We start from the raw sequence: 112,672 nt of genomic DNA, 5'->3' as shown, positions 1-112,672 counted from the left end.
TGTCACATGAAGACGAAAAGAGCACCAACCCCTCAGCACGCACCAGGCCACCCGTATGACAGGTAGGCACGGGAAAGCAAAGCGCTTATAAAAACCCCACCAAACGCTGCACGCCCCAGCCTGTAAGGATTGCACTGTCAATGACCCTCTTCGAGCACCCCAGCTAAAGGTGAACGAGTACACACCCCAGACGCAATGCAGAAACTTGCCCCACATCTGGCACGGATGGTGCTGCTACCACATCAGGTCCAACGACCTCACCAACAAAGGAGCTTTTCCATGAAGTCTATCAAGAAGCAAAAAGGTTTCACTCTCATTGAATTGATGATCGTAGTTGCAATCATCGGTATTCTGGCCGCGATCGCCATTCCGCAGTTCAATGAATATCGCGCCAAGGCCAACGACTCCACCGCTCAGGCTGATGCTAAAAACAGCATCAGCGTAATGACCGCTGCTCAACGCTAAACGCAGACTGAATCAAGAGGATAAAATTCATGAATATCAAAATTTCTGCACTGATTCTGGCCCTTAGCATGAGCGCAACTAGCGTTATGGCCGCAGGCACCGCCATTGAATCTGGTCAACCCATTACCGGCGGAGACACTGGCGACTGCGTGCTTTTGGGTGATAACGTAAGTCTGAACCTCTCCAAAGATGTCTACGGCGCTTATTCTTGCACCGAGGTAAGCAGCGCAATTAAAGTGGCGACCTGTCATAAATCAGGTAGTCGTAAGCCAACAAACGTATCTTGCGCCGTTACTGGTGAAGATGCCTCTGGCAATCCGACATACAACGACTCTAGTTGCGACGGCACCAGCGGACAGACATTCGAAATTACTGACTATCGTGCGTTTGTAGCAAACAGCCGCGGCGGCTCCGTTAGCGCGACCGACCTTGGCGGTGCCTGCAGCGATACGCAAGTAGGTGGCCTGAGCCACTTTAATGACTAATTAGTCACCAGGCTGGAGGGCACCCCCTCCAGCCTTACACTTCGTAGAACCTAGACTATGTCCAAAAGAAGCGAGGAGTCAGCCTTCACACTAATAGAAATTCTGTTAGTCCTGGGGATTATCTCAACACTCGTAGCAATCGCCACACCTCAGTATTACGACTACAAAAGCAGGAGCAATGATGCGCAAGCTCAAGCCGACGCCAAGAACTCAATCCAAATAATGACTGCCAATCTATCGCGCTGAGCCGACAATTAAGTTTTTGACTGGTTGCTCGCCCCCACCCTAAGCTCACCAACTGCAAAACGGTAGCATTAAGTGACCGTCCGTCTTTCATAGTCGACCGATATTATTCTCGCGATACTTCAAGATCAGGCAGATCAAACATAGGGACACTATTGCGGCAGTTGAAAATATTCCATGTCAATTTTATCTAGTATCTCGACCGGCCTACGCCTCTCTCTTCGCACAAACTTCCTCTGGCTGGCTAGCGGAACCCTAGTTGCATTAGCTTTAGCGACATCCCTATCTGCTCAATTTAGCGGCCGCCAACCAGCAACTGTAGCGCTTGATGTTGGCCTCTCGATGGTTCGCCTACTATTACCGCTTGTATTAACCTTAACAACCCAAGACTTACTATCTCGAGAGTTCGATCGACGCTATTTTCTTAATACACTTTCTTATCCACACTCACGACACAGCTTTTTACTTGGCCGCTTTTTAGCAACTGCAATATTAAGCCTAGGCTTATTAGTGCTACTCGCAGGCGCCCTTGCCCTACTTACATGGTCTACTGGAAAAGACTATGCACAGACCAACCCCATCTCGCTTGGCCCACCCTACATAATTACTATCACTTTTATTGGTCTAGACATCTTGCTGCTATCGGCATTAGCAACCTTTATAGCAGTTGTTGCCTCCACCCCCAGTTTCGTTCTACTCGGCACCATCGGTTTTATGCTGATTGCCCGCTCGTTCTCTTCCATCATCGAGCTGTTGATGCACAACAGCTACGTGGTCGAACAACCAGAAAGCTATCGCTCGAGCCTTACTATGCTGGGCTATTTGCTACCTGATCTCGGTGCATTAGATGTGAGAGAAATCGCGCTGTACGGCAAGATGCAGTTCCTGTCAGCAGACTGGGGCGCGCTAGTGATATCTACACTGGCCTACGTGATCGGCTTGCTCGCGCTGGCAACATGGGCACTCAATCGCAAGCACTTTTCCTGACATGAGCCAACGTCGCGCCCCACTGCTAGCATTACTAAGCTTTACCTTGTTTTTCGGCGCTGCATTCTGCCGTACCCAGCCTCCACAACAAATGGTGCCGCCGGTTGTAAAAGATCGAATTGTTATCTCTGCACCTATTTTGCTTGCGCTGTATGGCGGAGACCGTTTTCTGGCGGCAAATTTGGAGACCATGCGCCTCGCTACCACCGGAGTCAATGATCGGGGCACCGATATTGAGTATCTGATACGCGCCCAGAACGAGGTTGCCCGCCTCAATGCGTGCCACGAAGACAACTACTATCTAGCCAACGGCCTACTGACCTGGGGCGGCGCCGTAGAAGCAGGCAATCAGATACTCAGCGCAGCACTCAATTGCCGCTTCTGGGACGAATTTCCAGCCTTCTTCTATGGCATCAATCTCTCTTTCTTCCAGCACGACAATGAAGAGGCCGCGCGAGTGCTGGAGATTGGCGCCCAACGCTCGACACAGAACGCCGCCGCCATGCGCAAGCTTGCAATTATGCTGCGTACAGAGCAATTTGCCGACGAGCGCCTGGCCTTGAATTACCTTGCCCAGCAGCGCGACAGCGCTACCGATCCGAAATTGCGCGACATGCTGGATAAACGTGTCATCCGATTGCAGGGCCTAATCTATCTACGTGACGCTCAGCGGCGCTATGAGGCCGAGCACAGCCCCCTGGTCGACCTGCAGCAACTGATCACCCAGGGCATCATCGCCGAGCTGCCCGCCGACCCTCTGCGACTCGGCTATGAAGTTCGCAATGGTCGCATCGAATTGAAGAAACTGAAGATTGCCGGACTGGAGGAACAGCCTTGAGCGCTGCCGTTGAGTTTAAGGGTGTCAGCCATACCTTCAGGACTAAAGGCAAACAGGTACAGGCCGTTCGCGACGTGAGCTTCAGCCTGTGCGAAGGCGAAGTGTTCGGTTTTGTGGGCCCCAATGGCGCAGGCAAATCCACCACGATCAAGATAATGCTGGACATCATCAACGACTATCAGGGCCAGGTGAGGCTGTATGGGATCGACGCCCATCGTGCTGATGCCCGTCAGGGCTTGGCTTACGTACCCGAAGCACCAGCCCTGTACGATCAGTTCACCCCACTGGAAATTCTGCGCATGGGCTTGTCGATGTACGGCATCAAGCGCAGTGACGCCGATGCCTGGTGCATGCAATGGCTCGAGCGATTCTCCATTGCAGAGTACGCGAAGCGACGGATTCGCCAGCTCTCCAAAGGCAACGTACAGCGGACTGCGCTTGCCCACGCGATGGCCGTGGAGCCGCGACTGTTGATTCTCGACGAGCCGCTCTCAGGACTCGATCCTGTGGGCCGCAAAGACGTGGTCGACATCCTCAACGAGTACAAAAAGCAGGGCGGCGCGATTTTCTTTACCTCGCATGTACTGCACGACGTCGAGCGAATTGCTGATCGCTTCGGCTTCATTAATAAAGGCCAGCTGCTGACGGTCCGCTCCCCTCGAGAGCTCGCGGCGGAGCGGGCTGGTCATTTCACAATCCGATACCAAGCTGACCTCCCGCTCACGGCAGGCTGTACCGTTCTGCGCCCTGGGGAGTTCGAATGCGAGATTGAGCAATCCAGGCTGCCTGAACTTATCGCTCAGCTGAATAACACCAGCGGACATTTGCTCGCCCTTCAGCCGGCCGTCTCCTTGGAAACGGTATTCTTCCGAATTCTTGAAGAAGCCAACTAACCGCTCTGCAGCAAGCAGGTTTCTCTCGAACAAAAGAAAAGCCCCGCATCTGCGGGGCTTCCGCATCACCAAGCTATCTTTAGATAACGCCTCGATCGCGCAACAGACCCATCACCTGCCTAATGCCCTCTTCCAGGGACGTCATTTCGCTATCAACCACCAAGTCAGCACCCAGCGGCACATCGTACGGGAACGACTCGCCCGGAATATTATCCCCACCGGCCGCATACAATCCCTGCGGATCGCGCTGGCGGCAGGCTTGCGGGGAGGCCTGGACGTAGACGGTGATCAGACGTTCATCGCCGATCAACGCCTTGGCCTGTTCGCGACCTTCGGCGTCAGGGGCGACGAACGCGGCCAGGGTGATCAGCCCCGCTTCGTTGAACTGACGTGCGACATGGGCGGCGCGGCGCCAGTTTTCGGTGCGGCCGGCGCGGTCCTGCGGTAGGCCTTTGTTGAGGTCGAGGCGCAGGTTCTGGCCATCGAGTACATAGACCGCGCGCCCCATATCGAACAGCTTGCGCTCCACAGCATAGGCCAGGGTGCTCTTGCCGGCGCCGGACAGGCCGGTGAACAACACGGTCGCCGGCTGCTGGCCGAAGCGTGTGGCACGCTCGTCGGTAGAGACGTGGGCCAGGGCGCCATGATGACCACCCGAACCATGGGCAACCGGGTCGGCGATGATCATGCCGGCTCCGACGGTGCCATTGGTGAGGCGATCGATGACGATGAAGGCGCCAGTGGTGCGGTTCTGCTCGTAGCCATCCAGAGCGATCGACGCGTCCAGGCTGACCTTGACCTTGCCGATCTCGTTGAGCTGCAGGCTGCTCGCCGCGCCCTTCTCCAGCGTGTTCACATCTACCGTGTGAGTGATGCTGGCAATCGAGCCCGGCACATAGCTGGTGGCTCGCTTGATGTCGTACTTCTTGCCCGGCAGCATTGGCTCTTCGCCCATCCACACCAGCATTGCCTCGAAACCATCGGCGATACGCGGGCGGCTGTCGGCATGTACCAGCATGTCACCGCGTGACACGTCGATCTCGTCTTCCAGAGTCAGAGTAATGGCTTCGCCTGGCGTGGCCTGCTCCAGCTCGCCGTCGAGAGTGACGATGGATTTCACTCGACTGGTCTTGCCGGACGGCAGCACGGCGATCTCGTCACCCTTGCGCACGATGCCGCTGGCCAGGGTACCGGCGAAACCACGGAAGTTCAGGTTCGGGCGGTTGACGTACTGCACAGGGAAACGCAGATCATCGAAGTTACGGTCGCCAGCAATCTCGACACTCTCGAGAATCTCCATCAGCGACTGCCCCTGGTACCAGGGTGCGCGCTCGCTGCGATTGACCACGTTGTCGCCCTTGAGCGCGGACATCGGCACGAAGTGCAGCGACGATGGCTTGAGCTCGATGCGCTCGGCAAACGCCAGGTAGTCGGCCTTGATCTTCTCGAAGACGTCCTGATCGAAGTTCATCAGGTCCATCTTGTTGATGGCAACGACGATGTGCTTGATGCCCAGCAGCGAGGTGATGAAACTGTGGCGCTTGGTCTGAGTCTGCACGCCATAGCGGGCATCGACCAGGATGATCGCCAGGTCGCAGGTGGACGCGCCGGTGGCCATGTTGCGAGTGTACTGCTCGTGGCCGGGGGTATCGGCAATGATGAACTTGCGCTTTGCCGTGGAGAAATAACGGTAGGCCACATCGATGGTGATACCCTGCTCGCGCTCGGCCTGCAGGCCATCGACCAGCAGCGCCAGATCGACGTCCTCGCCAGTGGTACCGACCTTCTTCGAATCGCGGGTAATGGCCTCCAGATGATCCTCGTAGATCATCTTTGAGTCATGCAGCAGGCGGCCGATCAACGTGCTCTTGCCGTCGTCGACGTTGCCGCAGGTGAGGAAACGCAGGAGCTCCTTGCGCTCGTGCTGCGCCAGGTACGCGAGGATGTCCTGGCCGATCAAATCTGACTGATGAGACATGGTGCGCGATCCTTAGAAGTAACCCTGGCGTTTCTTTTCTTCCATCGACCCGGTGGCATCGTGGTCGATGACGCGGCCCTGACGCTCGGATGTCCGGGTCAGCAGCATTTCCTGAATGATCTCCGGCAAAGTGGTGGCGGTGGATTCCACCGCGCCGGTCAGCGGATAGCAACCGAGGGTACGGAAGCGCACCATCTTCTTGTGGATGCCGGCCTTCTGCTCGGGTGTCAGGTGCTCGAGGATGCGCTCATCGTCGATCATCACCAGCGTTCCGTTAAGCTCCACCACTTCCCGCTCGGCCGCGAAATACAGCGGCACGATCGGAATCTGCTCCAGGTAGATGTATTGCCAGATATCCAGCTCGGTCCAGTTGGAGAGCGGGAACACGCGGATCGACTCGCCTTTCTTGACCTTGCCGTTATAGAGGTTCCATAGCTCGGGACGCTGGTTCTTCGGATCCCAGCGGTGCTTGCTGTCTCGGAAGGAATAGACGCGCTCCTTGGCCCGGGACTTCTCTTCGTCGCGACGGGCGCCACCGAAGGCCGCATCGAAGCCGTACTTATCCAGCGCCTGCTTGAGTCCCTCGGTTTTCATCACGTCGGTGTGCTTCGCACTGCCGTAGGTGAAGGGATTCATGTCCTGCGCCACACCCTCGGGGTTGATGTGGGTGATCAATTCAAGGCCCATTTCCTCGACCATCCGGGAGCGGAAGGCGTACATCTCTTGGAATTTCCAGCGTGTGTCGACGTGCAGCACCGGAAATGGCAGCTTGCCCGGAAAGAAGGCTTTGCGCGCCAGATGCAGCATCACGGCCGAATCCTTGCCGATGGAATAGAGCATCACCGGGTTACCGAACTCGGCGGCGACCTCGCGGATGATATGGATGCTTTCCGCCTCCAGCTGTTTCAGATGCGTCAGTTTGTCGACCATGGCTACTCACGATTTGGCAGGTGGACGGCCGGCCGGCCGTTGATTGGGCGCAACTCTAACACGGCCTTAAATTCTAATCAGGCCGCCTTTTAGATCTAAAAGCTATAGATTTATATCGAGCAGGAGTACGAAGCGGCCGCATCAGGCCGCCGACTCGACGAGTTCCAACAAGACCTCGTCAGCCAGATAAGCTCACGCCGGATTGGGGCAGTCGATGAAGCGATGCTCGATTCCGAACTGCCGCGCCAGGTAATCGCCGAGCGCCTGAACCCCGTACCGCTCGGTGGCATGGTGCCCCGCCGCGAAGAAGCTCAAACCGTTTTCCCGGGCGATGTGCGCGGTAGGCTCGGAGATCTCGCCCGTAATGTAGGCGTCCACGCCGGCGGCGACGGCCTTGTCGATATAACCCTGGGCACCACCGGTGCACCAGGCGACGCGACGGATCGGCCCCCGGCCTTCGACCATCAACGGCTGGCGCCCGAGCGCTTGCTGTATGCGGTGCCTAAACTCGGCCGGCGCCAGCGGCTGCTCCAGCGACCCGACCAACCCGACCGAACGCGGATTCTCCGGCTCCAGTCCACCTTCGATGCATAGCCCCAGCAGCCTGCCCAGCTGGACGTTATTGCCGACCTCGGGGTGCACATCGAGTGGCAGATGATAGGCGAGCAAGGAAATGTCGTGACCCAGCAATGTCTTCAAGCGACGCTGCTTCATTCCGACGATGCGCGCATCCTCGTTCTTCCAGAAGTAGCCGTGGTGCACCAGCACCAGGTCGGCATCAGCCTCGACGGCAGCATCGAGCAGTGCCTGGCTGGCCGTCACACCACTGACGATACGGGCGACCCGAGGACGCCCTTCGACCTGAAGACCGTTGGGACAGTAATCGGCAATCCTTCCGGCCTCCAGATAGCGGTCCGCCTCCTGGACCAGCGTGCTAAGCGAAACACTCACATCGACCTCTCCTTCGCTGCAGCGAGCCCGCGGCAATGACCAGTGCGCTGCTGCAAATCATGAATGCGAAGCTGCATTTCAGTTCGAGCTTCGTATAATGCCGCCACCTTAAGGCGCGCTCCCCGCGCCCGCAACTCTGTCCGGATTCCCGCGCGATGTTCAATGCCCTGCGTTTCCTAGGCTGGCCGCTGCTGGTCGGCATACTCGTAGCACTGCTGATCATCCAGCGCTACCCGCAGCTGGTGGGGATCACCGAACCGGATATTGGTCTTCAGCAGGCGCCGCTAATAGCCGCCGGCTCCCAGCAGGGACCCTATTCGTATGCCAATGCCGTGGCTTCGGCGGCACCAGCCGTTGCCAATCTCTATACCACCAAGGTCATCGAGAAGACGGAGCAGCAACCGCCTTTGGCCAAAGACCCGCTGTTCCAGCGCTTTTTCAACGACAACCTGCCACGGCAGCGGCGCATGGAGTCTAGCCTCGGCTCGGCAGTCATCATGAGCCCCGAGGGCTACCTGCTGACCAACAATCACGTTACAGCCAATGCCGAGCAGATCGTCGTGGCGCTCAAGGATGGCCGCGAGACCCTGGCCAGGGTGATCGGCAGTGATCCGGAAACCGACCTCGCGGTCCTCAAGATCGACCTGGCCGAGCTTCCGGCGATAACCCTTGGCCACTCCGATCGCATCCGCGTCGGTGACGTCACGCTGGCAATCGGCAACCCATTCGGGGTCGGCCAGACCGTGACCATGGGCATCATCAGCGCCACCGGACGCAACCAGCTGGGCCTCAATACCTACGAAGACTTCATCCAGACCGACGCCGCGATCAATCGTGGCAACTCGGGCGGCGCACTGGTCGATGCCGGCGGTAACCTCATCGGCATCAACACCGCGATCATTTCCGAGTCCGGCGGCTCACAGGGCATCGGCTTCGCCATCCCGGTGAAGCTTGCGCTGGAGGTGATGAAATCGATCATTGAGCACGGCCAGGTGATTCGCGGCTGGCTCGGAGTGGAGGTGCAATCGCTGACCCAGGAGCTGGCCGAGTCTTTCGGCCAGGAGGGCCGCCCGGGCATCGTCGTAGCCGGCGTCTACCGCGACGGCCCTGCCGAACGAGCCGGCCTGCAGCCTGGCGATCTGATTCTCAGCATCGATGGTGTGCAGTCGGCCGACGGTCGCAGTTCGATGAATCAGGTTGCCCGCGCGAGGCCGGGTGAGAAGATCGACATCGACATCCTACGCAACGGCAAGCCGTTGACCCTCACCGCAGAAGTGGGCGTCCGCCCACCCGTGAACGCCGCCCCCCGGTAGCAGCGCACTCAGCGAACCCGCCCGGGTTCGCTAAGCCTGCACTCTTAGCCGAGCGCGTCTAGCCGAGCGCCTCGAGTAACGCCTGATTCTGCTCGGGCGTGCCAATGGTAATGCGCAGAAACTGCTCGATACGCGGCTGCTTGAAGTGACGCACGATCACGCCCTGCTCGCGCAGTCCGGCGGCGATGGTCGCCGCGTCGCGTTGCGGGTGGCGCGCAAAAATGAAGTTCGCCGCCGAAGGCAGAACCTCGAAGCCGCGCGCCTGCAACGCCGCGGTCACCTTTTCCCGGCTGTCGATAACCTGCCGGCAGGTCCGCTCGAAGTATTCGCGATCCTCGAAGGCAGCGGCCGCTCCGGCAATAGCGATGCGATCCAGTGGATAAGAGTTGAAGCTGTTCTTGATGCGTTCCAGCGCCTCGATCAGCTCCGGATGGCCGACCGCCAGACCAACCCGCAACCCGGCCAACGAGCGCGACTTGGAGAGCGTCTGGGTCACCAGCAGGTTCGGGTAACGATCGACCAGGGCAATCGCCGACTCGCCACCGAAATCGACATAGGCCTCGTCGACCAACACGACGGACTCGGTATTGGCCTGCAACAGCCGCTCGATCGCGTCGAGCGGCAACAGGCAGCCGGTCGGCGCGTTCGGGTTGGGAAAGATGATGCCGCCGTTCGGTCGCTGGTAATCGGCGACGTCGATCTGGAACTGCTGGTTCAATGCAATGGTTTCGTAGGCGATGCCGTACAGCCCGCAGTAGACCGGATAGAAGCTGTAGCTGATATCAGGAAACAGCAACGGGCGGCCATGCTGGAACAGTCCATGAAACGCGTGCGCCAGCACTTCGTCGGAACCATTACCGACGAACACCTGGGTTGGCTGCACATTGTAGTAGTCGGCTACGGCCTGCTTGAGGCGCTCACCATTGGGGTCCGGATACAGGCGCAGGCCATCGTTGATCTCCGCCCGCATCGCAGCGATCGCCCGCGGCGACGGGCCGTAGGGGTTCTCGTTGGTGTTGAGCTTGACCAGCTTGTTCAGCTTGGGTTGCTCGCCTGGCACATAGGGCACCAGGTCCTTGACGAAGGGGCTCCAGAACTTGCTCATCCGCCCTTCTCTCCTCGAATGTGGTCGGTTTGCCGTAGGGTGGAAAACCGCGAAGCGTTTCCCACCTGCCATGCTGGCCAGCGGTGGGCAAGCAAAGCGTTGTCCACCCTACGATCTGACTTGTCGCTTGCAGCTTGAAGCTTGCCGCTAGCCTTTGATCCGGTACTCGGCGCTGCGCGCATGCGCAGTCAGCGATTCGCCGCGCGCCAGGACCGACGCCACCTTGCCCAAGGTCGAGGCCCCCTCGGCCGAGCAATTGATGATCGACGAGCGCTTCTGGAAGTCATACACACCCAGCGGCGAAGAGAAACGCGCAGTCCCGGAAGTCGGCAGCACGTGGTTGGGGCCGGCGCAATAGTCGCCCAGCGCCTCGGCGGTGTAGCGCCCCATGAAGATCGCGCCGGCATGGCGAATCTGCGGCAGCCACTGCTCCGGTTCGGCGACCGAAAGCTCCAGATGTTCAGGGGCGATGCGGTTGGCCACCTCGATGGCCTGCTGCATGTCGGCCACCTGGATCAGCGCGCCGCGACCTTCGATGGAGGTGCGGGCGATGTCGGCACGCTCCAGCGTCGGCAGCAGGCGGGCGATGCTCTCGGCGACGCGATCGAGGAACGCGGCATCCGGGCTGACCAGGATCGATTGCGCATCCTCATCGTGCTCGGCCTGGGAGAACAGGTCCATGGCGATCCAGTCCGGATCGGTCTGGCCATCACAGACCACGAGGATTTCCGACGGCCCGGCAATCATGTCGATGCCGACCTTGCCGAACACGTGGCGCTTAGCGGTAGCGACGTAGATGTTGCCCGGCCCAACGATCTTGTCCACCGGCGGCACGCTCTCGGTGCCGTAGGCCAACGCCGCGACGGCTTGCGCCCCGCCGATGGTGAAGACCCGGTCGACACCGGCAATGCAGGCCGCAGCCAGCACCAGCTCGTTGACCTCGCCACGCGGCGTCGGCACCACCATGACCACTTCCGGCACGCCGGCGACCTTGGCCGGAATGGCGTTCATCAGCACTGAAGACGGATAGGAAGCCTTGCCGCCCGGCACGTAGAGGCCGGCGCGATCCAGCGGCGTGACCTTCTGACCGAGCACCGTGCCGTCGGCCTCGGTGTAGGTCCAGGAGTCCTGTTTCTGCCGCTCGTGATAGTTGCGTACGCGCTCGGCAGCGATTTCCAGCGCCTCGCGCTGCTCCGGGGTGATGCGCTCGAGCGCCTGTTCCAGACGCGCGCGCGGCAGGATCAGATCGGCCATGGAGGCGACTTCCAGCGCGTCGAAACGCTGGGTCAGCTCGACGACCGCTGCATCGCCGCGCTCGCGCACGGCCTTGATGATCTCCAGCACCCGCGCGTTAACGCCGTCGTCGGAGACGCTTTCCCAGCTCAGCAGATGGTCCAGATGACGAGCGAAGTCGGCATCGGCAGCGTTGAGTCGGCGAATGGCGGAGGGAGCGGTCATAGCGGGCCTCTTGGTTGGCTAGGCATCGGAAGCAGCCGGCTTCGTTGCAACCGCACGAAGCGCAGGCCGGGCTCTCAGGCGCCGCTAGAATATCAAGCCCACCGTGCGGGCACCTGAGAATTTCAGCTATGGCACGAATAGGCAGGCGCGGCCGCAGCCGCGCGAGATATCAATGCTGATGTTGCTCAACGGCCGCGTGCAGCGTATCGATCAGCGCCTGGATGCGCGCGTGCTGCATCTTCATCGAAGCCTTGTTCACCACCAGGCGCGAGCTGATGGTGGCGATCAGCTCCTGGGGCTCCAGGCCGTTGGCACGTAGCGTGTTGCCGGTGTCGACCACGTCGATGATCTTGTCGGCCAGCCCCACCAGTGGCGCGAGCTCCATGGAGCCGTACAGCTTGATGATGTCGACCTGACGACCCTGCTCGGCGTAATAGCGCTTGGCCACGTTGACGAACTTGGTCGCCACACGCAGACGCCCCTTCGGCTCCGGCGCGCCGACCTTGCCGGCGGTCATCAACTTGCAGTTGGCGATCTTCAGGTCGAGCGGCTCGTACAGCCCCTGGCCACCGTACTCCATCAGCACGTCCTTGCCGGCGACGCCAAGGTCGGCCGCACCATGCTCGACATAAGTCGGCACGTCGGTGGCACGGACGATGAGCAGACGCACATCATCCTGGGTGGTCGGGATGATCAGCTTGCGGCTCTTGTCCGGATTCTCGGTAGGCTCGATGCCCGCGACAGCGAGCAGTGGCAGCGTGTCATCGAGAATGCGGCCTTTGGACAGGGCGATGGTGAGCATGGAGCGTTTTCCTTGAACGGCAACGGCCAACCTTGAGCGGCGACCATGTGACCAACTGCGATCTCGCGTAGCAGATCGCTATCAGCCGGGAACGCGGCGAATCTTCGCCCCGAGCAACTGCAGCTTCTCCTCGATGCACTCGTAGCCACGGTCGATGTGGTAGATGCGATCGATCAGCGTATCGCCTTCGGCCACCAGACCGGCGATCACCAGGCTCGCCGAAGCGCGCAGGTCGGTCGCCATGACCGGAGCACCCTTGAGATGATCGACGCCGGTGACGATGGCGGTGTTGCCCTCGACGAGAATTTGCGCACCCATGCGATTCATCTCGTAGACGTGCATGAAGCGGTTCTCGAAGACCGTTTCGATGACCGTACCGGTGCCCTCGGCGATGGCATTGAGCGCAATGAACTGCGCCTGCATGTCGGTGGGGAACGCCGGGTACGGCGCAGTGCGCACGTTGACCGCCTTCGGCCGCTTGCCCTTCATGTCCAGTTCGATCCAGTCGCTGCCGGTATCGATGTGCGCGCCCGCCTCGACCAGCTTGTGCAGCACGGCTTCGAGCAGCGTCGCGTCGGTATCCTTCAGGCGCACGCGACCGCCAGTGGCTGCAGCGGCGACCAGATAGGTGCCGGTCTCGATACGGTCGGGCATCACGCTGTAACGACCACCACCGAGGCGCTTGACGCCGTCGATGGTGATGGTGTCGGTGCCGGCACCGGAGACCTTGGCGCCCATGGCATTGAGGAAGTTGGCCAAATCGACCACCTCCGGCTCACGCGCGGCGTTTTCCAGCACGCTGCGACCGTTGGCCAGCGCAGCGGCCATCATGATGTTCTCGGTACCGGTCACGCTGACCGTATCGAAGAAGAAGTGTGCGCCGCGCAGGCCACCGGCCGGCGCCTTGGCCTTGATGTAGCCACCTTCGACGTCGATCTGTGCGCCCATGGCCTCGAGACCGCGGATGTGCAGGTCGACTGGCCGCGAACCGATGGCACAACCACCGGGCAGCGCCACCTCGGCCTCGCCGAAACGCGCGACCATGGGGCCGAGCACGAGGATCGAGGCGCGCATGGTCTTCACCAGCTCGTACGGCGCGACCAGGGTCTTGATGCTGCTGGCGTCGACTTCGACACTGAGCTTCTCGTCGATAACAGGCTGCACGCCCATGCGGCCGAACAGCTCGATCATCGTGGTGATGTCGTGCAGGTGCGGCAGGTTGCAGACGGTAACTGGGGTGTCGGCCAGCAAGGTGGCGGCCAGGATCGGCAGTGCGGAGTTCTTCGCACCGGAAATGCGAATCTCGCCATCGAGGCGAATGCCGCCGGTAATGATCAGTTTGTCCATGGATATACCCGTAAGCCGCAGGCTCGAAGCACTGTCGAAGGGGGCGGCGCGGTCATCGAGACGCGCTCTGCCTGGAATGATTGGTTGCGCGGGCCTGAGCCGATCAGGCGCGCGCGGCCCAGTCTGTGCGACTGAAGAACTTCATGGTGACGGCGTGGATGCTGCCGTCGGCGATCCATGGATTGAGATGAGCGTAGATCTGCTGCTGACGCTTCACCGGGCTCAGGGCGGCCAGTTCATCACTGATCACGTTGAGCTGGAAGTTGCAGCCTTCGCCTTCCACTTCCACCTGGGTTCCCGGAATCTTCGCTTCCAGGAAATTCTTCACTTCTAGGGCCTGCATGTTCTACCTCGATCGGGCGCAGGACGCGCACGGGCCGGCCATCATACAAAAAAGCCCGAAGGCTGCGAACCCCGAACCTCGCGCGCAGAGCTCAATCCAGCGTTTCGGCCCCCTGATCGCGCTCGCGCCGCTGCCGCGACAGCCCGCTGTCGCTCTGCACGGCTGGGAAGCGCGAGGAGGCAAAGCGCACCACCAGGATCGCCAGCGCCAGCAGCAGGATCGCGCCCGACACATAGACCACGCCCATGTCCGGACGGTGGTGATGGGAAATATCGGAAATCAGCAGGCGGGTCAGCGCGGTGATCGCCACATAGATCAGGAAGCGTACCGGCATGTGGTTGGTCTTGAAATAGATCCCGACCATCGCGCCCAGCTCGAGATAGATGAACAGCAACAGGATGTCATCTATCGATATATGGCCCTTCTCGACCATGCCGAGAAAGGCCATGACCGCAGCCCAAGCCGTCACTGCGCCGATGGCAAACAGCGCTAGGTAGTGGAAGCTCTCGACCAGCAAATTGCCAAGCGACTCGGCGAGCCCATGCACGCCATCGCGCAGGTTTTCCGCCCAGCGCAGTTTCATACGACTGCCTCCTTGTCAGAGAGGGAAGCGTCCAGTGGCAGGATATCCATAAGGCCGGACACCCTGGCGATCTTCTGCATGTCGTCCGGCAAACCAGTGACACGCAGCTCGACGCCAGCCGCCCTGGCATCGCGCATGAAGGCCAGAAGCAGCGACAGCCCGACACTACTGGAGCGCTCCACGGCGGAGCAATCGAGCGTCAGCGGCGAGCGGCCGCCAGCGATCAGCGACCGGCCGGCTTCACGCAAGGCCGGTCCACTGCGGTAATCCAACACGCCGCGCAGGCGCAGTTCGGCCTCGCCAGAGCGCTCGATCTGCGCTTCACTCATCGCCAGCCGCCTGCTGCCCGGCTTCGGTTTCCTTCGCCCGCGCCACCACTTCGGCCCAACCGTCGATGGTCTTGTCCAGGTCGCCGCCGTTCTTCTGCATCGAGTCGGCGAACTGGTCACGGAACAGCTTGCCTATGTTGATGCCATTGATGATCACGTTGCGCACGCGCCACTCGCCATCGTTGACCATGGTGTAGGACACCGGATAGATCTCGCCCTGCCGCCCCACCACTTCCATGCCGACACTGGTGCGCTTGGGGTCCTGCTTGCCGCTGGGCGGCAGCACGCGAATCTGCTGGTTGTTGTACTCGAGCAAGGCATTGCCATAGAACTGCATCAGGCTGCGCTTGAAGTTTTCCTGAAAACGCTTCATTTGCTCGGGCGAGGCATTGCGCGAGTACTTGACGGTCATGATGCTGCGAGAGATGCCATCCGCATCGACTACCGGACCGAGAATCTCATTGAGCGAATCGTAGAACGCCGACGGATCGTTACGGTACTGCTCCTTGTTGGCCTTCAGGTCGGCCAGCAGTTCGTCGGTGGTCTTCTGGATCACCTGATGCGCGCTCAGCGCGGCATGGGAGAACATGGGCAATACGGCCAGCAGAACCAGCAGGCCGCGACGCAGGGCAGTCATCATTCGCTTCTCCTTTACTCTTTATTAACCGAATTGAGCAGGAACTTGCCGATCAGGTCCTCGAGCACCAGCGACGACTGGGTGTCCTGGATGGTATCTCCGTCCTTCAGCACCTCTTCCTCCCCGCCCACGCTGATGCCGACATACTTCTCTCCGAGCAGGCCGGCCGTCAGGATCGAGGCCGTGGAATCGGCCGGCAGGATGTTCACATCCTCCTGGATTTCCAGGGTCACCCGTCCGGTATAGCTGTCGCGGTCCAGATCGATCGCGGTGACCTTGCCGATGGTTACGCCAGCCATGGTCACCTTTGATCGGACCGTCAATCCGGCGATATTGTCGAAATAGGCATACAGCTTATAGGTATCGGTGTCGGCCACGCTCAGCCCGCTGACGCGCAGCGACAGCAGCAGCAGGGCCAGCAGGCCGGCGAGCAGGAACAGGCCGACGCCCATCTCCAGAGTGCGGATACGCATCAGAAATCTCCAAACATCAATGCGGTCAAAATGAAGTCGAGCCCAAGCACCGCCAGCGAGGCGTAGACCACGGTTCGGGTCGTGGCGCGGCTGATCCCTTCGGAAGTCGGCTCGCAGTCGTAGCCCTGGAAGACAGCGATCCAGGTCACGACGAAGGCGAATACGACGCTCTTGATCACGCCGTTGAGCACATCCGAATGAAAGTCGACACTGTTCTGCATGTTGGCCCAGAACGAGCCTTCGTATACGCCGAGCCAGTCAACGGCGACCATCGCTCCGCCCCAGATGCCGACCACATTGAAGATCAGCGTCAGCAACGGCAGGGAAATGAAACCCGCCCACAGGCGCGGCGCGATGATGTATTTCAGCGGGTCGACACCGATCATCTCCAGGCTCGACAACTGCTCGGTTGACTTCATGTTGCCGATCTCGGCCGCCAAGGCCGACCCGGCGCGACCGGCGAACAGCAATGCAGTCACGACCGGCCCCAGCTCACGCAGCAGCGTCAACGCGACCATCTGACCGACAGCCTGCTCGGACCCGTAGCTGCTGAGGATGTTGTACCCCTGCAGCGCCAGCACCATACCAATGAAGATACCGGACACCACCACGATAGCCAGCGACAGCACCCCCACCGAATAGAGCTGCTTGACCAGCAGGGAAAATCCGTTGCGCAGCCCGCTGCGACCGAACAGGGCGTGCGCGAGAAAAAGCGTCGAGCGCCCCAATGCCGCTACGACATCGAGACCGGCACGCCCGAGCAGGGCAATCCGATCCAACAGCGAACGCTTACGCATCACCACCTCCCAGCAGGTCATCGGCGTAGGCCGGCGCAGGGAAATGGAACGGAACCGGGCCATCCGCCGAACCTTTCATGAACTGCCGGATACGTGGATTATCCGATTCCATCAGCTCCGCAGGCGTGCCCTGCCCCAGGACCTGGGCATCACCCACGACATAGATGTAATCGGCGATGGAGGCAGTCTCTGCCAAGTCGTGCGACACCACGATACTGGTTATTCCCAGCGCATCGTTGAGCAGCCTGATCAGGCGCACCAAGACCCCCATCGCGATCGGGTCCTGCCCCGCGAAAGGCTCGTCATACATCAGAATCTGCGGATCGAGGGCAATCGCCCGCGCCAGCGCAACACGTCGCTTCATGCCACCGGACAGCTCGTCCGGCATCAGCTCGATGGCGCCACGCAAGCCGACGGCCTGCAGCTTCATCAGCACGATGTCGCGAATCATTTCGTCCGGCAGCCGGGTATGAACGCGCAGCGGGAATGCGACGTTCTCGAACACATCGAGATCGGTGAACAGCGCACCGCTCTGGAACAACACGCCCATCTGCTTGCGCATGTCGAACAGCTCGCTGCGCGAGAGGCTCGGCAGGTTCTGCCCGGTCACCCAGACCTCACCGCGCGAAGGCATCAGCTGGGCGGCGATCAGCCGCAGTAGCGTCGTCTTTCCGCATCCCGACGGCCCCATGATGGCCGTTACCTTCCCTCGCGGAATGGCGATATCGACGTTATTGAAGATACTCCGCTCGCCGCGCATGAAGGTTACTCCCTTCAGCTCGACCGCGTAGTCGTTGCAGGCGCTCATCTGGTCTCCTTGCATGCAGTCTGCGAAACAGACGGCTCCCGATGACGCCGGGATACTTTCTGCCCTGACCGTTTTCGGCGGCGCACTATAGCACCGCGCCCGAAAGCGCCCAACCGAGGAGCGCTTCCAGCAATGACCTGGTGGCGACTCGTTCAGCTTCGGTTCAGCCAACAATGATCGAATCGACCGAACGTCGCCGAGCAGCACCGACATTTTCGATGAGCCACAGGCGGTTTCTCGCTATAATCCACGCCTTTTAATCGGACGACCCCGCCAGCCATGAGCCAGAGCAGCCAACTGATCGAAACCGCGCAACGCACCATTCGCCTGGAAATCGAGGCAGTAGAGCAGCTGAACGCGCGGATCGATGCCTCTTTCGTCAAGGCATGCGACCTGATCCTTGCGTGCAAAGGCCGGGTCGTCGTGGTCGGCATGGGTAAATCCGGCCACATCGGCCGCAAGATCGCAGCCACCCTGGCTAGCACCGGCACCGCCGCATTCTTCGTGCATCCCGCCGAGGCCAGCCATGGCGACATGGGCATGATTACCCAGGACGATGTCGTTCTTGCCCTGTCCAACTCCGGCACCACCAGCGAGATCGTCACGCTGCTGCCACTGATCAAGCGCCTTGGCATTACCCTGATCAGCATGACCGGCAACCCCAACTCGGTATTGGCCAAGGCCGCCGCGGTGAACCTGGATGCCAGCGTGGCCATCGAGGCCTGCCCGCTAAACCTCGCACCGACCTCCTCCACCACCGCCAGCCTGGTGCTCGGCGATGCCCTGGCGATCGCCCTGCTCGAGGCCCGCGGCTTCACCGCCGAGGACTTCGCCTTCTCCCACCCCGGCGGCGCACTGGGCCGGCGCCTGCTACTCAAGGTCGAGCATGTGATGCACACCGGCGGTCGCCTGCCCAAAGTGCAACGCGGTACCTCACTGCGCGACGCACTGCTGGAGATGACTCAGAAGGGGCTGGGCATGACGGTGATCGTCGAGGCCGATGGCCGCCTGGCCGGCATCTTCACCGACGGCGACTTGCGCCGCGCGCTGGACAAGGGCGTGGACGTGCGCGAGACCCGTATCGATGAAGTCATGACCGTCCACGGCAAGACCGCCAATGCCGAAATGCTGGCAGCTGAGGCATTGAAGATCATGGAAGACCACAAGATCAGCTCGCTCGTGGTGATCGATGAGCAGGAGCTGCCCATCGGCGCGCTGAACATGCATGACCTGCTGCGTGCGGGGGTCATGTAATGCACGAACATCTTCTGCAGCGCGCACGCGACATCCGCCTGGCCATCTTCGATGTGGATGGCGTGCTGACCGATGGCCGCCTGTACTTTCTCACCGACGGCAGCGAATTCAAGACTTTCAATACGCTGGACGGCCACGGCATCAAGATGCTGATCAACTCGGGCGTACGCACCGCCATCATCAGTGGCCGCAAGACGCCAGTGGTGGAGCGACGGGCACAAAACCTGGGCATCCAGCACCTGTATCAGGGTCGCGAAGACAAGCTGGTGGTGCTTGACGAGCTGCTGGCCGAGCTCGGGCTGAACTACTCTGAAGTGGCCTATCTGGGCGACGACCTGCCCGACCTGCCGGTGATTCGCCGGGTTGGCCTCGGCATGGCTGTGGCCAGCGCCGACAGCTTCGTCCGCGAGCACGCCCACGGCGTCACCCAGGCCCGCGGTGGCGAGGGTGCGGCGCGTGAGTTCTGCGAACTGATCATGCGCGCGCAGGGCACTCTGGCCGCCGCGCAAAACGCATATCTGTAGAGGTCTGCATGCTTCGCAAAATGCGCTTCGCTGCCCTGCTTACGCTGATCGCCGCCCTGCTGGTGGCGGTCGGCTACTGGAACATCCGCCCGGAAAGTTTCATGCAGGAGCCATCCGTCGCCAGCGGCGCAACGCCTGATGTCGACTTCTACGTGATCAATTCCCGCACGGTGCAATATCAGCCCGACGGCAAGCGTAACTACGAACTGACCGCAGACAAGCTCGAGCACATCAAGGCGAGCGACATCAGCCTGCTGACCAAGCCGGATCTGCTGTCCTATCGCGGCACCGAACTGCCGTGGCACGTGCGTAGTGAGCGCGGCGAAGTATCGGCCGAAGGCGACGAAGTGCTGCTGATCGATCAGGTCAAGGTCGAGCGCACCGATGCCAAGGGCCGCCCGACGATCCTTACCACCAGCCGCCTGACGGTGTGGCCGGAGAAGGATTATGCCGAGACAAAGCAAGCCGTTAGAATCGAGGCCGCCAATGGCGTGACCACTGCAACCGGCATGAAAGCGTACATGGATGACGGCAGGATGCTCCTGCTGTCCAACGTAAGAGGCCAGCATGAGCTGCGTTAAGACTCTCCCCCTCCTGCTCGGTTTGAGCGCATTCTGGCTTGGCGCCAGCGCGTGGGCGCTTCCCGAGGACCGTGAACAGCCAATCCGCGTTCAAGCCGACACCGCCGAGCTGGACGACCGACAGGGCGTGGCGGTCTACCGCGGCGACGTGGTCATCACCCAGGGCACGATGAAGATCACCGGCGACACGGTGACCATCACTCAGGACGAGAACGGCGACGTCGAAGTCTTCACCTCCATCGGCAAACCGGCCTACTACGAGCAGAAGCCTGCAGCGGACAAGGAGATCGTCAAAGCCTACGGCCTGACCATCCAGTACTTCGCCGCCAACGAGCGGATCGTGCTCATCGATCAGGCCAAGGTTGTTCAGGAAGGCAACACCTTCGAAGGCGAGAAGATCGTCTATGACACCCGTCGCCAGATCGTCAATGCTGGCCGCGCCACCAATGCCGATGTGACCACGCCGCGCCCACGTGTGGACATGGTCATCCAGCCGCGCAAGAACGCGCAGGCAGCGGAGCAGGCGGAGTAATGGCCGTCCTCAAAGCCCAGCATCTGGCCAAGAGCTACAAGAGCCGCCAGGTCGTCCGTGATGTCAGCCTGTCCATCGAAAGTGGGCAGATCGTCGGCCTGCTCGGCCCCAACGGGGCTGGCAAGACCACCTGTTTCTACATGATCGTCGGCCTGGTGAATGCCGACCAGGGTCGAGTACTGATCGATCAGAACGACGTGACCCATCTGCCGATGCACGGTCGCGCGCGCGCCGGGATCGGCTATCTGCCGCAGGAGGCCTCGATCTTCCGCAAGCTCTCGGTCGCCGACAACATCATGGCGATTCTCGAGACCCGCAAGGATCTGGACCGTAGCGGCCGCCAGCAGGCGCTGGAAGGCCTGCTGCAGGAGTTCCACATCAACCATATCCGCAACAGCCTCGGCATGAGCCTGTCCGGCGGCGAGCGTCGCCGCGTGGAGATCGCCCGTGCGCTGGCTACTGCGCCCAAATTCATCCTCCTCGACGAACCCTTCGCTGGCGTCGATCCGATATCGGTGGGCGACATCAAACAGATCATCCACCACCTCAAGGCCAAGGGCATTGGCGTACTGATCACCGACCACAATGTCCGTGAGACCCTGGACATCTGCGAAACCGCCTACATCGTCAACGATGGCCAGCTGATCGCCGAGGGCGACGCCCAAACAATCCTGAGCAACCAACTGGTCAAGGAAGTCTATCTGGGCCACGAATTCCGTCTGTAGAGCCGTTTTTTTTTGCGCAGCTCGGCAAATCGGCCCTAGGCAAAGGCTTCCTCGGCAGGCATATAATTTGCTTTCTGTTGGCGCCTGGCGCGCCACATGTCGGAACGGGCGCGGTTGCGCCGGCATAAAAGGTTTGAAGTCCTCTGCCATGAAACCATCGCTAGTCCTGAAGATGGGCCAGCAGCTGACGATGACACCGCAGCTGCAACAGGCCATACGCCTCCTCCAGCTATCCACCCTCGATCTGCAACAGGAGATCCAGGAAGCGCTGGATTCCAACCCTATGCTCGAGCGCGAGGAAGACGGCGACGACTTCGACAGCTCCGACCCGATGGCCGAAGCTGCCGACCGCCCAGGTGAGGCCACCAGCGAGAAAAGCGCCACACAGGACAGCACCTACGACGAGCCATCGCACGGCAGCGAGAGCCTCGACGACGCTGACTGGGGTGAACGCATTCCCAGCGAGCTGCCGGTCGACACCGCCTGGGAGGACATCTACCAGACCAGCGCCAGCAGCCTGCCCAGCAACGATGATGACGAGTGGGACTTCACCAGCCGCACGTCGTCTGGCGTCAGCCTGCAGAGCCACCTGCTCTGGCAACTCAATCTCGCGCCGATGAGCGATACCGATCGACTGATCGCCACCACGCTGATCGACTGCATCAACGATCAGGGTTATCTCGAAGAATCGCTCGAGGAAATCACTGACTCGTTCGACCCAGAATTGGAGATCGAACTCGACGAAGTCGAAGTCGTGCTGCACCGCATTCAGCAGTTCGAACCCGCCGGGATCGGCGCGCGCGATCTGCGCGAATGCCTGCTGCTGCAACTGCGTCAGCTGCCCGAGCGCACCCCCTGGTTGAGCGAAGCGCAGCGTTTGGCCAGCGATTACCTGGATGTCCTCGGCAGCCGCGACTACAACCTGCTGATGCGCCGGATGAAGCTCAAGGAGGACGAGCTACGCCAGGTGATCGAGCTGATCCAGACGCTCAACCCGCGCCCTGGTTCTCAGATCGAAGCGAGCGAGCCGGAATACGTGGTGCCTGACGTGATCGTCCGCAAGCACAACGACCGTTGGCTGGTAGAGCTGAACCAGGACGCCATGCCACGCCTGCGCGTCAATGCGCAGTACGCCAGCTTCGTCAAACGTGCCGACTCCAGTGCCGACAACACCTTCATGCGCAACCAGCTGCAGGAAGCACGCTGGTTCATCAAGAGCCTGCTCAGCCGCAATGAAACGCTGATGAAGGTCGCCACGCAGATCGTCGAGCACCAGCGTGCATTTCTCGAGCATGGTGACGAGGCCATGAAACCGCTGGTGCTGCACGACATCGCCGAAGCGGTGGGCATGCACGAGTCGACCATTTCGCGCGTGACGACCCAGAAATACATGCACACTCCGCGCGGCATCTACGAACTCAAGTACTTCTTCTCCAGCCACGTCAGCACGGCCGAAGGCGGGGAATGCTCGTCCACCGCGATCCGCGCGATCATCAAGAAGCTGGTTGCGGCGGAAAACCAGAAAAAGCCGTTGAGCGACAGCAAGATCGCTGGTTTACTGGAAGCGCAGGGCATTCAGGTAGCCCGCCGCACAGTCGCCAAATACCGGGAGTCGCTCGGTATCGCGCCATCCAGCGAGCGCAAACGATTACTGTGATCGGCCAAGGCCGAAACGTCCCGGCGGCAGGGCTTCGGACCTGCTCTTCGCACAAGGCAAAGGAGATAGCAGTATGCAAGTCAATATCAGCGGTGTTCATCTGGAAGTAACCAATGCCCTGCGTGACTACATCGAGGAGAAGTTCGATCGGCTTGCCCGTCATTTCGACCGCATCATCAGCGTCCAGGTGATCCTGCAGGTCGAGAAGCTCAAGCAGAAAGCCGAAGCGACGCTGCATGTCGCTGGCCGCGAAGTGGTCGCCAACTCGGAACACGAAGACATGTATGCTGCCGTCGACCTGCTGGTCGACAAGCTCGATCGCCAGCTGATCAAGCACAAGGAAAAGCAGCTCGACCATACCCAGGGCGCCATCTCCCGCTGACTCCCAGACATGATCCGACTCGAAAACATCCTGACCCCCGGACGTTCCCTGGTGAACGTCCCGGGCGGTAGCAAGAAACGCGTCCTGGAACAGATCGCCAAGGTCATCGCCCAGGACCTCACAGACCTCGACTCCCAGACCATATTCGAAAGCCTGATTGCCCGCGAGAAGCTGGGATCGACCGGATTTGGCAACGGCATCGCCATCCCTCACTGCCGCATGGTCGGCTGTAACGCCCCGCTGAGCGCCGTGCTGCGCCTCGAAACGCCGGTGGACTTCGACGCCATCGACGGCGCGCCGGTAGACCTGCTGTTCGTCTTGCTGGTACCGGAAGCGGCCACCGACGAGCACCTCGAGCTGCTGCGCCAGATCGCCAGCATGCTTGACCGTGAAGAGGTGCGCCAGCGACTGCGCCAGGCGCCCACCAATGAGAGCCTCTATCAGGTCGTCGTCGACGTCCAGAATGGCGCCTAGCGGAGTGGGGGCCAGATGCGGCTGATCATCGTCAGTGGCCGTTCGGGCTCGGGCAAGAGCACCGCGCTGAACGTGCTCGAAGACAACGGTTTCTACTGCATCGACAACCTGCCGGCGGGTCTGCTTCCCGAGCTTGCCGAGCGCGCGCTGCTGCACACCGAGCTGCTGCATCCGCAGGTCGCCGTTTCCATCGACGCGCGCAACCTGCCCAGTCAACTGAAGCGTTTTCCGGAACTGCTCGAAGAGGTTCGCGCCAGGCATATCCAGTGCGACGTGCTGTATCTGGACGCGGACGACGAAACCCTGCTCAAGCGCTTCTCGGAAACCCGCAGGCGTCATCCGCTGACCAACGAGAGCCGCTCCCTCGCCGAGGCTATCCGCGACGAGGAGCTGCTATTGGCAGCCATCATCGACCATGCCGACCTGAAGATCGACACCACGCACCTGAATCTCTATCAGCTGCGCGACGTCCTGAAGCTGCGCCTGCTGAACAAACCCGAACCCGGCACCGCATTCCTCATCGAGTCGTTCGGTTTCAAGCGCGGCATGCCGGTCGACGCCGACCTGGTGTTCGATGTGCGCTGCCTGCCCAACCCCTACTGGAAAGCCGAGCTGCGCGACTTCTCCGGGCTCGATCAACCGGTCATCGACTATCTGACCGCCCAGCCCGACGTAGAGGAGATGTTTGAGGACATCCATGCCTACCTGAGCAAATGGCTGCCCCGCTTCGCCGCCAGCAACCGCGCATACGTAACCATCGCCATCGGCTGTACCGGCGGCCATCATCGCTCGGTTTATCTGGCTGAGCGCCTGGGCCAAGCGCTCAGGGAGCCGCTGAAGAATCTGCAGGTCCGTCACCGGGACCTCGCTTAGGAATACCTGCCCCATGCCTGCCCGCGAAGTCACCATCATCAACAAGCTCGGTCTGCATGCGCGCGCGGCGGCCAAGTTCGTCGGCGTTGCCAACCGCTATCCGTGTGCCGTCCGTGTCGGCCGCTGCCCGGCCACGCTGGTGGACGGCAAGAGCATCATGGCGGTCATGATGCTTGCCGCCAGCAAGGGCTCGACCCTGCACCTGCACACCGAAGGCGAGCAGGAGCACGAAGCCCTGGCAGCCCTGGTCGCACTGATCGACGACTACTTCGAAGAAGGCGAATAAGGCCTCGAGCGGCCGGCGCGGATGATGCCCGCGCCGGCTGGGCGAGGCTACTTGCCCGCCACCGTCATCCGCTCGATCAGCACCGAGCCGGTGCGCACGTTGCCACGCGTCTCGATATCACAACCTACCGCGACGATCTGACGGAACATGTCACGCAGGTTGCCGGCGATAGTCACTTCCTGCACCGGGAACTGTATCTCGCCATTCTCGACCCAGTAGCCGCCTGCACCGCGCGAGTAGTCCCCGGTCACCAGATTCAGCCCCTGCCCCATCAGTTCCGTTACCAGCAGCCCGCGCCCCATCTGACGGATCAGTGCTGCCTGATCCTCGTCGCCGTGACTGACGAACAGGTTGTGCACGCCGCCGGCGTTGGCCGTGCTCGGCATGCCCAGCTTGCGTCCCGAGTAGGTCGACAGCACGTAGGACAGCAGGCGGCCACCCTCAACGAAGGGTTTGGCATAGGTCGCCAAGCCATCGCCATCATAACCAGCGCTCCCCAGCGCCCGCGGGATGTGAGGGCGCTCGTCCAGGCTCAGCCACTCGGGGAATAGCGTCTGCCCCAGCGCGCCTTCCAGGTACGATGCCTTGCGGTAGAGGTTGCCACCGGAAATCGCTGCGATGAAATGGCTGAACAGCCCGGTAGCCAGCTCCGGCGCGAACAGCACCGGCACCTCGCAGGTCGGGATCGGACGCGCGCCCAGCCGCCGAACTGCTCGCTCAGCCGCACGCTGACCGATGGTCAGCGGATCGATCAGCGCCTCGCCGATCCGGTTCACGTCATAGAAATAGTCCCGCTGCATCTGCCCATCGCTTTCAGCGATCATCACGCAGCTCAGACTGTGCCGGCTGCTGCAATAACCGCCGATGAAGCCGTTGCTGTTGCCGTAGGCCCGGCAGCCCTGATGGGTGTTGAGGCTGGTGCCGTCGGCGTTGCGAATCCGCTGGTCGAAGGCGAAGGCCGCACCTTCACAGCTCAGCGCCTGCTCGATCGCCTGTTCGGGAGTGATCGCCCACGGGTGGTAGAGGTCGAGTTCGGGTAGCTCGCGCGCCATCAGCGAGGCATCAGCCAGGCCGGCGAACTCGTCCTCCGACGCATGCCTGGCAATGGCCAAGGCGGCCGCCACGGTTTCCCGAATGGCGGCATCTCCGCTGCCGGTGGTGCTGGCCGAGCCCTTGCTCTGGCCGACATAGAGCGTAATACCGAAGCCCTGGTCGCGATTGTACTCGACCGTTTCCACCTCGCCTTGACGCACCGTGGTGGACAGGCCCTGCTCCATCGAAACCGAAACCTCACTGGCGCTGGCGCCCTGCCGACGCGCCTCTTCGATGATGCGCTCGACCTTATCGCGCAAGCCGGGCAGCGCATGCGGTCCGATGCCCTCTACTTCACTCATAAGCTCTCCCAAAACCACTGCAAACGATTCAAGTAGCAGCCCGACATCAGCTACGCTGAGCCGGCTGCCGGGGCTGCTGTTATCATGGCGGCATTTCCTAGTGGACCAACCCCATGTCTGAACACTCCGACGTCGACGGCTTCGACGAAAAAAGCAAATCCCAGGTCAAGCGCGAACTGCTGGCGCTGCAGGAACTCGGCGAGCGTCTGACCACGCTCAAGCCCGATCTCATTGCTCGCCTGCCGCTCAGCGACGCACTGCAAAAGGCACTCGCCGACGCGCCCAAACACAAGGCACACATCGCACGCAAACGGCATATCCAATACATCGGCAAACTGATGCGTGACCAGGACGTCGACGCGATCCTGGCCCTGGTCGACCAGCTCGACGCCTCGACCCGCCAGTACAACGAACGGTTCCATGCGCTGGAACGTTGGCGTGACCGCCTGATCGCTGGCGACGACAGCACCCTGGAAGCCTTCGTCGCCGAGTATCCGGAGACCGACCGCCAGCACCTGCGCGGCCTGATCCGCCATGCGCAGCATGAAGCGGCACGCAACAAGCCGCCGGCGGCGAGCCGGAAGATCTTCAAATACATCCGAGACCTGGACGAGACCAAGCGCGGCCTGCGCTGAAGTCAGCTCCAGGCCGCCGGTCACGATCCGACGCGCGCCTGCTCAAGCGCCCGTCCCTCCCACGGTGATCTCGTCGATCTTCAGCGTCGGTTGGCCGACGCCCACCGGCACCGACTGGCCATCCTTGCCGCAGGTGCCGACACCGCTATCCAGCGCCAGGTCATTGCCTACCATCGACACCCGATTCATCACTTCAGGGCCGTTGCCGATCAGCGTCGCGCCCTTAACCGGCGCGGTGATCTTGCCATCCTCGATCAGATAGGCCTCGCTGGTGGAGAAGACGAACTTGCCGCTGGTGATGTCGACCTGGCCGCCGCCGAGGCTGGCGCAGTAGATACCCTTTTTCACCGAGCGGATGATTTCCTGCGGATCGCTCTCGCCGGCCAGCATGTAGGTGTTGGTCATGCGCGGCATCGGCAGGTGCGCATAGGATTCGCGACGGCCGTTGCCGGTCGGCGCGACGCCCATCAGCCGGGCGTTGAGCTTGTCCTGGATATACCCCTTGAGAATGCCGTTCTCGATCAGCGTCGTACATTGCGTCGGCGTGCCTTCGTCATCGACGCTGAGCGAACCCCGGCGATCCACCAGGGTGCCGTCATCGACGATGGTGCACAAGCTGGACGCCACCTTCTGCCCGATCCGGCCGCTGTAGGCCGAGCTGCCCTTGCGATTGAAATCACCCTCCAGCCCATGGCCGACCGCCTCGTGCAGCAGTACACCAGACCACCCGGGACCGAGCACCACCGGCAGTGACCCAGCAGGCGCCGGCACCGCCTCGAGATTGACCAGCGCCTGCCGCAGCGCTTCGCGCGCATAGCCCATGGCGCGATCCTCATCGAGGAAATACTGGTAGCCGGTACGTCCGCCGCCACCCTGCCCACCGCGCTCGCGACGGCCGTTCTGCTCGACGATCACGCTGACGTTGAAACGCACCAGCGGGCGGATATCCGAAGCCATGCCGCCGTCCAGCGCTGCAACCAGAACATGCTCCCAGACACCCGCCAGGCTCACCGTGACCTGCTTGATCCGCGGATCGAGCGCTCGCGTCGCGACATCGATGCGCTTGAGCAGCTCCACCTTTTCGCCCCGGCTCAGACCGTCGAGCGGATTATCGCGACCGTAGAGCGGCTCGAATGCTGCGCGGGACAGCACACCGACCTGCCCCTGCTTGCCGCTGCGGGCAATCGACCGCGCGGCCTGGGCCGCCTGACGCAAGGCATCGGCGGTGATCGCGTTGCTGTAGGCAAACCCGGTCTTCTCACCGGAAAGCGCCCGAACGCCGACGCCCTGTTCGATGTGAAAACCGCCTTCCTTGACGATGCCATCTTCCAGTACCCAGGACTCGGATACCTGATCCTGAAAATACAGATCAGCAGCATCCACGCCAGGACCGGCGAGCTCGCCCAGCAGCGCTGGGAGATCGTCGATGGTCAGGCCACCCGGCGTCAGCAGACGCTCGGTTACAGGTAACAGCAGTTCACTCATATTCACTCCAGACAGTCCGTGATCAAGCACGGGACGGAAAAACGGCGGTGGCGCTGCACCGGCATGCGCTGGCGGATGGCCGCCTGCTCGGGCACATCTCGTTCGGCGAGCAGCGCTGCCTCAGCAGCCGCCTGCTCGCACAACAACCGACCCCATGGGTCAACGATAGACGAATGCCCATAGGTGACGCGACCGCCGGGGTGCATACCGACCTGAGCGGCAGCCAGTACGTAGCACTGCGTCTCTATGGCGCGGCAGCGGATCAGAGTCGTCCAGTGTGCCTCACCGGTCACTGTGGTGAAGGCAGAGGGCGCACTGATCAGTTCAGCCCCTGCGTCGCGCAGCGCCATGTACAACTCGGCAAAGCGCAAGTCGTAGCAGACGGTCATGCCCAGCCGACCAACCGGCGTGTCGGCCACGACCAGCCGCTGCCCTGCACCGTAGGTATCGGATTCGCGGTACTGCTGCCGACTGTCGGCCACCTCGGCGTCGAACAGGTGCACCTTGTCATAACGCGCGACCCGCTGTCCGTGCTCGTCGATGAGCAGCGAACAGGCATTGGGCCGGTCCTGCGGACGGCCGTCGGGTGGCAGCGGCACGGTTCCAGCGACAATCCACAATCTGAGGTCGCGCGCGGTACGTTTCAACCAGGGCAGAACAGGCCCTTGGCCTTCCGCTTCGGCGCGCCCCAGCTGCTGTGGGTCACTGCAGCCCATGGCGGCGAAGTTCTCTGGCAGCACCGCCAAGCGGGCCCCGGCCGCGGCAGCCTGCTCGAGCAGGCGCCGGGCGGCAGCTAGATTGCCGGCGACATCAGCCTGGCTGGTCATCTGGATTACCGACAGCGACATGAATGCTCCCGTCGAATTGCGATGGCTGCGCGACACCGGCCAGTCAATTGGGCTTCTCGAACGGCTTGTCGAAACTGATCTTCGGCGATTGCCAAGGTCCCTTGACGTCGTACTGTACGCTGGCGAAGCGCGCCACACGGTCGCCCAGCAACTTGTCGACAACGAAAAGTGCCCCGCCAATCGCCGGTGCACCGACGATCAGCGCAGCCAGCGGCAGGTTGTTGCTGATCGGCAATGTGACCAGCAGTTTCGCATCGATCTGGTCGCGAGCCATGTCCAGCGTGCCATCCAGCTCGAGGTTGGTCGACGGACCGCTGACGGTAATGGGCTCGCGAGTGTTGAACACGCCCTCCTTGGCCAACAGCCGACCATCCAGCCGGTCATAACTGAGCCCCTTGCTGAACAGGTCGGAGAAATCCAGTCGCAGGCGACGCCCTATCGAATTGAAATTGAGCACGCCGAACACCCGTAGCGCCTGGGCGCTGCCATCGACCTCGACGAACTGTCCCTTGCGCAGCCGTGGCTGCATGCTGCCGGAATAGCGCGCCATGGCGAACCAGGCTGGCGAGCCGGGCCACTGCCCGTCCACATCCAGGCGAAAACTGTCGCTGGTCACCGAGGGCGCAAAACCCCAGGCAAGCAATACGTCGGCGAGGTTGCGCCCTTCGAGGCGGCCCTTGTACCAGGTCTGCGCGCCGCCCCAACCGCCACTCCCGGTAATCTTCAGGCCCTTGAGGTCGAGCGCGATGTCGCGGAACTCGATTCCGGCGCTGACCGGCCGCAGCTTCAACGCCCAGGCGCCAAGCACATCGTCGCCCAGGGATATCCGTTTGATGGCGACATCCATCGCCGGCAGGCTCTGCGGGTCGACATCGGCCAGCGGATCAGGTCGCTCCTTGGATGCTGCTTCGCCGGTTTGCGCCGGAGCCGGCAGGCGCAGGTGCTGGAGATCAGCAACGATGGTGCCACCCTCGGCATCCGGCAGACGAACCGAGCCGCCGATGGTCGAACTGCGAAGGCCAAGGTCCCAGGCATCGCTCAGTCGCCGCAGGTCCAAGCCAAGGTCGTCGATCCGGGTGCCAAAACCGTCGAAGCGACCGATATCGACCTGCGCACGGCGCAGCAGCGAGCCAGTCGTCTGCTGCGCGTCCGCCCTGCCATGTTGCTCGAGCACAGCCTGCCAGGCTTTCAAGTCGAGTTCCGGCAGGCGGCCTCTGACGTAAAGCCCGGCACGGGCCGGAAGATTAGCCGCACCGGAGCCCAGACGCAGCTCACCGCGACCCTGCGCCCAGGCGCCCGGCGGCGCAGCGAACGCCAGCGCGGCGAGCGCCCCATGCTGGACGCCGTAGTGACGCTCGGCCCCTTGCAGAGACATCCGCAACGAGGTGTCGCGGCGCTCGCCGGCAGACTTGCCGAACGGCGCTGGCAGATCGATGCGCAACCCCTGTAGCGACGAGTCGATTTGCAGCTGACTATCCTCACCCGCCAGATCCAGACGCAACTGATAGGGCAGTTCACCGCTCGCGGGCAGCGATTGCCCGATAGCGAGCCACTCAACCAGACGCTGCAACCCCACGGTGCCCTGTGCCTCCAGGCGAGAGGCTGGCTTGCCGGGCGCGCCTGTCGCGACCGCCTTGCCCTTGACCGAAGAGCCGAACAGGCGCGCCTGGATGGCCTCTGCACTCAAGCCTCGCGCGGTGTCGTAGCGGAATTTTCCACTGAGCTGCTCGAAGGCGAGCGCCGGCTCGGGGATCTTCAGCCTCGCATCATCGCTGGCGAAATCCACGATGACTCGCGGAGTGCCCTTGCCCAGCGGGATCTGCAGGTCAAGCCTGCCGCTGAGCGCCCCCTGCCCCTGCCAGCCGGCGAACAGCTCGGCAGTCCCGATCGGCGCCTCCTGCAGCAGCTTCAAGGCGTCCGCCAGACTGCTGCTGACCTGTCCTTTCACCGCCAGCTGCGGCACGTTTCCGGCCCCGGCGCGAGGTATCTCCGCTGTCGCATCCCGCACCTGGCTGTCGAGGATCCGCCCTTCCGCGAGCCGGACACGCACCCCACTGTCTTCGATCAGCACCTCGCCGCGGCCCTGCTGCAGCAGGGGCCAGCCGGGCTGAAACGCCAGCTCCGCATCACGCACCTTGAAGTACAGGCTCAGGGCGCGCGCGCTATCGGAAGCGCCCTTGTTCAATGCCCCCTGGTACTGGAAATAACCTTGCTCGACCGTACCGCCGCGGATCGCCTCCCTGAGCCAGCTGACCAGCGCCGGACTCAACGCCGGTGAGCGTGTCGGCAGGTATTTTTCGGTGAAGCGCGCATCGCCGTCGCTCAAGCCGACCCGCAGGTCCATGTAATCCTCTGCCGCGGGGTCCCGAGCCAGTCGGATAAGGAAGTCTCCGGCGATCTTGCCTTCCTCGCCGTCGATGCGCAGATAGGGCGCAGCCAGCGTGAAAGCCTGCTCATCCAGCGCCCAGGTCAGGCGCCCGCCGGCGTGTCGGTAGTGCCACGGCTCGGGATAAAGTGGCGCAAGCTGCAGGCTGAAGTCGTCGCTGTCCACGCGCAACTCGCCGCCGCCCAGGTCACCACGAGTGCTGCCACTCGCGTTCCCCACCGCCGGTATCCAGTTCTGCGCAGCAATGCTGATGCGGTCCAGATTGGCAGCGAACTGCAGGCGCTGCGGCGACTCCATCTGCGGGTAGTAGTCGAGCTGCAGGTTGCGCAATGTTCCGTTGGGTTGCAGCGCCGTCAGCGTCTCGGCGGCAGTCGGCGGCAACGGCGCCAGTGCACGAACGAGCGTGGCGATCGGCGCGATAGCCAGCCGATCCGCCTGCAGGCGCCAGTACTGCTGGGCCTGATCCTGCTGAAGCTGGATTCGCGCATCGCCCCAGCGCTCGCCGTCGAGATCGAATGCCAGCCGGTCCAGCAGCAGCCGGTAGCCCTGCTCGTTACGATCGATATACGCCTCGCCCCCCAGGTCCTCGAGCTGAACGGGCTCACGATCGGCAAAGGACATGCTCAGCTGCGACGCGTTCAGCCGTAGAACGGCACGTTCCAGCGCCTGTTCGCGCAAGCTCACCCACAGCTCGCCACCCATCTTCAGCGTCTGCAGATGCCAGTCGGCAGTCAGCCGGCGCGGTAACCAGGCGGCCCAGTCGCTTTGTGGCAGGCTGAGGTAAACCTGCGCCTCGGCGTCCTGCCAGCGTTGCGGCTGCACCCTCCCCTGGATGTTCAAGGCCAGCGGCTGACCATCTGGCAGAATGCTGCGCCCGTCCACCCTGAGCCGCTCGCCGTCGACGCGCAAGCTCAGATCGGTATAGCTCAAGGTCAGCGGCGATTCGCCGAATGGCTCCAGCGTGATCTGGCTGTTGCGCACCACCCACCCACGTACCCGCTGCAACGACTCGAGCATCTTCTGTGGCTCGGGCGGTTTCTGCTCGGTACGGGTCGGCAAGCCTTCCACCCGCCACTTGCCCTCGGCATCTTCAGCGACAGACAGCTGCACGCCGCTGAGTTCCAATCGGTTCAGCCGCCATGCTCGGGCCCAGAGGCTGCCCGCCAGGTCCGGCACGATAGCGATACGGTCCAGCCGCATCGCGCTATCCCCTTCACCGAGCAGCACGTCATGCGCCAGCAAACGCGGCGCGAAGCCCTCCCAGCGGCCTTCGAGCCTGCCCAGCGCAATGGGCATGCCCAGCGCTGCCTGCGCCTTCTGCTGCACCTCGGCGCGGTATTCGGCGACCAAGGGCACCAGCTGCCGCCCCAGGCTGACGTAGAACGCGGCCAAAATCAGCCCGAACGCAATTATCCAGAACAGCTGGCGCGACAGTGTCAGGAGGAAGGCAGCGAGACGGTTCATCTGGATGCGCTCCGGTCATCCTGGGCCTTGCGGCCCGGTCTACCTTTGTTCAGAGCAACACCACATCGTACTGTTCCTGGGAGTACATGCTTTCCACCTGGAACTTGATCGAGCGACCGATAAAGGCCTCCAGATCGGCGACATTGCCCGACTCCTCGTCGAGCAGACGATCGATCACCTTCTGATTGGCCAGCACCCGGTAGCCTTCGGCCTGATAGGCCCGCGCCTCCCGCAGGATCTCGCGGAAGATCTCGTAGCAGACGGTCTCCGGAGTCTTCAGCTTGCCACGCCCCTGACAGCACATGCAGGGTTCGCACAGCACCTGTTCGAGGCTTTCGCGGGTGCGCTTGCGGGTCATCTGCACCAGGCCGAGTTCGGTGATGCCGATGATGTTGGTCTTGGCGTGATCGCGCTCCAGCTGCTTTTCCAGCGTGCGCAGGACCTGGCGACGATGCTCCTCGTCCTCCATGTCGATGAAGTCGATGATGATGATGCCGCCCAGATTGCGCAGCCGGAGCTGGCGTGCGATGGCGGTGGCCGACTCGAGATTGGTCTTGAAGATGGTTTCTTCCAGCGTCCGGTGGCCGACGAAGGCGCCGGTGTTGACGTCGATGGTGGTCATCGCCTCGGCCGGATCGATGATCAGGTAACCGCCGGACTTGAGCATGACCTTGCGCTCCAGCGCCTTCTGGATCTCGTCCTCGACGCCATAAAGGTCGAAGATTGGGCGCTCGCCCGGGTAATGCTCGAGACGATCGCCCAGCTCGGGCATCAGCTCGCCGACGAACTGCCTGACCTTCTGGAAATTTTCCCGCGAGTCGATGCGGATCTTCTCGATCCGCGGGTTGACCAGATCACGCAGCGTGCGCATGGCCAGAGAGAGATCTTCGTAGATCACCGTCGGCGCCTCGACGGTCTTGATCTGGCTCGCTATCTGCTCCCACAGGCGGCGCAGATAGCGGATATCCATCAGGATCTCTTCGCTGCCGGCGCCTTCTGCCGCGGTACGCAGGATGAAACCGCCGGCCTCCTGAATGCCTTCGGCCGCAACGCATTCCGCTACGACCTGCTTGAGTCGCTCGCGCTCGGCTTCATCCTCGATACGCAGGGAGATCCCGACATGGCTGGTGCGCGGCATGTAGACCAGGTAGCGAGAAGGGATCGACAGCTGCGTGGTCAGGCGTGCGCCCTTGGTGCCAATGGGATCCTTGGTGACCTGCACCACCAGGCTCTGGCCCTCATGCACCAGTGCATTGATCGGCTCGACGGCGTTGCCTTCGCGGCTGGATATCTCCGAGGCATGAATGAACGCGGCGCGATCCAGCCCGATGTCGACGAAGGCCGCCTGCATACCCGGCAGCACCCGCACCACCTTGCCCTTGTAGATGTTGCCAACGATGCCGCGGCGCTGGGTGCGCTCGACGTGCACCTCCTGCAAGACACCGTTCTCCACCACCGCCACCCGCGACTCCATGGGGGTGATGTTCATCAGGATTTCTTCGCTCATTGTTGTTCTCGGCGGTGGCTTGATGTGCAGCGCTAGCTGATGGTTCCGGTCGATTCTAACCGCCCGGCGCGTCGAAGCCACAGGCTCTAGCGTGAGCCTTTGGTCCAACGTGGGAGAGCGAACACATCGAGCAGCTGCGTGGTCTCGCACAGCGGCAGGCCGACCACCGCCGAATAGCTGCCATGCAGCTGGCTGACGAAGGCAGCGCCCCAACCCTGGATGGCATAGCCGCCCGCCTTGTCCAGCGGCTCGCCACTGTTCCAGTAGCGCTCGGCCTCCGCTTCATCGATGCTGCGAAAGGTCACTTCGCTGATGACCACACGCGCTTCGCAGGCCGAGCGACTGGCAAGCGCCACCGCGGTCATCACCCGATGGGTACGGCCCGAAAGTGCCGCCAGCATTGCCAAGCCTTCATTGCGATCGACCGGCTTGCCAAGGATGCGCTGATCGAGCACCACACTGGTGTCGGCGCCCAGCACGCAGCCATCGCGCTCACCCAGCACTGCCAATCCGGCGAGGGCCTTGTCCCGCGCAACACGCTCGACATAGGCCTCGGGGGATTCGGTCGGTGAAGGCGTCTCGTCGACCGAGACGCTGATCAGGGAAAACGGAGCGCCTATCTGCGCGAGCAGTTCGCGACGGCGGGGTGATGCCGAGGCGAGAAACAGAGTGCCCATGGCAAGTCCTCAACGTGAATAAGCGACAGCGTCGCATATTCAGGGGGCGTCGAGAAAGGCGCGGAGGGCTTGGCGGCACACCGGCGAGGGGCTGTCAGAACCTGAAGTTGAGTACCTGATCGCCCTTCAGTGACAGGGTACGCTTCTGGGTGATACCGCCAGAGGTCACCTGGATGTCGTAGACACCGCTATCCAGCACCAGCGACACCGGCGTCGCGCCGTGGTCCTGGTCATTGATACGAACCCGGTCGTCGTACTTGTTGCTGCGCACGATCAGGGAATGCGTCTGACTGTCGCATTGCTCGTAAGGCACATCGAGGATCGCGCAGGGCATCATCTTCTTCGCGGTAATGGTCGCCTCGATATTCATCCGTGCGTGAACGGTGCCGTCCAGGCTCATGCTTGCCTGCGCGAAGTGCGTACGTGTGCGATAGCGGTACCAGGCAGTATCCAACGCCAGCTCCGCCACCTGATCACGGATGTCCTCGGCCAGGACCCGCTGATAGTGGCCCAGCACCCACTGTGACATCTGACTGTCGCTGCGGAACTCGGCCAGACAGGCGGCCAGGCTCTTGCTCGCCGAGCAGCGGAACGAGACGTCCTGATCGAAGCGGATGGTCTTGTCCAGTTTGCGTGCAATCGCCTGGATGTTCTTGCTGTTGCGTTCGCGAGCCTCGGCGGCGAGCTGGGCCTTGAGGCGCTCCGCATCACGGCTCGCCAGGGAGAGCTTCAGATGCTGGCTGCCCAGATCCTTTTCCAGAGCCTCGACACGCTCACCAATAGCAGCCGCGGCATCGGCGCTACGCTTGTGCTCGTCGAGCAACTCGTCGAGTCGCTTGCGCTCCATGCCCTGACCGAGGAAATCGTCAACTTCGGCCTGGATCAGCTTCTTGGTGTTCGCCAGCTGCAACTGGATCGCGGCCAGTTCGCTCTTCTGCGCACGCAATGCCTCTTCGAGCTTCTGCTTCTCCAGCACGATGGCGTCGAGCTCGGCGAGCTTGCTGGCCAGCTGCTCGCTGCGGGAGGAATCGACGGTACCGGGCGCCGCGACGGGCGCATCGGAAGCCGCAGGTTGGGCCGGCTGGGGTGCCTGCGGTGCGCTGTCGGCCTGGGAGTAGTCGCTGCTCGCGATCAGCGCCAGCAGCAGCGAGGCGGCTGCGCTCGCTACAAGCACGGTGCGCGCACCCCGCCCCCATCGCCGCGTGGAAAGAATCGAAACGCCAGCTTCCATACTCATCGCCCGTGCTGTTGTGCTTGTCGTTTGTCTGAAGCAGATCACAGTAATGGCTGAACGCCATGAGGGGCGCATGATTTCAGAATTGCCCCGGAGCAGCAAGGCATAGGCCGTGCCGCTCCGCGCAAATCCACACGAAACTCATGACTTTCGCTTTCTGCCGGCGCGGGAGTGGTGAAACAGCAGTATCAGTAGACGGCGAAGCGTTGCCGCAACCCTTGCAGTGCGACGAACAGCCACGGCCAGAGCAAGGCACTGATCGGCACCGGCACGAGGAACAGCAGCGTAGGAGGACGATTGCCCGTCAGCGTGTTGAGCCATAGCTGAACCAGCTGCGCGAGACCCAGCACCACCAGCAGCACCATGCTCTGTTGCCACAGCGGGAACATGCGCAGGCGTTGCTGGAGACTCAACACCAGGAAGGCAATCAGGATCAGTGGCAAGGCACTCTGACCGAACAGCGTGCCCGCCAGCACGTCCTGCGCCAGGCCGAAGCAGAATGCAACGCCAAGCCCCCCGCGATGCGGAAGCGTCAGCGACCAGAAAGCGATTACCAGACCGAGCCACAACGGGCGAGCCAGCTCCGCGCTGCCCGGCATGGGAGCGATGCTGAGCAACAGGGCGATCGTCAGGCTGCACCAGATCACCCACCCATTGTTCGGCCGTCCACTGATCATTGCGCCTCCTCGACTGGTGAGGGCGCCGGGGCATCACCCATCGCCGGAGCATTACCGGCTGCCTGCTCCGCGGCAGGAGGAGCCGTCTCAGCGTCGGCAGCCGCTTCTCGGTCGGCATCCACCTGCGCCTGCGCAGCTGCGGCGGCGCGCTCCTCTGGCGTACGCGAGTCGCTGAAGACCAGCATCAGATAGCGGCTGCGGTTGAGCATCGCCGTAGGCACCGCACGGACGATCGCGAATGGCTGACCAGAGCCATGCACCACCTCGGTCACCTGAGCCACCGGATAGCCGCTGGGAAAGCGCTGACCGAGGCCGGAGCTGACCAGCAGGTCACCCTCCTTGATATCAGCGGTTTCCGCCACGTGACGAAGTTCCAGGTAGTCTGGATTGCCGGTACCCACGGCGATTGCACGCAACCCGTTGCGGTTGACCTGCACCGGAATACTGTGGGTCACATCGGTGAGCAGCAATACCCGCGCCGCATAGGGCAGCACTTCGACGACCTGCCCCATCAGCCCACTGGCATCGAGCACCGGCTGCCCCATGAAGACGCCGTCCCTCTCGCCCTTGTCGATCAGGATGCGATGGGTGAACGGGTTTGGGTCGAGCCCGATGAGCTCGGCGACGATGACCTTGTCATCCACCAGCGCCGCAGAATTAAGCAATTCGCGCAGGCGCACATTCTGCTCGGTCAGCATCGCCAGCTTCTGCAGGCGCCGCTGCATCAGCAATGCCTCGGCCTTGAGCTTCTCGTTCTCGGCCATCAAGCTGCTGCTGCTGGCGATCTGTTCGGTTGCCCCTCTCCAGATACGCACCGGCATTTCGGCGACCCAGTAGAACGGGGTCAGCACCAGCGCCATCTGGCTGCGCACCATCTTCAGCGCATCGAAACGTGCATCCACCACCATCAGCGCGACGCAGAGCACGACGAACACCAGCAGGCGTCCACCGAGCAGAGGTCCCTTGGCAAATAGCGGCTTGATTGCGACTACCTCGCGGCTGAAGCTTCAGACTGAACGCGACAAGCCGAAAGCCGGCGTGACCGGATCTTTCGGCTTGTCATCAACGGCGCGCAGCGCCTCACTCGGTGGACAGCAGATCCATCGCGTGCCGATCCATCATCTCCAGCGCACGGCCGCCGCCGCGGGCTACGCAGGTCAGCGGCTCTTCAGCGACGATTACCGGCAGGCCGGTTTCCTGCGCCAGCAGCTTGTCCAGATCACGCAGCAAGGCACCGCCCCCGGTGAGCACCAGGCCACGCTCGGCGATATCGGAAGCCAGCTCCGGCGGTGACTGCTCCAGCGCGCTCTTGACCGCCTGGACGATGGTTGCCAGCGACTCCTGCAGCGCCTCGAGCACCTCGTTGGAGTTCAGCGTGAAGCTGCGCGGTACGCCTTCGGCCAGGTTGCGACCACGTACATCGACCTCGCGCAGCTCGCCACCCGGGAATGCGGTACCGATTTCCTGCTTGATGCGCTCGGCGGTGGATTCGCCGATCAGGCTGCCGTAGTTACGGCGTACATAGGTGACGATGGACTCATCGAAACGATCGCCACCGACTCGCACGGATTCGGCATAGACCACGCCATTGAGGGAGATCAGTGCGATCTCGGTGGTGCCACCACCGATGTCCACGACCATCGAGCCACGCGCCTCGTCGACCGGCAGGCCGGCACCGATCGCCGCAGCCATCGGTTCCTCGATCAGAAAGACTTCCCGTGCACCGGCGCCCAGCGCAGATTCGCGAATCGCCCGGCGCTCGACCTGAGTCGACTTGCAAGGCACGCAGATCAGCACGCGCGGGCTGGGCTGCAGGAAGCTGTTCTCGTGCACCTTGTTGATGAAGTACTGCAGCATCTTCTCGCAGACGCTGAAATCGGCGATCACACCGTCCTTCATCGGACGGATCGCATTGATGTTGCCCGGGGTGCGGCCCAGCATGCGCTTGGCCTCGGTACCAACGGCGACGACGCTCTTCTGGTTGCCGTGGCTGCGAATGGCAACTACAGAGGGTTCGTCGAGAACGATGCCGCGATCGCGCACATAAATAAGGGTATTGGCAGTGCCCAGGTCGATCGACAGATCACTGGAAAACATGCCACGCAGTTTCTTGAACATGGGAAAAGGGCCCTGGGGCAAACGCGTGGGGAAAAAAGTGCCGCAAACTCTAACAATGGTGCGAACTTAGGGCAAGGCGCGAGTCTGCCTGCATCGCGCCAGACGTGAGCCACTGCGCGCATCGCCTGCAAGCCAAGGCTCAAGCCGCAATCAGGCGCGTCTCGCCGCGCCCCGCGCTACCGGTCGACGCCCCGGGCATGTAAGATTGACGGCTTTTCCGGGCCCGAAAGCCCTTGCCGCGGCGCGCCCTGTGCCGCCATGCGCCCCGTCCAGTCGACGGAAGGCGCAGCCCGATTCGCTTTCCGCTGGAGATATCCGATGGCGCTTGAACGCACCGAGGTGGAAAAGATCGCTCATCTGGCCCGCCTGGGCCTGTCTGAAGCCGACCTGCCTCGCACCACCGAAACCCTCAACAACATTCTCGGCCTGATCGACCGCATGCAGGCAGTGGACACCACCGGCATCGAGCCGCTGGCCCACCCGCTGGAAACCACGCAGCGCCTGCGTGCCGACGAGGTCACCGAGCGCAACCAGCGCGACGCCTATCAGGCCATCGCCCCGGCGGTGGAAAACGGACTTTATCTGGTCCCGCGGGTGATCGAGTGATGAAGGACACCGACATGCACAACCTGACACTTGCCGAGATCGCCCGCAACCTCAGCGAAAAGCGCTTCTCGGCCGAAGAGCTGACGCGCACGCTGCTCACCCGTATCGAGCAGCTCGATCCGCAGCTGAACAGCTTCATCAGCGTCACCAGTGAGCTCGCCATCGCCCAGGCCCAAACTGCCGATGCACGCCGCGCCGCTGGCGAGAGCGGCGCGCTGCTCGGTGCGCCGATCGGCCACAAGGACCTGTTCTGCACCCAGGGCATCCGCACCAGCTGCGGCTCGAAAATCCTCGACAGTTTCAAGGCGCCCTATGACGCCACCGTGGTAGAACGACTGGCAGCGGCCGGCACGGTCACCCTCGGCAAGCTGAACATGGACGAATTCGCCATGGGCTCGGCCAACGAATCGAGCTATTACGGCCCGGTGAAGAACCCCTGGGACCTGACCCGGGTACCGGGCGGCTCTTCCGGCGGTTCCGCCGCGGCCATTGCCGCGCGCCTGCTGCCCGCCGCGACCGGCACCGACACCGGCGGCTCGATCCGCCAGCCGGCCGCGCTGACCAACCTCACCGGTCTCAAGCCCACCTACGGCCGCGTCTCGCGCTGGGGCATGGTGGCCTACGCCTCGAGTCTCGATCAGGGCGGGCCGATGGCGCGCACCGCCGAAGACTGCGCGCTGCTGCTCTCGGCAATGGCCGGCTTCGACCCGAAAGACTCCACCAGCGTCGACCAGCCGCTGGACGACTACCTCGCAACACTGAGCCAGCCGCTCGCCGGGCTGCGCATCGGCCTGCCGAAGGAATACTTCGGTGCCGGCCTCGACCCGAAGATCGCCGACGCGGTGATGGGGGTCGTCGAGGAACTGAAAAAGCTCGGCGCCACGGTCAAGGACATCAGCCTGCCGAACATGCAGCACGCGATCCCTTCCTATTACGTGATCGCGCCGGCCGAAGCCAGCTCTAACCTGTCGCGCTTCGACGGTGTGCGCTTCGGCTATCGCTGCGAGAACCCGGTCGATCTGACCGACCTCTACAAGCGCTCGCGCGCCGAAGGCTTCGGTGACGAGGTCAAGCGGCGCATCATGGTCGGCACCTATGCGCTGTCGGCCGGCTACTACGATGCCTACTACCTCAAGGCGCAGAAGATTCGCCGACTGGTCAAGAACGACTTCGTCAGCGCGTTCGATGAGGTCGACGTGATCCTCGGCCCGACCACGCCGAATCTGGCCTGGAAGCTGGGCGAGAAGAACGCCGATCCGGTTTCCGCCTATCTGGAAGACATCTACACCATCACCGCCAACCTGGCGGGCATCCCCGGGCTGTCGATGCCGGCCGGCTTCATCGATGGCCTGCCGGTGGGTGTGCAACTGCTGGCGCCGTACTTCCAGGAAGCGCGCCTGCTCAACGTGGCGCACCAGTACCAACAAGTCACCGATTGGCACATGCGCGCCCCGGCCGGATTCTGAGGAGATTGAAGATGCAATGGGAAACCGTGATCGGGCTGGAGATTCACGCACAGCTCGCGACCCAGTCGAAGATCTTTTCCGGCAGCGCCACCACCTTCGGCGCCGAGCCCAATACCCAGGCCAGCCTGGTCGACCTCGGCATGCCCGGCACCCTACCGGTGCTCAATGCCGAAGCCGTGCGCATGGCCTGCAAGTTCGGCCTGGCCATCGACGCCGAGATCGCGCCGAAGAACGTCTTCGCCCGCAAGAACTACTTCTACCCTGACCTTCCCAAGGGCTACCAGACCAGCCAGATGGATCATCCCATCGTCGGCAAGGGCCACCTGGACATCACCCTGGAAGATGGCAGCACGCGGCGCATCGGTATCACCCGCGCGCACCTGGAAGAGGACGCCGGCAAGAGCCTGCACGAAGACTTCCACGGCATGAGCGGCATCGACCTGAACCGCGCCGGCACCCCGCTGCTGGAGATCGTTTCCGAGCCGGACATCCGCAGCGCCAAGGAAGCGGTCGCCTACGTCAAGGCGATCCACGCGCTGGTGCGCTACCTCGGCATCTGCGACGGCAACATGGCCGAAGGCTCGCTGCGCTGCGACTGCAACGTTTCCGTGCGGCCCAAGGGCCAGGCCGAGTTCGGCACCCGCGCCGAGATCAAGAACGTCAACTCCTTCCGCTTTATCGAGAAGGCGATCAACCACGAAGTGCAGCGGCAGATCGAACTGATCGAGGACGGCGGCAAGGTGGTGCAGGAAACCCGCCTGTACGACCCGAACAAGGACGAGACGCGCTCCATGCGCAGCAAGGAAGAAGCCAACGACTACCGCTACTTCCCCTGCCCCGACCTGCTGCCGGTGGTGATCGAGCAAAGCTTCCTCGACGAGGTTCGCGCCAGCCTGCCGGAGCTGCCGGTGCAGAAGCGCGAACGCTTCGAGCGCGAGTTCGGCCTGTCGGCCTATGACGCCACGGTGCTGGCCGCCAGTCGCGAGATGGCCGACTACTTTGAACAGGTCAATGCCACCTGCGGCGATGCCAAGCTGGCCGCCAACTGGGTAATGGGCGAGCTGTCCAGCCTGCTCAACAAGGACGGCCTGGACATCGAGCAATCACCGGTAACCGCCGAGCAGTTGGGCGGCATGATCCTGCGCATCAAGGACAACACCATCAGCGGCAAGATCGCCAAGATGGTCTTCGAGGCCATGGCCGCCGGCGAAGGTTCGGCCGATGAGATCATCGAGAACAAGGGCTTGAAGCAGGTCACCGACTCCGGCGCCATCGAAGCGATGCTCGACGAGATGCTGGCGGCCAACGCCGAGCAGGTCGAACAGTACCGCGCCAGCGACGAAGCCAAGCGCGGCAAGATGTTCGGCTTCTTCGTCGGCCAGGCGATGAAGGCTTCCAAAGGCAAGGCCAACCCCGGCCAGGTGAACCAACTGCTGAAGAAGAAACTCGAAGGCTAAGCTGAGCCATGGCACTGCGCGGTCGAGCCGCGCAATGCCCCATGATCGCTTCCGGCACCGCCAGTACTTCGCCATGCCTGCCGCGGGTTGTCGTCCAAGCGATTGCCCAACGGAAGGACATTTCATGCGAATGCCTCGCCTCGTAACCCTGCTGACACTGATTCTGCTGACCGCGGGCTGCGCCGAACGCCAGCCAACGCAGCCACCGCAAGCACCAGCCACCACCCAGGAACGCTTCACCCAGAGCGGCAAGGCGTCCTATTACGCGCGCATGCACCACGGGCAGCGCACGGCCAATGGCGAAACGCACGACCAGAACGCACTGGTCGCAGCCCATCGCAGCCTGCCGTTCGGCACGCGCGTGCGGGTGACCAACCAGCAGAACGGCAAGCAAGTGATCGTGCGCATCAACGACCGCGGACCATTTCGTCGTGGCCGCATCATCGATGTGTCCCGCGCCGCGGCTGCGCAACTGGACATGCTGGAGCGTGGCGTGGTCCGCGTCCGCATCGAAACCCTCCCATGAACCAAGCCAATACCGAGACTGCATGACGCCTGCGAACGACCTCATTGCGACTGGAGCGGCAGCATGTCGCTGATCACCTTCGCCTATCTCATCGGCGGCCTGGTGCTGCTCGTCGTCGGCGCCGAAGCCCTGGTCCGCGGCGCCGCCCGGCTGGCCAGCCGCTTTGGCATTCCACCGCTGATCATCGGCCTGACCGTCGTCGCCTTCGGCACCAGCGCACCGGAAACGGCGGTCAGCGTGCAGGCCTCCCTGGGCGGCAGCGGCGACATCGCGGTGGGCAACGTGATCGGCAGCAATATCGCCAACATCCTGTTGATCCTCGGCCTCTCGGCGCTCATCGCACCGCTGCTGGTGTCTCGCCAGCTGATCCGCCTGGACGTGCCGGTGATGATCGGTGCCGGGCTGCTCTGCTACGCACTGGCCTGGAACGGCAGCATCAGTCGGCTGGATGGCGCCGTGCTGCTGGCCGCCCTGGTGGGCTATACGGTGTTTCTGGTCATCGCCAGTCAAAAGGAAAAAGCCGTGGCGGGGGTGGATGAGTTCGCCACCGAGTTCGGCCCCGGCGATAGCGACAAGCCCTTCGCCTGGGTGTGGCAGCTTCTACTGATCCTGCTCGGCCTCGGCCTGCTGGTCGGCGGTTCGAATCTACTCATCGAAGGGGCGGTCGATCTGGCGCGGGCGCTGGGCCTGTCGGAACTGATCATCGGCCTGACCGTGGTCGCGGTCGGAACCTCGATGCCGGAGCTAGCCACCTCGGTGCTCGCGGTAATCAAGGGCGAGCGCGACATCGCGGTGGGCAACGTGGTCGGCAGCTGCATATTCAACCTGTTGCTGGTGCTCGGCGCTGGCGCCGCGGTGTCGGCCGAGGGCCTGTCGATATCGCCGAACGCGCAATCGTTCGACTTCCCGGTGATGCTGGCGGTGTTCGTCGCCTGCCTGCCGATTTTCTTTTCCGGATATTGCATACGCCGCTGGGAAGGCCTGCTGTTCTTCGCCTATTACCTGGCCTACACCCTCTATCTGGTGATGTTCGCGACCGGCCTCGGCGCCATTGACCTGCTCCGCGATGCGATGCTCTGGTTCGCCTTCCCCTTGACGGCCGTGACGCTTTTGGTGATCTTCCTGCGCGCCTGGCAACGCCAGCGTTGATCCCCCGATTCTTCAGCCTCTTGCGGAGCCCTCTATCGTGACCCTGATGACCTTTGTCTACCTCATTGCCGGCCTGGTGCTGCTCGTTGCCGGCGCCGAGGTGCTGGTTCGCGGCGCCGCCAAGCTCGCCGCCCAGTTTGGCATTTCGCCGCTGGTCATCGGCCTGACCGTGGTCGCCTTCGGCACCAGCGCCCCGGAAACCGCGGTAAGTGTGCAGGCTTCGCTCAACGGCAGCGGCGATATCGCCATCGGCAACGTGGTCGGCAGCAATATCGCCAACGTGCTGCTGATCCTCGGCATGACCGCCCTGGTCGCCCCGCTGGTGGTGTCGCGCCAGCTGATCCGCCTCGACGTACCGATCATGATCGGCGCCAGCCTGGTCACCTTCGGCCTGGCCTGGGATGGCCAGCTCAGCCGTATCGACGGCGCCATCCTGTTCAGCGCCGTGGTGATCTACACCCTCTTTCTGGTCATCAGCAGTCGCCGCGAAAATGCAGCCGGTGCCGACGACGAGTTCGCCAAGGAGTTCGGCCTGGACGAGCCGGCCAAGCCTCATGCCGGCCTGATCAATGCCGGGCTGGTGCTTGGCGGATTGGTGCTGCTGGTTGTTGGGTCCAATTTTCTGGTCGAGGGCGCGGTGGCCCTGGCTCGCGCCCTCGGCCTGTCGGAACTGGTAATCGGCCTCACTGTGATCGCCATCGGCACCTCGCTGCCGGAGCTAGCCACCTCGATCATGGCAGCCTTCCGCGGCGAGCGTGACATCGCTGTGGGCAACATCGTCGGCAGCAACATCTTCAACCTGCTCTGCGTGCTCGGCCTGGCCTCGCTGGTTTCGCCGCAGGCGATCGGGGTGTCGTCGAACGCACTGGCCTTCGACTTCCCAGTGATGATCGCAGTCGCTGTGGCCTGCCTACCGATCTTCTTCGCCGGCTACTGCATCAAGCGCTGGGAAGGCGCGCTGTTTCTGGCCTACTACGTGGCGTACACGCTGTACCTGGTGCTGACCAGCACCGGTCGGCCATTCGCCGAAACCTTTGGTGATGCGATGATCGGCTATGCCCTGCCGTTGACCGCCATCACCCTGCTGGTCATCGCGGGCCGCGCCTGGAAAACCCAGCGCTAAGCGGCGAGGCGACGGGCGCGCAGATCCGCGCGCTCATCGCTCAGCCTTCACGCTGCTGCGGGCGCGGCAGCTCGAAGACCTGCGCCGATTCTTCCTCGTCCCCCATCCGACTCAGCGTTCCATCGACCACCGCGCCATTTTCCATGCTCAACTGGCGATAGCGAATGTTGCCCTGCACCCGGGCGTTGGAGTGCAGTTCAAGTAGATGCTCCACGGTCAGATCGCCGACGATGGTACCGTCGATCAACGCATCATGGCTGCTGACATTACCCTCGATCCGCCCTTCGGCACTGAGCGCGAGCAGACTGTGCGAGCCCGGCTTGTGACGGACATTGCCGCGCACTTCGCCACTCACCTTCAGGCCGTCTTCGAACGTCACGTCCCCCGCCACTGTCAGGTTGCCGGAGATCAGGCTGGAAAACTGGTCGATGGTGACGCGAGCCACCGGTTTCTTCTTGCTGAACATCGCTTGCTCCAAAGGGTTAACGAGCCTTTTTCTGCTGCCGGAAGAAGGCCAGCTCGGTGTGCAGGCGCTCGACCTGCGCTGACAGCGTGGCAATACGCTTTAGCAACTGCTCTTCGGTGGCCTGGGTTTCCTGGCGCTGCAGCCGGCTGCGCTCGAGCGCAGCGTTGAGCGCTTCGCTCTGCCCCCGCAATTCAGCGATTCGCTGTGCATGGACCGCGTGCTCGTGGCCACGCAGATAAACCAGGGCACCGATCACGCATAGCAGTGCGAGCATGCACCAGCGACCGACGCCGCCGGCCGCCGCAGCCCGTGGCCGGTGCTCGGCGCGGACCAGCTCGCGAGTCGTGGGTCGTCTAGTCGTCAGCCAGACCATCGCCGACGCGCTCCAGATCGTTCAAGGCCAGGAAGCGTTGCGGGTCGACGAAGCGCCCCTTGTGCAGCACTTCGAAATGCAGGTGCGGGCCGGTGGAGCGGCCGGTGGAGCCGACCGCTCCGATGCGTTGCGCCGGGGTGACCACCTCGCCTTGTTGCACATCGAGCCGCGACAGATGCGCATAGCGACTTACCAAGCGGTTGCCATGATCGATTTCCACCAGCTTGCCGTAGGCGCCGCGGTAACCCGCGAAGCGCACCCGGCCGCCTGCCGCCGCGACGACATCGGAACCGGACTTCAGGGCGAAGTCCACACCGGAATGGAACGCCAGCGTCTTGCGGAAGGGATCGATGCGATTGCCGAAGGCGGAGCCCAGGCGAGCTTCGCCTACCGGACGGCGAGAGGGAATGGCCATCAACGCGGCGTTGCGCTCGGCCGCACGCTGCAACAGCGCATCGAGCATGATCCGCATGCAGCGCGCCGAGGCCTCAGTGTGCGCCAAGTCGGTCAGCGTCACGCCGGGAAGCTCTTGCATGGTTGCCGAGCAGCCGAGCGGGGGAAGCAACATACCACCCTGCCCTGTATTGCGCGGTTGCTTCTCGCGTTCCGGCACAAGCACCGGTAGCAGTGCAGGATCGAGCGCAGACAGCTGGGCCTGCAGCGCGCGCTGCTCGTCCATCAATCGCTGTAGGGCAAGCAGATCGGACTCCAGCGACTTCAGCCGCCCGACGACCTCACCGACGCGGGCAATGGCGAACTGTCCTTCGTTGCCAAGCACAGCTTCATCCGCCACCTGCACGGCTGGTTGTGCCCTCAGCTCGAGTCCTACCCAGACGCCACTGGCGAATCCACCAGCACTCAGAGTCAGCAACAATGCGAGCCCAGGGGTCAGTAGTCGGCGTGGACTGACAATACGTATACCGTCCCGCGTCAACGAGCGGTTCGAAGGTTTGAAGAAGGACATGGCAGTTTCCGAAGCGCTGAACGGCCCCTGTCAGGCAAGCCGTTGATCGATCGGGACAATTTGACGCAAACGGGCTTTTTTTTCTGAGGCCTGATGACCGATTACGGCGTTCACTGCGCCAGCCACACGCGAAAAGCCGATATCCGTCACATTAGCGACGGACGGCAGCACCGTGGTGCAGGACGTCCGGCGCCATGCTAGATCCAGCCCAGCCAGCGCAGCAGAAACAGCCCGAGGTTGATGCTCAGGGCCGCCATCAACGTGGTGATGACGATGATGGCCGCCGCCAGCTGATGATTGGAATTGACCGCGCGCGCCATGACGAAGCTCGCGGCAGCGGTCGGGCTGGCGAAATAGAGAAACAGAATGCCCAGCTCGGCCCCGCGAAAGCCGAAGGCCCAGGCGCCGAGTGTCGCGACCGCCGGCAGCCAGACCATCTTCATCAGGCTCGAACTCAGCGCGCTGCCGCTGCTCTGGCGCAACACGTCCAGGGTCAGCGTCGCGCCGATGCAGATCAAAGCAAGCGGGAGCGTCATCTGCGCGAAGTATTGCCCGGACGTCATCAGCCAGCCCGGCAACGCGACCTGCCAGTAGGCGAACGGTACCGCGGCCAGGACACCTATGATCAGGGGATTACGCAGGATGCTGAGCAGGATGTCCCTTGCTCCGACCCGCCCGCCCGGACTGTAGATGGCCAGCACCACCGCCGACAGGCTGTTGTAGACGAGGATCACCACTCCGGCCAGCACGCCGCCGAGGGAGAGCCCGTAGTCTCCGTACAGGCTGCTGGCTAGCGCGAGCCCGACGATTCCATTGTTACCGCGGAACGCGCCCTGCACGTATACACCCCGGTCGGCTGCCGGGCAGCGCCAGAGGGCCCAGCTCCAGGCCAGGCCGAAGGTGACGATCGTGGCCCCGACGAAATAGAGCAGCAGTGCGGGCTGCAGCGCCGCGTTCAGATCGGCCTTGATAATCGAGATGAACAGCAGCGTCGGCATGGTGCCCCTGAACACCAGTGCCGAGGCGGTATGCACGAAAGCTGCGTCGATCCAGCCCAGGCGATTGAGCGCAACGCCGAGAAAGAGCATCGCGAACACCGGAGCGGTGACGCTCAGGGTCTGCAGAATGAGGGGGAGCATGAAGGCGCCTGCAACAACGAAAGCGCAAGCATAAAGCAAGCACACCGCGAGGGCTCGACCGGCGTATCCCCCAAGCCTCTACCAACGGCCGGGCGGCCACGCCCGGCTCGCGCTATCGGCTCCGGCTCAGCGCCGAACCGGTCTTTTCTGCAGTTTGCGCTGCAGGGTCCGACGGTGCATGCCCAGCGCACGCGCGGTCGCGGAGATGTTGCCGTCGTGCTCACTGAGTACGCGCTGAATGTGCTCCCATTGCAGGCGGTCGACCGACATGGGGTTTTCCGGAACCAGGCTGTCCAGGTCGGCATGCTGGGAAAGCAGCGCGGCCAGCACATCGTCTGCGTCGGCTGGCTTGCACAGGTAGTTGCAGGCGCCGCGCTTGATCGCCTCCACCGCGGTGGCGATGCTGGAGTAGCCGGTAAGAATCAGCACACGCATTTCCGGGTCCAGCTCGAGCAGCTTGGGTAGCAGCACCAGGCCGGAATCGCCCTCCATTTTCAGGTCGAGCACCGCATAGTCGGGGATGTCCTGCTTGGCCAGGGCCAGCCCTTCCTCGGCCGAACCGGCGATGCTGACCTGCAGTCCGCGGCGGCTCATGGCGCGAGCCATTACCCGGGTGAAGGTGGGGTCGTCATCCACCAACAGCAGATGAGGTTGTTCTTCGCCCTCTTGCTGCAATTCGTCGGTCATCTGTGCATTTCCTCGCATTGGACACGATCAGGATCAGGCGCGCACCGAACCATGCGGCAGGCGCAACTCGGTCAGTGTGCCACCTTCTTCGTGATTGTAGAGCTTCACTGTGCCGCCAGCGCGCGTCACGCTGGCCTGACTGAGAAACAGGCCTAGGCCGAAGCCCTTGCCCTTGGTGGTGATGAACGGCCGCCCGATCTGTTCGGCGATGGCCAGGGGAACGCCTGCGCCATGGTCGCGGATGGTCAGCTTGATCCACTGCGCGTCCCAGTCCAGGCGGATATCCAGGTCCTCGGGGCTGGCGTCGGTGGCATTGTTCAACAGGTTGAGCAACGACTGACTGAGGTCTGCCGGCGGCATCAGGCGTGGCGGGCTGCCCAGCCCCACGCACTGGAAACGATAGGTCGCCTCCGGGCGCATCAGGTGCCAGCGCTGCAGGACCGAATCGACCCATTCGCGCGCCGTCTGCTCGACGACTGCCTGACGACGGTCGGCCTCGGCTGCACGGACCAGCTGGCGCAGGCTTTCCTTACAGAGCTGAACCTGCGATTGCAGCAGGCCGAGGTCCTCGTTCAGCTGCGGATCCTTGTACTCCTGGCGCAACTCCTTGAGCAGCACGCTCATGGTCGCCAGCGGCGTGCCCAGCTCGTGGGCGGCACCGGCAGCCTGTGTCGCCACGGCCAGCAGCTGCTGGTCACGCATGCTCTCTTCGCGGCGCTGGGCTTGCTGCTGTTCCTGACGGCGCAGCTGCTCGGCCATGCGCGCGACGAAGAAGGTGATCAGCGCCGCTGCCAGGGCGAAGCTCAGCCACATGCCGTAGACCTGCAGTGTGGCGCGCTCGAACGGCGGCAGCGCCAGCGGGTCGTACCAGACCAGCATCAGCGTGTAGCCCAATAGCGCGAGGCCGGAGAGCACGATGGAATAGAGCCAGGGCAGCGTGGCGGCGGCGATGGTCAGCGGGACCAGGTAATAGGAGACGAAGGGGTTGGTCGAGCCACCGGAGTAGTACAGCAGGGCGCTGTGAATCAGCAGGTCGCAGCCCAGATGCACCGCATACTCGAGCTCGGTGACCGGCCAGGGGCCGCGCAGTCGCAGCGCCGTGCCCAGGCAGAGCACGGCCGAAACGGCAAGCGTGATCCCCAGGGCCAGCCAAGGCAGGCTCAGCAGCTGAGTGGCATAAGCGACGCCGACCGCACCGGATTGTGCAGCCAGTACGACGATGCGGATAAGGGTAAGAAGCCGAAGATTCTGCCGGCTGGCCGACAGCAGCGGGACGGATGCGTACATGGGCTCTCCAACGATTCGGCGGAGTATAACCAAGGCGCCTCCCGCCCAGCCGAAATGCGGCAACGCGCCGCATGGACGGCTGCACGCTTTCGCCAGCGCAGGTAGAGTCGACGCTATCGCACCGTTCGGGTGCTCCAGCGAGGAACCGTCATGTCCCATTACTCACTGCGCAGTGCCGCACTGCTGGCGCTGGTCGCAAGCTTTACCAGCCTGAACGCCACGGCCGACGAGCCGCGCTACAACCAGGTTGCCCTGCGCGCAGAGGTCAGCAGCGAAGTCGCTCATGACCGCATGCACGTCACGCTGTACAGCGAGGCACAGCACAGCGATCCCGCCCAGCTCGCGGCACAGACGACCCGCACACTGAACCAGGCCATACAGACGGCTCGCCAGAACAAAGATGTGATCGTCAGCCAGGGCAGTCGCAACAGCTATCCGGTCTATGACGACAAGGGGCAGCAGATCACCGGCTGGCGCGAGCGTGCGGAGATTCGCCTGGAAAGCGGCGATTTCGCCAGCCTGTCGAAGCTGACCGCCGAATTGATGAAGAATCTGAAGATGGGCGGCATGCATTTCAGCGTGTCGGATCCGATCCGCAAGCAGAACGAAGATGCCCTGCTCAAGGACGCCGTAGCGGCTTTCCAGGCTCGCGCCCAGCTCGCCACCGAAGCGCTCGGCGGCAGCGGTTACAAGCTGGTGAGCCTGAACCTCAACGGCGGCGGATTCCAGCCGGTCATGCGGAGCAGCGCGATGAAGATGGACATGATGGAGTCGGCTCCAGTACCAGAGATCGAAGCCGGCACTCGTCAGGTCACGATCAACGCCGACGGCGTCATCGAAGTTCAGATGCCGTGACCGAAACTGACCACTCGGACCACTTTTTAATATCTGCTTACAAATGGCCAGCCCGCGCCATGCAAGGGCTGGCGACCGATTCGAAACCACAAATGAGAAACCAATGCAGTAAAGCGTAAATTCTCGTTTACGAATGATTATCATGCGGGCGCCAACGAGACGGCTACAAGGAGCCCGTATGTCTATCCCCTTCGCACGTACCGCCCTGTCCTGCGCCCTGATCGGCTGCAGCTGGACGGCCCTGGCCCAGAACGCGCCCGTCACGCTCAACGACACGGTCGTCAGTGCCGCAGGCTTCGAACAGAAGATCACCGAAGCGCCGGCCAGCATCAGCGTCATCAGCCGTGAAGATCTGCAGCAGAAGCGCTACAACAACCTGGCGCAGGCCTTGGGCGACGTGGAAGGCATAGATATCGGCCAGAGCACCGGCAAAACCGGCGGGCTGAACATCAGCATTCGCGGCATGCCCAGCCAGTACACGCTGATCCTCATCGACGGCCGCCGGCAGAACGCCGCAGGCAATGTCACGCCGAACGGTTTCAACGAAACCTCCACCAGCTTCATGCCGCCGCTGTCCGCCATCGAACGCATCGAGGTGATTCGAGGGCCGATGTCGACGCTTTACGGCTCCGATGCCATGGGCGGGGTGATCAACATCATCACGCGCAAGGTGGGCAAGGAGTGGACCGGCTCGCTGACCCAGGATTACACCTATCAACAAGACCGCGACTTCGGCGACACCCGCAACACCAGCGTCTACGCCAGCGGCCCACTGATCGACGGCCTGCTCGGCCTGCAAGTCCGCGGCAGCCTGTTCGACCGCCAGGAGTCGGATCTGACCTATGGCAACGGTGTCGAGGTGAGCAAACGCGGCCCTTCTCCGGTCGACGGCCGCACCCATAATCTCGGAGCGCGCCTGACGCTCACGCCGCACGATGACCATGACCTGTCCCTGGATGTCGAACGTGGGCGCCAGGTGTACAACAACGATGAGTGTCAGCTTGGCACCCTCGATGGTCTGAACAGGGCTTGTACCGCACCGGCTACCGCCGCGAACGGCTATGACGACGAACTTCGCTTCGAGCGCGAGCAGATCGCCCTGACCCACACCGGTCGCCTCGGTTTCGGCACGCTGGATTCCAGCCTGATGCACAACACCACCGAAACCATCGGCCGGACGATCCCCGGCACCATCGGCGCGCCCACCGCAGTACCCGGCGCGACCGGGGGCGATCCGCGCGAGCTGGAAACCACCAACCTGGTCTTCGACACCAAGCTGGTCGCGCCAATCGGCGAATCGCACATCGCCACCGTCGGTGGTCAGTGGTGGAAGGCGGAAATGACCGACGGCATCGCCCAGACCGAGTTCGAGCAGAAGACGTGGGCCCTGTTTGCCGAGGACGAGTGGCGCCTGCGCGATGATCTGGCACTGACCCTCGGCGCCCGCTATGACGACCACGAGTCCTTTGGCGGACATGTCAGTCCGCGCGCCTATCTAGTCTGGAACACCACTGACAGCTGGACCCTCAAGGGCGGCATCAGCAAAGGCTACAAGACGCCGGACCTGAACGACCTGCATGGCGGCATCAACGGTGTAACCGGCCAGGGCACCATCATCACCATCGGCAACCCCGACCTGGACCCCGAAACCACCACCAGCACCGAGTTCGGCGCCTATTTCGACAGCCTGACCGGCTTCAGCGCCAACGCCACGCTGTTCCATAACAAGTTCAAGGACAAGATCGCCAGCGGCGACCCGATCGTCAGTCCGTTGTGCGCAGGCAACACCAACGGCACCTGCTCGCAGCAGATCAATGTCGACGAAGCGGTGACCCGTGGCCTGGAGCTGGCCGGCAGCTGGCAGTTCGCGCCAGCCTGGAAGCTGAGCGCCAACTACACCTACACCGACAGCGAGCAGAAGAGCGGCGATAACAAGGGAGAGCCGCTGACCAACACGCCAGAGCACCTGGCCAACGCCAAACTCGACTGGCAGACCACCGACCGCCTGGGCCTGTGGCTGAAGAGCGAATATCGCGGCGAGCGCGCGCGCTTCACCTCCAGCTACGAGAACCTCGCTAACGCCAACGGCAGCTATTCCACCAGTCAGTCGATCTACGACACGCTGGGCAAGAACGCCAAGGCCTACACCCTGTTTCACCTGGGCGGGTCGTATCGGGCTACGGAGAACCTGACGCTCAACGCAACGATCTACAACCTCTTCGACAAGGACTTCGTCGACGGCAAGGCCTACACCACCTACTCCAACAGCGGAAGCGCAAACGGCACGGCCTACGGCACCGACTACAGTCACTCAGGCGCAGCCACCACCGGCCTCGTGGAAGAGGGCCGCCGCCTCTGGCTGTCAGCCAACCTGACCTTCTGACCTGAAGGCGATACGACGAGCCGGGATCATCCCGGCTCTGTTGTTTCTCGTCCCACCGGAACGGAAAAGACGCGAATGTATGCTGTTTGTAAATCTTTAGCATTACCGCGTCAGTCGCCCTAGAATTCGCACGTTCCCGCACGACAAGGCCCCCCATGTATTTCTGGCTCGGCACCCTACGCCAATGGCACTGGATCAGCTCCGCGCTATGCCTGGTTGGCATGCTGCTGTTCGCGGTCACCGGCATCACGCTGAATCACGCCGGGCAGATAGAGAGCAAACCGCAGGTGCAAAGCCGCGCTGCGCAGCTTCCTGCCCCTCTGCTCGCCACCCTGCAGGCCGAAGTGCCTGAGTCGGGCCTTCCCACCGAACTGCGCGAGTGGCTGGAGCAGACCCTGGAAATCCGCCTGACCGGACGTGAAGCCGAATGGAGCGATGGCGAACTCTACGTCGCCCTGCCCCGCCCCGGCGGAGATGCCTGGCTGAGCCTGAGTAGCGAAACCGGCGAACTCGAGTACGAGTCGACCGACCGCGGCTGGATCGCCTACTTCAACGACCTGCACAAGGGCCGTCACAGCGGCGAAGCCTGGAGCTGGTTCATCGACCTCTTCGCCGTTGCCTGTGTGGTGTTCAGCCTCACCGGCCTGCTGCTCCTGCAACGCCACGCCGGCAACCGCCCCAGCACCTGGCCCCTGGTTGGCCTGGGGCTGGTGATTCCACTGCTGCTGGCGCTGCTCTTCATTCATTAAGGAACGCTCATGCGTAAACGCCTGTTGTTGCCCCTCGCCCTGCTCAGTGCTCCGCTGTATGCGGCGGACCTGCAGCTGGATGTGGAAATCCCCCGTCTGGATGTCGCCGAGTATCACCGCCCGTATGTCGCCATCTGGCTGGAGCGCCCGGACCAGAGCCACGTCGCCAACCTGGCGGTGTGGTACGACACCAAGCTCAAGGACAAGGAAGGCGAGAAATGGCTCAAGGACCTGCGCCAGTGGTGGCGCCGTAGCGGCCGCAGCCTGGAAATGCCGGTCGATGGCGTCAGCGGTGCGACCCGTGCCGTGGGAAGTCACAGCCTGCAGTTCTCTGACCAGCAGGCGCCGTTCAAGACGCTGGAAGCGGGCGAGTACCGCGTGGTGGTCGAAGCCGCTCGAGAAGTCGGCGGCCGCGAGCTGCTGCGCGTTCCATTCAACTGGCCACCACAGCAGAACGCCGAACACCAAGCCCAGGGCAAGAGCGAGCTGGGCGCCATCACCCTCAAGCTGACCCCATGAACAGGAAGCACGCCATGAAACCCGTCATCAAATGGACCACCCTGGCGCTCGCCGTCTGCCTGCCGCTGTCGGCCCAGGCACACCGCGCCTGGATGCTGCCGTCGGCTACCGTGCTCTCCGGCGAAGAGCCTTGGATCACCGTCGACGCTGCCGTTTCCAACGATCTGTTCTACTTCGAACACGTACCGATGCGCCTCAAGGGCATCGGCGAGGCAGCCCAGGCGCCGGCAGGCGGCCCGCCGGGCATGCGCCGGCCGGTGCCGGAACTGCAGATCATTGCGCCGGATGGTTCCAAGGTCGCGGCACAGAACGGCGCCATCGGCCGCTACCGCAGCACCTTCGATGTGCAGCTGAGCCAGAAGGGCACCTACAAGCTGGCCGTGGCCAACAATGGCCTGTTCGCCAGCTGGAAGGAAAACGGCCAGCCGCGCCGCTGGATGGGCACCGCGGAAAGCTTCGCGAAGGACGTCCCGGCGAAGGCCGAAGGGCTCAAGGTCAGCCAGACCAGCAACCGCATGGAAGTGTTCGTCACCTCCGGTGCGCCTTCCACCGACGCGCTCTCCCCGACCGGCCAGGGCCTGGAGCTCAAGCCCGTCACCCACCCCAACGACCTGTTCGCTGGCGAAGCCGCCGAGTTCGTCTTTCTGCTCGATGGCAAGCCGGCCGCCGATGTCGAGATCAGCGTGATTCCGGGCGGCAACCGCTATCGCGACGAGCTCGGCGAGATAAAGGCGAAAACCGACAAGGACGGCAAGGTCAGCATCACCTGGCCAGAAGCGGGCATGTACTGGATGGAAGCCGAGCTGACCACCGACAAGGGCGTCAGCAAGCCGGCTACCGAGCGCCGCGCCAGCTACAGCGCAACCCTGGAAGTGCTGGCGCCCTGACGCGCCGAAAGGCCCGAGCCGTGATGACGGCTCGGGCCTGCCTTATCCCCCTCATCGATGAGCCTTCCGTTGCACTCATCCTTCTTATCCCTCGTGCGCGCCTGGCCGCTGTACAGCTGTATCGTCGTCGCGAGCGGCCTGCTCTGGTGGCAACCGGCGCGGGAGGTCAGCGCGGCAGTGGTGATCGCGCTGTATCTCGCGCTTTCGCTGCACTGCTGGCGTGGGCGGCTGCGCCCGCGAGTGGCGGTAGATGGCCCGGCACAGCTGCTGGTCGCCTACGCCAGCCAGGGCGGCCAGGCACAGGGCTTCGCCGAACGCAGCGCAGAACAGCTGCGCGACGCAGGCGTGCAGACGCTGCTGCTGCCACTCAATGCGCTGGACCCGAATGATTGGCCGGCCCCGCGCGTCCTGTTCGTCGTCAGCACCTATGGCGAAGGCGAGGCGCCGGACAATGCGGCCCGCTTCGAGCAGCGGCTCGCTGCCGCTGGCATTCATGCGCGATCGCTGGAATATGCCGTACTGGCCCTCGGTGATCGCCAGTACCGGGATTTCTGTGCCTTCGGCCGCCGTCTCGACGAGCGTCTGCGCCAGCTGGGGGGCTTGCCGTTGTTCGACCGGCTGGAAGCCGAGCGCGGTGATCCTGGTATGCTGCGTCACTGGCAACATCAACTGGCCCACCTGAGCGGCGACAGCAATTTCAGCGACTGGCTGCCGGTGCCCTATCAATCGTGGCGCCTGAGCGGCCGGCAATGCCTCAACCCCGGCAGCTCCGGTGCGCCGGTACAACTGCTGACCCTTGCGCCGCCGAGCGAGCAGGCATCATGGCGCGCCGGCGATATCGTCGAGGTCGGCCCGCGCCACGCGCCCGCCCGCATTGAAGCCTTGCTGCACGATTCAGGCCTCGATCCGCACGAGTTTTTCGATGGCCAGAGCCTGGCCGCGCAGCTGTCCAAAAGGCGCCTGCCCACCACTGGCGACCTGCACGGCCTCGACACCGAGGCGTTGCTGGCCCTGCCGCTGTTGCCGCATCGCGAATACTCGATCGCCTCGATACCTGCGGACGGCGCCGTGCAACTGGTGGTGCGTGAAGCCTCCCACGCCGATGGCACGCCCGGGCTCGGTTCCGGCTGGTTATGCCGCTACGCGGCCATTGGCGAAGAGATCGATCTGCGCATCCGCAGCAACCCGGCATTCCACGGCCCGGACGCCGCCACGCCACTCATCCTGATCGGCAACGGCACGGGCATCGCCGGACTGCGTGCGCACTTGCGCGAACGTGCCGCACATCCGGGCTCGCGCAACTGGCTGCTGTTCGGCGAGCGCAACGCGGCGCATGACTATCTCTTCCAGGACGAATTAACGCAGTGGCATGAAAGCGGCCATCTGCAGCGGCTGGACCTGGCGTTCTCCCGCGACCAGCCGGAGAAGCGCTATGTGCAGCACGTCCTGCGGGATGGGGCCGACGACCTGCGCCACTGGGTCGATCAGGGCGCGGCGATCTATGTCTGTGGCAGCCTGGAAGGTATGGGCCAGGAAGTGCAGCAGATCCTGCTCGGCCTGCTCGGCCAGGCGCGACTGGAACAGCTGAGCGAACAGGGGCGCTATCGCCGCGACCTGTACTGACGCCCCTTAACGACAAAGGCCGCTTCGAAGAGCGGCCTTTGTCGTTTTCACAGCGGGATCAGAAGTGGAAATTGGTGCTCAGCAACGCCGTACGACCGGCTGCGACATGGGCGTAGTGGCTGCCGTAGACCTGATCGAAATAGCGCTTGTCGGTCAGGTTCTGCACGTTCAGCTGCAGGTCCAGGTTCTTGTTCACGCGATAGGCCGCCATCGCATCGTAGCGCCAGTACTCAGGCACCTCGATGTTGTTGGCCGCATCGCCGAAGCGGGAGTCGACGTAAGTCGCACCGCCACCGATGGTCAGGTCCTGGGTCAGGTTGTAGGTGTTCCAGAAGCTGAAGCTGTGCTTCGGCGTGCTCGGCACCTCGTTGCCGTCGTAAAGCCCTTCCACGTACACCGGCGCCGCGCGCGTACCGATGTTGGCGGCCCCGGACTTGACCAGCTCGGCGTCCAGATAGGTATAGCTGGCGAACACCTGCCAGTTACGGGTGATCTGGCCGGTGGCGCCCAGTTCCAGGCCGTCGACCTGGGTTTCACCGATGCTTTCCTGAAAACCGCTGGCGTTGGTCACACGCGCATTGGTCTTCTCGGTGCGGAACAGCGCGGCGGTCAAGCCCAGACGCTCATCGAAGAAGTCCCACTTGGTGCCGATCTCGTAGTTGCGATTGCGCTCCGGATCGAGAACCTCGTTGTTCACGCTGAGTGCATCGGAGCCTTCGCCACCAGTCTCGCCGGACGGATTGCTGGAGGTCGACCAGGCCGCATAGATGCTGCCATTGGGCAACGGATTGAAGACCAGACCCAGCTGATAGTTCCAGAAGTGGCTCTTGTTTTCCGGACGGGTTATCACACCAGCGGTGGATACGGCCTTCTGGCTCGTTTCGTAGTCGTCGTAGCGCAATCCCATATTCAGCGACCACTGCTCATTGAACTTAAGCGTATCGAAGACAAAGGCGGCCAGCGTTTCGGTGTCGGTATCGGTCGTCGCCGTGCTACGCGCAATGCTGCCTGTCCAGGCATCCTTGGGACTCGGGTTGTACAGGCTGGTGCAGTCGCCAGACGCCAGCGAGGCAGCCGAGCAACCCCGACCATCGACCCCTTGTGTCACGACGTATGGGCGGTTGTGCACGCCAACATCGCTGATTTCCACGCCTGTCACCAGGGTGTGCTCGATGCCGCCGGTATCGAAGCGCGCGGTCAGGTCAGTCTGGTTGACCCAGCTCTGGGTATTGGAATTGCGGCTCTTGGCTGCTCGCGAAACCAGCCCGTTGGGCACGTTGCCGCGCGAGTCGTCCGGGTTGGTGACGATGTAATCCAGTGTGGTACGGGCGATTCGCGTGGTGTTGGAGACGGTCAGGTTCTCGTTCAGGTCGTGCTCCAGGCGAATCGTGCCGGCATCCGTGGTGCTCTCGCGGAAGTCGCGGCTCTCCAGCCCGTAGAAGTTATCGCGATCCACGCTCACCGGCTCGCGGCGCGGATTGCTCGGTGTGGCCACAGTCAGCGGAATGCCGTAATCCGGCATGTCATCGGTTTCCAGATGGTAGTAGGACAGCGTCGCCCGGGTCGGCGTATCGAAGCCGAAGGTGATGGTCGGCGCCACGCCCCAGCGACTGACGTCAACGCCATCGCGGCCGGCGACGTTGGCTTCGTGCTTCATCAGGTTCAGGCGCCCGGCAACGTTGTGGCCCAGCACGCGGTTGACGTCCAGCGTGTAGCGGCGGGTCTGGTCCGAACCGAGGGTGACGCTGGCGTCGCCGAAGTCGTACTGCTTGGCGGTCTTGCTGATCAGATTCAGGCTGCCACCCGTGGAACCCGCGCCAGTGTAGGCCGACCCCGGCCCCTTGCTCACCTCGATGCTTTCGACGTTGAAGATCTCGCGGGTCTGCGAACCCACGTCGCGCAGGCCATCGATGAAGGTGTCGCTCTCGGCGTTGAAGCCGCGAATGATCGGCCGGTCGCCCGCCGGGTTACCGCCCTCGCCCGCACCGAAGGTGATGCCGGAGGTGGTGCGCAAGGCATCGACCAGCGTCAGCGAACCGGTGTCACGGATCACTTGGTCGGTGATCACGGTGACCGACTTGGGTGTCTCGCGCAGCGGCGCGGTGTACTTCTTCGAAGCGGAGGTATCGGCTTTGTAGCTTTGCTCCTGCTCACCGATCACGGTCACTTCGTCGAGCGCAACCGGCGCTTCGCCGCGCGCAGCGGTGATATCCGGCGCGGACTGGGCGATGGAGGGGGCGGAGAAAGCGGTTAGGGCAACACCAATAGCCGAAGCCAACACGCGAGGTGGCTGGGCCAGTTCTAGAGACTGACGCGACATGTAATGCGGATCCTTGGAAAGTTGATGCAACTGCGAATTGCTATTATTAGCAGGTAGCATTCTGATACATTCTGTCGCATCCTGAAACACCCAAATGCAAACTAATATCATTTGCCCTTTCCAACCCCTCCGGTGATCCATGCTGCTACGCATTGCCAATGTGTTTTCCCGAGAAGAAACCGACCGTATCCGCACCGCACTGGAACAGGCCGACTGGCGTGACGGCCGCGTCACCGCCGGCTACCAATCGGCCAGGGCGAAACACAACCTGCAGCTGGCGGAGGATGATCCACTGGCGCGCGAAATCGCCGAAGCCATGCTGCAGCGTCTCTGGCAACATCCGCAGTTCATGTCCGCCGCGCTGCCGAGCAAGGTCTTCCCGCCCCTGTTCAACTGCTACACGGCCGGTGGCGAGTTCGGCTATCACATCGACAATGCGGTGCGGCAGGTGCGCAACAGCGCCGAACGCGTGCGCACCGACCTGTCCGCCACGCTGTTCTTCAGCGATCCCGACGAATACGACGGCGGCGACCTGGTGATCCAGGACACCTATGGCACGCAGCGGGTGAAGTTCGCTGCCGGCGACATGGTGCTCTACCCCAGCACCAGCCTGCACAAGGTCGAGCCGGTGACCCGCGGGGCACGGCTGGCCTCGTTTTTCTGGATTCAGAGCCTGGTGCGCGAGGATGCCCAGCGCACGCTGCTCTACGAGATGGATCAGGCCATCCAGCAACTGACCGCCGATGTGCCGGACCACCCATCCCTGGTGCAACTGACCGGCACCTACCACAACCTGCTGCGCCGCTGGGTCGAGGTCTGATGCCCCACCTTCTGCGCCGCGAGGAAACCCTCGATACGACCCAGCTGGACGATCTCGCCGAGCAGCCGCAGCGTGCCGCGCGGCTGGTGCTGGCGGCTGCCGCGGCCGGCGAAGTCGAGGCCCAGGCGCTGCTCGGCCAGATCCTGCTGAAAGGCTACGGCATCCAGGCCGACCCGACGCTGGCCCTGACCTGGTTCGACATCGCCGCCGAACGCGGACATACCATGGCCTGCAACATGGCCGGACGCTGCCACGAGCACGGCTGGGGTTGCGCCGCCGACCCGGCGCGCGCCGCCGAGTACTACAGGCGCGCCGCCGACCTGGGCCTGGACTGGGGCATGTACAACCTGGCCAACCTGCTGGCCACCGGACGTGGCGTGGTGCAGGACCACACGACCGCCTACCGGCTCTATCGCCAGGCTGCCGAGCTTGGTCATGCCAAGTCGATGAACCTCACCGGCCGTTGCCTCGAAGACGGCTACGGCGTGGCTCGGGATCTGGCCGCGGCACATGCCTGGTATGCACGTTCGGCCGAAGCCGGCGACTTTCGTGGGCAGTTCAGCCATGCCGCCGTGCTGCTCGCCGAGCGGCAATGGGACGCCGCCCGGCATTGGCTGAGTCGCGCGCTGGAGCTCGGCCATCTGAAGTTCATCGAAACCGCGCTGGCCAGCCTGCAGGCCGCCGCGCTGCCGCCGATCGCCGATATCGTCGAGGCCTATGCGCAGCGACGCGACGAGCTACGCGCCGGACCACGGTGAACGAGCGCGGAAACGAAAACGCCCCGCATGGCGGGGCGTTCGTGCAGCGACTAAGGCTTAGATGTAGTAGGCCTTCAGCGGCGGGAATCCGTTGAATTCGACCGCGCTGTAGCTGGTGGTGTAGGCACCGGTGGACAGCCAGTACAGGCGGTCACCGATGGCCAGGTTCAGCGGCAGGCCGTACTTGTAGTTCTCGTACATGATGTCGGCGCTGTCGCAGGTCGGCCCGGCGATCACCACTTCCTCCACTTCGCCCTTCTTCTCGGCGTAGATCGGGAACTTGATGGACTCGTCCATGGTTTCGATCAGACCGCTGAATTTGCCCACGTCGACATAGACCCAGCGCTCGACCGCGGTACGCGACTTGCGCGCCACCAGCACCACTTCGCTGACCAGGATGCCAGCGTTGGCGATCAGCGAACGGCCCGGCTCAAGGATGAGTTCCGGCAGGTCGTCGCCGAAGTCTTCCTTGAGGAAGCGGATGATTTCCTCGGCGTAGGTTTCCAGGCTGTTGGTGCGGGTGATGTAGTTGGCCGGGAAGCCGCCACCCATGTTGATCATCTTCAGCTCGATGCCGTCCTCTTCCTTCAGGCGCTCGAAGATCACCTTGACCTTGGCGATAGCCGCGTCCCACACGGAGATGTCGCGCTGCTGCGAGCCGACATGGAAGGAAATGCCGTAAGGCACCAGGCCCAGCTGGCGAGCGAGGATCAGCAGGTCCATGGCCATGTCGGTCTGGCAGCCGAACTTGCGCGACAGCGGCCAGTCGGCCGTGGTCGAGCCTTCGGTGAGGATGCGTACGTAGACCTTCGAGCCCGGCGCGGCCTTGGCGATGTTGCGCAGGTCGGCTTCGGAGTCGGTGGCGAACATGCGCACGCCCTTCTCGAAGAAGTAGCGGATGTCCTTGGACTTCTTGATGGTGTTGCCGTAGCTGATGCGCTCCGGGCCGACGCCGCGGGACATGACCTTGTCCAGCTCGTAGATTGAGGCGATGTCGAAGCTCGAGCCCTTGTCACGCAGCAGGTCGATGATTTCCACCGCCGGGTTGGCCTTGACCGCGTAATACACCTTGGCGAATTCGAAACCGGCGCGCAGGTCGTCGTAGGCCTTGCTGATGGTTTCGGTGTCGATCACCACGAACGGGGTTTCGTGCTGGTCGGCGAAGGCCTTCATCTTCTGGAAGGTGGCGCGAGGGAAATAGTCTTCGATCTTGACCGTCATGCGTGGGACTCCAAATACGGGAAACAAAAGTCGGATGAGGGGTGGAGGGCATCAGCCCTGACAAGAACGCCTGATCAGTTTCCCCACTTTGGTTCGCCTACTTCCCAAGGCATGTCGCCGAGTATCACGATGGATCTCTCGTCGTCAGTACTTGAGCCGGATGGATCGTTGCCAGCATGGACGTTCGGGCGCGAACTTTAGGACCAAGGGGGGCATAGATCAATCAAAAAAACGTCCCGATTACGCATCCGTTTCGAGTTGTTGTCGATTCAAAACAAAGCGTCCTAGAAACTGCACAAAACCGCCGATTTCCGCTGCCGTGCGGGCCGCAGGGAAATCCATTTGCCGCTATAATCGCCGCCTTTTTTGACAGACCGACTACTCGTCGACGGGTTCCTTAATACCGATGACCACTCAGGCCGCCGAAGTCGCGAAGCGCCGTACCTTCGCCATCATCTCGCACCCCGATGCGGGCAAGACCACCATCACCGAAAAGCTGCTGCTGATGGGCAAGGCGATTGCCGTCGCCGGTACGGTGAAGTCGCGCAAATCCGACCGCCACGCCACCTCCGACTGGATGGAGATGGAAAAGCAGCGCGGCATCTCCATCACCACCTCGGTGATGCAGTTCCCCTACCGCGAGCACATGATCAACCTGCTCGACACCCCCGGCCACGAGGACTTCTCCGAAGACACCTACCGCACCCTGACCGCGGTGGATTCGGCGCTGATGGTGCTCGACGGCGGTAAAGGTGTGGAGCCGCGCACCATCGCACTGATGGATGTGTGCCGCCTGCGGGACACCCCCATCGTCAGTTTCATCAACAAGCTCGACCGCGACATCCGCGACCCGATCGAGCTGCTCGACGAGATCGAAGCAGTACTGAAGATCAAGGCCGCGCCGATCACCTGGCCGATCGGCTGCTATCGCGACTTCAAGGGCGTCTACCACCTGGCCGAGGACCGCATCATCGTCTTCGTGCCCGGCCATGGCCACGAACGCATCGAGACGCGGGTCATCGACAAGCTCGATTCCGACGAGGCCCGCGCGCACCTGGGCGATATGTACGACGATTTCGTCGAGCAGCTGGAGCTGGTCCAGGGCGCCTGCCACGAATTCGACAAGGACGCCTTCCTCAAAGGCGAGATGACGCCGGTGTTCTTCGGCACCGCACTGGGCAACTTCGGTGTCGACCATGTGCTGGACGCCGTCGTCGACTGGGCGCCGAAGCCGCTGGCGCGCGTCGCCAACGAGCGCAGCGTGGAGCCGGTCGAGGAGAAATTCACAGGCTTCGTGTTCAAGATCCAGGCGAACATGGACCCCAAGCACCGCGACCGCATCGCCTTCATGCGCATCTGCTCGGGCAAGTACGAAAAAGGCATGAAGATGCGCCACGTGCGCATCAAGAAGGACCTGAAGATCGCCGACGCGCTGACCTTTTTCTCCAGCGAGCGTGAAATGCTGGACGAAGCCTGGGCCGGCGACATCATCGGCCTGCACAACCACGGCACCATCCAGATCGGCGACACCTTCACCGAAGGCGAAGTGCTGGGCTTCACCGGCATCCCGCACTTCGCTCCGGAACTGTTCCGCCGCGTGCGCCTGAAGGACCCGCTCAAATCCAAGCAGCTGCGCCAGGGCCTGCAGGAACTGGCCGAGGAAGGCGCCACCCAGGTGTTCTTCCCCGAGCGCAACAACGACATCATCCTCGGCGCGGTGGGCGTGCTGCAGTTCGACGTCGTCGCCAGCCGCCTGAAGGAGGAATACAAGGTCGAGTGCGCGTATGAGGCGATCAACGTCTGGTCGGCGCGCTGGATCGAGTGCAGCGACGAGAAGAAGCTCAAGGAGTTCAAGGACAAGGCCTACGAGAACCTCGCCGTCGACGGCGGCGGCCACCTGACCTACCTGGCGCCGACCCGGGTGAACCTGAGCCTGATGGAAGAGCGCTGGCCGGACGTGAAATTCCGTGCCACCCGCGAGCATCACTGAGAACCGCCACACAAGCCGAGGACACGCGCTGAGCTATGTTCAGCGCTTATCTCCCTGGAGCTATGCCATGCGTCGTCTGATGTTCCTGCTTGCTCTGCTAATCCCTGCCGCCCAGGCAGGGACGCTGATCAACAGCCCTTACTGGGTCGTAGCCCTCAGCTGCGACAACAACCAGCACTGCTATGCCGCCAGTAACGGCAGCTACACCGGCTCGCTGAACGGCGCGCGGCGCTTTGCTGATCAGACCCAGGCGACAAAGTTTCTGAACAGCCTGACCTCCAGCCTGCGAAGTAAATCCCCGCGTCTGGAGCAGCACGTTGAACAGCAGTGCGTCGAGCCGGACAGTAATCGCCCAGCTCAGGGTCGATCCTGCTGAGCGATGTCGGCGCAAGCCACACAATACTCGGCCGCCGGCATCGCCTGTAGGCGCGCCTCTTCAATCGGTTCACCGCAGCGCTGGCATTCGCCGTAACGGCCCTGTGCCAGGCGTTGGCGCGCCAGGCCAACGCGGCGCAACTCTTCTTCGGCCTCGATCAGCAGGCCGCGCAATACGTCGTCGTTCTGCCGCTCCTGGGCCTGCTCCGCCGAATCATGCTCGTGCTCGCGGGCCAGGTCGCGGCGCAGCGCCGCGGCACGCTGCAGGTAGTCGCTGCTCAGACGTTCGAGGGCTTGCTGGGGATCGAATCGGGACATGGCGTGGCTCCTTCTGCTGGTGACTAACAGTGTGAACCGCGCCATGCCCTTTGCACTGATGGCCGTCAACCTTCGACGAGTCAGGCCCTCGCCTCCACCAGCATGCCCTGTGCTTCGGGCCGCTTGATCAGCGCGTAGACCAGCCCAGTCAGCAGGCTCCCGGCCAGGATCGCGACCAGGTAGAGCAATGCATGGTTGATCGCGTTGGGGATCAGCAGCACGAAGAGCCCGCCATGGGGCGCCAGCAGCTTGGCGCCGAACGCCATGGACAGCGCGCCGGTCAGCGCACCACCGGCGATGCTGGCCGGAATCACCCGCAGCGGGTCCTTCGCAGCGAAGGGAATCGCGCCCTCGGAGATGAAGCAGCAACCCAGCACCAGCGCGGCCTTGCCGGCTTCGCGCTCGGTCTGGGCGAACTTGCGCCGGGCGATCAGCGTGGCGATGCCCATGCCGATCGGCGGCACCATGCCGGCTGCCATGGTCGCTGCCATCGGCGCGTAGCTTTGCGAGGCAAGCAGCCCGACGGAGAAAGCATAGGCCGCCTTGTTCACCGGCCCGCCGAGATCGACGCACATCATGGTGCCCAGCAGCAGCCCGAGCAGGATGGCGTTGGAGGTGCCCATGGTGTCGAGGAACTCGGTGAGCCCGGCGAGCAGCTTCGCCACCGGCGTGCCGACGATGTAGATCATCACCAGGCCCGTCACCAGGCTGGCCAGCAGCGGGATGATCAGGATCGGCTTGAGCGATTCGATGCTGGCCGGCAGTGGAATCCAGCGGCTGACCGCCTTGGCCGCATAGCCGGCGACGAAACCGGCGATGATGCCGCCGATGAAGCCCGCGCCGAGCGTGCCGGCCAGCAAGCCGCCGATCATGCCGGGCGCCAGGCCCGGGCGGTCGGCGATGGAATAGGCGATGTAGCCGGCCAGCAGCGGCACCATCAGCTGGAAGGCGGTTTCGCCGCCGATCTTCATCAAGGCAGCGGCTAGCGTGCCCTCCTCCTTGAACGCCTCGATGCCGAAGACGAACGACAGGGCGATCAGCAGTCCGCCCGCCACCACCATCGGCAGCATGTAGGACACCCCGGTCAGCAGGTGCTTGTAGACGCCAGTCTTCTCCGCTTTCTGCTCTCCCGTAGCGGCACTTGCCGTGACGCCACCGCCGAGCTCGGCCGCTTCCTGCAGCGCGCGATCCAGCGTCGCCTCCGGTTGCTTCAGTGCGACACCGGTGCCGCAGCGGAACACGCGCTTGCCGGCGAAACGGGTGACATCCACCTCGATATCGGTCGCCAGCAGCACCGCGTCGGCTTCCTCGATGGTCTGGGGGTCGAGCACGTTGCGCGCGCCCACCGAGCCGCGCGTCTCCACCTGCAGGTCGTAGCCCTTGCGGGCGGCGGCCTGCTGCAGCGCCTCGGCGGCCATGAAGGTGTGTGCCACGCCGGTCGGGCAGGCGGTGATGGCCACCAGCCTGGGTTTGCCGGCGGAAGGCGCGGCGTCGGCTTCGTCGACCGGCTGCAATTCGGTCGCGGTATCGGCGGCGCTGCGCAGGAAGCCTTCCGGGTCGAGCAGGGCCTCGGACGGGGTCGACTGCACGACACGCTTGCCGACGAAGCGTTGCAGCGACAATGGCCCGGTTTTCACCACCACCACCAGATCGGCGTTGGCGATCTGCGCGGCCGTGAGCGGCGAACCGATGGCCTTGGGGTCGTGGACTTCCACGGCGGTCGACCAGCCCAGGCGATGAGCCGCGGCTTCGAGCAAGCGCGAGGTCAGCACGCTGGTGACCATTCCGTTGGGGCAGGCCGTGATGATGAGCAGATTCATTCCTTCACCTCTTGTAATTATTGGCTGAGCGGCTGCAGCCGCACGGCCGCTTCAAGCTCGGCCAGTTGCGCCCGATCAGTGATACCGAAGCCAACCTGCCCGACGGCCTGAGCGGCAATCGCCGTGGCATGCGCCAGCGTTCGCTCGGCCGGCCAACCCGCCAGCAAGCCGTGGAGCATGCCGGCCAGCAGCGAATCCCCGGCGCCCACGGTGCTGACCACCCGCACCTTGGGCGGCTGGGCATGCCAGGCGGCTGCCGGCGAAAACCAGCTGACCCCCGCGGCGCCCTGGGACATCACGACATGCTCGATGCGGGCATTCAGGCGGCGCGCCTCGTCGGCTAGGGCCTGCGCGTCGGCCGGATCGAGGTCGCGGGCCTGGGCCAGCTCTTCTTCGTTGGGCTTGATCAGCCAGGGTGACAGGGCCAGCCCTTCGCGCAGCGCCGGGCCACTGGTGTCCAGCGCAACACGCGCACCGAGCCGCGCGAGCTGCTGCAGCAGCTCGACGAACCACGGAGCCTCGACGCCGCGCGGCAGGCTGCCGGCCACCACGACCAGCTCATGGCCAGGCACCAGGCGTTCGAGGCGGGCGAGCAGCTCGTCGCGCTGGGCGGCACCGACCTCCAGCCCCGGGCCATTGATATCGGTAATCCGCCCATCCGCCTCGGCCAGCTTGATGTTGCTGCGGGTCTCGCCCGCCACGCGGACGAATTCGTCGGCAAAGCCCCGCGCGGCGAACAGCTGCTCGAAAGGCTGGGCATTGGCTTCGCCGAGAAAGCCGGTCACGGTCAGCTGATGGCCGAGATCGGCCAGGACCTGGGCAACGTTGAGCCCCTTGCCCGCGGCATGCACCTGCAGGTTGTCGCTGCGATTGACTTCACCCAGACGCAGCGCGGGCAGCTGCACGGTGAGATCCAGCGCGGGATTGAGGGTGACGGTCAGTATGCGCGCCATCAGCAGTGCTCCCCGACGAAGGCGCGCACTTCATGGGCGCCGGGCAACATCAGGGCCTGCTGAGCCAGCCTCTGGCAAGCGGCGAAGTCCAGCTCGCGCACCCGCGCCTTGACCAGCGCGATGCTGCGCGCCGACACGCTCAACTCATCAACGCCCAGCCCCACCAGCATGGGTATCGCCAGCGCATCGGCGGCCAGCTCGCCGCAGACGCCGACCCATTTGCCCTGCGCGTGGGCGGCTTCCACCGTCATGCCGATCAGGCGCAACACGGCCGGGTGCAGCCCATCGGCCTGGCCGGAGAGCGTCGGGTGGCCACGGTCGATGGCCAGCGTGTACTGCGTCAGATCGTTGGTACCGATGCTAAAAAAATCGACTTCCTGCGCCAGCACCGGCGCGATCAGCGCGGCGGACGGGATCTCGATCATGATGCCCACCTGCAGGTCGGCCACCGGCAATTCGACGCGCAGGCGATCGACCAGCGCCTTGGCGGTGCGCCATTCCTCGATATTGCCGACCATGGGAAACATGATCCGCAGCGGCCGGCCGTCGGCGGAGGCGAGCAAGGCACGCAGCTGGGTTTCGAGGATGTCCGGGCGCTGCAGGCTCAGGCGAATGCCGCGCACACCGAGGAAGGGGTTCTCCTCGGCCGGCATCGGCCAGTACGGCAGCGGCTTGTCGCCGCCTACATCGAGCGTGCGCACCACCAGGGGCCGGCCTTCGAGGGCTTCCAGCACACGGCGGTATTCGGCTTCCTGGGTCGCCTGATCCGGCGCCTGAGCGTGGTTCATGAACACCAGCTCGGTGCGCAGCAGGCCGATGCCCTCGGCACCGAGCGCCACCGCCTCGGGCGTCTCGCCGGCGGCGCCGATGTTGGCAGCGATCTCCACCGGATGGCCGTCACGGGTGATCGCCGGCTCCAGACGTCGCTCATGGGCCAGGCGCTTGCGTTCCTCCCGCGCGGCGCGCTCGCCCCGGGCCTCATCGAGCTGCGTATCGCTCGGCGCCACCAGCAGCTCACCGCGCTCGCCATCGAGCAGCAGCAGGGTGTTGGGCGCCAGGCCGAGCACACCGGCCCCCGCGCCGACGATGGCCGGAATACCCAGCGCCCGGGCAATGATGGCGCTGTGCGAGGTGGCGCCGCCGCCGGCGGTGAGAATGCCGGCGACGCGCTGGGCATTGAGGGTGGCGACGTCCGACGGCGCCACCTCGTCCATCACCAGAATGTAGGGCTCGTCCGGGGCCTGCTCGGCTTCGACACCGGCCAGGCAGGCCAGCACGCGGCGGCCCACGTCGCGCAGGTCGGCCGCACGCTCGGCGAGCAGCTGGTCATGCAGCGCCTCCTGCTGCTGCGCCGCGCTTTCGATTTCCTCCATCCAGGCCGCTTCGGCGCTGAGGCCTTTCTGCAAGCGCACCTGCACCTCTTCGCGCAGGGCGGGATCCCTGAGCATGGCCTGGTGGGTGGTGAAGATGTCGCGGATGCTGGCGACCTGGCTCTGCGCGATCAGCGTGCCGATTTCGGCGAACACCTTGTCCAGCGCCGCGTCGAGCCGCTGCAGCTCGACGGCGGGCGATCCGCCGCGCCGCGGATAGTCGATCGCCTGGGGTTTGCGCACCAGCACCGGGCCGATGGCGATGCCGGGCGAGGCGGCGATACCGATCACCTGCTCGCCGGCCCGCAAGGCGGGCACGTCCTGGGCGGCGTCATTCAGTTGCACGGTGGCAGCTGGCTGCTCCGCCGGTTCCACGCCGGCTGGCAGCGGCTCGATTTCCTCGCCCAGCCCTTCTTCCACCGCGCGCACCAGCGCCGGCAAGGCATCGTCGGCGATCGAGGGCTCGGCGATGAACTCCAGCACCTGCCCACGATGCGAGCCCATCGCCAGCAGCTTGCTCAGGCTCTTGGCGGACACCCCCGCGCTCTGGCTGCCAGCCAGGCGCACGCGGATCTCGCCGGCGAAGGCCTGTGCGACCTCGGTCAGCACCTTGGCCGGGCGGGCATGCAGGCCGTGGGCATTGGCCAGCGGCACGCGGGCGCTCGGCCAGTCCGCCGGCACGTCGCCGCCCAGGGCTTCGAGCACGGTGCGACTGGAGGTCGCCTGGCTCAGCTCCGCGCCGCGCCCCTCGATCAGCAGGTTGCACAGGCGTTCGAGCATCGCCCGGTGCGCTTCACCGAGACTGGCCAGCACGAACAGGCCGTTGAGCGGCTGGCCATGGTGATCCAGCGACGCGGCGGGTGTGACGAACGCCAGCCCCGGTCGCTGCACCGACTGCTCGCTGCTCAGCCACCAGAGGCCCTCACCCAGCGGCAAGGCCTGGTCGAGCGCGAGCCCGGCATTGAAGCGGGAGACCACGCATTCGGCGCGCTTGAGCAGCTTGACGCCCTGCCAGGCCAGCTCATCGAAGTCCTCGGCGGCGACGCCCAGCCCCACCAGCTCGCCATCGAGCGCCAGTTCCTGCGGCGCCCCCTGCAGCAGCGCGATGATCGCCTCGGGGCTTTCGGCCTTCTGCAGCGCCTCACTGAGGTCGCCCTCGCCGAGGGCGCGGGTCAGCAGCTGCAGCAGACGCAGATGCTCGTCGGAACGCGCGGCGATGCCGATGGCGAGGTGGACCTGCTGGCCGTTGCCCCAGTCGACGCCCTCCGGAAAATGCAGCAGCCGCACGCCCGTGGTGAACACCTGATCGCGGGTTTCCGGGGTGCCATGGGGGATCGCGATGCCCTGGCCGAGAAAGGTCGAGCCCTGGGCTTCGCGTGCGCGCAAGCCGTCCAGGTAGCCGGGCGCCACCAGCCCGTCGGCAACCAGCACCTCACCGAGCAGGGCCAGCGCGGCCGGTTTGTCCGCCGCGACCTGATGCATGTGGATGTGCTGCGCATTCAACTCAAGCATGGAGAACTCCTGCGGGGGCTCGCGATTGTTGTGGCCGACGATGCGCCGGCATTGCCCGAATCCTGGGCTGGCGCTTCAGACCTGAGAGCTGCTGAAACGTTTCAGCCAAGGCTGGCACATTACGCAATATTGGGTAATTCTAGAAGCCCGAGTTCATACCACCCGTCTTAGGCCCCCAGTTGAAACTGACCGACATCGCCCGCCTCGCCAACGTTTCGGTAACCACCGCCAGCTACGTGCTCAACGGCAAGGCCGCGCAGCGACGGATCAGTCCAGCCACGGTCGAGCGCGTGCTGGCGGTCGCCGAGCAGCAGGGTTTTCAGCTCGACCAGCAGGCCGCCGGGCTGCGCCGCGGGCAGTCCCGGACCCTCGGTTTCATCGTGCCGGACCTGGAAAACCCCAGCTATGCACGCCTGGCCAAGCTGCTCGAGCAGCGTGCGCGACAGCGCGGTTACCAGTTGCTGATCGCCGGGACCGACGACGAGCCGGACACCGAGCGCCAGGTCATCCAGGTGCTGCGCTCGCGACGCTGCGATGCGCTGATCGTCGCCAGCTGCCTGCCGGCGGACGATGCCGGGTATCGCAAGGTCCAGGCGACCGGCACGCCGGTGATCGCACTGGACCGTGCGCTGGATGCCGAGCACTTCTGTTCGGTGGTCAGCGACGACCGCGAAGCCGGCGCGCAGCTGACCCGCTCGCTGGACGTGCCGCCCGAGGCGCATGTCGCCCTGATCAGTGCGCGCCCGGCGCTGCGCATCAGCCAGCAGCGCGAGGAAGGTTTCCAGCAGGCACTGGCGCAGCACCGCGGGCCGGTCAGCATCCTGCGGGCCGAGCAGTTCAGCCGCGCCTGCGGCCGTGCGCAGATGCTCGCCCTGCTCGACCGCGGCCCGCTGCCCGATGCGCTGATCACCACCGCCTACGTACTGCTCGAAGGCGTGTTCGACGCGCTGCGCGAGCGCGACCTGCTCTGGCCCGAACAGCTGCGGCTGGGCACCTTCGGTGATGCGCAGTTGCTGGATTTCCTGCCGATCCGGGTCAACGCGATTTCCCAGCAGCACGCGCAGATCGCCGAGCGGGTGCTGGAGCAGGCCATTCGCGCCATCGAACAGGGCGACTACCGCCCCGGCGTGATCGCCATCGAGCGCGAGCTGAAAGTCCGCCGCGGCTGACGCCCTCTTGCGGGCGCCGACGCACTGACGGAAGCTTGTCGTCTTTCGAACAGCCCGCGTCCCCTGATGAACATCGAACAGATCACCCAGCGCCTGCATGCGGTCCGCGATCGCAACGACTGGCAGCGCTTTCACAGCCCGAAGAACCTCGCCATGGCCGCCAGCGTGGAAATGGCCGAGCTGGTGGAAATCTTCCAGTGGCAGACCGAGGACGAGTCGCGCCAGCTATCGGCCGACAAGCTCGAGCACGCGGGCCAGGAGGTCGGCGACATCCTCATGTACCTGCTGCTGATGTGCAGCGAGCTGGGGATCGACATGGAACAGGCGCTGCTGGACAAGCTGGCCGACAACGAGCGGCGCTTCGTCCGATGAGCGACCGCCATTTCGACGAGTTGGCGACGCGTTTCGCCGAGAAGATCTACGGCGGCGCCAAGGGCGCGATCCGCCTGGCCGTGCTGCAGGCCGACCTGGCCGAGATCCTGCCGCCGCGCCCGTTGCGGGTGCTGGACGTCGGCGCCGGGCTCGGCCATATGAGTCTCTGGCTGGCGCAGCTGGGCCATGATGTGACCCTCGCCGAGCCCGCCGAGCCGATGCTGCAAGGCGCCCGCCAGCAGTTCACCGACGCCGGTCAGCAGGCCACCTTCATCCAGGCGCCCTGGCAGGAGGTGGAAGCGCATGTCGACGGCCGCTTCGATCTGGTCATCTGCCACGCCGTGCTGGAGTGGCTCGCCGAGCCCCAGGCGATCCTGCCGGTGCTGCACCGCCTGACCGCGGCCGATGGCTGGCTGTCGCTGGCCTTCTACAACCGCGATGCGCTGATCTACCGCAACCTGCTCAAGGGCCACTTCAAGAAGCTGCGCAGCCAGACCTACGCCGGCGAACGGCAGAGCCTGACCCCGCAGCAACCGCTGGACCCGCGAGAACTGGCCGCGCAACTCGCGCCGCACTGGCGGGTCGAATCCAGCAGTGGCGTGCGCGTTTTCCATGACTACATGCCCGCCGATTTCCAGGCCCGCACCGAGCCGGCCGACCTCATCGAGATGGAACTGGCCTACCGCCGCCATCCCACCTTCGCCGGCCTCGGGCGCTATCTGCACTGGTTGTGCCGGCCACGCTGAGCCGGCCGGGAGGTATCCATGTCGACCCGCGCACTTATGCCCTTGCTCTGCCTGAGCCTCGCAGCCTGCCAGAGCCAGAACCCCTATACCGATGACTCGGCGCCGATTCCGCCGGCGCCACCGATCGAGCAGATCCAGTCACCGATCTATCCGGCCGCGCCACGGGACTTCTCCAGCTACCAGCACTGGAGCTGGCGCAGCCCGCCAGCGGGTACGGCTTCGATCAGCGGTGAAGAACTGCAGGAAATGGTCGCCGGCGCCCTCGATCAACATGGCCTGCGACCGGCACCGAACAATGCTCCGGGCGATGTGCGGATCACTGCCAGCGCCAACAAGGAAACCCGAGTACGCCAGACCTACGACGACTACGGCTACGGCCCGCATGTCGGCGTAGGTCGTTACGGCGGTGGCTACGGCACCGGGTATGGCATCGGTACTAGCGTGCCCATCGTGCGCAATTACGAGGAAGACGTGATCTCGGTGCGCATCGAGATGTTCGACGCGGCTTCCGGCCAGGCGGTCTGGAGCAACCGTGCCGAAGCGCGCCTGAGCGGCAGCCGGGCCAAGCAGCAAGATGCGGTGCGCCAGGCCGTCGAGCAGGCGCTGGCCGATTATCCGCCGCGCTGAGTGCGGCAAGTGGCTACGCGCCGAACGAAGGCGCCGGGCCTAGACTGAGCAGACCCTTCCTGGAGAACGATCATGTTCCGCCGCCTGTTGCTGATTCCCCTACTCCTCGCCCTCGTCGCCTGCCAGGGCCCGCAGGTGCAGCGCGATTTCGATCCGACACGGGACTTCTCCGCCTATCGCGCCTGGAGCTGGAAAGAGCCGGCCTTGCAGTACCGGCCGGATGACCCGCGCATACAGAGCGACCTCACCGAGCAGCGCATCCGCGACGCCATTGCCGAGCAACTGGACCAGCGCGGGCTGCGGCCCGCCACGGCGGCTGCCGCGGCCAGCGTGCAGGTGCAGGTGCAGGTGCAGGCCTGGTACATCGTCGACCAGCGAACCCAGCAATACACGACCACATCCGGCGCCTGGGGTTATCCCTGGTACGGCTACTGGGGCGGGCCGATGTTCACCGACACCCGCACCATCGACTATCAGGTCGGCACACTGCAAATCGACCTGTACGACGCCGCCGATGGCAAGCTGGTCTGGCGTGGCAGCGCCGAGCAGGTGCTGCGCAGCCGCCAGGGCACGCCCGAGGAGCGCGCCGGCAGCATGCGCGAGCTGGTGGCGCGGGTGCTGTCGCAGTATCCGCCACGCTGAACGAAATGCCCGAACCTGTCAGGGTGCTGGCGAGCGGTCGCCCCGCTCGCCATACTGTCGCGCCCCTGATCCCGGAGACCCGAAATGCCTGCTGTTGCCTGGTGGCTGCTCACCCTGCCGTTCATCGCCGGAGCCATGCTGCCGTTGCAGGCCGGGATCAATGGTCAGGTGGCGCGCCAGCTCGGCAACGTCATGGGCGCGGCATTGCTTTCGTTCACCGTGGGAACACTGGCGCTGTTCGTCATCGTGGCAGTGCAGCGCGATATCCCGGCGCTGCAGACTCTCAAGGGCCTGCACTGGTGGCACTGGTGCGGCGGCCTGCTGGGCGCCTTCTTTATCGCCACGGCTGCCTTCGCCGCACCGCGCACCGGCGCGCTGCTGTTCATGGCGCTCTTGCTGGCCGGCCAGCTGTTCGTCGCCCTGCTGCTGGACCACTTCGGCTGGGCCGGCTTTCGTCAGTCACCCATCAGCCTGGGCAAGGTGGCCGGCCTGCTGCTGATCTTCGCTGGAGTCTGGCTGATCCAGCGTGGCTAACCCGGTCACTCGTGCTCGAAGGCGTAGAACAGGTTGGGCTCGCTGACCAGATAAAGATTGCCCTGAGCGTCGAACGTCATGCCCTCGGCCTGCGGTACGCTGCGCTCAAGCCCGGCGAAACCGCGCCATAGCGAGCGGAAGCTGACCAGGTCACCTTCGGCATCCAGCTCCAGCATCATCTTCGCCTCGTCGCTGAGCAACACGAGGTGACCGGTCTGCTCGTCGAAATGCACCGAGGACAGGTCGCTGGCCATGTCCAGCTTGTCGATCCAGGCCTCGCGGTCGATGATCTTGATGTCCATGTCGCCCGCCAGGCTGCGTTTGATGCCCTGGATTTCATAGAGCTTGCGCGGCGAGTGCTCCTTGACCACGAACAGCCGATCGCCGGTGCGGTCGTAACCCACGCCCTCGAAACCGGTATTGTCCTCATCGTTCAGGGCCAGGGTGATGGAGCGCGCTTCGGCACGGCGCAGCGGGCTGGCCAGGTCCGGCACCTGCACAACCACCAGCGCCTGCTGGCGCTCTTCGGTCAGCACCAGCAGGCCGTCACCCAGATAGGTCACGCCCTCGACATCTTCGAAGCCCTGCAGCGGATAGCGGGCGATGAACTCACCATCACGACCCAGCGCCAGCAGCTCCTCCGGGTTGTTGACCACGGCCCATAGATGGCCGCGACGCTCGTCGTAGGTCAGCCCGGACAGGTTGTCCTTCACCGTAGCCACGGGCAGCGCATCGATCTTCACCCGGTATTCAGGCAGCCACAGGCTGCGCCGCTCCCAGCTGTGCTCATGCCAGGCGGTTTTCAGCGTATAGAACAGGCGCTCGTCCAGATGCAGCGTCAGGGCGGCATACAGCAAGCCGAACAGAACGCCGCCATATATCCAGGCCGGGCGCAGCGTCGCGATTCGTCCCAGTTGCGCTCGGGCAAGGGCTCGCATCATCAGGTTTCTCTCTCAGGGAATACCGGACAGGCTGCCCGGGAGTTGTTGCAATGGAATGAAGGCAGGGGCACAGGGGGCTCGCCAGAGACTACGCAGCCTCATACCGACCGCCCCATTGCGGCTTTGTTCCGGCTTGACCAATTGAACTCTCGGTCCCGGCCTGCAGCCAAATACCCAGGGCTGCGCTTGCGCGCCGCAATCGAACGTTCAGGAGAGTGATACATGCGGGTAGAAGGATTCTTCGAATGGCTGGGACAGGCGCTGGGCGCGGTCATACGTTTCATTGTCGAGGGACTGGGCGACTTCTTCGGCCTTTTTGCCAGAGCCGGACACAATTTCCTCGAGGGGCTTTCCCGCACGCTGGGAATGGACCGCTCGCTGCTAAGCCTGGTCGCGCTGGTCATCGGCCTGCTGTTGCTGGTCGCGGCCGTTCGCTCATTCTTCCGCGGCTCGATCATCGGCGGGCTGGTCTGGCTGTTCCTCGGCTTGTGGCTGCTGAGCTGGCTGATTCACTGATCGCGCCGACACATCGCCCGGTGCGCCCCGGGCACTGCGGTTTTTCCTCTTTTCCCATAGGCCACGTATAGTGCCGGGCCGTCCCGGAGGCCCGTAATGTCACGCATGCTTGCCGCCTGGCGCCACGCGCCCACGCACCAGAAGGTATGGGCGCTGGCGGCGCCGATGATCCTGTCGAACCTGTCCGTGCCGCTGGTGGCGCTGGTGGACAGCAGCGTGATCGGCCATCTGCCGCACGCTCACCAGCTGGGCGCGGTGGCGGTTGGCGGCAGCCTGTACACGCTGCTGGTGTGGGTGATGGGCTTCCTGCGCATGGGCACGACCGGTTTCGCCGCCCAGGCCGCTGGCCGCAACGATGGCGGCGCGCTGCGCCAGATATTGTTGCAGGGGCTGTTGCTGGCCCTCGGCTTCGCCCTGCTGCTGGGCACGCTCGGCGTGCCGCTCAAGGGCGCCGCGCTGCAGCTGATGCAGCCCTCCGCGGAACTAGACGACCTGACCCGCGACTATTTCCACACGCGCCTGTTCGGCCTGCCCGCGGCGCTGGCCAGCTATGCGCTGATCGGCTGGTTTCTCGGCACGCAGAACGCCCGCGCGCCGCTGGCCATTCTGCTGACGACGAACCTGATCAATGTCGCGCTGGACCTGTGGTTCGTGCTCGGCCTCGACTGGGGCGTGGCCGGCGCAGCGCGCGCCTCGGTGATCGCCGAATGGAGCGGCGCGCTGCTTGGCCTGGCCCTTACTCGCAGTGCGCTGGCGCGTTATCCCGGCCGACTCGACACCCGCGCGCTGCGGCACTGGACAAGCTGGCGCCCGCTGATGGCGGTCAACCGCGACATTTTCCTGCGCTCGCTGGCACTGCAGCTGGTGTTCTTCCTGGTCACGGTGCAGGGCACCCGCCTGGGCGATGCCACAGTCGCCGCCAACGCCCTGCTGCTCAACGGCCTGCTGCTGACCGCGCATGCCCTCGACGGACTGGCCCATGCGGTGGAAGCCTTGAGCGGGCATGCCATCGGTGCAGGCGACCGCAACGCACTGCAACGGGTGATGGTGGTTGCCGGGGGTTGGTCATTGCTGGCCAGCATCGCCTTCGGCCTGTTCTTTCTGTTCGGCGGCCAGCTGTTCATCCAGTTGCAGACCGACATACCCGAAGTGCGCCAGACCGCGCTGACCTACTTGCCCTATCTGGCGGCATTGCCGCTGATCGCGGTCTGGAGCTATCTGCTCGATGGCCTGTTCATCGGTGCCACCCGCGCGCGGGAGATGCGCAACAGCATGCTGCTGGCGGTGGCGCTGACGTTACCGCTGGGCTGGCTGCTGCAGGGGCTGGGCAATCACGGCTTGTGGCTGGCGTTTCTCACCTTCATGCTGACGCGCGGCATCTGCCTGGGCGTGCTCGCCTTGCGTCTGCAGCGCCGCGGCGCCTGGTTTACCATGAGCACGCCTGACACCACACATTCCGAAGGACGCTGACCATGGCCTATGCCATTGCCGCCTACCTGCACTTTCTGGCGATCTTCCTGCTATTTGCCCTGTTGCTGCTGGAGCATCAGCTGTTCCGCCAGCCGCTGACGCTGGAGCGCGCGCGCAGCCTGTTCCGTATCGACATAGCCTTTGGCATCACGGCCGCGGCCGTGCTGGCGAGCGGCATCGCCCGGGCGGTCTTCTATGGCAAGGGTCTGGACTACTATCTGAAAAACGGCTTCTTTCACGCCAAGGTCGGTTTGTTCGTGGTCGTCGCCGTCCTGTCCATCTACCCGACGCTGACCTTTCTGCGCTGGCGCCCCGCGCTCACGGCAGGCCAGGCACCGACCGTCTCGAGCGGCAGCGCCAGGTGGGTCAAGCTGTCCATCCGCCTGGAGCTGCTGCTGCTCGCGCTGATTCCCCTGCTGGCGGCACTGATGGCACGAGGCTTCGGCGTCATGCCCGGCTGACGCCGGGCCCCCATCAGGGCGTCAGGTAGGACGAACGCGTCAGGCCCAGGCGCAGCGCGTCGATGTACTGCGTGCGTTCCTTGGCGCTCAACTTGGCCCCGGCCACCTTGTCGCGGTAGTAGGTCATCAGCTCCTCGGGCGACAGATGCACATAGCGCAGCATGTCCTCGATGGTGTCATGGGTCTCGATGCCGGCGTGGTAGTAGCTACCGTCCTCGCGCTGATAAACGTTCACCGAGTCGGTGTCGCCGAACAGGTTGTGCATGTCGCCAAGAATCTCCTGATAGGCACCTACCAGGAACACGCCGAGGAAGTACTCCTCGCCAGGCGCGACCTCGTGCACCGGCATGCTGCTTTCGATGCTCTGCTCGTCGACGTAGTGCTTGATCTTGCCATCCGAGTCGCAAGTCAGATCCTGCAGCACGGCGCGCCGCACCGGCTCCTCGGTCAACCGCTGCAGCGGCACGATCGGCAGGATCTGGTCGATCGCCCAGGTGTCCGGCAGGCTCTGGAACACCGAGAAGTTACAGATGTACTTGTCCGCCAGCTTGTCGTTGAGCTCGTCGAGCACCGCCCGATGCGAGCGCTGACGGGCCTTGAGCTGGTTGTACAGGCGGCGGCAGATGGCGAAATAGCTCTGCTCGGCCAGCGCCTTCTGTGCCAGGGTCAGCTTGCCGGACGCGTACTGCGCGCTGGACTCGCTCATGTAATGGGTGGCGCGCCAGTAGGTCTCGGTGACCATTTCCGGGTCGGTCGGGCCGAGCAGATCGGCCAGAGACTGGACGATTTCCGGCAGATCGTCGTAGTTATCGATCACCGGCAACTCGTCGTTGTGCCGCTCGACGTCGGTGACCTGCATGACCAGCACCGCATGATGCGCCGTCATCGCCCGCCCGCTCTCGGAGAAAATGTTCGGGTGCGGCAGGCCCTGCGCCTCGCAGAACTCCTTGAGCATGCCGACCACGGTACCGGCGTATTCGTCGATGTCGTAGTTGATCGAACTGGCATTGCGCGAGTGGGTGCCGTCGTAGTCGACTCCCAGGCCGCCGCCGACATCGATGTAATCCACCGGCAGCCCGAGCGCACGCAATTCTGCGTAATAGCGGATGGCTTCCCGGAAGCCCTGGCGGTAGTCGGCCAGGTTGGCGATCTGCGAGCCCATGTGGAAGTGCAACAGGCGAATGCCCTGATCCATCTCTGCGGCGCGGAAGCGTTCGATCACCGAGAGCAACTGCGCTGCGGACAAGCCGAACTTGGAACGCTCGCCACCGGTATCGGCCCACTTGGACGATGCCAGCGACGACAGGCGCACGCGCAGGCCGACCTGCGGGGTCAGCTTGAGCTCGTTGGCCTCCTCGATCACCAGGCCGACCTCGGACTCCTTCTCGATGACGATGAACACATTGTGGCCGAGCTTCTGCCCCATCAGCGCCAGGCGGATGAACTCGCGGTCCTTGTAGCCGTTGCAGACAATGGTGCCGCCCTTCGGCGCCAGCGCCAGCACCGCCATCAGCTCCGGCTTGGAGCCTGCCTCCAGGCCGATGGAAACGTTCTGCGTGGCGATGATGTTCTCCACCACCGCTTCCTGCTGATTGACCTTGATCGGGTACAACGCGGTGTACTTGCCGGCGTACTCCATGCGCTCGATGTTGGCGTCGAAGGCTCCGGTCAGGCGCCGCACGCGGTCCTGCAGGATGCCGGGAAACCGCACCAGCAGCGGCAGCGACAGCCCCGCCTCGCGCAATTGCTCGATCAGCCCGTTGAACTCGATCGGCTCGCCGCTGGGGCCCTGCGGGCGAACCTCGACGTTGCCCTGTTCATTGATGGCGAAGTAACCGGCACCCCAGTGGCGAATGCCATAGATGCTGCGGCTGTCAGCAGCGGTCCACTGGCTGCCGTCATCTTTACGTGTGCGTCGTACGGGCATCGAAGCCTCCCGGAAAGAATTGAACGTTTCGCCTCAGGCAGATGCGCCCAGCGAAGGCTATGCGGCTTCGACAGCCGATATGCGTAAAAAGGTGAAAATTGGTGAGGCGATCACAGCGACATCAGCCGCCGGACTTCTTGGCCTTGAAGCCACGCTTGGTCAGCTCGTCAATCAGCAGCTGAACATGATCGCCCTGAATCTCGATGACGCCTTCCTTCAGCGCCCCGCCCGTGCCGCAGCGGCGTTTCAGCGCGCTGGCGAGCTCCTTGAGCTCGCTCTCCGGCAGGGGCACGCCACTGATGGTCGTCACCGTCTTGCCGCCCCGCCCCTTGCTCTCGCGGCGCACCCGTGCAATGCCGTCGCCTTCGGGCACAACGCTTTGTTTGCAGATGCAACTGCCCAGCGGTTGACTGCACTCGGGACAATGCCGGCCGGCATCGGTGGAATAGACCAGCCCGCTCAGGCCGGCCAGGGAAGTGGTTTTCTTCGCCACACAAACCTCACTCGCCAATCTGGCTCTGCCTGGCAGAGCCGAAGTGCCGGCTAATTTACCAGCAATGCGAGTTGGTGGCAGAACAGAGTCCGGGCGACGGATATCAAACCCGGACTGCTCACGTAACCGGGAGCCAAGCCAAGAGCCGCTCAGCCTTTCTGATCGAAACGACCGGTCGGTGCGTAGGGCGAGGGATCCACGATCGGCGCCTGCCCAAGCATCAGATCGACCAGCAGCTGGCAGGACGCCGGCGCCAGCACCAGACCGTTGCGGAAGTGTCCGCAGTTCAGCCACAGCCCGTCGAAACCGCTGACCTGTCCTATATAAGGCACACCGTCCGGCGAACCGGGACGCAGACCGGCCCAGTGCTTGACCACTTGCGCGTCGGCCAGCGCGGGCAGCAATTCGATTGCGGTCGCTCGCAGGCTTTCCAGCGCATCCTCGGTGGGCGTCTTGTCGAAACCGACATCTTCCAGCGTGCTGCCGACCAGGATATGGCCGTCGCGACGGGGAATCGCATAGCGCCGCTTGGCCAGCACCATGCTCGGCAGGAAGTCTTCGGCGCACTTGAAGAGGATCATCTGCCCCTTCATCGGCTTGACCGGAATCTCCAGCCCCAGCGTCGCCAGCAGCTGTGCACTCCAGGCGCCCGCCGCCACCACGACCTGCTCAGCACGCATATCGCCCTGCGCCGTCCTCACGCCCACGACCCGCGAGCCGTCCTGCAGAAAGCCCTCGACCGGGCAATGCTCGACGACCGTCACGTTGGACAACCTTGCCAGCGCCGCGCGCAACGCCTGCAGCAGTCGCGGATTGCGAATGTTCGCCACGCCCTCCATGTAGACGGCCCGTTCGTAACCCTCACCTAGCGAAGGCACGGCCTTGCGCACCGCCTCCATCTGTACCGCGTGCAACGGACGGCCATAACGCTCGGCCCAACTCAGCGCCTCGGCCTCGTCGTGCAGGTCGAGCCAGTAGAGGCCCGTCACATGCACCTCAGGGTCCACCCCGGTCTCTTCCAGAAGCCGCTCGCCGAGCTGCGGATAGAAATCCTGCGACCAATGCGCCAGCGCCGTAACCGCCGGGCTGTAGCGCCACGGGTACAGGGGCGAAACGATCCCGCCGCCAGCCCAGGAGGCTTCGGTGCCAGCACTGCGTTGATCGAGCAACACAACCGAGACGCCCTGGCTCGCGAGCTGCAGTGACGACAGCATACCAATGACGCCCGCTCCAACTACACAAATGGACACACTGGTACCTCCAGGCAGTTAATTGATGCCGGGGATGTTACCAGCAGCGCGCGGTCGAGTCGGCAGGCGCTGAGGTCGCAGCCGTACGAGCCCCCGTATTGGAAAGCGTGAACGTTCTACAGTTGGTGTCGCTTATCTGTGTGCCGACAGCAGCAGCGGTGAGCACAAACGTCGTAGGGCTGATCACCGCCGTAAGCGTATAGTGCCCCTCAGCTGAGGCGTAGGCCGCATCGTAGAGAGCCGCTTCGGCACAATCGTCATGATCGTATCGATTGAAACTGGTGAAGCAGCGCGTCAGTTCTTGCGCGGAGCGGGTCAAAGCCGCTTTAGCGTCACTTCTGTTGCCCTTCATCACGTATTCTTGGTAATTAGGGTAAGCGATGGCGGCGAGAATGCCGATAATAGCCACAACGATCATCAGTTCGATGAGCGTGAAACCCGCGCTACGCACTGCATCAGTAGATCTCTTGAAATGAGCCATTAACGCAATTGCCTCCAGGAAAGCCGCCCTTCGTTATCACCGCCTTTCTCGACAGTGACATCTATCCCGCCCGCTGTACCACTCGCAAATTTGTATTCAATGTCACCAGCAGAAATGATCGCCGGGGTTTTTATAATGCCCTGCTTGGACTTCTTACCACTCATCGGATCATCGTCGACAAGGTCAAGGTCATTGATCACACCATCGCCGTTCACGTCGAAAACCGGATAAGCAAGACGCCCCCCGCTCCACGCATCAAGTTCCATTAGCCAGCTGTCGCCCCCGGCCGAACAAACGCTCTGCGACGGGATGACTGTCGGGAAAATAATTCGGCCATTACGCAGTATCGGCGCGCTAACAACCCGCTCGCCTTGCCGGCCGGCCGTTCCGCTCATGTTTGGCTTAATCAAATCCATATACCATCCGGATTTGCTGTTGTAGTCGACCGTAATGTTGGAAACCTTGCGCAACGACAGGGGGCCAACGTCCTTCTCCAACAGAATGCTCTGAGCAACCAACGAGCTACGGGCATCGCTTGTCTGAGGAACTTTAGCGCCAGCATCGACCACCCCATAGAAGCTTTCCACTCTGGACGTATCGGGCGGAGTCGGCACGACTACATCGCTGGGCATGATATAGCTTCCGGTTCCGAAGAAAACCATTAGACGATTACCGTCCGGGTTGTACCCTAGCTCAGGAACCGACGTAATGGGCTGCGCCTGGCCGTCAGCGTTTTTGGCCTTGAAGAGCGGGGCAGGTGTATTGCCATTCTTGTAGGCGACCGCCCAATTGGCGCGAGTCGTCGAGTTATTACCCGTGAAGGCGAACTTCCACATGTTTCCGGCGAGATCGCCCGCATAAGCCTGAATAAGTGTCCGCTGCGCATTGGCTAACAACGCAGGTCCGGACAAGCCATTTGCTGCTGCGCTAGTTGCTGTCGCGATGGCAACTCGATCCACTGCAGAAGCCAGGTTAACCACCAGCAATTTCGCCTGTTCATTCTGACTGTTATAACCGTTACCGAAGACCGCACCCCAAGTGCCATCAGGCAGGCGACCAATTATACCGGGGCTCATGACGTTTCCTATGTCAGGCCAATCAACATCATCAAGCTCGAACAAAACATCGGAAGCCCTGAAGCCGGTTGCAGTGCCCGCATTAGTCAGATCCAGCGCGAATACGCCTCGATAACCCGCACCATAACTACCGACAGCTATCGTGCGCCAAGAGTCGTTGATGTACGCATCACCGATGAAAATCTGACCATCAACGAAATATCGATGCGGATTCGATACCATCCCGTAGTCTGGTGCGGTAATTCGGCGTATATCGGCAAATACCTTGCTCGGCATATAGGCAAATGCCTCCACGCCTGTCGTGGCGTTAAATGCATGGAGCATTCCATCGTTGGCGCCGACCAACAGCAGCGGGGCCTTGCCTGCCTTGGCCGCCACGTAGGCTGCATATGAATCAGCACCCGGCGTCCCTGCGGGCAGCCGGCTATAACCATAATCTTGTGTGCCAACGAATACAGGATCGGAGTTGACGACGTCGCCCAGCAGATACTTGCGTTTACGTAAGTTCCCAGCAGGCTGCTCCTGATCTCTAGCTCCTTTGAGCCAAGCCAGCCGTTGCTGCCCAAGAGTTGCTTGCGCCGAAGTCAGGGTTTGACTGTTGGCACCAGCCAAGTCCGCCCTCTGCGAACTGCTCAAAGAGTTCCATTCAAGACTTGCTCCGGCTGATCCCGTCCAAGTTACGATATTGCGGCTGCCTGGTGACGGTATTTTTCCGGGCTGGTTGGTATCCCACGCGACAACGCTAATATCTCCACCCGCCGCCACTCGGTATGCCAGAAGCTGTCCACTCCAATCGTTGCTGTCGAAACGAGCTTGGTATATCAGCGTCTCAGTGTCCAGCCGTGTCGAGTTGGTGGCGACCGACGCAGAAGAGGAAGCAGTTGCCGCAACCTGCTCGAAGGCTTTTGCCAATGACGCTTCTAGTTGTGCTGGGTTGCTGGCAAAAAAGTAGGTATCTGGAACTCCATCACCGTCCGCGTCCCACTCATCCACCGTGGATGGCTTGCCGTCATTATTGATGTCCTCGAAGCCGCCCCACTTAGCTGCGTAGTACAGCGGTTGCTCGAGAGACTTGGCTGAGGTATTGCCAATGACGTAAGTTCGAGAGGTGGCACTGGCCACGTTGCACGCCCCTTCAGTTCCACTGCTGCGGCAAGAACCCGACGTACTGGTGCCGACACCCGGGTTAGGGTCAGTCGGAAAGGTGAAACCATTGATGCCAGAATGAACATGGAAACCGTCCGACTCAGTGCCGCCAATGACGTAGCCAAAACCCATCTTATCCCCCGTGGACTGGGCCATGACCTGACTGGTGACACTAATGGTCGATCCTGAGATGGAATAATCAATCACGCCCCACATATCTTGGTCGTAATCTCCGCCCTGCTCGCTGTCCTCCCAGTTGACATAAAGCTTCCCAGCCGAACTAGAAGCACTAACGACCTTGAAGTCTACGATGGCGCAATTTCCACCGATGGAGCTGTTCTTACATGCAGGCAGGATGCTTATTTTCTTCCCTTGCTCCAGCGGGACCTCAATCTTAGGTACTGCGGGCGCCAAGGCCACGCCATAGGTCTTTACTTTCTGATTCCCGGAAAGCGCGGGTAAAAGATCATGCGTGCGAGCGTAATTGGCGAGCCCGGCTATCTTGTATGTCCCATCCAGCCGAGGCGCGTCGGGGCAGGTACCGGAGGCGTCCGACAGGTTAGCGATGGTCTTCGGCGTGCACAGCCCATCGGTAGAGGTGCCGGATTTCCCAACAAAGAAGTTGCCTCCATTGATTGACTCCCCGACTCCCACCGTATTAGTACTGTTGATCGGGTCGGCCAACGTGGACAGGTTGTCACCATCGTAAGACGTGGTACTTGCGTTAAATTGAATGATATTGAGGGGCGCGCAAGAGTTCTCACTGGTTATCGGAGCGTTCCAGGCGGCAGAATTTAAACCACTAATCTTGTCTGGATTTGAAACAGCGAAGCGAGGCGACCCTCCGGAAAGATAGTTGAGCGACTCCTGAAAAATCTCGGCTTGCGGATTACCCCAGTTAGTGCATTGACCATCATTAAAAGACGACTTTCCCCAACTGCAATTATCACCACTACCGCTGTTGTATGTACCATCACCAAAATCGTAGCCATAAATGGTCAGTTTATTGAGCGTACTGATAACCCCCCCAGTGGCGGGCGCAGACTGAAAAACCCCCGTATCGGCATCGATCTCATCATTCATGCTCGAAACGTTCTTGCGCAGCACACCACCTGACTTGTTCTTGCTGTAAGAGCCTGTCATCAGGCCAAACTTAATCAGATTGCTATCGCCATAAGTCTGCAACAAGCCAATTGGCTTGAGAGAAGTGCCAGTTGCCGAGTTATAGGCCTTGCACTTTTCGCCTCCAATCATGGACGCAGCAGTGCACACCTTTACTCGAACGTTGAAGTCCCCCCCATTTGACGAGCTACTGGGCTTCGAAGGGCTATTTGAATAAGCCTTAATCCCTGTCTTGCTAGCATCGTTGCCGTTACTTTTGTTTTGCTCGCCTGACCATCGGCATTGCCAACGCTCATTCGCAGCCCAAAGGGAGTAGTTGCCTTTCACCACACGCATGAGGGGTGCACTGGTGGAGTTATGCGAAAAACCACTGGACTCCACCGTCGTGTTGCAAATAGTCAAACCAGCAGCGGAAGAGTCGGAGAAATCTGTAACGGAAACGCCCACCAATCTAGGAAGATCGGAACCACGGTAGTACTTTGCAAAACTATGCGCGTCGTTAGGCAAAAAAGCGCGCTGCAGAACTGTTTCGTTTGCGGTATCGGTAGAACGAAGCCCGCCATAAAGAATCTTCCGGACGGCGTCGATACGGGTCATGGTAGCCCAGTTCAAGAAATTCCCAGCCCACTGCCCTGTCGCCCCGCTGTTACAGTACTTATCGACCGTCAAGCTGGCAGGTTCGTAGCGCCCATTAGTGTATATATAGCACTTCTGCGTATCAAAATACCCATAATAATCAATCGAGTGGTTATAAGTTGTATCAAGATCGCCATCTTTGTTCACGTCCGAATAATCATCATACGCCTTATAGAAAAGCTGATGATCCTTCGACATATTCAGCATGACGATAGGGGCAACCGGCGCGTTCAAGAACAACGGCACGCTGCTGAGGGTGATCGCGTTTGCAGACATTGCAACAGAGCCAACCAGCAACGCGCTGACGCATACCTTGAGCACAGGCTTAAAAATCCAATTTTTCATGCTTGTTCCTTGAGTCAGCGCTTGAAGGTCGATTGCACTACCACGATAGACTCCCCAGAGCCGCCACCGGCACGACTGGTCACTCGATATACTCGAGATAGAGTGTCCTCGCCAAACTTGGCGCTGTTTCCGGCTGCAGCCGCCGGTAGAGCTGGAAGCAGCTCGATTACGTATTGTGGATTGGGGACGCCATAGTTGAGGCTTGCCGTGACCGCCGGGCTTGCACTCCAATTGAAAACAGTCGCCGATCCGCCACAGGTCCACCAGAAGCAGGGATCGCCTGGGCGCACCACGGGAGCCGAGACCGGTGCCGTGATAGTGGCTTTGCGAAGCTCATTTTCCCCAGCCCTCAATCCCGCCTCTGCAACCTGAAACGCAATGTTGCGGTCACGCATATTGCCCGCCATAGACTCCTGCAAATTCGCATCCTGCATGCCTGCCAAGCCGACGACAGTCAGCAACAACAGCATGACCAACGCAACGATCAGCACAGCGCCTCGCTCTCTCCTGCCCATAATGTCCATTGAAAAGCTCCTAATCCAGGCGGCTACGAATGCCTATGGTTGAAACGAAGACCTGTCGCAACCGGCGATCCTGCGCGCCGCCTGAAGGATTGACCGCACTGCCGTTAAACGTAATTTCCTGCGGCGTCTCGAGGATATTGTCGTTATTGCTCTGCAATAGCATCGCAACTCGAACACTGATGACCTTCGCCCAATTAGCCACATGGGTTACACGGTCTGCGTTGGAAATAGCGCTTGCTGCCGCATAGGAGTCCGGAACACCGTCGCCAGAAGTGTCATAGCCAAACGTGATCTGCATGTCTTGAATACCCTCAACCAGCTCCACAGCGGCAGCTGTGCCCGCACGTTGATACAAAGCGCGTCGACCTGCGGGATTCACTCCGATGAAGTACGCCAGGCTGCTGATTCGAAGAAGTTCTGACTCGACGCCAAACACTTCCTCCGGGGGTGCCGACGCGCCCCCCCAGCTCGCCGGAGATGCGTTGCCGGGTGTCCCGGATGCGGCATGAACGACCAACGCAGCCGATGCTCCATCAGCGTTTAGATTGGTCACCTGGAAAACACGGCTTTTCGAGCAATCGGAAATCATGACGATATCGTTTTCACAGAGGGAGCCATTGGCAGCGCACGAAGGCCCACCATCTGCCCCCGCAACGACCGGAGAGTTTGTTTCAGCACGGAGGTTGCCGCTGCTGTTGTTGGCCTTGATACCTACATCCCCAGCGAACGCGCCGCGGATAAACATGACGTCTGTCCCAGCAACAGGCGCGACGCCCGCCCCCCAACCGGGCACTACTCCCACGTTATCCAGCCCCTCAATTGGCATTTCAAAGTCAAACAGCAGTTTGTCCCCAGCATTGGTCGGGGAGACGTTCAAACCATTGTGCAGATTGCTATTTGCGCCGCCGGCGCAACCCGCATAACCAGCCATGCGCGCATCGCGGCTAATGAAATCGACCGCCAGACGCCCGTTCTCCTGAATTCTGGAAAGTGCATCCTGGGTCGTGTAGACGTGCTTGCTGCCGAGGAATATATGCACTACACCGGTCAGAAGAATCAGCCCGATGACCATCGCGATCATCAACTCGACCAGAGAAAGCCCTACTTGGCCTCGTTTCATAGCTAGATCCGTGTTTGGTAGTTGAACTCGTATGTAGCCCCGTCAGCTTCCTGCCAGGTCACCCGAACGCTGCAAAGCGTGACATCGCAGCTGACCTCGCCGTCTCCGGCAGGCAGAGTGTCGGCGAGCAAGCCAAGCCAGCCGGCGAGATCCTGCGCTGCAAGGGTGCTTCCCGTCGGTGCGGAAGCGGAGAGCGAAAGGTTATAGTTGCCGGCCTGAGCCTTCTCCCGATTGATTCGCATGCGGTCGATCATGTCGTAAGCCAGAATATTGGCCTGCGAACGCAGATAGGACCCCTGGTTGTATTGCAGCCCTCTGGCCTGCAATGCAGCGAGCCCTATCAAACCGACGGAGATGATCACCAACGCGATCAACACCTCAATCAGACTGAAACCGGCATCGTGCCTCTTCGACTTCATTCGCATACAGTTCCTTTGCATATGCTGGGACGACCCGCCAGGCCGATCTGAACGGTTCGCGCGCGCTCAGCCGCAGCGTTTGCCAGACTGAGATCCCAGCTGAAGACATCACTACTGGAGGATGCTCTGGCAAGAGTTCCAATACTCGAATAACGCACCCACCCTCTTCCCGTCGCACCGTTACGCCCGGTGATAGTGCTGCCCGATGGCGGCACGTCGGAAACCCTTAAAAGATTGGCTGCGTTGTATACGGGTGTCGCTGTATCGGACTCCGCAGAATCGACGAAGATAAGCCAACCTGCGGACCAATTCCCGCTAGCGTAATTGCAGTTATCACGCGCGGCATTCGCCCGACAGATTACTACCCTGCGGCTTCGCTTAACCGCCTCCGAACGAGCATATGTCACCGATGTAGTCAGATCGTTGATCAACGACGTTAGCCTGGTATTTCGGACGGCCTGGGACAACGCGGGGACCGCCGCGGCTAATAAAATTGCAAGTATCCCGATGGTGACCATCAGTTCGATTAGCGTGAAAGCATGTTGAGGGTGTCGCATTTATGAATTCATCCCGCGCTTTTGATTTGCATCCTAGGAAGAGGCAAACTTAAAGTCTGCCTGGCACGGATGTACGGCCAATCTAGGATGATGGTCGGTTGTATTAGAAAGATCTCGCAAGGACGCATGCCATGAAACCCAGTGGGTTCACATTATTCGAGCTTCTGATCACGCTTTCTGTCTTGTCTGTCACGTTATCAATCGCAGTTCCTCAACTGCGTGATTCGTTGGTACAGGCGGAGGTGGACAGCACATCGCAACAACTTTTGGCCTCCATCAGCCGGACCCGCCATGAGGCCATCAAGCGCAACACGTTTGTCGTCATGAGTGCCAGAGGCAAATGGGAAAACGGTTGGGAAATCTTCGAAGACCGAAACCAGAATGCCGTGCTGGACGCAGGAGAGGCGGTACTGTTCACCTACGCGAAGCAGTCGAAGATCAAAATCCAAGGCAACAACATCCTGTCGAGCTATATCGGATATGGCAGCACAGGGCGGAGCAGACAGGCGTCTGGTGCATTCCTCGCTGGGAGCCTACTGATATGCGGCACTCGAAGAACCAAAAAAATCGTCGTTAACGCCGGCGGCCGGATTCGCGTAGATGGAATTCAAGGTATCGAGTGCGCTGACAATTAGACAGGTCTTAACCGCAACTCCTTCGGCATGGAGAACGTCACGTTCTCCGGCCTCCCCTCCAGCTCATCCATCCCGGTTGCACCCCACTCGCGCAACTGCTCGATTACCCCACGCACCAGCACCTCAGGTGCCGATGCGCCGGCGGTGATGCCGATGCGCTCGACGCTCTCGAACCATTCTCGCTTGAGGTCCTCGGCGCCGTCGATCAGATACGCGGGTGTGTTCATGCGCTCTGCCAGCTCACGCAGACGGTTCGAATTTGAGCTGTTGGGGCTACCGACTACCAGTACCACGTCGCATTCATCGGCCAGTTGCTTCACCGCATCCTGGCGATTCTGTGTGGCGTAGCAGATGTCGTCCTTGCGAGGACCGCCGATGCTCGGGTACTTACGGCGCAGCGCGTCGATGACGCGACTGGTGTCATCCATGGACAACGTGGTCTGGGTGACGAATGCCAGGGCCTCGGGGTTGCGCACCTGCAGCTGGGCGACATCCTCTTCATCCTCGACCAGGTAGATCGCGCCGCCATTGCGCGCGTCGTACTGCCCCATGGTCCCTTCGACTTCCGGGTGGCCCTGGTGCCCGATGAGGATGCATTCGCGCCCTTCACGACTGTACTTGGCGACTTCCAGATGCACCTTGGTCACCAGCGGACAGGTGGCGTCGAACACCTTCAGGCCGCGTTTCTCGGCTTCCTGTCGAACGGCCTGCGAAACGCCATGGGCGCTGAAGATGACGATGACGTTGTCCGGCACCTGATCCAGCTCCTCGACGAAGACCGCACCGCGGGCACGCAGGTCTTCCACGACGAACTTGTTGTGCACGACCTCATGTCGCACATAGATCGGAGGTCCGAAGACTTCCAGAGCGCGGTTGACGATTTCGATGGCGCGATCTACACCCGCGCAGAAGCCGCGAGGGTTGGCGAGTTTGATTTGCATGATGGGTCTCGGCACGCGAAGGCTTGATGACGGGGGAGTGTAACGCGATACGTGCGGGCATTCTCGGGTGCCCTTCGTCAGCCGGCGGACGCGAACGTCCCCGCCGGCTGCGAGCTGGTTACACCGGTTTGACGTCGATGATTTCGACTTCGAACGTAAGGGTCTTGCCAGCCAGAGGATGGTTGAAGTCCACAGTGACCTGATTGTCATCGAAGGCTTTCACGACCCCTGGCAGCTCGGTGCGGGCCGCGTCCTGAAAGCTCACCATCAAGCCTTCGGAGAGGTCCATCCCGGCGAACTGGCTGCGCGGCATGACCTGCACGTTCTGCGGGTTGATCTGGCCGAAGCCCTGCTCCGGAGCAATCTGCAGGGTGCGCTTGTCACCAGCCTTCAGCCCATAGAGCTGTTGCTCGAAACCCGGCAGCAAGTTGCCGTCACCCACCTTGAAGGTGGCCGGTTTCTTGTCGAATGTGCTGTCGACCAGCTCGCCCGTCTCCAGGCCGAGCGCAAAATGCAGGGTGACTTCCTTGTCCGGCCCAATGCGCTGTTCAGTCATGTGCGGATTCTCCGGTCTTGTTGCCCTTGAACATATCCAGCGCCAGCATCACGGCGCCTACGGTAATGGCGCTATCGGCGATGTTGAACGCCGGGAAGTACCAGCGGTTCTGCCAATGCACCAGGATGAAGTCGACCACGTGACCAAGCACCACGCGGTCATAGAGGTTGCCCAAAGCGCCCCCCAATACCAACGCCAACGCAACGGCGAGCCAGGTTTCGCTGGCCTTCAGGCGCTTGAGCCAGACCACCAGCACGACGCTCACGCCAATGGCGATCGCCGCGAACAGCCAGCGCTGCCAACCGCTGTGGTCGGCCAGAAAGCTGAACGCCGCACCGGTGTTGTAAGCGAGGGTCCAGGCGAAGTAGTCGGGGATGACCTCGACCTTCTGGTACAGGCTGAAATTGGCCTCGAACCAGTGCTTGGTGGCCTGATCGAGGGCGATGACCAATACGCTCAGCCAGAGCCAGGCAAGCTTGCCGAAACGCGCCGTCATGCAGTGACCTCCGCTGAAACACGACGCGGCAGAGCGCGCGTCAGTCCAGCAGCAGTGAAGACCGCATCGTGATGGTGAGCTGAAGCCCAGCCTGCGATCGGCTGCACGGACTCACGCATAGTGACGGACCTCACCGGCGCCTTCGATGTTTTCCACGCAGCGTCCACAGATTTCCGGGTGTTCGGCATGGCTGCCCACGTCCGGCAAATGGTGCCAGCAGCGGCCGCACTTGCTGTGCTCGGTCTTGCGGACCAGCAATTTGAGACCGGCCAGTTCGCTGTCCACTGCCTCGACGGGCGCCTGCGCCAATGGTGCGATGTCTACCGCCGAAGTGATCAGAACGAAGCGCAGCTCACTACCAAGACGGGCCAGCTCGCCGGCCAGCGACTCCTCGGCATACAGGGTGACTTCGGCCTGCAGGTTACCGCCGATGGCCTTGGCGTTGCGCTGGTTCTCCAGCTCCTTGTTTACCGCCGCCTTGACCTCCATGACCTTGTCCCAGAACGGGCGACCCAGCTCGAAGCCTTCCGGCAGCTCGGCAAGCCCTTCGTACCAGGTATTGAGCATCACCGACTCGTTACGCTCGCCCGGCAGGTACTGCCAGATCTCTTCGGCGGTGAACGCCAGGATCGGTGCGATCCAGCGCACCAGCGCCTCGGCAATGTGGTACAGCGCCGTCTGGCAGGAACGCCGCGGCAGACTGTCGGCGCCGGTGGTGTACTGGCGGTCCTTGATGATGTCCAGATAGAAGCCGCCCAGCTCCTGCACGCAGAAGTTGTGCACCTTCTGGTAAACGTTCCAGAACCGGTAGGTGGTGTAAGCCTCCTCGATCTCGCGCTGCAGCAGCAGTGCACGGTCGATGGCCCAGCGATCCAGCGCAATCAGCTGATCATTCGGCACCATGTGCTGCGCCGGGTCGAAACCGTCGAGATTCGAGAGCAGGAAGCGCGCGGTGTTGCGGATGCGTCGATAGGCATCGGCGCTGCGCTGCAGGATCTGCTTGGAAACCGCCATCTCGCCGGAATAGTCGGTGGCCGACACCCACAGACGCAGGATATCGGCGCCCATGCTGTCGGTGATTTCCTGCGGCGCGATGACGTTGCCGAGGGACTTGGACATCTTGCGGCCATTCTCGTCCACGGTGAAACCGTGGGTGAGCAGCCCCTTGTACGGAGCGTGCCCGTCGATGGCGGCGCCGGTCAGCAGCGAGGAATGGAACCAGCCGCGATGCTGATCGGAGCCTTCCAGATAGAGATCGGCACGCGGCCCCTGCTCGTGGCCCATGGGGTGCGAGCCGCGCATCACGTGCCAGTGGGTGGTGCCGGAATCGAACCAGACGTCCAGGGTATCGGTGATCTTCTCGTACTGCGCCGCTTCGTCGCCGAGCAGCTCGGCCGCGTCCAGCTTCGACCAGGCCTCGATACCGCCCTGCTCTACGCGCTGCGCTACCTGCTCCATCAGCTCGACGGTGCGCGGGTGCAGTTCGCCGCTTTCCTTGTGCAGGAAGAACGGGATCGGCACGCCCCAGGTGCGCTGGCGCGAGATGCACCAGTCCGGGCGTCCGGCGATCATGCCGTGCAGGCGCGCCTGCCCCCAGGCCGGGACGAACTCGGTCTGCTCGATGGCGTCCAGTGCACGACGACGCAGCGAACTGCCGTCATGGGCAACCTTGTCCATGCCGACGAACCACTGCGCCGTGGCGCGGTAGATCAGCGGCGTCTTGTGCCGCCAGCAGTGCATGTAGCTGTGCTGGATCGACTCGTGCTTGAGCAGCGCACCCACCTCGGCGAGCTTTTCGACGATCGCCGGATTGGCCTTCCAGATGAACTGGCCGCCAAAGAACGGCAGATCCGAGACATAGACGCCGTTGCTCTGCACCGGGCCGAGAATGTCGTCATTCTCTATCCCGTAGTGCTTGCAGGAGCGGAAGTCGTCCTCGCCGTATGCGGGCGCCGAATGGACGATACCGGTACCGGCACCGGTTTCCACGTAGTCGGCCAGATAGACCGGAGCGAAGCGCTCGTAGAACGGATGACGGAAGCGGATCAGCTCCAGCGCCTTGCCTTCGCAACGGGCGATGATTTCACCGGCCAGGCCATAGCGCTGCAGACAGGACTCGACCAGTTCTTCGGCCAGCACCAGCAAGCGCTCGCCGGTGTCCACCAGCGCATAGACGAACTCGGGATGCACGTTCAGCGCCTGGTTGGCCGGAATGGTCCAGGGCGTGGTGGTCCAGATGACGATGCTGGCGCGCTTGGCCAGACTGGCCAGGCCGAACGCGGCGGCCAGCTTGTCGGCGTCCTCGACATCGAAGGCGACGTCGATGGCATCGGATTTCTTGTCCTGATACTCCACCTCAGCCTCTGCCAGCGCCGAACCGCAGTCGAAGCACCAGTTGACCGGCTTCAGCCCCTTGAAGACAAAGCCACCCTCAACCATCTTGGCCAGGGCACGAATTTCCCCGGCCTCGTTGGCGAAGTCCATGGTCTTGTAGGGGTTGTCCCAGTCGCCCAAAACGCCGAGACGAATGAAGTCGGCCTTCTGCCCTTCGATCTGCTCGGCGGCGTAGGCGCGGCAACGCTCGCGGGTCAGATCCGCTGGCTGGTTCTTGCCGAAGGTGGTCTCGACCTTGTGCTCGATGGGCAAGCCATGGCAGTCCCAACCCGGTACGTAAGGTGCGTCGAACCCGGCGAGGGTACGCGAACGCACGATCATGTCCTTGATGACCTTGTTCACCGCATGGCCGATGTGGATGTTGCCGTTGGCGTACGGCGGGCCATCGTGCAGGATGAACTTCGGGCGTCCCTCGCCGATCTGCCGCAGCTTCCGGTACAGGTCGATGCTGTTCCAGCGCTGCAGAATCTCCGGCTCGCGCTGTGGCAGACCGGCCTTCATCGGAAATGCCGTGGACGGCAGATTGAGGGTCGCTTTGTAATCGGTCATTTCAGTCCTGACTCGTCATAAGGGATGAAGCCCGCCAGTATTCACGGGCAGCGGCGATGTCCGCATCGATCGCCGTCTTGAGCGCCTCAAGCGAGGCAAAGCGCTGCTCGTCGCGCAGCTTGCGATGAAAGGTCACCTGCACCAGACGGCCATACAGGTCACCCTGGTAATCGAGCAGATGGACCTCCAGATGGGGCTGGCCGTCACTTTCGACCGTAGGCCGCATGCCGATGTTGGCCACGCCGGCGAACACATTGCCCTCTACCTCGAGTGTCACGACGAACACGCCGCTGAGCGGCGTGTTGCGACGCTTGAGCTGGACATTGGCAGTCGGCGCGCCCAGCTGGCGACCGAGTTTCTGCCCATGCATGACCCGCCCGGTGATCGCGAAGGGCCTGCCGAGCAATGCCTCGGCACAGCCCAGGTCACCGTCGGCCAGTACCTGGCGCAGCCGCGTGCTGCTGACACGCTCGCCATCCACCTCGATGGTGGTGGCCGCCTCGACACTGAAGCCTTCGGCGGCGCCAGCCTTGAGCAGGAAGTCGAAGTCGCCGGCGCGGTCACAGCCGAAACGAAAATCGTCGCCCACTTCCAGGTGCCGCACGCCAAGGCCTTCAACCAGTGTGGCGTGGACGAACTCCGCGGCACTCAGCTCGCGCAGCCGACGATTGAAGGCCAGGCACAGCACCAGATCAACCCCCTGCTCGCTCAGCAGCTGCAGTTTCTCGCGCAGCCGGGTCAGCCGTGCGGGCGCCCGATCCGGCGAAAAGTATTCACGCGGTTGCGGCTCGAAGATCACCACGCAGCTCGGCAGCCCCAGCTCGGCCGCGCGTTCGCGCAAGCGCGCCAGGATGGCCTGATGCCCCCGGTGCACGCCGTCGAAATTGCCGATGGTGGCGACGCAGCCCCGATGCCGGGGGCGCAGGTTGTGAAGACCTCGAACCAGCTGCATACCGCACTTCTTGCTTGAAAAGTGGCCGATTATACGCATGTGACATGGCGAGCGGACAGGTTTGCATCGGCCGGAAAGCGGCGATCAATGCCGCAAATGTCGCGGCCGCAACCCCGTCAGCAACAGCCCAGCGACAAATGCCGCCAAGCCGGCGCTGACCAGCAAGCCCAGCTGCAGCGCGCGCTGCTGCCAGCCCCACTGGAACCACTCCTGGGCCGGCACGTTAAGCCACCAGACGACCGCCACCATCGCCGCACAGGCCGCCGCCAGGCGCAGGCCGAACAGCCACCAGCCGGGTGCCGGCCGATAGACGCCGATCTTGTACAGCCCCCAGAACAGCAGCACGGCATTGAGCATGGATGACAGCGACGTCGCCAGCGCCAGGCCGACGTGCTGCAGCGGCCAGATCAGAATCAGGTTCATCACCATGTTCGCCACCATGCAGATCACGGCGACACGTACCGGCGTCTTCAGGTCCTGACGCGCGAAGAAGCCCGGCGCCAGCACCTTGATCAGCATGAACGCCAGCACGCCCAGCGAGTACGCCTGCAGCGCCCGCGCCGACTGCACTACCGCCTCCTCGCTCATGGCGCCGTAGTAGAACAGGCTGGCGATCATCGGCTCGGCGAGAATGCCCAGCGCCAGTGCCGCCGGTACGCCCACCAGCAGCACCATGCGCAGCGCCCACTCCAGAGTCGCCGAGAACGCCTTGGGATCCTCACCGGCATGCTGGCGCGACAGGCTCGGCAGAATTACCGTGCCGATGGCGATGCCGAACGCACCCAGCGGCAATTCGGACAGCCGGTCGGCGTAATAGAGCCAGGAAACGCTGCCGGTTTGCAGGAACGACGCCAGCACGGTATCCAGCAGCAGATTGATCTGGCTTACCGAAACCCCGAACAGCGCCGGCACCATCAGCAGCATGATGCGCCGCACCCCCTCGTCACCCCGCTTGACTAGTGGCCTGGGCAGCAGCCCCAGCTTGGCGACATACGGCAGCTGGAACGCCAGCTGGGCAAACCCCGCGATGAATACGCCCCAGGCCAGCGCCATGATCGGCTGATCGAAATAGGGGGTCAGGAACACCGCCGACATGATCATGCAGACGTTGAGCAGCACAGGCGTGAAACCGGGCACCGCGAAATAGCCGTAGCTGTTCAGCACCCCCGAGGTGAAGGCCGTCAGCGAGATCAGCATCAGATAGGGAAAGGTGATGCGCAGCAACTCGCCGGCCAGCTGCATTTTCGCCGGATCGTCGTGAAAGCCCGGCGCGAAGACCATCACCACATAGGGCGCGAACAGCACGCCCAGCGCGGTCAGCCCTGCCAGAATGAGCCCGAGCATGCCTGCCGTACGATCCACCAGCTGTTTGACGTCCGCCAGCGTGCGCTTGGTGCGGTACTCCGACAGCACCGGCACGAATGCCTGGGCGAAGGCCCCCTCGGCGAACAGCCGGCGGAGGAAGTTGGGGATCTTGAACGCGATGAAGAACGCGTCCGCCGCCGCACCGGAGCCGAAGTAGCTGGCGACCACCATATCGCGTACCATGCCCAGCACGCGCGACAGCAGGGTCATGACACTGACCACGGCGCTGGAGCGCAACAATCCGCCCTTGCCGATTTTTTCGGACATTTGTCTTCCTAGAGTTGCAGCGAGACTGATCGACCGGGCGCCCTGCGCCGGCCTGATCGATGGCCAGTTACGACACGAAATGAGGCGGCGAGTTTAGCCTCAGCCCATCTGTCCGGCCAGCTTCTCAACCCATTCGACCAGGCTTGACAAGCGCCCTTCGCATCGGCATGATTCGCGGCCTTATTTGCTTTGCAATCCCCACGTTTTCGAGGAGTTCGACGGTGGCCAACAGCCCTTCCGCCAAAAAACGCGCAATTCAGGCTGAGAAGCGTCGCAGCCACAACGCCAGCTTGCGCTCCATGGTTCGCACCTACATCAAGAATGTGGTCAAGGCCATCGACGCCAAGGACCTGGACAAGGCCCGCGCAGCCTACACCGCCGCTGTGCCGGTCATCGACCGCATGGCTGACAAAGGCATCATCCACAAGAACAAAGCTGCTCGTCACAAGAGCCGCCTGAACGGCCACATCAAGGCCCTCGGCGAAGCTGCTGCAGCCTAACTGCAGGTTCTTGTAAAAAAACCGGCCTAGCGCCGGTTTTTTTGTGCCTGCTTTTGCTGCCTCACCCCGACGGATCGAGACGACTGCAATTATTGCGTCACCGGCCAGGGCAGAATCGGAATCGCCGTCACCGCATTCTGCGGACTACCCTCGATGACCCGGTCGCTGTACACCAGATAGACCAGCGCATTGCGCGACTCGTCGAAGAAACGCACCACCTGCATGGTCTTGAACACCAGCGATGTGCGCTCCTTGAACACCACATCGCCATCCTTGAGCTTGCCCTTGATGCGAATCGGGCCGACCTGACGACAGGCGATGGAGGCCTCCGCGCGATCCTCGGCCAGGCCCAGGCCGCCCTTGATACCGCCAGTCTTGGCCCGCGACAGATAGCAGGTCACGCCATCGACCATGGGGTCATCGAATGCCTCGACTACGATCTTGTGATTCGGCCCGAGCCACTTGAACACCGTGTCGACCGCGCCGATCTCCTCGGCAGCCGTTAGGCCCGGCAGAGCCAATCCCACCATCATTGCCGCAATCGCCAAGCGCATGGAACACCTCAGACCAGAATCATGTTGTCGCGATGGATCAGCTCGGGCTCATCGACATAGCCAAGCAGCTTTTCGATCTCGTCGGACGGCCGCCCGAGAATGCGCTGCGCCTCGGCCGCACTGTAATTCACCAACCCGCGCGCTACCTCGGCGCCCTGCGGACCGACGCAGACCACCATCTCGCCACGACGGAACGCGCCCTGCACCGCACGCACACCTACCGGCAGCAGGCTGCGATTACCCTGACGCAAGGCCAGCACCGCCCCGTCGTCCAGGATCAGCGTGCCACGCGTCTGCAGATGGCCGGCCAGCCACTGCTTGCGAGCCGCGTGTCGACTACACTCAGGCGCCAGCAGGGTACCCAGCCGCTCGCCAGCCTTGAGGCGCGACAGTACCTGCTCGATGCGCCCACCGACGATCACCGTGTGCGCACCGGAACGCGCAGCGAGGCGCGCCGCCCTGAGCTTCGTCTGCATGCCACCACGACCCAGCGCGCCGCCGGTGCCGCCTGCAACCGCATCCAGCGCCGGGTCGTCGGCGCGCGCCTCGCTGATCAGATTGGCTTCGGGGTTATGGCGCGGATCGGCATCGAACATGCCATCGCGATCGGTGAGGATCACCAGCAGGTCGGCCTCGACCAGGTTGGCAACCAGCGCGGCCAGGGTATCGTTGTCACCGAAGCGGATTTCGTCAGTGACAACCGTGTCGTTCTCGTTGATGACCGGCACCACGCCGAGATCGATGAGCGTGCGCAGCGTGCTGCGCGCATTGAGGTAGCGCTTGCGATCGGACAGGTCGTCATGGGTGACCAGAATCTGCGCCGTCTGCTGATCGCAGCGCGCGAAGCTCGACTCCCAGGCACGGATGAGCCCCATCTGGCCCACCGCAGCGGCAGCCTGAAGTTCATGCACCGCTTTGGGACGCGAAGCCCAACCGAGACGACTCATGCCGGCGGCCACCGCACCGGACGAAACCAGCACCAGCTCGACCCCCGCCGCTCGCAGCGCCACCATCTGGTCGACCCAGACAGCCATCGCTGCCTGATCGAGCCCTCGACCGTCGGCGGTCAGCAGCGCACTGCCGATCTTCACCACCCAGCGCCGCGCGCCGCTCACCTTGTCCCGCATCGTTCCCGCCTTCCATTCGGCCAAAACACTTCCGGATCGGGCTGCGCACGAGCCAGCCCGCCGACCACCCACCTGAACCAGGCCTCACAGCGACCCGACGCTCGCCTCAGCGAACGTAGATGATCTCGGCGCCGCCCTCGTCATCATCATCGTCGTCGAAGTCGTCATCATCCGCCTCCTCGACCGACTTGACACCAGCACGACGCAGCGCCCGCTGGTCGTCGAGCTCCTGCAGCCGAGCCCGAGCCTCGTCCTCGATCTGCCGATCCAGCTCGGCGAGCGCCTCGGCATACTCGGGCTCCTCGGCGATACGCACGGCACGCTCATCCAGGTAACGCATGATCGCCTGACTCAGCGCCTCGGTGCCCTCGCTCTCCAGCGCGGAGATGACGAACACCGGCCCTTTCCAATCCAGCCGCTCGACCACCTGCCGCACGCGCTCTTCGCGCTCCTCCTCGAGCAGCTGATCGGCCTTGTTCAGCACCAGCCAGCGATCACGCTGCGTCAGCGCCGGGCTGAATTTTTCCAGCTCATTGAGGATCACCTCAGCGGCATCGGCCGGATCACTGCCGTCCAGAGGCGCCATATCGACCAGATGCAACAACAGGCGGGTGCGCGCCAGGTGCTTGAGAAAGCGAATGCCAAGCCCGGCACCTTCCGAGGCACCCTCGATCAACCCCGGGATATCGGCAATCACGAAGCTTTTGTAGCGACCGACGCTGACCACGCCGAGGTTCGGCACCAGCGTGGTGAACGGATAGTCGGCCACCTTCGGTTTGGCTGCCGACACCGAACGGATGAAGGTGCTCTTGCCGGCGTTCGGCAACCCCAGCAGACCGACGTCCGCCAGTACCTTCAACTCCAGCTTGAGGTCGCGCGCATCGCCCGGCTTGCCTGGCGTGGTCTGCCGCGGCGCGCGGTTGGTGCTGGACTTGAAACGCGTATTGCCGAGCCCGTGCCAGCCACCCTGCGCCACCAGCAGTCGCTGACCGGCCTTGGTCAGGTCGCCCATGATTTCCTGGGTCGCTGCATCGATGACCGTGGTACCTACCGGCACCGGCAGGATAAGGTCTTCGCCTCTGGCGCCAGTGCAATCGGTACTGCCGCCCTTCTGCCCGTTCTGCGCATGGAATCGGCGGGTATAGCGATAGTCCACCAGGGTATTGAGGTTCTCGTCGGCCTCGAGATACACCGAGCCGCCGTCACCACCATCACCACCGTTGGGACCACCCTTCTCGATGAACTTCTCGCGACGGAAGCTCATCATGCCGTTACCGCCGTCACCGGCCTTTACAAAAATCGATACTTCATCGACGAATTTCATGGGAACGCCTCCCGTCGCAGGACGGGCTTAAGAAACAGAACGTAAGGATCTTGCGAAAAACCGGACGATCGCCAAGCGGTTCTCGGCAAGAGCCTCACAGGATACAGAAACAAAAAAGCCCCGTCGCATGACAGGGCTTTTCCAGCAACGCCGCAGTTAGGCTGCGACGACGCTCACGTAGCGACGGCCAAAAGCGCCCTTCACTTCGAACTTGACCACGCCTTCGACCTTGGCGAAGAGGGTGTGATCCTTGCCCATACCAACGCCATAACCGGCGTGGAACTGGGTGCCGCGCTGACGCACGATGATATTGCCGGCCTTGATGACCTGGCCGCCATACATCTTCACGCCAAGTCGTTTGGCTTCTGAGTCGCGACCGTTGCGGGTAGAACCGCCAGCTTTTTTGTGTGCCATGAGTTCAATACTCCTATATGGGGATCCAGGCCCGATTAGCCCTGAATACCGGTGATTTTGACCTCAGTGAACCACTGACGGTGGCCCTGACGCTTCATGTGGTGCTTACGACGGCGGAACTTGATGATGGTCACTTTGTCGTGGCGGCCCTGGGCAACCACTTCTGCGGTGACTTTGGCACCATCGACCACCGGAGCGCCGATCTTCACATCGTCGCCGTTGCCGATCAGCAGAACGCGGTCAAAGGTGACAGCTTCGCCAGTCGGAACTTCGAGTTTTTCAATCTTGAGGTATTCGCCTTCGGCAACCTTGTATTGCTTGCCGCCGGTTACGATAACTGCGTACATCTTGTATCTCCGTTGATCCTGCTCACCCAGCGCTTTGTAGGAATCGTTGGTGACTGGCATGGCTGCATGGGGCCGGAAGGTGACGCCCGTGCAATTGCGTAAGGCAGGGAAATGCCCAGGGGGAAGTTCAGGGTCCGCGATTGTACGCATGCGCCACCCCCTGCGCAATAGCCAGCCGGCGTCGCCTTGACAGTGCCATACCCGCCCCCTAGCATGCCGCGCAATCTGCGAGGAGTCCCCGATGCAACCCCAGTCTTTCTATCAAGTTGTGGCGGACGATTTTGCCGCTGTCGACGGCATCATCCGCAAGCAGCTGACTTCGCGCGTTCCTCTGGTGGAGAAGATCGGGGATTACATCACTTCGGCCGGCGGCAAGCGCCTGCGCCCGCTGCTGGTTCTGCTCAGCGGCAGCGCGCTCGGGCATAACGGCGACCAGCTGCGCCTGCTCGCCGCTATCATCGAGTTTCTGCACACCTCAACACTGCTGCATGACGATGTCGTCGACATGTCTGGCATGCGCCGCGGCCGCTCCACTGCCAACGCGCTATGGGGCAATGCTCCCAGCGTGCTTGTCGGCGACTTTCTATACGCACGCTCGTTCGAGATGATGGTCGAGCTGGATTCGATGCCGGTCATGCGCATCATTTCTCAGGCGACCCGAGTCATCGCCGAAGGCGAAGTGCTGCAGCTGTCGAAAGTTCGCGACGCCAGCACCACCGAAGAGATCTATATGGAAGTCATCCGCGGCAAGACCGCGATGCTCTTCGAGGCCTCGACGCACAGCGCCGCCACGCTCGCCGCCGCCAGCGAGGAACAGCGCGAGGCGTTGCGCACCTTCGGTGACCACCTCGGCATTGCCTTCCAGCTGGTCGACGACCTGCTCGACTATCAGGGCGATACCGAAACCCTCGGCAAGAACGTCGGCGACGACCTCGCCGAAGGCAAACCCACGCTGCCGCTGATCTACACCATGCGCGAAGGCACCGCCGAACAGGCCGCCCTGGTGCGCAAGGCCATCCAGAAAGGCGGGCTGGAAGATCTGGAGAGCATCCGCGCTGCGGTCGAAGCCTCGGGAGCCCTGGACTACACCGCCAGGCTCGCCCGCGACTATGCCGAACGTGCCATCGCCTGCCTCGAAGTCGTTCCGGCCAACCAATATCGCGATGCGCTGGCCGATCTCTGCCGTTTCGCAGTGGCCCGCACTCACTGATCTGCTACATCGCTGCGTCGCCTACGGCGCAGCCGTCCACCTATAGCCGCATAACTACCTGGCTCGCCGTTACCCGATCGGCAGGTGGAAATTCGCGCTTGCATCTCTGCAAATAACAATTATTCTCATTAATAGATTGAATTGGAGATGCCGCATGACTTATCTGATCGACGCCTGGCTGGACCGGCCGCAGCCCTACCTTCGCATACTCGACCGCAATACCGGCGCGGTGTGCGTTTCACTGGATGGAGAGGCGCTGGAGGAGCTGCGCGAGCAGGGCGATCTCGACCTGCAGGAGCTCAGTACGAACGAACCTTGCGTGCTCAAGGAGCAGATCCGCAATCTGTTTCTGTTCAGCTATGCCCGGGCATTGCGCCCCTGAGCTGATAGAGACCTGAACGCGCGCACCGAGGCAGAAAACACGCGCGTCCGTGGTCGGCGCCGCCGCGCATAGCGCGCGACAGCAACCGAAAGACCGCGACTGCGTCAGAGTACGTCCAGCAGTTCGACGTCGAACACCAGCGTGCTGTGCGGCGGAATGCTACCGACGCCCTGGGCACCGTAGGCCAGTTCACTCGGCACGTAGAGACGCCACTTGCTACCGGCATTCATCAGCTGCAGCGCCTCGGTCCAGCCGGCGATCACGCCACCGACCGGGAACTCGGCCGGCTGGCCGCGCTGGTAGGAACTGTCGAACACGCTGCCGTCGATCAGGGTGCCGTGGTAGTGGGTGCGTACGCTGTCTTCGCGGCTCGGCTTGGCGCCCTCGCCCGTGGTCAGCACTTCATACTGCAGGCCGGATTCCAGCACCACCACGCCGTCGCGCTTGGCGTTATCGGCGAGAAACGCACGGCCTTCGGCAGCGGCGGCCTCGGCCTTCTGCTGAGCTTCGACCTGCATGCGCTGGCGGATCACCGCGAAGCTGGCATTCAGCGCCTCGGGGCTGACCTGGCTGGCAGCACCGGCGAACGCGTCGCGAATACCGGCGATCACCGCGTCGAGGCTGACACCCGGCGGCGGGTTGTCACGCAGCTGATCACCCAGCTGACGGCCGATGCCGTAGCTGACGCGGGTTTCGTCGGTGGAGAGATTGAGTTCGGTCATGCCGGGCTCCGGTCAGGTAAAAAAGGTCGGCCAGCCTAGCACAGCCGGATAGCCGGAGTCGTCGCAGCCTGGCCCTCACATGCGTCGGCAGCGCTGCGAGCAGTAACGCACTTCGTCCCAGCAGCGCGCCCACTTCCTGCGCCAGCTGAACGGCAGACCACAGCGGGCACAGATCTTCGATGGCAGGTCGGCCTTCCTTCTCACAAGGAATCCCCAGCATCCAGCCGTGCCAGCAGCGCTTCGCCACGCTGCCAGAGCGCCTGCTGCCTGGCCTCGTCCATGCGGGTCAGGTTGCGATAGACCATGGTCATTCGTGGATTGCCCTGCAGCCGCTCACGGTGGCGCATCAGAAAGTGCCAGTACAGCGCGTTGAACGGGCAGGCATCCTCCGTCGTGCTCTCGGCCACCCTGTATGAGCAGCCTTGGCAGTAGTCGGACATCCGCTTGATGTACTGGCCGCTCGCGCAGTAGGGCTTGGATCCCAGGTAACCGCCGTCGGCGTGCAGCACCATACCCAGCACGTTTGGCAGCTCCACCCACTCGAAGGCATCCATGTACACGGCCAGGTACCAGTCGCACAGCGCCGGCGGCGCGATACCCGCGAGCAGGGCGAAGTTGCCCGTCACCATCAGCCGCTGGATATGATGCGTGTAGGCCAGTTCGAGCGTCTGGCCGATCACCTGGCGCATGCAGCTCATCCGCGTCCGACCGGTCCAGTAGAACTCCGGCAGTGGCCGATCGTTGCCGAATGCATTGCGCCGCGCATAGTCGGGCATCTGCAGCCAGTAGATGCCGCGCACATACTCGCGCCAGCCGATCAGCTGACGAATGAAGCCCTCGGCCGCGTTCAGCGCCACGTGCCCCGTTCGATAGGCCGCCTCGACATCGGCGCACAGTCGCCGCAGGTCGAGCAGTCCGACATTGAGCGCCGCGCCGATGCGCGCATGAAACAGGAAGGGATCGCCGCTGGCCATGGCATCCTGGTAATCACCGAACGCAGCCAGGCCGAAATCCAAAAAGTGCTTCCAGAGCTGCTCGGCCTCGGCGTGGGTCACCGGGTAATCGAAGCCATCCAGGCCGCCGTAGTGATGGGCGAAGCTTGAGCTCACCAGTGTCAGCACTTCACAGGTAATGACATTGGCCGTAAAGGACAGCCTGATCGGGCCATGTAGCCCGCGCGGCAGCGCCTTGCGATTGTCGGCGTCGAGATTCCAGACACCACCCTCCGGCGAGCCATCCGGATTCAACAGCAACCCGGTTCGACGCCGCATCTCCCGGTAGAAGAACTCCATGCGCAACTGCTGCTTGCCCCGCGCCCAGCGTGCGAACTCGCTGCGCGAGCAGAGAAAGCGCCGATCTTCATGCCAGTTGATTGACAACCCCGTGCCCTTCAGCGCCTGCTCGACGCGCCAGTCGCCGGTCTCGGTGATGTGTATCGTTTCGGGCCGGTGCAATGCGGCAAAGCGGGCCAGCTCACCCGCCAGAGAGCCGCTGTTGGCCGGGTCATCGAGCCGCACGTAATCCACTGCCACGCCACGTTCGCGAAGCGCTTCGGCGAAATGGCGCATGGCACTGAACAGGAAGACGATCTTCTGTGGGTGGTGCGGGACATGACCAGCCTCCTCAGTTACCTCGGCCAACAACACCCGATCACGCGATGGATCCAGGCCGCTCAGCGCGGACAGCTCGAAGCTCAACTGATCGCCAAGCACCAGCCGCAACGCGGCGACATCCTGGCTGCCGGACGCTGCGCCCCTCCAGCGCGGTGACAATGCTCGGCTCACCACTGCGAGCGCATACCGATAGGTACGCGCAAAGGCTCGCGCAGCCCCTCGGACAGGCCGCACATCTCATCGTAGGGCGACTGCTGCACCAGATGGAAAGGCAGCTCGGGCAGTTCACGCAGCAGATCACGGGCATGCTCGACCGAACGCAGATGCCAGACGCGACCGAGCTCATCGACCAGGCTGTGACGCTGGCCTTGCAGATAGATATCGAGGATATAGATGCCGCCCTCGAGGGAGATCAGCTCGAGGGCGTCGATGCGACCGGCATCGGCGTGCCGGACAAGGTCTTGGAGGTTCATGGCGGGCTCCCGGAAAATCCGATACATAATATTTAACAAAAATAAATATCTGTACAGCTTTTCCGTTCAGCCCTTCGACACACTCAGTGCTTGGTGAGCTTGTCGAGGTAGCCCATGGCGAACGCCGAGACCACGAACGTCAGATGGATGATCACGTACCACATCAGCTTTTCGCTCTCCAGCTGCTGCGCATCCATGAACATACGCAGCAGGTGGATCGAGGAGATGGCGACGATGGAGGCCGCGACCTTCATTTTCAGCGAGCCGGAATCCATCTTGCCGAGCCAGTCGAGCTTTTCCTTGCCCTCTTCGATGTCGAGCTGCGAAACGAAATTCTCGTAGCCGGAGATCATCACCATCACCAGCAGACCACCGACTAACGCCATGTCGATCAGCGACAGGAGCTTGAGGATGAGCTCGGCCTCGCTAAGCGAGAGAATCGCCGGGAGGATATGAAATATTTCCTGGAAGAACTTGATCGCCAGCGCCAGCAGAGCGAACGCCAGGCCGAAATAGATGGGAGCCAGCAGCCAGCGAGCGGCATACATGGCATTTTCGAGAATACGCTCCATGAGGTCTCACACGGGAAATGACGAAGGACGCGAGTATACGCAGCAGGGACCAGTGCACCAAGGCAGTCAGGGAGCGCTATCCGGCATGTGGATAAGCACAAGGGCATCACGCGGCCAATTCGCCTGGAACGATTGGCCGCGACGTGCTCGGCCGTCGAGCGCAACTATTCCCAACCGCTCAGAAAGCGCCCTTGGTTGGCGTTGACGCGGCGCAGCTCGGCTTGCATGTGCAGCTGCCAGATGGATGGATCGGTCGACTCGGCGTAACCCTGTCCCATCAGGTTGTCGGCGATCGCGGCGAGCACCGACTCGGCCTTGGCAGGCCCGTGGAACGGGCCCTGCACCTTGATGGCGGTGGGCTGACCATCGGCCAGTCCGGCGGCGCAGAGCAACGTCCACAAACCGTTACCGCCGGCAAGCGGGCGTATGGCGCATTCGATTCGGGTAACCAGGCCCAGGCACTGGCGGTTCAGACACAGGTTGTGCGGCATGGTGGCGGTCCTCGCATCGGCCGACGCGGGAGACACCCTGTCCGGGTGGGCGCGCAAGCCTGTTTATCCCCTGAAGCTGTGGATAACCATGTGGATGGAGGGTGGATGCCCTCCTCCATTGCAGACCCGCCGCTGGCGCTATCGTTCCGTTCAAAAACCGCACAATGGCGCAGTCAATCTCCACCCTCAGGCGTGGACGGTGCCTGATCGGCGGTCGCCGACTCGCTCTTGCCTTCGTCTTCCATTTCGATCTCGGCAATATCACGCAGACGCTCGACCACCCTGGCGTTGACGCTGCCCTTGGGGAAGTGTCCCTGTTCGTTGGCGGCACCGACGTCTTCGCCGACCAGAAGCGATAAAGCCTCATCCACCTGTCTTACAGCATAGACGTGGAATCGCTGCTGGCGTACCGCTTCGAGCACACGCTCATCGAGCATCAGTGTGGTGACGTTGGCGAAGGGGATGATCACCCCCTGCTCGCCGGTCAGCCCACGTGCTTCGCAAAGGCGGAAGAAGCCCTCGATCTTCTCGTTGACCCCGCCGACCGCCTGCACTTCGCCGAACTGGTTGATCGAGCCGGTAATGGCGAAACACTGCTTGAGCGGCGTGCGCGACAGCGCCGAGATCAGCGCGCAGCATTCGCCCAGCGAGGCACTGTCACCGTCGACGTAGCCGTAGGACTGCTCGAGCGCGATGCTTGCCGAGATTTCCAGCGGAAACTCCTGGGCGTAGCGGCTGCCGAGGTAGCCGGTGAGAATCATCACCCCTTTGGAGTGGATCGGCTGGCCGAGATTGACCTCGCGCTCGATGTCGACGATCCCCGAACCGCCCGGGTAGACGGTGGCGGAGATGCGCGCCGGCATGCCAAAGGCCGAATCGCCGACTTCCAGCACCGTCAGCCCGTTGCACTTGCCGATCGCTGCGCCTTCGCTGTCGATCAGGATCACCCCGGCGAGGATATCCTCGAGTATCCGCGCCGAAACCCGACCGGTGCGCGTGGCCTTGGCCTTCAGCGCACGCTCGATGTGACCGACATCGGTGACCTCGTCCTTGGCCAGCTGGCGAATGAAATCGGCCTCGCTGACCAGCTGGAACAGGTCGCCGATACGTGCCGACAAGCGCCCCTGATGTTCGGCCAGGCGTGCGCTGTAGGTAGCCAGACGCGCGACGGCCGCGGCGGTTAGCGGCGCCATGCCCTCTTCCGAAGTGCGGGTCTTCATCAGCTGAGCGAACTGCTCGAGGCTGTCCTCGGCCAGCGGGATGTCCTCGTCGAAGTCCACCAGCACGCGGAACATCTCCTGGAAGTCCGGATCCAGGTCCTGCAGCGTGTAATAGAGCTGGCGCGAGCCGATGATGATCACCTTGACGTTCAGTGGGATCACCTGCGGCGTCAGCGTCACGGTGGCCAGGCGGCCCAGCTCGGCGAGCGGCGACTCCATCTTCAGTTTGCGTGACTGCAGGGCCCGCTTGAGCGCTTCCCATACAAAGGGCTCGCTGAGCAGTTTCTCGGCCTCGAGCATCAGGAAACCGCCATTGGCGCGGTGCAGCGCACCCGGACGCAACTGGCGGTAGCTGGTGTAGAGCGCGCCCTGATCGGTGTTGTACTCGATGCGACCGAACAGGTTGTCGTAGGTCGGGTGCGGCTCGAATACCACCGGTGCGCCACCATCGACCGGATGGCCGACCACCAGGCTCGGGCTGTACTGCTCTTCCAGCAGCACCCGGTTCTGCGCTTCCGGACGGTTCTCGTCGACCAGTTGCTCGACCACCGTCTTCAACAGGTTGACCTGCACCGCCTGCAGGTACGCCTCGATACCGGCGTTCTCCGCATATTTCTCGGACAGCGGCGCGAGCAGCGGCTGCAGCGCCTGGCTGATGGTTTCATCGTTGAGCTGGCGCAGCTGGTTGGTCGACTCGCGCTTCCACTGCGGCAGGCTCGCCAGCTCCTCGTTCAGCCGCACTTCCAGCGCGGAAATATCCTCGTGGTAGCGCTCGCGCTCGCTCTCCGGCAGCTGAGCAAACTCGGTTTCGTCCAGCGCCTTGCCTTCCTTCATGGGGGTGAAGGCGATGTTGGTGCTGTCTCGATAGAGGGCGATTTCCTTTTCCAGCGCGAGCTTTTCGATCACATCCAGCGCTTTGTCGTAGCGCTGGTTGAAGGCGCGGTCGATAGCGCTCTTCTTCTGCTGGAAGCTGGGATGCTCGAACACCGCCGGGAAGGTGGCCAGTAGGTTGTCGATCAGCTGGTTGATGTCGGCGATGAACGCAGCGGCACCGCCATGGGGCAGCTCGAGCACGCGAGGCTCGCGCGGCTCGTCGAAGTTGTTCACATAGACCCAGTCCGACGGCGTCTCCAGTCGCTTCCCCTCGGCCTTCAGATAACGTCGCACGAAGGAGAAACGCCCGGTGCCGGGCTCGCCCATGACATAGACGTTATAGCCCGGGCGCGGCATCGCCACGCCAAACTGCAGCGCCTCGACCGCGCGCTCCTGGCCGAGTACACCGAGAAAGGGCTCAAGCTCGGCGGTGGTCTTGAAGTTGAATTGGCTGGGCTCGAAGGGACGGGTCAGCGCATCGGGTGCCAGGCGCAGGCCGGCAGCGACAGTTTCAGGCATCGGGAATCCTTGACGGGGTGGCGCGCAGCCACGATTGATGCGCGTCATTCTCGCGCCGAGCCACCCGCGCCGCAAGGTTGAAGCCGGTGTCTCCTGGCCGGAGACCGCCGGATGTGGCTGACCGGGGTTCGCTGCTCATTCGTTGGCCGCCGCATGCCGACATATGTAGAAACAATCGCTAGTGTCCGATCTGTTCGCAGATCTTGATGTGGGTCAACCGGCCACTTGACGAAAAGGCGCCTCCTAGAGCCAGCCAACACAAAAGGAGCCTCCATGATGCGCCCCTCTCTCACCCTATTGCTTAGCAGCCTAATCGTTACCAGCGCAGCGAACGCAGATGAACTGCGCGAGCGAGCCAATGCGATGTTCAAGCCGATCCCGGACAAGGTCACTGAGCTGCGTGGTCGCCAGCTCAGTGAAGACCAGGCCATGCTTGGTCACAAACTCTGGTTCGACCCTCGCCTTTCCAGCAGCCATGTCATCAGCTGCAACACCTGCCACAACCTGAGCATCGGCGGCAGCGACAACGTGCCGACCTCCATCGGTCACGGCTGGCAGAAGGGCCCGCGCAATTCGCCAACCGTGCTGAACGCCGTGTTCAACGCCGCGCAGTTCTGGGATGGGCGCGCCAAGGACCTGCAGGAACAGGCCAAGGGCCCGGTTCAGGCGAGCGTCGAAATGAACAGCACCCCCGAGCGCGTCGTCGCCACGCTCAAGAGCATTCCGGAGTACGCCGCCGAGTTCAAGAAGGCCTTCCCCAAGGACAAGGAACCGGTCAGCTTCGACAACATGGCCTATGCACTGGAAGCCTTCGAGGTCAGCCTGACAACGCCGAACTCACCGTTCGACCGCTTCCTCAAGGGCGACGACAAGGCGCTGGACGACAAGCAGAAGCAAGGCCTGGCTCTGTTCATGGACACCGGCTGCTCGGCCTGCCACAACGGGGTGAACCTGGGTGGCCAGGGCTATTTCCCCTTCGGCGTGATCAAGAAGCCAGGGGCTGACGTGTTGCCGACTGGCGACAAGGGCCGCTTCGCGGTGACCAATACCGCCAGCGACGAGTACGTATTCCGCGCTGCGCCGCTGCGTAACGTCGCGCTGACACCGCCGTACTTCCACAGCGGCGAGGTCTGGGAACTCGAGCAGGCGGTGGCCATCATGGGTGACAGCCAGCTCGGCCAGCAGCTCAACCCGGACGAAGTCAGCGCCATCACCGCCTTCCTGCACAGCGTGACCGGCGACCAGCCGCAGGTGGTCTATCCCGTGCTGCCGCCCAGCACCGCAGACACTCCCAAGCCGGAGTGAATGCATTCAAGAACCCGGCGCAGCGCGCCGGGTTTCCGTCCGTACAGCCGCACGCCCTCACCGACCATTCTGCTCCTTGAGCAGGTCCCGGATCTCGGTCAGCAACAGCTCCTCCTTCGAGGGCGCCGGTGGTGCCGACGGCGCCTCGGCTTCCTTGCGCTTGAGCTGGTTGATCGCCTTGATCGCCATGAAGATGGCAAATGCAATGATCACGAAATCCACCACCGTCTGGATGAACGCGCCGTAACGCAGCAGCACGGCCGGGGTATCCCCAACAGCATCCTTGAGCACGATGGCGAGATCGGTGAAATCGACTCCACCGATCAGCAGCCCCAGCGGCGGCATGACCACGCCATCGACGAACGACGACACGATCTTGCCGAACGCGGCGCCGATGATGATCCCCACCGCCATGTCGACGACGTTGCCGCGCACGGCGAACGCCTTGAACTCGCTGATCAGACTCATATTCGCATCATCCTTCTGGTAGTCGCAGGCTTGCCTGAAATGGCGCAGCATCCTGGCGCGGAGCGCCGTCGTAGAGCATAGGCGGCGCAATCGGTACAAGCCACGCCGATGTGCCTTTCATCGACCGGTTATTGCGAATGAGGTTCGCTTGATCGCCGTCAACCGGTTCTGCCGGACGGGCGAATAAGGTAGAGCCCTTCCTGACACCCGGAGCGATTCCATGCACGTCGAACACCACCCCCTGATCAAGGACTTCCCTGAAAAGCGCGAGCAACTGCAGAAGCTGCGTCAGGAAGACCCGGTCTTCGCCCGCAAGGCCGAAGAATACGAGGCGCTGGACAAGCGCATCTGCCGCGTCGAAGACGGCGTCGAAACCCTCGACGATGCCGCGCTCAGTGCGCTCAAGCAAGAGCGCGTGAACATGAAGGACGACATCGCCCGCGACATCAAGCGCGCCTCGGGCAGCTGCTGCGGCGGTTGCTGCGGCTGATAGCGCCTACCCGTGAAGAGAAGCCCGCCATGCGCGGGCTTCTTGCTGTCTGACCCGCTAGAACAATCCACCGAAGCGAAATCCGGAGCCGACCCAGACGAAGGCAACCGCCGTCAGGGTGATCAGCACGATGTGCAGCCCCAGT

At 62.8% G+C, this 112,672-nt stretch carries 115 protein-coding genes (1 of these 115 running past the window's edge); 49 read left to right on the top strand and 66 right to left on the bottom strand.

Annotated features, from left to right (window positions below):
• Positions 1-279: 279 nt before the first annotated feature.
• The 6 genes from OUY36_RS21985 to OUY36_RS05030 all read left to right on the top strand — a co-directional run bounded on the left by OUY36_RS21985 (position 280) and on the right by OUY36_RS05030 (position 3,911).
• Entirely contained in the window at positions 280-465 is a 186-nt protein-coding gene (locus OUY36_RS21985; RefSeq protein WP_272890827.1) for a type IV pilin protein, read from the top strand.
• A 29-nt stretch (positions 466-494) separates the two neighbouring features.
• Positions 495-950, top strand: a complete 456-nt coding sequence (locus OUY36_RS05045; protein ID WP_267937008.1) for a hypothetical protein — start codon at positions 495-497, stop codon at positions 948-950.
• 57 nt (positions 951-1,007) lie between these two features.
• A complete protein-coding gene (locus OUY36_RS22025; protein ID WP_442807035.1) occupies positions 1,008-1,196 on the top strand; it encodes a type IV pilin protein in 189 nt (62 codons plus the stop codon).
• Positions 1,197-1,370: 174 nt separating this feature from the next.
• Positions 1,371-2,180: an ABC transporter permease subunit gene (locus tag OUY36_RS05040; RefSeq protein ID WP_267937007.1), complete on the top strand. Its 810-nt coding sequence runs from the start codon at positions 1,371-1,373 to the stop codon at positions 2,178-2,180.
• A 1-nt stretch (position 2,181) separates the two neighbouring features.
• Complete coding sequence (locus tag OUY36_RS05035; RefSeq protein WP_267937006.1) at positions 2,182-3,018, top strand: hypothetical protein; 837 nt, start codon at positions 2,182-2,184, stop codon at positions 3,016-3,018.
• Positions 3,015-3,911, top strand: a complete 897-nt coding sequence (locus OUY36_RS05030; protein ID WP_267937005.1) for an ABC transporter ATP-binding protein — start codon at positions 3,015-3,017, stop codon at positions 3,909-3,911. Before OUY36_RS05035 ends, OUY36_RS05030 begins: the two co-directional genes overlap by 4 nt.
• Positions 3,912-3,990: 79 nt before the next feature.
• On the opposite strand, the gene cysN is transcribed toward OUY36_RS05030, so the two are convergent.
• The 3 genes from cysN to OUY36_RS05015 form a co-directional block, all read right to left on the bottom strand.
• The gene (gene cysN, locus OUY36_RS05025; RefSeq protein ID WP_267937004.1) at positions 3,991-5,889 is read right to left on the bottom strand and encodes a sulfate adenylyltransferase subunit CysN; all 1,899 of its coding nucleotides are present in this window, start codon (positions 5,887-5,889) and stop codon (positions 3,991-3,993) included.
• Positions 5,890-5,901: 12 nt separating this feature from the next.
• Positions 5,902-6,819: a sulfate adenylyltransferase subunit CysD gene (gene cysD / locus OUY36_RS05020; protein WP_110777989.1), complete on the bottom strand. Its 918-nt coding sequence runs from the start codon at positions 6,817-6,819 to the stop codon at positions 5,902-5,904.
• Between the two features lie 192 nt (positions 6,820-7,011).
• Positions 7,012-7,770, bottom strand: coding sequence for a Nif3-like dinuclear metal center hexameric protein (locus tag OUY36_RS05015; RefSeq protein ID WP_267937002.1), 759 nt, complete (start codon positions 7,768-7,770; stop codon positions 7,012-7,014).
• Between the two features lie 155 nt (positions 7,771-7,925).
• On the opposite strand from OUY36_RS05015, the gene algW reads away from it, so the two are divergent.
• A complete protein-coding gene (gene algW / locus OUY36_RS05010; protein WP_063544441.1) occupies positions 7,926-9,083 on the top strand; it encodes a Do family serine endopeptidase AlgW in 1,158 nt (385 codons plus the stop codon).
• A gap of 58 nt (positions 9,084-9,141) precedes the next feature.
• Here the strand turns inward: algW and hisC are convergent, their stop codons facing one another.
• The 11 genes from hisC to OUY36_RS04955 all read right to left on the bottom strand — a co-directional run bounded on the left by hisC (position 9,142) and on the right by OUY36_RS04955 (position 17,765).
• Positions 9,142-10,188 (bottom strand): histidinol-phosphate transaminase, encoded by a 1,047-nt coding sequence (gene hisC, locus OUY36_RS05005; RefSeq protein WP_267937001.1) that lies wholly within the window; start codon positions 10,186-10,188, stop codon positions 9,142-9,144.
• Between the two features lie 147 nt (positions 10,189-10,335).
• On the bottom strand, positions 10,336-11,646 hold the full coding sequence (hisD, locus tag OUY36_RS05000) for a histidinol dehydrogenase (protein WP_267937000.1): 1,311 nt from the start codon (positions 11,644-11,646) through the stop codon (positions 10,336-10,338).
• Between the two features lie 169 nt (positions 11,647-11,815).
• Entirely contained in the window at positions 11,816-12,448 is a 633-nt protein-coding gene (gene hisG, locus OUY36_RS04995) for an ATP phosphoribosyltransferase (RefSeq protein ID WP_230725246.1), read from the bottom strand.
• 81 nt (positions 12,449-12,529) lie between these two features.
• Positions 12,530-13,795 carry a UDP-N-acetylglucosamine 1-carboxyvinyltransferase gene (murA, locus tag OUY36_RS04990; protein WP_063544432.1) on the bottom strand — a complete coding sequence of 422 codons (1,266 nt, stop codon included), beginning with the start codon at positions 13,793-13,795 and terminating at the stop codon, positions 12,530-12,532.
• A gap of 103 nt (positions 13,796-13,898) precedes the next feature.
• The gene (locus OUY36_RS04985; protein ID WP_013981933.1) at positions 13,899-14,138 is read right to left on the bottom strand and encodes a BolA family protein; all 240 of its coding nucleotides are present in this window, start codon (positions 14,136-14,138) and stop codon (positions 13,899-13,901) included.
• 91 nt (positions 14,139-14,229) lie between these two features.
• Positions 14,230-14,721, bottom strand: a complete 492-nt coding sequence (locus OUY36_RS04980; RefSeq protein ID WP_102840576.1) for a phosphate-starvation-inducible protein PsiE — start codon at positions 14,719-14,721, stop codon at positions 14,230-14,232.
• Entirely contained in the window at positions 14,718-15,050 is a 333-nt protein-coding gene (locus OUY36_RS04975) for an STAS domain-containing protein (RefSeq protein WP_110777994.1), read from the bottom strand. Before OUY36_RS04975 ends, OUY36_RS04980 begins: the two co-directional genes overlap by 4 nt.
• The gene (locus OUY36_RS04970) at positions 15,043-15,690 is read right to left on the bottom strand and encodes an MlaC/ttg2D family ABC transporter substrate-binding protein (RefSeq protein WP_063544426.1); all 648 of its coding nucleotides are present in this window, start codon (positions 15,688-15,690) and stop codon (positions 15,043-15,045) included. Before OUY36_RS04970 ends, OUY36_RS04975 begins: the two co-directional genes overlap by 8 nt.
• Positions 15,691-15,701: 11 nt before the next feature.
• Entirely contained in the window at positions 15,702-16,160 is a 459-nt protein-coding gene (gene mlaD / locus OUY36_RS04965) for an outer membrane lipid asymmetry maintenance protein MlaD (protein ID WP_063544424.1), read from the bottom strand.
• Positions 16,160-16,957: a lipid asymmetry maintenance ABC transporter permease subunit MlaE gene (mlaE, locus tag OUY36_RS04960; protein ID WP_063544422.1), complete on the bottom strand. Its 798-nt coding sequence runs from the start codon at positions 16,955-16,957 to the stop codon at positions 16,160-16,162. The genes mlaD and mlaE overlap by 1 nt, the downstream gene beginning before the upstream one ends.
• Complete coding sequence (locus OUY36_RS04955) at positions 16,950-17,765, bottom strand: ATP-binding cassette domain-containing protein (protein WP_063544419.1); 816 nt, start codon at positions 17,763-17,765, stop codon at positions 16,950-16,952. Before OUY36_RS04955 ends, mlaE begins: the two co-directional genes overlap by 8 nt.
• Positions 17,766-18,044: 279 nt before the next feature.
• Between OUY36_RS04955 and OUY36_RS04950 the strand changes: the two genes are divergently transcribed.
• From OUY36_RS04950 to OUY36_RS04905, 10 genes are all read left to right on the top strand, one after another.
• Positions 18,045-19,019: a KpsF/GutQ family sugar-phosphate isomerase gene (locus OUY36_RS04950; protein ID WP_063544417.1), complete on the top strand. Its 975-nt coding sequence runs from the start codon at positions 18,045-18,047 to the stop codon at positions 19,017-19,019.
• A complete protein-coding gene (locus OUY36_RS04945; protein ID WP_063544415.1) occupies positions 19,019-19,543 on the top strand; it encodes a KdsC family phosphatase in 525 nt (174 codons plus the stop codon). Before OUY36_RS04950 ends, OUY36_RS04945 begins: the two co-directional genes overlap by 1 nt.
• 8 nt (positions 19,544-19,551) lie before the next feature.
• Entirely contained in the window at positions 19,552-20,124 is a 573-nt protein-coding gene (lptC, locus tag OUY36_RS04940) for an LPS export ABC transporter periplasmic protein LptC (RefSeq protein WP_267936998.1), read from the top strand.
• The gene (lptA, locus tag OUY36_RS04935) at positions 20,111-20,656 is read left to right on the top strand and encodes a lipopolysaccharide transport periplasmic protein LptA (protein WP_267932275.1); all 546 of its coding nucleotides are present in this window, start codon (positions 20,111-20,113) and stop codon (positions 20,654-20,656) included. Before lptC ends, lptA begins: the two co-directional genes overlap by 14 nt.
• Entirely contained in the window at positions 20,656-21,381 is a 726-nt protein-coding gene (gene lptB / locus OUY36_RS04930) for an LPS export ABC transporter ATP-binding protein (protein ID WP_063544410.1), read from the top strand. Before lptA ends, lptB begins: the two co-directional genes overlap by 1 nt.
• 148 nt (positions 21,382-21,529) lie before the next feature.
• Positions 21,530-23,038 carry an RNA polymerase factor sigma-54 gene (locus tag OUY36_RS04925; RefSeq protein WP_110778000.1) on the top strand — a complete coding sequence of 503 codons (1,509 nt, stop codon included), beginning with the start codon at positions 21,530-21,532 and terminating at the stop codon, positions 23,036-23,038.
• A gap of 73 nt (positions 23,039-23,111) precedes the next feature.
• Positions 23,112-23,420 carry a ribosome hibernation-promoting factor, HPF/YfiA family gene (hpf, locus tag OUY36_RS04920; protein ID WP_063544406.1) on the top strand — a complete coding sequence of 103 codons (309 nt, stop codon included), beginning with the start codon at positions 23,112-23,114 and terminating at the stop codon, positions 23,418-23,420.
• Between the two features lie 9 nt (positions 23,421-23,429).
• Positions 23,430-23,894: a PTS IIA-like nitrogen regulatory protein PtsN gene (gene ptsN / locus OUY36_RS04915; RefSeq protein WP_063544404.1), complete on the top strand. Its 465-nt coding sequence runs from the start codon at positions 23,430-23,432 to the stop codon at positions 23,892-23,894.
• Between the two features lie 15 nt (positions 23,895-23,909).
• Positions 23,910-24,767 (top strand): RNase adapter RapZ, encoded by an 858-nt coding sequence (gene rapZ, locus OUY36_RS04910; protein WP_063544402.1) that lies wholly within the window; start codon positions 23,910-23,912, stop codon positions 24,765-24,767.
• 13 nt (positions 24,768-24,780) lie between these two features.
• Positions 24,781-25,053, top strand: a complete 273-nt coding sequence (locus tag OUY36_RS04905; RefSeq protein WP_063544400.1) for an HPr family phosphocarrier protein — start codon at positions 24,781-24,783, stop codon at positions 25,051-25,053.
• Between the two features lie 47 nt (positions 25,054-25,100).
• Here the strand turns inward: OUY36_RS04905 and pmbA are convergent, their stop codons facing one another.
• Positions 25,101-26,447, bottom strand: a complete 1,347-nt coding sequence (gene pmbA, locus OUY36_RS04900) for a metalloprotease PmbA (RefSeq protein WP_063544398.1) — start codon at positions 26,445-26,447, stop codon at positions 25,101-25,103.
• A gap of 113 nt (positions 26,448-26,560) precedes the next feature.
• Between pmbA and yjgA the strand changes: the two genes are divergently transcribed.
• Positions 26,561-27,082, top strand: coding sequence for a ribosome biogenesis factor YjgA (gene yjgA / locus OUY36_RS04895; protein ID WP_125868261.1), 522 nt, complete (start codon positions 26,561-26,563; stop codon positions 27,080-27,082).
• 42 nt (positions 27,083-27,124) lie between these two features.
• Here the strand turns inward: yjgA and tldD are convergent, their stop codons facing one another.
• The 9 genes from tldD to mreB all read right to left on the bottom strand — a co-directional run bounded on the left by tldD (position 27,125) and on the right by mreB (position 39,478).
• Positions 27,125-28,567 carry a metalloprotease TldD gene (tldD, locus tag OUY36_RS04890; RefSeq protein ID WP_267936997.1) on the bottom strand — a complete coding sequence of 481 codons (1,443 nt, stop codon included), beginning with the start codon at positions 28,565-28,567 and terminating at the stop codon, positions 27,125-27,127.
• 2 nt (positions 28,568-28,569) lie between these two features.
• Complete coding sequence (locus OUY36_RS04885) at positions 28,570-29,415, bottom strand: carbon-nitrogen hydrolase family protein (RefSeq protein ID WP_200594707.1); 846 nt, start codon at positions 29,413-29,415, stop codon at positions 28,570-28,572.
• Positions 29,416-29,458: 43 nt separating this feature from the next.
• The gene (locus OUY36_RS04880; protein WP_267936995.1) at positions 29,459-33,265 is read right to left on the bottom strand and encodes a YhdP family protein; all 3,807 of its coding nucleotides are present in this window, start codon (positions 33,263-33,265) and stop codon (positions 29,459-29,461) included.
• 49 nt (positions 33,266-33,314) lie between these two features.
• Positions 33,315-34,772, bottom strand: a complete 1,458-nt coding sequence (rng, locus tag OUY36_RS04875) for a ribonuclease G (protein ID WP_063544389.1) — start codon at positions 34,770-34,772, stop codon at positions 33,315-33,317.
• An 86-nt stretch (positions 34,773-34,858) separates the two neighbouring features.
• Positions 34,859-35,449 carry a Maf family protein gene (locus OUY36_RS04870; RefSeq protein ID WP_102840564.1) on the bottom strand — a complete coding sequence of 197 codons (591 nt, stop codon included), beginning with the start codon at positions 35,447-35,449 and terminating at the stop codon, positions 34,859-34,861.
• A gap of 94 nt (positions 35,450-35,543) precedes the next feature.
• A complete protein-coding gene (locus OUY36_RS04865; protein WP_063544383.1) occupies positions 35,544-36,680 on the bottom strand; it encodes a PEGA domain-containing protein in 1,137 nt (378 codons plus the stop codon).
• A gap of 191 nt (positions 36,681-36,871) precedes the next feature.
• Positions 36,872-37,360, bottom strand: a complete 489-nt coding sequence (gene mreD, locus OUY36_RS04860) for a rod shape-determining protein MreD (protein ID WP_063544382.1) — start codon at positions 37,358-37,360, stop codon at positions 36,872-36,874.
• Positions 37,357-38,343 (bottom strand): rod shape-determining protein MreC, encoded by a 987-nt coding sequence (gene mreC, locus OUY36_RS04855; protein ID WP_267938091.1) that lies wholly within the window; start codon positions 38,341-38,343, stop codon positions 37,357-37,359. The genes mreD and mreC overlap by 4 nt, the downstream gene beginning before the upstream one ends.
• Before the next feature lie 97 nt (positions 38,344-38,440).
• On the bottom strand, positions 38,441-39,478 hold the full coding sequence (gene mreB / locus OUY36_RS04850) for a rod shape-determining protein MreB (protein ID WP_003292433.1): 1,038 nt from the start codon (positions 39,476-39,478) through the stop codon (positions 38,441-38,443).
• Between the two features lie 318 nt (positions 39,479-39,796).
• Between mreB and gatC the strand changes: the two genes are divergently transcribed.
• The 6 genes from gatC (at position 39,797) to OUY36_RS04820 (ending at position 45,805) form a co-directional block, all read left to right on the top strand.
• Positions 39,797-40,084: an Asp-tRNA(Asn)/Glu-tRNA(Gln) amidotransferase subunit GatC gene (gene gatC, locus OUY36_RS04845; RefSeq protein WP_063544381.1), complete on the top strand. Its 288-nt coding sequence runs from the start codon at positions 39,797-39,799 to the stop codon at positions 40,082-40,084.
• A gap of 14 nt (positions 40,085-40,098) precedes the next feature.
• Positions 40,099-41,550 (top strand): Asp-tRNA(Asn)/Glu-tRNA(Gln) amidotransferase subunit GatA, encoded by a 1,452-nt coding sequence (gene gatA / locus OUY36_RS04840; protein ID WP_267936994.1) that lies wholly within the window; start codon positions 40,099-40,101, stop codon positions 41,548-41,550.
• Positions 41,551-41,561: 11 nt separating this feature from the next.
• Complete coding sequence (gatB, locus tag OUY36_RS04835; protein ID WP_267936993.1) at positions 41,562-43,007, top strand: Asp-tRNA(Asn)/Glu-tRNA(Gln) amidotransferase subunit GatB; 1,446 nt, start codon at positions 41,562-41,564, stop codon at positions 43,005-43,007.
• Between the two features lie 124 nt (positions 43,008-43,131).
• On the top strand, positions 43,132-43,533 hold the full coding sequence (locus OUY36_RS04830; protein WP_200594713.1) for a septal ring lytic transglycosylase RlpA family protein: 402 nt from the start codon (positions 43,132-43,134) through the stop codon (positions 43,531-43,533).
• 63 nt (positions 43,534-43,596) lie between these two features.
• Positions 43,597-44,682 carry a calcium/sodium antiporter gene (locus OUY36_RS04825; RefSeq protein ID WP_063544369.1) on the top strand — a complete coding sequence of 362 codons (1,086 nt, stop codon included), beginning with the start codon at positions 43,597-43,599 and terminating at the stop codon, positions 44,680-44,682.
• A gap of 37 nt (positions 44,683-44,719) precedes the next feature.
• Entirely contained in the window at positions 44,720-45,805 is a 1,086-nt protein-coding gene (locus OUY36_RS04820; protein WP_125868255.1) for a calcium/sodium antiporter, read from the top strand.
• 40 nt (positions 45,806-45,845) lie between these two features.
• Here the strand turns inward: OUY36_RS04820 and OUY36_RS04815 are convergent, their stop codons facing one another.
• From OUY36_RS04815 to OUY36_RS04790, 6 genes are all read right to left on the bottom strand, one after another.
• The gene (locus tag OUY36_RS04815; RefSeq protein ID WP_063544365.1) at positions 45,846-46,271 is read right to left on the bottom strand and encodes a bactofilin family protein; all 426 of its coding nucleotides are present in this window, start codon (positions 46,269-46,271) and stop codon (positions 45,846-45,848) included.
• A 16-nt stretch (positions 46,272-46,287) separates the two neighbouring features.
• Positions 46,288-46,644: a hypothetical protein gene (locus tag OUY36_RS04810; protein WP_267936992.1), complete on the bottom strand. Its 357-nt coding sequence runs from the start codon at positions 46,642-46,644 to the stop codon at positions 46,288-46,290.
• On the bottom strand, positions 46,625-47,608 hold the full coding sequence (locus OUY36_RS04805) for a M23 family metallopeptidase (RefSeq protein WP_267936991.1): 984 nt from the start codon (positions 47,606-47,608) through the stop codon (positions 46,625-46,627). Before OUY36_RS04805 ends, OUY36_RS04810 begins: the two co-directional genes overlap by 20 nt.
• Before the next feature lie 197 nt (positions 47,609-47,805).
• On the bottom strand, positions 47,806-48,747 hold the full coding sequence (locus OUY36_RS04800; RefSeq protein ID WP_063544359.1) for an AEC family transporter: 942 nt from the start codon (positions 48,745-48,747) through the stop codon (positions 47,806-47,808).
• 126 nt (positions 48,748-48,873) lie between these two features.
• Positions 48,874-49,434 carry a response regulator transcription factor gene (locus OUY36_RS04795; RefSeq protein ID WP_014821408.1) on the bottom strand — a complete coding sequence of 187 codons (561 nt, stop codon included), beginning with the start codon at positions 49,432-49,434 and terminating at the stop codon, positions 48,874-48,876.
• Between the two features lie 33 nt (positions 49,435-49,467).
• Entirely contained in the window at positions 49,468-50,721 is a 1,254-nt protein-coding gene (locus OUY36_RS04790) for an ATP-binding protein (RefSeq protein ID WP_063544357.1), read from the bottom strand.
• A gap of 150 nt (positions 50,722-50,871) precedes the next feature.
• Between OUY36_RS04790 and OUY36_RS04785 the strand changes: the two genes are divergently transcribed.
• The 6 genes from OUY36_RS04785 (at position 50,872) to OUY36_RS04760 (ending at position 57,737) form a co-directional block, all read left to right on the top strand.
• Positions 50,872-51,576: an SIMPL domain-containing protein gene (locus OUY36_RS04785; RefSeq protein WP_156244331.1), complete on the top strand. Its 705-nt coding sequence runs from the start codon at positions 50,872-50,874 to the stop codon at positions 51,574-51,576.
• 178 nt (positions 51,577-51,754) lie between these two features.
• Positions 51,755-53,959 carry a TonB-dependent receptor domain-containing protein gene (locus OUY36_RS04780; protein WP_267936989.1) on the top strand — a complete coding sequence of 735 codons (2,205 nt, stop codon included), beginning with the start codon at positions 51,755-51,757 and terminating at the stop codon, positions 53,957-53,959.
• Between the two features lie 155 nt (positions 53,960-54,114).
• A complete protein-coding gene (locus OUY36_RS04775; RefSeq protein WP_267936988.1) occupies positions 54,115-54,708 on the top strand; it encodes a PepSY-associated TM helix domain-containing protein in 594 nt (197 codons plus the stop codon).
• 9 nt (positions 54,709-54,717) lie between these two features.
• Positions 54,718-55,227, top strand: a complete 510-nt coding sequence (locus OUY36_RS04770) for a DUF2271 domain-containing protein (RefSeq protein WP_267936987.1) — start codon at positions 54,718-54,720, stop codon at positions 55,225-55,227.
• 14 nt (positions 55,228-55,241) lie between these two features.
• Positions 55,242-56,114 carry a DUF4198 domain-containing protein gene (locus OUY36_RS04765; protein WP_267936985.1) on the top strand — a complete coding sequence of 291 codons (873 nt, stop codon included), beginning with the start codon at positions 55,242-55,244 and terminating at the stop codon, positions 56,112-56,114.
• Between the two features lie 69 nt (positions 56,115-56,183).
• On the top strand, positions 56,184-57,737 hold the full coding sequence (locus OUY36_RS04760; protein ID WP_267936983.1) for a sulfite reductase subunit alpha: 1,554 nt from the start codon (positions 56,184-56,186) through the stop codon (positions 57,735-57,737).
• Positions 57,738-57,795: 58 nt separating this feature from the next.
• Here OUY36_RS04760 and OUY36_RS04755 read toward each other — a convergent pair whose 3' ends face one another.
• Complete coding sequence (locus OUY36_RS04755; RefSeq protein WP_267936981.1) at positions 57,796-60,057, bottom strand: TonB-dependent receptor; 2,262 nt, start codon at positions 60,055-60,057, stop codon at positions 57,796-57,798.
• Positions 60,058-60,196: 139 nt separating this feature from the next.
• On the opposite strand from OUY36_RS04755, the gene OUY36_RS04750 reads away from it, so the two are divergent.
• Both OUY36_RS04750 and OUY36_RS04745 read left to right on the top strand, forming a co-directional pair.
• On the top strand, positions 60,197-60,877 hold the full coding sequence (locus OUY36_RS04750; protein WP_102840546.1) for a Fe2+-dependent dioxygenase: 681 nt from the start codon (positions 60,197-60,199) through the stop codon (positions 60,875-60,877).
• Complete coding sequence (locus tag OUY36_RS04745; protein WP_230725282.1) at positions 60,877-61,635, top strand: tetratricopeptide repeat protein; 759 nt, start codon at positions 60,877-60,879, stop codon at positions 61,633-61,635. The genes OUY36_RS04750 and OUY36_RS04745 overlap by 1 nt, the downstream gene beginning before the upstream one ends.
• A gap of 57 nt (positions 61,636-61,692) precedes the next feature.
• Here OUY36_RS04745 and OUY36_RS04740 read toward each other — a convergent pair whose 3' ends face one another.
• Positions 61,693-62,856 (bottom strand): type III PLP-dependent enzyme, encoded by a 1,164-nt coding sequence (locus OUY36_RS04740; protein ID WP_267936979.1) that lies wholly within the window; start codon positions 62,854-62,856, stop codon positions 61,693-61,695.
• Positions 62,857-63,262: 406 nt separating this feature from the next.
• Between OUY36_RS04740 and OUY36_RS04735 the strand changes: the two genes are divergently transcribed.
• Both OUY36_RS04735 and OUY36_RS04730 read left to right on the top strand, forming a co-directional pair.
• Positions 63,263-64,846, top strand: a complete 1,584-nt coding sequence (locus OUY36_RS04735; RefSeq protein ID WP_200630112.1) for a peptide chain release factor 3 — start codon at positions 63,263-63,265, stop codon at positions 64,844-64,846.
• Between the two features lie 67 nt (positions 64,847-64,913).
• Positions 64,914-65,222, top strand: coding sequence for a hypothetical protein (locus OUY36_RS04730; protein ID WP_063544341.1), 309 nt, complete (start codon positions 64,914-64,916; stop codon positions 65,220-65,222).
• Here the strand turns inward: OUY36_RS04730 and OUY36_RS04725 are convergent.
• The 4 genes from OUY36_RS04725 to ptsP form a co-directional block, all read right to left on the bottom strand.
• Positions 65,204-65,539 carry a TraR/DksA family transcriptional regulator gene (locus OUY36_RS04725; protein ID WP_267936977.1) on the bottom strand — a complete coding sequence of 112 codons (336 nt, stop codon included), beginning with the start codon at positions 65,537-65,539 and terminating at the stop codon, positions 65,204-65,206. The genes OUY36_RS04730 and OUY36_RS04725 overlap by 19 nt on opposite strands.
• A gap of 80 nt (positions 65,540-65,619) precedes the next feature.
• Positions 65,620-67,359 (bottom strand): PTS fructose-like transporter subunit IIB, encoded by a 1,740-nt coding sequence (locus tag OUY36_RS04720; RefSeq protein ID WP_267936975.1) that lies wholly within the window; start codon positions 67,357-67,359, stop codon positions 65,620-65,622.
• A gap of 17 nt (positions 67,360-67,376) precedes the next feature.
• The gene (gene pfkB, locus OUY36_RS04715; RefSeq protein ID WP_267936973.1) at positions 67,377-68,312 is read right to left on the bottom strand and encodes a 1-phosphofructokinase; all 936 of its coding nucleotides are present in this window, start codon (positions 68,310-68,312) and stop codon (positions 67,377-67,379) included.
• Positions 68,312-71,194, bottom strand: a complete 2,883-nt coding sequence (gene ptsP / locus OUY36_RS04710) for a phosphoenolpyruvate--protein phosphotransferase (protein ID WP_267936971.1) — start codon at positions 71,192-71,194, stop codon at positions 68,312-68,314. The genes pfkB and ptsP overlap by 1 nt, the downstream gene beginning before the upstream one ends.
• A gap of 179 nt (positions 71,195-71,373) precedes the next feature.
• Between ptsP and cra the strand changes: the two genes are divergently transcribed.
• The 6 genes from cra to OUY36_RS04680 all read left to right on the top strand — a co-directional run bounded on the left by cra (position 71,374) and on the right by OUY36_RS04680 (position 75,284).
• Entirely contained in the window at positions 71,374-72,363 is a 990-nt protein-coding gene (gene cra / locus OUY36_RS04705) for a catabolite repressor/activator (RefSeq protein ID WP_267936969.1), read from the top strand.
• 66 nt (positions 72,364-72,429) lie between these two features.
• On the top strand, positions 72,430-72,735 hold the full coding sequence (locus OUY36_RS04700) for a nucleotide pyrophosphohydrolase (protein ID WP_267936967.1): 306 nt from the start codon (positions 72,430-72,432) through the stop codon (positions 72,733-72,735).
• Complete coding sequence (locus OUY36_RS04695) at positions 72,732-73,481, top strand: methyltransferase domain-containing protein (protein WP_200594743.1); 750 nt, start codon at positions 72,732-72,734, stop codon at positions 73,479-73,481. The genes OUY36_RS04700 and OUY36_RS04695 overlap by 4 nt, the downstream gene beginning before the upstream one ends.
• 18 nt (positions 73,482-73,499) lie before the next feature.
• The gene (locus OUY36_RS04690) at positions 73,500-74,108 is read left to right on the top strand and encodes a DUF4136 domain-containing protein (protein WP_267936965.1); all 609 of its coding nucleotides are present in this window, start codon (positions 73,500-73,502) and stop codon (positions 74,106-74,108) included.
• Positions 74,109-74,180: 72 nt separating this feature from the next.
• Positions 74,181-74,750 (top strand): DUF4136 domain-containing protein, encoded by a 570-nt coding sequence (locus tag OUY36_RS04685; RefSeq protein ID WP_230725289.1) that lies wholly within the window; start codon positions 74,181-74,183, stop codon positions 74,748-74,750.
• 84 nt (positions 74,751-74,834) lie between these two features.
• Positions 74,835-75,284, top strand: a complete 450-nt coding sequence (locus tag OUY36_RS04680; RefSeq protein WP_063544323.1) for a DMT family transporter — start codon at positions 74,835-74,837, stop codon at positions 75,282-75,284.
• A gap of 5 nt (positions 75,285-75,289) precedes the next feature.
• On the opposite strand, the gene OUY36_RS04675 is transcribed toward OUY36_RS04680, so the two are convergent.
• Positions 75,290-76,222, bottom strand: a complete 933-nt coding sequence (locus OUY36_RS04675) for an SdiA-regulated domain-containing protein (protein WP_267938090.1) — start codon at positions 76,220-76,222, stop codon at positions 75,290-75,292.
• A 225-nt stretch (positions 76,223-76,447) separates the two neighbouring features.
• Here OUY36_RS04675 and OUY36_RS04670 point away from each other — a divergent pair, with 225 nt between their 5' ends.
• The 3 genes from OUY36_RS04670 (at position 76,448) to OUY36_RS04660 (ending at position 78,672) form a co-directional block, all read left to right on the top strand.
• Positions 76,448-76,741, top strand: coding sequence for a hypothetical protein (locus tag OUY36_RS04670; protein WP_063544321.1), 294 nt, complete (start codon positions 76,448-76,450; stop codon positions 76,739-76,741).
• A 96-nt stretch (positions 76,742-76,837) separates the two neighbouring features.
• On the top strand, positions 76,838-78,211 hold the full coding sequence (locus OUY36_RS04665) for an MATE family efflux transporter (RefSeq protein ID WP_267936962.1): 1,374 nt from the start codon (positions 76,838-76,840) through the stop codon (positions 78,209-78,211).
• Positions 78,212-78,213: 2 nt separating this feature from the next.
• On the top strand, positions 78,214-78,672 hold the full coding sequence (locus OUY36_RS04660; RefSeq protein WP_102840532.1) for a DUF2214 family protein: 459 nt from the start codon (positions 78,214-78,216) through the stop codon (positions 78,670-78,672).
• A gap of 13 nt (positions 78,673-78,685) precedes the next feature.
• Here OUY36_RS04660 and speA read toward each other — a convergent pair whose 3' ends face one another.
• The 9 genes from speA to OUY36_RS22020 all read right to left on the bottom strand — a co-directional run bounded on the left by speA (position 78,686) and on the right by OUY36_RS22020 (position 89,729).
• The gene (speA, locus tag OUY36_RS04655; protein WP_267936961.1) at positions 78,686-80,599 is read right to left on the bottom strand and encodes an arginine decarboxylase; all 1,914 of its coding nucleotides are present in this window, start codon (positions 80,597-80,599) and stop codon (positions 78,686-78,688) included.
• Positions 80,600-80,720: 121 nt separating this feature from the next.
• On the bottom strand, positions 80,721-81,092 hold the full coding sequence (locus OUY36_RS04650; protein ID WP_102840530.1) for a translation initiation factor Sui1: 372 nt from the start codon (positions 81,090-81,092) through the stop codon (positions 80,721-80,723).
• 149 nt (positions 81,093-81,241) lie between these two features.
• Positions 81,242-82,306 carry a glycine oxidase ThiO gene (gene thiO / locus OUY36_RS04645; protein ID WP_267936958.1) on the bottom strand — a complete coding sequence of 355 codons (1,065 nt, stop codon included), beginning with the start codon at positions 82,304-82,306 and terminating at the stop codon, positions 81,242-81,244.
• A gap of 73 nt (positions 82,307-82,379) precedes the next feature.
• Entirely contained in the window at positions 82,380-82,823 is a 444-nt protein-coding gene (locus OUY36_RS04640) for a type IV pilin protein (RefSeq protein WP_326491927.1), read from the bottom strand.
• On the bottom strand, positions 82,823-87,148 hold the full coding sequence (locus tag OUY36_RS04630; RefSeq protein ID WP_267936957.1) for a pilus assembly protein: 4,326 nt from the start codon (positions 87,146-87,148) through the stop codon (positions 82,823-82,825). Before OUY36_RS04630 ends, OUY36_RS04640 begins: the two co-directional genes overlap by 1 nt.
• Positions 87,149-87,162: 14 nt before the next feature.
• Positions 87,163-87,672: a pilus assembly PilX family protein gene (locus tag OUY36_RS04625; protein WP_133456203.1), complete on the bottom strand. Its 510-nt coding sequence runs from the start codon at positions 87,670-87,672 to the stop codon at positions 87,163-87,165.
• 10 nt (positions 87,673-87,682) lie between these two features.
• Positions 87,683-88,792 carry a PilW family protein gene (locus OUY36_RS04620; protein WP_133456204.1) on the bottom strand — a complete coding sequence of 370 codons (1,110 nt, stop codon included), beginning with the start codon at positions 88,790-88,792 and terminating at the stop codon, positions 87,683-87,685.
• Positions 88,793-88,794: 2 nt separating this feature from the next.
• Positions 88,795-89,211, bottom strand: coding sequence for a type IV pilus modification protein PilV (gene pilV / locus OUY36_RS04615; protein ID WP_205893221.1), 417 nt, complete (start codon positions 89,209-89,211; stop codon positions 88,795-88,797).
• On the bottom strand, positions 89,208-89,729 hold the full coding sequence (locus OUY36_RS22020; RefSeq protein ID WP_442807059.1) for a GspH/FimT family pseudopilin: 522 nt from the start codon (positions 89,727-89,729) through the stop codon (positions 89,208-89,210). Before OUY36_RS22020 ends, pilV begins: the two co-directional genes overlap by 4 nt.
• Before the next feature lie 170 nt (positions 89,730-89,899).
• Here OUY36_RS22020 and OUY36_RS04610 point away from each other — a divergent pair, with 170 nt between their 5' ends.
• Positions 89,900-90,403 carry a GspH/FimT family pseudopilin gene (locus tag OUY36_RS04610; protein ID WP_133456325.1) on the top strand — a complete coding sequence of 168 codons (504 nt, stop codon included), beginning with the start codon at positions 89,900-89,902 and terminating at the stop codon, positions 90,401-90,403.
• On the opposite strand, the gene ispH is transcribed toward OUY36_RS04610, so the two are convergent.
• The 6 genes from ispH to murJ all read right to left on the bottom strand — a co-directional run bounded on the left by ispH (position 90,400) and on the right by murJ (position 97,923).
• Positions 90,400-91,344, bottom strand: coding sequence for a 4-hydroxy-3-methylbut-2-enyl diphosphate reductase (gene ispH, locus OUY36_RS04605; protein ID WP_267936955.1), 945 nt, complete (start codon positions 91,342-91,344; stop codon positions 90,400-90,402). The two genes, OUY36_RS04610 and ispH, sit on opposite strands and share 4 nt — an antisense overlap.
• Positions 91,345-91,462: 118 nt before the next feature.
• Positions 91,463-91,900, bottom strand: a complete 438-nt coding sequence (locus OUY36_RS04600) for an FKBP-type peptidyl-prolyl cis-trans isomerase (protein WP_084898814.1) — start codon at positions 91,898-91,900, stop codon at positions 91,463-91,465.
• Positions 91,893-92,396, bottom strand: a complete 504-nt coding sequence (gene lspA, locus OUY36_RS04595) for a signal peptidase II (protein WP_014595905.1) — start codon at positions 92,394-92,396, stop codon at positions 91,893-91,895. Before lspA ends, OUY36_RS04600 begins: the two co-directional genes overlap by 8 nt.
• Before the next feature lie 111 nt (positions 92,397-92,507).
• Entirely contained in the window at positions 92,508-95,339 is a 2,832-nt protein-coding gene (gene ileS / locus OUY36_RS04590) for an isoleucine--tRNA ligase (protein WP_267936954.1), read from the bottom strand.
• 1 nt (position 95,340) lies between these two features.
• On the bottom strand, positions 95,341-96,291 hold the full coding sequence (gene ribF / locus OUY36_RS04585) for a bifunctional riboflavin kinase/FAD synthetase (RefSeq protein WP_267936953.1): 951 nt from the start codon (positions 96,289-96,291) through the stop codon (positions 95,341-95,343).
• An 84-nt stretch (positions 96,292-96,375) separates the two neighbouring features.
• Positions 96,376-97,923 carry a murein biosynthesis integral membrane protein MurJ gene (gene murJ, locus OUY36_RS04580; protein WP_267936952.1) on the bottom strand — a complete coding sequence of 516 codons (1,548 nt, stop codon included), beginning with the start codon at positions 97,921-97,923 and terminating at the stop codon, positions 96,376-96,378.
• 221 nt (positions 97,924-98,144) lie between these two features.
• On the opposite strand from murJ, the gene rpsT reads away from it, so the two are divergent.
• Positions 98,145-98,423 carry a 30S ribosomal protein S20 gene (gene rpsT, locus OUY36_RS04575; RefSeq protein ID WP_003288018.1) on the top strand — a complete coding sequence of 93 codons (279 nt, stop codon included), beginning with the start codon at positions 98,145-98,147 and terminating at the stop codon, positions 98,421-98,423.
• An 89-nt stretch (positions 98,424-98,512) separates the two neighbouring features.
• Here the strand turns inward: rpsT and OUY36_RS04570 are convergent, their stop codons facing one another.
• From OUY36_RS04570 to rplU, 5 genes are all read right to left on the bottom strand, one after another.
• Entirely contained in the window at positions 98,513-98,977 is a 465-nt protein-coding gene (locus OUY36_RS04570; protein WP_125868220.1) for a CreA family protein, read from the bottom strand.
• An 8-nt stretch (positions 98,978-98,985) separates the two neighbouring features.
• Positions 98,986-100,104, bottom strand: a complete 1,119-nt coding sequence (gene proB, locus OUY36_RS04565; RefSeq protein WP_152480878.1) for a glutamate 5-kinase — start codon at positions 100,102-100,104, stop codon at positions 98,986-98,988.
• Between the two features lie 106 nt (positions 100,105-100,210).
• Positions 100,211-101,428 (bottom strand): Obg family GTPase CgtA, encoded by a 1,218-nt coding sequence (gene cgtA / locus OUY36_RS04560; RefSeq protein WP_152480877.1) that lies wholly within the window; start codon positions 101,426-101,428, stop codon positions 100,211-100,213.
• Positions 101,429-101,584: 156 nt separating this feature from the next.
• Positions 101,585-101,842 carry a 50S ribosomal protein L27 gene (gene rpmA / locus OUY36_RS04555; protein WP_003292362.1) on the bottom strand — a complete coding sequence of 86 codons (258 nt, stop codon included), beginning with the start codon at positions 101,840-101,842 and terminating at the stop codon, positions 101,585-101,587.
• Between the two features lie 35 nt (positions 101,843-101,877).
• Positions 101,878-102,189: a 50S ribosomal protein L21 gene (gene rplU / locus OUY36_RS04550; RefSeq protein ID WP_013981863.1), complete on the bottom strand. Its 312-nt coding sequence runs from the start codon at positions 102,187-102,189 to the stop codon at positions 101,878-101,880.
• 241 nt (positions 102,190-102,430) lie between these two features.
• Here rplU and OUY36_RS04545 point away from each other — a divergent pair, with 241 nt between their 5' ends.
• Together OUY36_RS04545 and OUY36_RS04540 are read left to right on the top strand one after the other, a co-directional pair.
• Positions 102,431-103,399, top strand: coding sequence for a polyprenyl synthetase family protein (locus tag OUY36_RS04545; protein WP_063544276.1), 969 nt, complete (start codon positions 102,431-102,433; stop codon positions 103,397-103,399).
• 154 nt (positions 103,400-103,553) lie between these two features.
• Positions 103,554-103,781 carry a PA4570 family protein gene (locus OUY36_RS04540; protein WP_049339019.1) on the top strand — a complete coding sequence of 76 codons (228 nt, stop codon included), beginning with the start codon at positions 103,554-103,556 and terminating at the stop codon, positions 103,779-103,781.
• A gap of 104 nt (positions 103,782-103,885) precedes the next feature.
• On the opposite strand, the gene OUY36_RS04535 is transcribed toward OUY36_RS04540, so the two are convergent.
• The 7 genes from OUY36_RS04535 to OUY36_RS04505 all read right to left on the bottom strand — a co-directional run bounded on the left by OUY36_RS04535 (position 103,886) and on the right by OUY36_RS04505 (position 110,264).
• Positions 103,886-104,503 carry an FKBP-type peptidyl-prolyl cis-trans isomerase gene (locus OUY36_RS04535; protein WP_267936951.1) on the bottom strand — a complete coding sequence of 206 codons (618 nt, stop codon included), beginning with the start codon at positions 104,501-104,503 and terminating at the stop codon, positions 103,886-103,888.
• 75 nt (positions 104,504-104,578) lie between these two features.
• Positions 104,579-104,707: a DUF2256 domain-containing protein gene (locus tag OUY36_RS04530; RefSeq protein WP_073865976.1), complete on the bottom strand. Its 129-nt coding sequence runs from the start codon at positions 104,705-104,707 to the stop codon at positions 104,579-104,581.
• Entirely contained in the window at positions 104,704-106,275 is a 1,572-nt protein-coding gene (locus tag OUY36_RS04525; protein WP_267936949.1) for a cryptochrome/photolyase family protein, read from the bottom strand. Before OUY36_RS04525 ends, OUY36_RS04530 begins: the two co-directional genes overlap by 4 nt.
• Positions 106,276-106,283: 8 nt before the next feature.
• Positions 106,284-106,589: a DUF6482 family protein gene (locus OUY36_RS04520; protein WP_063544268.1), complete on the bottom strand. Its 306-nt coding sequence runs from the start codon at positions 106,587-106,589 to the stop codon at positions 106,284-106,286.
• A gap of 83 nt (positions 106,590-106,672) precedes the next feature.
• On the bottom strand, positions 106,673-107,161 hold the full coding sequence (locus OUY36_RS04515) for a TIGR00645 family protein (protein ID WP_125868215.1): 489 nt from the start codon (positions 107,159-107,161) through the stop codon (positions 106,673-106,675).
• A 164-nt stretch (positions 107,162-107,325) separates the two neighbouring features.
• Positions 107,326-107,652: a PA4575 family protein gene (locus OUY36_RS04510; protein WP_063544264.1), complete on the bottom strand. Its 327-nt coding sequence runs from the start codon at positions 107,650-107,652 to the stop codon at positions 107,326-107,328.
• A gap of 173 nt (positions 107,653-107,825) precedes the next feature.
• A complete protein-coding gene (locus OUY36_RS04505) occupies positions 107,826-110,264 on the bottom strand; it encodes a Lon protease family protein (protein ID WP_063544262.1) in 2,439 nt (812 codons plus the stop codon).
• Positions 110,265-110,540: 276 nt separating this feature from the next.
• Here OUY36_RS04505 and OUY36_RS04500 point away from each other — a divergent pair, with 276 nt between their 5' ends.
• Positions 110,541-111,569, top strand: a complete 1,029-nt coding sequence (locus OUY36_RS04500; RefSeq protein WP_267938086.1) for a cytochrome-c peroxidase — start codon at positions 110,541-110,543, stop codon at positions 111,567-111,569.
• A 57-nt stretch (positions 111,570-111,626) separates the two neighbouring features.
• On the opposite strand, the gene mscL is transcribed toward OUY36_RS04500, so the two are convergent.
• Entirely contained in the window at positions 111,627-112,037 is a 411-nt protein-coding gene (gene mscL / locus OUY36_RS04495; protein WP_110779024.1) for a large-conductance mechanosensitive channel protein MscL, read from the bottom strand.
• 220 nt (positions 112,038-112,257) lie between these two features.
• Between mscL and OUY36_RS04490 the strand changes: the two genes are divergently transcribed.
• The gene (locus tag OUY36_RS04490; RefSeq protein ID WP_267936948.1) at positions 112,258-112,527 is read left to right on the top strand and encodes a YdcH family protein; all 270 of its coding nucleotides are present in this window, start codon (positions 112,258-112,260) and stop codon (positions 112,525-112,527) included.
• Between the two features lie 57 nt (positions 112,528-112,584).
• Here OUY36_RS04490 and OUY36_RS04485 read toward each other — a convergent pair whose 3' ends face one another.
• Positions 112,585-112,672, bottom strand: partial view of a CopD family protein gene (locus OUY36_RS04485; protein ID WP_014821457.1) — the end only. It continues 347 nt past the right edge of the window; only the last 88 of its 435 coding nucleotides appear in the window; the start codon falls outside the window, past its right edge; its stop codon occupies positions 112,585-112,587.

Origin of the sequence: Stutzerimonas sp. R40042, assembly GCF_026642215.1 — a bacterium.
Lineage (GTDB): Bacteria > Pseudomonadota > Gammaproteobacteria > Pseudomonadales > Pseudomonadaceae > Stutzerimonas > Stutzerimonas frequens.
The sequence above is the reverse complement of the archived record's forward strand: the minus strand, read 5'-3'. Positions and strand labels throughout refer to the sequence as shown.

Coding starts and splice junctions, on each gene's coding strand:
- cysN (WP_267937004.1), bottom strand. CDS start 5,889: ATGTCTCATCAGTCAGATTTGATCGGCCAGGACATCCTCGCGTACCTG.
- lptC (WP_267936998.1), top strand. CDS start 19,552: ATGCTTCGCAAAATGCGCTTCGCTGCCCTGCTTACGCTGATCGCCGCC.
- OUY36_RS04695 (WP_200594743.1), top strand. CDS start 72,732: ATGAGCGACCGCCATTTCGACGAGTTGGCGACGCGTTTCGCCGAGAAG.
- OUY36_RS04810 (WP_267936992.1), bottom strand. CDS start 46,644: ATGGTCTGGCTGACGACTAGACGACCCACGACTCGCGAGCTGGTCCGC.
- gatB (WP_267936993.1), top strand. CDS start 41,562: ATGCAATGGGAAACCGTGATCGGGCTGGAGATTCACGCACAGCTCGCG.
- OUY36_RS04520 (WP_063544268.1), bottom strand. CDS start 106,589: ATGAACCTCCAAGACCTTGTCCGGCACGCCGATGCCGGTCGCATCGAC.
- tldD (WP_267936997.1), bottom strand. CDS start 28,567: ATGAGTGAACTGCTGTTACCTGTAACCGAGCGTCTGCTGACGCCGGGT.
- OUY36_RS04775 (WP_267936988.1), top strand. CDS start 54,115: ATGTATTTCTGGCTCGGCACCCTACGCCAATGGCACTGGATCAGCTCC.
- OUY36_RS04690 (WP_267936965.1), top strand. CDS start 73,500: ATGTCGACCCGCGCACTTATGCCCTTGCTCTGCCTGAGCCTCGCAGCC.
- cgtA (WP_152480877.1), bottom strand. CDS start 101,428: ATGAAATTCGTCGATGAAGTATCGATTTTTGTAAAGGCCGGTGACGGC.
- ispH (WP_267936955.1), bottom strand. CDS start 91,344: ATGCAAATCAAACTCGCCAACCCTCGCGGCTTCTGCGCGGGTGTAGAT.
- OUY36_RS04755 (WP_267936981.1), bottom strand. CDS start 60,057: ATGTCGCGTCAGTCTCTAGAACTGGCCCAGCCACCTCGCGTGTTGGCT.
- ribF (WP_267936953.1), bottom strand. CDS start 96,291: ATGCAGCTGGTTCGAGGTCTTCACAACCTGCGCCCCCGGCATCGGGGC.
- OUY36_RS04785 (WP_156244331.1), top strand. CDS start 50,872: ATGTCCCATTACTCACTGCGCAGTGCCGCACTGCTGGCGCTGGTCGCA.
- ptsN (WP_063544404.1), top strand. CDS start 23,430: ATGATCCGACTCGAAAACATCCTGACCCCCGGACGTTCCCTGGTGAAC.
- proB (WP_152480878.1), bottom strand. CDS start 100,104: ATGCGGGACAAGGTGAGCGGCGCGCGGCGCTGGGTGGTGAAGATCGGC.
- lspA (WP_014595905.1), bottom strand. CDS start 92,396: ATGACGGCGCGTTTCGGCAAGCTTGCCTGGCTCTGGCTGAGCGTATTG.
- OUY36_RS04665 (WP_267936962.1), top strand. CDS start 76,838: ATGTCACGCATGCTTGCCGCCTGGCGCCACGCGCCCACGCACCAGAAG.
- OUY36_RS04795 (WP_014821408.1), bottom strand. CDS start 49,434: ATGACCGACGAATTGCAGCAAGAGGGCGAAGAACAACCTCATCTGCTG.
- OUY36_RS04540 (WP_049339019.1), top strand. CDS start 103,554: ATGACTTATCTGATCGACGCCTGGCTGGACCGGCCGCAGCCCTACCTT.
- OUY36_RS04885 (WP_200594707.1), bottom strand. CDS start 29,415: ATGTCGCTGTCGGTAATCCAGATGACCAGCCAGGCTGATGTCGCCGGC.
- OUY36_RS04765 (WP_267936985.1), top strand. CDS start 55,242: ATGAAACCCGTCATCAAATGGACCACCCTGGCGCTCGCCGTCTGCCTG.
- OUY36_RS04685 (WP_230725289.1), top strand. CDS start 74,181: ATGTTCCGCCGCCTGTTGCTGATTCCCCTACTCCTCGCCCTCGTCGCC.
- OUY36_RS04745 (WP_230725282.1), top strand. CDS start 60,877: ATGCCCCACCTTCTGCGCCGCGAGGAAACCCTCGATACGACCCAGCTG.
- pmbA (WP_063544398.1), bottom strand. CDS start 26,447: ATGAGTGAAGTAGAGGGCATCGGACCGCATGCGCTGCCCGGCTTGCGC.
- lptB (WP_063544410.1), top strand. CDS start 20,656: ATGGCCGTCCTCAAAGCCCAGCATCTGGCCAAGAGCTACAAGAGCCGC.
- OUY36_RS04500 (WP_267938086.1), top strand. CDS start 110,541: ATGCGCCCCTCTCTCACCCTATTGCTTAGCAGCCTAATCGTTACCAGC.
- OUY36_RS04600 (WP_084898814.1), bottom strand. CDS start 91,900: ATGACTGAACAGCGCATTGGGCCGGACAAGGAAGTCACCCTGCATTTT.
- algW (WP_063544441.1), top strand. CDS start 7,926: ATGTTCAATGCCCTGCGTTTCCTAGGCTGGCCGCTGCTGGTCGGCATA.
- OUY36_RS22020 (WP_442807059.1), bottom strand. CDS start 89,729: ATGGTCACCATCGGGATACTTGCAATTTTATTAGCCGCGGCGGTCCCC.
- rng (WP_063544389.1), bottom strand. CDS start 34,772: ATGAGCGAAGAAATCCTGATGAACATCACCCCCATGGAGTCGCGGGTG.
- mreB (WP_003292433.1), bottom strand. CDS start 39,478: ATGTTCAAGAAACTGCGTGGCATGTTTTCCAGTGATCTGTCGATCGAC.
- ptsP (WP_267936971.1), bottom strand. CDS start 71,194: ATGCTTGAGTTGAATGCGCAGCACATCCACATGCATCAGGTCGCGGCG.
- OUY36_RS04680 (WP_063544323.1), top strand. CDS start 74,835: ATGCCTGCTGTTGCCTGGTGGCTGCTCACCCTGCCGTTCATCGCCGGA.
- OUY36_RS04790 (WP_063544357.1), bottom strand. CDS start 50,721: ATGTACGCATCCGTCCCGCTGCTGTCGGCCAGCCGGCAGAATCTTCGG.
- murJ (WP_267936952.1), bottom strand. CDS start 97,923: ATGTCCGAAAAAATCGGCAAGGGCGGATTGTTGCGCTCCAGCGCCGTG.
- OUY36_RS04750 (WP_102840546.1), top strand. CDS start 60,197: ATGCTGCTACGCATTGCCAATGTGTTTTCCCGAGAAGAAACCGACCGT.
- OUY36_RS04640 (WP_326491927.1), bottom strand. CDS start 82,823: ATGGCTCATTTCAAGAGATCTACTGATGCAGTGCGTAGCGCGGGTTTC.
- OUY36_RS04945 (WP_063544415.1), top strand. CDS start 19,019: ATGCACGAACATCTTCTGCAGCGCGCACGCGACATCCGCCTGGCCATC.
- OUY36_RS04830 (WP_200594713.1), top strand. CDS start 43,132: ATGCGAATGCCTCGCCTCGTAACCCTGCTGACACTGATTCTGCTGACC.
- mscL (WP_110779024.1), bottom strand. CDS start 112,037: ATGAGTCTGATCAGCGAGTTCAAGGCGTTCGCCGTGCGCGGCAACGTC.
- OUY36_RS04800 (WP_063544359.1), bottom strand. CDS start 48,747: ATGCTCCCCCTCATTCTGCAGACCCTGAGCGTCACCGCTCCGGTGTTC.
- OUY36_RS04970 (WP_063544426.1), bottom strand. CDS start 15,690: ATGATGACTGCCCTGCGTCGCGGCCTGCTGGTTCTGCTGGCCGTATTG.
- OUY36_RS04740 (WP_267936979.1), bottom strand. CDS start 62,856: ATGACGGTCAAGATCGAAGACTATTTCCCTCGCGCCACCTTCCAGAAG.
- hisC (WP_267937001.1), bottom strand. CDS start 10,188: ATGAGCAAGTTCTGGAGCCCCTTCGTCAAGGACCTGGTGCCCTATGTG.
- OUY36_RS04545 (WP_063544276.1), top strand. CDS start 102,431: ATGCAACCCCAGTCTTTCTATCAAGTTGTGGCGGACGATTTTGCCGCT.
- OUY36_RS04815 (WP_063544365.1), bottom strand. CDS start 46,271: ATGTTCAGCAAGAAGAAACCGGTGGCTCGCGTCACCATCGACCAGTTT.
- rpmA (WP_003292362.1), bottom strand. CDS start 101,842: ATGGCACACAAAAAAGCTGGCGGTTCTACCCGCAACGGTCGCGACTCA.
- OUY36_RS04985 (WP_013981933.1), bottom strand. CDS start 14,138: ATGCAGGCCCTAGAAGTGAAGAATTTCCTGGAAGCGAAGATTCCGGGA.
- thiO (WP_267936958.1), bottom strand. CDS start 82,306: ATGCTGTCGTCACTGCAGCTCGCGAGCCAGGGCGTCTCGGTTGTGTTG.
- OUY36_RS04980 (WP_102840576.1), bottom strand. CDS start 14,721: ATGAAACTGCGCTGGGCGGAAAACCTGCGCGATGGCGTGCATGGGCTC.
- OUY36_RS22025 (WP_442807035.1), top strand. CDS start 1,008: ATGTCCAAAAGAAGCGAGGAGTCAGCCTTCACACTAATAGAAATTCTG.
- OUY36_RS04625 (WP_133456203.1), bottom strand. CDS start 87,672: ATGGACATTATGGGCAGGAGAGAGCGAGGCGCTGTGCTGATCGTTGCG.
- OUY36_RS04975 (WP_110777994.1), bottom strand. CDS start 15,050: ATGAGTGAAGCGCAGATCGAGCGCTCTGGCGAGGCCGAACTGCGCCTG.
- yjgA (WP_125868261.1), top strand. CDS start 26,561: ATGTCTGAACACTCCGACGTCGACGGCTTCGACGAAAAAAGCAAATCC.
- OUY36_RS05035 (WP_267937006.1), top strand. CDS start 2,182: ATGAGCCAACGTCGCGCCCCACTGCTAGCATTACTAAGCTTTACCTTG.
- OUY36_RS04780 (WP_267936989.1), top strand. CDS start 51,755: ATGTCTATCCCCTTCGCACGTACCGCCCTGTCCTGCGCCCTGATCGGC.
- OUY36_RS04720 (WP_267936975.1), bottom strand. CDS start 67,359: ATGAATCTGCTCATCATCACGGCCTGCCCCAACGGAATGGTCACCAGC.
- OUY36_RS21985 (WP_272890827.1), top strand. CDS start 280: ATGAAGTCTATCAAGAAGCAAAAAGGTTTCACTCTCATTGAATTGATG.
- rplU (WP_013981863.1), bottom strand. CDS start 102,189: ATGTACGCAGTTATCGTAACCGGCGGCAAGCAATACAAGGTTGCCGAA.
- mlaE (WP_063544422.1), bottom strand. CDS start 16,957: ATGCGTAAGCGTTCGCTGTTGGATCGGATTGCCCTGCTCGGGCGTGCC.
- OUY36_RS05045 (WP_267937008.1), top strand. CDS start 495: ATGAATATCAAAATTTCTGCACTGATTCTGGCCCTTAGCATGAGCGCA.
- OUY36_RS04515 (WP_125868215.1), bottom strand. CDS start 107,161: ATGGAGCGTATTCTCGAAAATGCCATGTATGCCGCTCGCTGGCTGCTG.
- OUY36_RS04535 (WP_267936951.1), bottom strand. CDS start 104,503: ATGACCGAACTCAATCTCTCCACCGACGAAACCCGCGTCAGCTACGGC.
- speA (WP_267936961.1), bottom strand. CDS start 80,599: ATGCCCGTACGACGCACACGTAAAGATGACGGCAGCCAGTGGACCGCT.
- hpf (WP_063544406.1), top strand. CDS start 23,112: ATGCAAGTCAATATCAGCGGTGTTCATCTGGAAGTAACCAATGCCCTG.
- OUY36_RS04955 (WP_063544419.1), bottom strand. CDS start 17,765: ATGAGCGCCTGCAACGACTACGCGGTCGAGCTGAAGGGAGTAACCTTC.
- OUY36_RS04630 (WP_267936957.1), bottom strand. CDS start 87,148: ATGAAAAATTGGATTTTTAAGCCTGTGCTCAAGGTATGCGTCAGCGCG.
- OUY36_RS04670 (WP_063544321.1), top strand. CDS start 76,448: ATGCGGGTAGAAGGATTCTTCGAATGGCTGGGACAGGCGCTGGGCGCG.
- OUY36_RS04660 (WP_102840532.1), top strand. CDS start 78,214: ATGGCCTATGCCATTGCCGCCTACCTGCACTTTCTGGCGATCTTCCTG.
- gatC (WP_063544381.1), top strand. CDS start 39,797: ATGGCGCTTGAACGCACCGAGGTGGAAAAGATCGCTCATCTGGCCCGC.
- OUY36_RS04620 (WP_133456204.1), bottom strand. CDS start 88,792: ATGAAACGAGGCCAAGTAGGGCTTTCTCTGGTCGAGTTGATGATCGCG.
- rapZ (WP_063544402.1), top strand. CDS start 23,910: ATGCGGCTGATCATCGTCAGTGGCCGTTCGGGCTCGGGCAAGAGCACC.
- hisD (WP_267937000.1), bottom strand. CDS start 11,646: ATGACCGCTCCCTCCGCCATTCGCCGACTCAACGCTGCCGATGCCGAC.
- mlaD (WP_063544424.1), bottom strand. CDS start 16,160: ATGCGTATCCGCACTCTGGAGATGGGCGTCGGCCTGTTCCTGCTCGCC.
- OUY36_RS04865 (WP_063544383.1), bottom strand. CDS start 36,680: ATGGAAGCTGGCGTTTCGATTCTTTCCACGCGGCGATGGGGGCGGGGT.
- OUY36_RS04925 (WP_110778000.1), top strand. CDS start 21,530: ATGAAACCATCGCTAGTCCTGAAGATGGGCCAGCAGCTGACGATGACA.
- OUY36_RS04825 (WP_063544369.1), top strand. CDS start 43,597: ATGTCGCTGATCACCTTCGCCTATCTCATCGGCGGCCTGGTGCTGCTC.
- hisG (WP_230725246.1), bottom strand. CDS start 12,448: ATGCTCACCATCGCCCTGTCCAAAGGCCGCATTCTCGATGACACGCTG.
- OUY36_RS04905 (WP_063544400.1), top strand. CDS start 24,781: ATGCCTGCCCGCGAAGTCACCATCATCAACAAGCTCGGTCTGCATGCG.
- OUY36_RS04950 (WP_063544417.1), top strand. CDS start 18,045: ATGAGCCAGAGCAGCCAACTGATCGAAACCGCGCAACGCACCATTCGC.
- OUY36_RS04805 (WP_267936991.1), bottom strand. CDS start 47,608: ATGTCCTTCTTCAAACCTTCGAACCGCTCGTTGACGCGGGACGGTATA.
- ileS (WP_267936954.1), bottom strand. CDS start 95,339: ATGACCGATTACAAAGCGACCCTCAATCTGCCGTCCACGGCATTTCCG.
- cysD (WP_110777989.1), bottom strand. CDS start 6,819: ATGGTCGACAAACTGACGCATCTGAAACAGCTGGAGGCGGAAAGCATC.
- OUY36_RS04725 (WP_267936977.1), bottom strand. CDS start 65,539: ATGTCCCGATTCGATCCCCAGCAAGCCCTCGAACGTCTGAGCAGCGAC.
- OUY36_RS05040 (WP_267937007.1), top strand. CDS start 1,371: ATGTCAATTTTATCTAGTATCTCGACCGGCCTACGCCTCTCTCTTCGC.
- OUY36_RS04700 (WP_267936967.1), top strand. CDS start 72,430: ATGAACATCGAACAGATCACCCAGCGCCTGCATGCGGTCCGCGATCGC.
- lptA (WP_267932275.1), top strand. CDS start 20,111: ATGAGCTGCGTTAAGACTCTCCCCCTCCTGCTCGGTTTGAGCGCATTC.
- OUY36_RS04880 (WP_267936995.1), bottom strand. CDS start 33,265: ATGAACCGTCTCGCTGCCTTCCTCCTGACACTGTCGCGCCAGCTGTTC.
- murA (WP_063544432.1), bottom strand. CDS start 13,795: ATGGACAAACTGATCATTACCGGCGGCATTCGCCTCGATGGCGAGATT.
- OUY36_RS04730 (WP_063544341.1), top strand. CDS start 64,914: ATGCGTCGTCTGATGTTCCTGCTTGCTCTGCTAATCCCTGCCGCCCAG.
- mreD (WP_063544382.1), bottom strand. CDS start 37,360: ATGATCAGTGGACGGCCGAACAATGGGTGGGTGATCTGGTGCAGCCTG.
- OUY36_RS04610 (WP_133456325.1), top strand. CDS start 89,900: ATGAAACCCAGTGGGTTCACATTATTCGAGCTTCTGATCACGCTTTCT.
- pilV (WP_205893221.1), bottom strand. CDS start 89,211: ATGAAGTCGAAGAGGCACGATGCCGGTTTCAGTCTGATTGAGGTGTTG.
- OUY36_RS04510 (WP_063544264.1), bottom strand. CDS start 107,652: ATGCCGCACAACCTGTGTCTGAACCGCCAGTGCCTGGGCCTGGTTACC.
- OUY36_RS04735 (WP_200630112.1), top strand. CDS start 63,263: ATGACCACTCAGGCCGCCGAAGTCGCGAAGCGCCGTACCTTCGCCATC.
- OUY36_RS04505 (WP_063544262.1), bottom strand. CDS start 110,264: ATGCCTGAAACTGTCGCTGCCGGCCTGCGCCTGGCACCCGATGCGCTG.
- OUY36_RS04870 (WP_102840564.1), bottom strand. CDS start 35,449: ATGGGCACTCTGTTTCTCGCCTCGGCATCACCCCGCCGTCGCGAACTG.
- OUY36_RS04770 (WP_267936987.1), top strand. CDS start 54,718: ATGCGTAAACGCCTGTTGTTGCCCCTCGCCCTGCTCAGTGCTCCGCTG.
- pfkB (WP_267936973.1), bottom strand. CDS start 68,312: ATGGCGCGCATACTGACCGTCACCCTCAATCCCGCGCTGGATCTCACC.
- OUY36_RS04675 (WP_267938090.1), bottom strand. CDS start 76,222: ATGCGAGCCCTTGCCCGAGCGCAACTGGGACGAATCGCGACGCTGCGC.
- OUY36_RS04570 (WP_125868220.1), bottom strand. CDS start 98,977: ATGCGCTTGGCGATTGCGGCAATGATGGTGGGATTGGCTCTGCCGGGC.
- gatA (WP_267936994.1), top strand. CDS start 40,099: ATGCACAACCTGACACTTGCCGAGATCGCCCGCAACCTCAGCGAAAAG.
- OUY36_RS04490 (WP_267936948.1), top strand. CDS start 112,258: ATGCACGTCGAACACCACCCCCTGATCAAGGACTTCCCTGAAAAGCGC.